The organism is Streptomyces sp. NPDC053431, from assembly GCF_044544925.1.
Classification (GTDB): Bacteria; Actinomycetota; Actinomycetes; order Streptomycetales; family Streptomycetaceae; genus Streptomyces.
In genome coordinates this window covers 361,799-448,058 of sequence record NZ_JBITXX010000005.1, presented here as the reverse complement: position 1 = coordinate 448,058, position 86,260 = coordinate 361,799, and the positions used below count along the sequence as shown (strand labels likewise).

Below are 86,260 nucleotides of genomic sequence, written 5' to 3'. Positions count from 1 at the left end.
CGCTACGACAAGCGCCCCGACCACTACCTCGCCGTCATCACTCTCGCCAGCACACTCATCTGGCTCAGCGATTGATCGACAAGACGCTCCCTAGGTCCTGTCGTCACACTCCCGTCCTTGCCCGGCGTCGCGAGCCAGGCGGGACTTTCCGGACCCGCCCTACCGCCCGGTGACGCGGATCCGCAGCTCGTACGGGGCACCGCTGCTGATGGCCTCGGCCTGGTCGGCGAGGTCGGCCGCGGTGAAACCGAGCAGCGCCCGCTCGGCCGCCGCGCGCAGCAGCGGCACGATCGTCGCGGCCGGCCGGCCGCGGTGCGAGGCCGCGAGCTCGGCGAACGCCTGCTGATAGGGGTGGCCGTACGCGCTCGTGGGGTCCGCGAGCAGACGGTCGAGGTGCCCCCGGTCCACGCTGATCTCGCCCATGGCCGCTCCTTCCGCCGGTGGACCGGGTGGCTCCCGGGCCTCGTACTTCCCGACGTTACGAGGGGGGTCTGACAACGCCTGTGACCACGAGATCGAAAGTGATCGATCCAGATCGATTACCGACAGTTAGATTTCTTTGTTTTTCCTGTGCACGTTGGGGCTCCGTGCGTCGCTGTTACCTGTGGAGGCGGTCGCCTCCAGTGCCGCGGAGAAGGGGGGCTGCGAGCGGTGCTCAGGTGCGACGGGAGGAAAGCTGGTGCAGCACAGCACGACGGAGTTGCTGGTCGGTGCCGCGTTGGTCATGCGGGTGTTCGGGGGAGACGTCGTCCGCTGCGGTCGGCGCCTGCTGGCCGCCGCGGTGCGCACGGCCCTCACCGACATCAGCTCCGGAGCCCTGCGCCGTACGGGCGGGGCGGACGACGCGCGGTCCGAGGTGACCGGGTGAGCGAGGTCGGGACGGAGGAGACCGAGGAATCCGACGGGGCGGTCCGCCTGCCTCGGTGTCCCGCCCCGATGGCGGGCTGGAGCCCCGCGCTCCACGACGCCTACTGGGAGTTCCACACCCGCTGGCACGACCACTTCTTCGACTACGCCCACTTCGATCTGCGGTCGGAGGCGGCGGCCCTGGCCGCGGTGGACGCGACCTTCCGCGACCTGATGCGGCAGTGGCCGCGCGTGTCGGCGATGGAGAAGCCCGCCGCGTACGCCCGGACGGTCCTGAAGAAGCGGATCATCGACCAGGGGCGCCGCCGCCGGCGCACCCCCATACCGGTCGACGACGGCGTCCTCGGCGGCCTGCTCGACGAACAGGCCGCCGGGATCGACCCGTTCGACGCCCTGGTCGAGAACATCGCCCTCCACGACGCCGTCGGCCGGCTGCCCGAGCGCCAGCGTGAGGCGGTCACGCACTGCTACCTCCTCGGCCGGACCACCGCCGAGGCCGCCGAGATCCTCGGCATCGACGCGGCCACGATCCGCTCCCTGCTGAGCCGCGCCCGGCGCCGGCTCGCGCGGGAGCTTCGCATTCCGATCACACCCAACGGAGACGGGAAGGCCAGCTCATGAGCGAGACCCACGGGGTCTTCCGGTCCGTGGAAGACGTCCTCGCCACGGCATCGGCCACCACCCCCCGCCCCCGTGCCGACGCGGCGGCCTCCCGGGCCCGGCTCCTGGCGGCGGCCGGAGCGGCGCCCCCTCCCGACGACACGGCGGAGCCCCGCCCCGGCGCGGTCCAGCCCGACGCCGCCCCGCTCTACGCGGCCCTGCTCGACGCCGCCCCGCTCGACGCCGCCCCGCTCGACGCCGCCCCGCTCGACGCGGCCCCGCTCGACGCGGCCCTGCCCGACGCGGACGACGCCCGCCGCGAACTCGAGGCCCTGTGCGCGGCCGTCGTGCTCGCCCGTGACGCGGGCGCCCGGCTCGCCGTCTTCGCCGAGCACGCCGGCGCCGACCCGGAGGGCGCGCTGGTCTTCGCCTGCGTCCTGCACCTCACCGGCGACGGCGAGGGGGCGACCTTCTGGTGGCAGCTCGCCGCCGGCGCCGAGGTGGCACTCGCCGCCTCCTGCCTGTTCCTCGACCACGCCCGGCGCGGCGAGTTCCACGACGCCGCGCTCTGGCTCCGCCGCCTGGGCGGGACGGAGGACCGGCCGCCGACCGCGACGACGGCCCGGCCGGCGGATCCCGGCACGCCCCTGACCCCGGGCCGCGCCACGCCCCCGGCCGCGCACCGCGCCCCGGCGATCGGCACGGAGCGCGGCACGCCCCTCGTCGAGGGCGCGGCCGCGTGCGCCGCTCCTGGTGACGCCGCTCCCCTCCTCACGCCGCGGGTACGGCGGGTGCTGGCGGGGGCCGGGCGGTGGGTGCGGCGCCGGGAGCACGAGGACCTCGGGCCCGTCCCGACGGCCGGCCGCGCACTGGCCAAGGAGGTCTTCGCGATCTCCCACCAGCACGTCCCGGCCCGCCCCGGCGCCTGGATGGTCCCGCTGCCCCCCACCGTCCGCCGTCCCGGGGAGACCCTGGCGGAAGGAGTGCCGGCGCCGAGCGGACCCGCGCCCGCCCGACCGGGGACGCCCCGCGAGCTGCCGCCCGGCCGGAGCGCCGCCTTCTCCGCCCTGCCGATGCGACACGCCTCCCTCACCGCGCTCGCCCAGCAGACGCCGGCCGCTCCGCACGTCCCCGACCGGTGGGCGGCGGCTCTGCGGGTCCTGGACGTGCTGCACGCCGTACGCGCCGCTCAACGGCCCCTGAGCACCGGCGAGATCGCGTCCGCGGCCCGTCTCGACCGCGTGCTGCTCGGCCCGCTCCTGGGCTGGCTGTGCCGGCACCTGCTGCTCGCCCGGCTCGCCGACGGCGCGTTCACCGTCGGCCCCCTCTTCTCCCCCGCTCCCGCCGGAGATCCCGTGCTGCGCCACGACGCCCTCACCCGGCTCCTGGACGATCTACGGGACACCACCGGCGCCGCCATCTACATCAGCCGCTACACCCACGGCGAGGTCGACGTGCAGCACTGCGCCGACGGGCCGACGACCCCCGCGGTGGTCCCGTACGTCGACTTCAAGCTCGCCGCGCACGCCAGCGCGGTGGGCAAGAGCCTCATGGCACAACTGGACTTCGCCGAACGGATGGACCACCTGGCCCGGCACCGCCCGGTCCGGCTCACCCAACGGACCATCACCAACCCGGCCGTCCTGTTCCGCGTCCTCGACGGACACGGGCCGCAGGCCAGCCAGTTCGACCTCCTCGAGTACTCGGACCGGGAGGTCTGCGCGGCGGTGCCCCTCACCCTGGACGCCCAACCGGCCTGCGTCGCACTGTCGTTGCCCGCGCAGCACTTCCCCCGCCTCGTCCGGGCGGCGGACGTGCTGTCCAACCGCTCGGGACTTCTGCTGCTCACCCTCCTCGCCGAGCTCCCCGCCGACGCCGGCCCGGTGCCGGCGGACCGGACGCACCCGGCCCAGGCCGCCCCGGCGCCGCCCGCGCCGGCCCTGGCCTCCGGCAGCCCCGAGGGCGGGCTGGTCGTCCCCTCCGGGATCCTCACGCCGGTACCGGCGGGCGGCATCGCCGCGTTCCCGACGGGGACGTGGTAACCGCCCGCCACACCCCGCCCCGCCCTCCCGTCCGGCCCGGTCCGACCCGGTCCGGTCCGACCCGGTCCGGTCCGACCCGGTCCGGTCCGGACCGCCCGGTCCGACGCCCTCCGCGGCCGGGCGGGAAGCGGGTTCCGTGCCCGCGGGGGAGGCGGGTTCCGAGCCGAGGCCTGCGACTTTCACCCAGCGTGGTCATTCGGACCGTTTTTTCGCTCCGACGGCGCAGCCAGGGCTTTCCCGGATGGCGCAGCCTGCGCGACTACCTCCTAGTGGTGTTCACGAACGCGCTTACCGGCGCGTAACGATCAAAGACGGTGGACGCCTCAGCAGGTGTCCACGAACGGAGTACCAGTCATGACGCCCGACCCCTTCGACTTCGACAGCAAACCTGCGGACGACGGCGCGGGGACCCGGGACACCACTCCAGGGCCCGCCCCCCTCGCTGCCCCCTTCCCTGCCGGGATCATCCCGCCGCTCCCAGTCCGGGAGCCCATATCCCCGGCACCCGCATCGGCACCCGCGTCGGAACCGGCTCCGGCTACGGCACCGGCACCGGAGCTCGCGGCCACTCTGGCACCCGAACCGGCGAAGGCTCCCAAGCCCGCGGCGACTCCGGTTCCCGAACCGGCACCGGTACCCGCTGCGACTCCGGCCCCCGAACCGGCGCCGGAAGCCGCGACGACTCCGGCCCGGGAAGCGGCACAGGAGCCCCTTCCGGCACCGGCATCGCCCCCGGAGCAGGCCGCGGACCCGGACCAGGCCCCGACCACGGACCACGCCTCGGCCCCCACCCCGGAACCGGCCCAGGCGGCCTCGGACCCGACCTCCGACCCTGCCTCGGACCCGACCGCGGCAGCCGAGCCGCCGCACGACCCGCCCCCCGAGGCGGACACGGCGCGGCAGGACGAGGACGGCGACGAGGACGGCGACGAGGCGATCCGCACGCTGCTGTGGACGGCGGCGACCGAGCGGCCCGTGCCGGAAGTCGCCGCGCTGGTCGCCCGGCTCAAGGAGTCCGGGGAGCTGTCCAGCCCCGCCGACGTGGCGCTGCGTGCCGCGGCCGTGTCCCGTCCCCTCGACGAGGTGCGGCAACTGGTCGTGCTGCTCAACGAGTCGGGGTACGACCTGCACCAGGCCGAGACCACGCTGCGCGCGGCGGCCGTGGGCCGGCCGATCGAGGACATCGTCGAGCTCGTGAACATCATCGGCGCCGACGGGCGGAGCTGGCGCGCCATGGGCGACGGCGACACGGCGGACCGGGCGACCGACGCGGCCGCGGGACCCGTACGGCCCACGGGCGTGGCCGAGCCCGCGCCGAAACGGTCGCGCGCGCCGATGAAGTCGGCGAAGTCACCGCTCGACCACGCGCTCGCGGCGGGTCCGGGCAGTCACGCTCCGTCCCCCGCCCTGCGTTCGGCGCTGCGCTGGCCGGCGGCGGCCGCGCTGTTCACGTGCGGGCTGATCCATCTGCCGACCGACGTGGACGGTCTGCGCTCGGGCGGCAACACCGCCGTCCTGTCGATCGTGATCACCGTGTTCTGCCTGCTGTGCGCGATGTGGCTCGCGGTCCGGGACAGCGCGAGCGCCTGGGCCGCCACGGCGGCGGGCACGGTCGGGCTCATCGCGCTCCACGTCCTCGCCGGCGCCCGCACGATCGACGTCCTGCAGAGCAGTCTCGGCGCACGGTTCGCCTGGGCGCAGGCCCTGGCGGTGCTGAGCTGCGCGGCGGTGGTCGCCCTGGCGGCCACGGCGCTGCTCCGTCACACGAGGGCGGCCGGCGCCACCGACGGGACCTGACGCGCCCGCCGTCACCGGCGGCACCTCAGTCAGGCAGAGGGCACCGGGCCCCGTTCCGTACGGGACCCGGTGCCCTCACCGCATGCCCTCGGCCGTGCGCGGCGCGTGGTCGCGGGACCCCCCGTGCGGGGGTACGCGTCCGGCCTGCGGCGTAGCCGAATTCCGTGCGACCGGTGCGCGGACACCCATTCCAGTGCATGCTGTGCATCATGAGGCGTCGAGTTCCTGTCTGGAGGCCGAACGAGTGCGCGGCGGCAACGGGCGACGACGCCTGACCAGGCGAGTCTCCTCCACGAGGAGCGGCACGGCGCACCGCTGGGCCGGTGCGCGCGGGCGGCTCGGCAAGGGTGTCGGCGGCGGGGACCCGCTCGACCGGCTCACGACACGCGGCCGGCTCGCCTGGCTGAATTCCGCCGGTTCCCGCATCGGCACGACCCTGGATCTGGAGCGCACCGCACAGGAGCTCGCCCAGTTCACCGTCCCCGCCTTCGCCGACGGCGCGGCCGTGGACATCCTGGAGAGCGTCCTGCGGGGCGACGAGGGTGCGCGGTGGGCGGGTGAGGGCCTGCCCCGGCTGCGGGCCACCGCGGTGAGCGCCGTCGAGGAGCTGGCCTCCCTGGAGCCGACTCCGGTGGGCGAGACCTTCGTCCGCGACGAGCAGCATCACGAGACGCTGCTCCACCGCTACTGCCTGCGGCAGGGCAGGCCGGTGCTGGTGAGCCGGATGGGCGAGGACGACTTCATGCGGGTGGCGCCGACCGTGAGCGCCGCGACGAAGATGCGGGCCGCGGGAGTCCACAGCTACCTCGCGGTGCCGCTCATCGCCCGGGGGCTGCTGCTCGGCACGGTGGACTTCGTCCGCGGCCCCGGGTCGCCGCCGTTCTCCCGTACGGATCTGGCGCTGGCGGAGCAGCTGGCCTCGCAGTCCGCCGTGTTCCTCGACAACGCACGGCTGTACGGGCGCGAGCGCGAGCACGTGGTCTCGCTGCAGCGCACGCTGCTGCCGCGGACGACCCCGGTCACGCCCGGACTGCGCGTGCACGCCGAGTACGCGCCCTCCGCGGCCCATCACGGGGCGGGCGGGGACTGGTACGACGTCATGGCCCTGCCCGGCGGGCGGACGGCCCTCATGGTGGGGGACGTGATGGGGCACGGGCTGCCGGCGGCCGCCACCATGGGCCGCCTCCGGGCGGTCGCCCGCACGCTGATGACCCTGGACATGGCTCCGGAGCGCGTGCTGGGCCGGCTCGACCTGGCCACCCGCGACCTGGAGGACGAGCAGGTCGCCACGTTCCTCTGCGCGGTCCACGATCCCGCGGACTCGACCTACACGCTGGCCCTCGCCGGGCATCTGCCGCCGCTCCTCCTCGACGGGCACGGCTCCGCCGAGTTCGTGGACGTGCCGATCGGCGCGCCGCTCGGGGCGGGGGTCATCCCGTACGACGCGGTGCAGGTGAAGGTGCCGGAGGGCAGCAGCCTGGTCATGTACACGGACGGCCTCATCAAGTCCCGGGAGGCGGACCTGAGCGAGCAGCTGGACCTGCTGCGCTCGGTGGCACGGGGTCTCCCCCCGGAGGCGCTCGCAGGCGGTGGCCTGGTGGAGCGCGCCCCGGCCGGCTTGGCCCGCTTCGACGAGGCCGTGCTCCTCACCTCGACGACCGCGCCGAGGGCTCCGGACGAGCTGTGCGTGTGGGAGCTGCCGCGGGACGGCCACGCCGCGTCCGCGGCCCGGCACTTCGTCAAGGACCAGCTCACCGCGTGGGACCTGGAGGAGCTGGCCGACGTGTGCGAGCTCGTCGTCTCCGAACTCGTGGGCAACGCCCTCCGCTACGGCAACGGACCCGGCGCGCTGCGCCTGCTGCGCGGTGAGCGTCTCGTCGTGGAGGTCTCGGACACCGGCCCGGACCTGCCCCAGATCCAGCACGCGGACCTCAGCGACGAGGGCGGCCGCGGCCTCCAGCTCGTGAACATGCTGTGCCGCCGCTGGGGCTCGTGCCGCACCGTGACCGGCAAGGTGGTCTGGGCGGAGCAGAACATCCCCTCCTGAGGCGGGCCGCGGCGAGGGGAACGTCGCCGCCGGACGCCGGACGCCGCACGGCGGGCGGCTGGCCAACGGGCGGCGGGCGGCGCGCCGTGCGGGGAACCGGATCCCGGTGCCGGCCGGAACCCGCGCGGTTCACAGTTCGCTGGAGCCGCGGATCACCAGACGGGTGGGGACCATGACGGTCCGGGCGCGGGTACGGTCGCCGTCCAGGCGGGCGAGGGCGGTCCTGGCCGCCGCCTCGCCGATGGCCGCCGGGTCCTGGGCCACGACGGTCAGGGCCGGTTCGAGGACGTCGGCGAGCGGGAGGTCGTCGAAGGTGACCAGGGCGATGTCCTTGCGTCCCGCGCGGGTGAGTCCGGCGACGACGCCGAGGGCCATCATGTTGTTCCCCGCGAACAGGGCGGTGGGCGGATTCGGCAGGCTCAGCAGGGCGGTGGTCTCGGCGGCGGCCCCCTCCTGGCTGTGCGCGCCGACCACCAGGGCCCGGTCGTAGGGCAGGCCGGCCTCGTCGAGTGCCGAGCGGTAGCCGGCGAGCCGCTCGCGCCGGGTGTAGAGCTTGGCGGGAAGGTCGCCGACGAAGCCGATCCGGCGGTGGCCGCGGGCGATGAGGTGGGAGACGCCCTCGTGGACGCCGGTCCGGTTGGAGCTGACCACGCTGTCGGCGGACAGGCCGACGCCCGGCCGGTCGAGGAACACCACCGGCAGACCGGCCGCGCGCGCCGCCTTGAGATGGGTGTGGTCGGCGCCGAACGCGGGGACGACCATCAGCATGCTGACGCGCCGGGCGAGGAAGGTCTGGATCAACGCCCGTTCCCGGTCCGGGTCCTCGGCCGACGATCCCATGAGCAGGGTGAGCCCCCGGCCGCGTACGACGTCCTCTATGCCGCCGGCGACAGTGCCGAAGAAGGGGTTGCCGAGGTCGGGCACGACCAGGCCGACGGTGGTGTCCGGGCCCCCGACACGGATGTTGCGGGCCATCAGGTTCGGCTGGAAGCCGAGCTTCTCCACCGCGGCGAGCACCCGCTCGCGCGTCTGCGGGGAACTCGGCCCGTCCTCGTTGAGCACGCGGGACACCGTCTTGGCGCTGACGCCCACCTCCCTGGCGACATCGGCCAGTGTGGGGCGACGGTTCGCGGCCATGTACCACCGTTCCTGTGCGTTCGTCGGGCCCGGCCCCTGCCCGGGGCCGGGCCCGCTGTCCTGACTCTGCGGCGACCCCGCGGTCGCGGCGTTACCCCCGCGGCGACTCAGTGGCCGGACACGCCCGCCGCCTGGGCGGCATCCGCGTCGGCAACGACCGTACCTCCATCATCGTTCACCCTGAGCGCCCCCGTCATGATGGCGACGACCTCCGCCATGGAATGGTCGGACGGCTTGATCAGCGCCTCGCGGCGGCCGAGCCGGTGGATGTGGATGCGGTCGGCGATCTCGAAGACATGCGGCATGTTGTGGCTGATCAGGACCACCGGCATGCCCTTGTCGCGGACCCGGCGGATCAGGTCGAGGACCTGCCCCGACTCCTTGACGCCCAGCGCGGCGGTGGGCTCGTCCATCACGACGACGCTCCTGGCCCAGGCGACGGACCGGGCGACCGCCACGGCCTGGCGCTGACCGCCGGAGAGCGTCTCCACCGGCTGCGTCAGAGACCGCAGTCCGATCTTGAGGTCGGCCATGTGGGCCGCCGCCTCCTGGCGCATGCGCTTCTTGTCGAGCATGCGCAGCGCGCCGCCGAGGAAGCCCGGCCGGCGCAGCTCGCGCCCGAGGAACATGTTGGAGGCGATGTCCATGGAGGCGGCGACGGCCAGGTCCTGGTAGACGGTCTCGATGCCGTGCTGCCGGGCGCTCTGCGGCCCGGTGAACCTGATGGGTTCGCCGTTCAGCCGGATCTCACCCTCGTCCGGGGTGAGCGCACCGGTGAGGGCTTTGATCAGGCTCGTCTTGCCGGCGCCGTTGTCGCCGATGACGGCGAGGACCTCGCCGGGCAGCAGGTCGAAGTCGGCGCCGTCGATGGCGGTGACGTGGCCGTACCGCTTGACCAGGCCGCGGGCCTGGAGCACGGGTGTGACGTCGGCGGTGCTCATCGTGCCTTCCTCCGGGAGATCTGGTCGACGGTCACGGCCAGGATCACCAGCACGCCGGTGATCAGGGTCTGGTAGATGGAGGCGACGCCCATCAGTTGGAGGCCGTTGCGGAACACGCCGACGATGAGGACGCCGACGAAGGTGCCGAGGACGGCCCCGCGGCCGCCGAAGAGGCTGGTGCCGCCGAGGACGACGGCGGTGATGCTGTCCAGGTTGTCGGTCTGCCCGGCCTGCGGGTCGCCGACTCCGGTGCGGGAGACCATGAGCAGTGCGGCGATTCCGTAGACGAGTCCGGCCAGGGTGTAGATGCCCACGGTCAGCCGGGAGGTGCGGATGCCGTTGAGCCGGGCGGCCTCCGGGCTGTTGCCCAGGGCGTACACGTGCCGGCCCCATGACGTGCCGCTGAGCGCGTAGGCGAAGAGCAGGAACAGGGCGACGGTGACGATCGAGCCGTAGGTGATGTCGGTGTTGCCGAGCGGGAACGTCTCGCCGAGCGCGGTCAGCGGTGCCGGGAGGTCGGTGATCGTCTGCTCGGCCGAGTAGATGTGGGTCAGGGCGAACGCGACGTTCAGCATGCCGAGGGTGACGATGAACGGCGGGAGCGGGATCAGCTGCACCAGCAGGCCGTTGACCAGGCCGAAGCCCGCGCAGACGACCAGGCCGAGCGTGATGGCGGCGAGGGGCGGCAGGCCGCCCTCGGCGGCCGTCTTGGCGATGACGATGCTGCCGAAGGCCATGACGGCACCGCAGGAGAGGTCGATGCCGGCGGTGAGGATGATCAGGGTCTGGCCGATGGCCAGCGTGCCCACGACCATGATCTGCTGGACGATCAGCGAGAAGTTGCCGCCGGAGAGGAACTGTTCGGTCGTCAGGGAGAAGAAGACGCAGGCCAGCAGGAGGGCGACGAGTGGGCCGGTGGTCGGGGTGGTGAGCAGCCGGCGGACCGTGGTCGGTCCTTTCAGCTGGTCGTAGGGCAGGGGTGTGGCGGTCATGAGGGTCCTTGCCGGTGGTCGGTGGGCGGCGGAGCGGGGTGCGTCAGGGGGATGACGGGGCTCAGCCCCAGCACTTCTCCAGGCCGTACGCGGTGCCTTGGGCGTCGACACCCGGCTTGGCCGCGTCGGTGATGAGCGTGACGCCGGTGTCGGAGTAGCCGGAGGCCTTCCTGCCGCCCTTGGCGAAGTCGGCGACGGCCTTGACGCCTTGCGACGCCATCTCGAGCGGGTACTGCTGCGAGGTCGCCGCGATCTTGCCTTCCTTGACGGCCTTGGTGCCGGTGCAGCCGCCGTCGACGGAGACGACCAGCACCTTCTTCTCCAGGCCCTTCGCCTTGAGCGCGGTGTAGGCGCCCAGGGCGGCCGGCTCGTTGATCGTGTAGACGACGTCGACGTCCGGGGCCTTCTGGAGGCAGTTCTCCATCGCCGTCTGGCCCTTGGCCTGGTCGCCGCCGGTGTCCTGCTTGCACACGATCGACGGGTCGCCCTCGGCGATGCCGAACCCCTTGAGGAAGCCCTGGTGACGCTGCACGCCCACGGCGACGCCGGGCGCGAGGTCCAGGGTGGCGATCTTCGCCGCCCTGCCGCCCATGGCGGCCTTGGCGTACCGGCCGATGAGCTCGCCCGCCTTGACGTTGTCGGTGGCGAAGAGAGCGTCGGTGGCGTCCTGGGGTTCGGTCGGGCTGTCGAGCGCGATGACCAGGACGCCCTTGGCGCGTGCCTTCTCGAGGGCGGGGACGATCGCCTTGGAGTCGTTGGGTGTGATGAGGATGCCCTTCACGCCGGAGTTGACCATGTTCTCGACGGCGGTGACCTGGCCCGCGTTGTCGCCGTCGAACTTCCCGGCCGCGCTGACGAGTTCGACACCGTTGTCCTTGGCGGCCCGCTCGGCGCCCTCCTTCATCTTCACGAAGAAGGGGTTCGTGTCCGTCTTGGTGATCAGCCCCACCTTGGTCGCGCCGCCGCCGGACGCTCCCTGCGCGCCGGAGCCGCAGGCCGTCAGGGTCAGCGCCGAGACGGTGACGAGAGTGGTGAATCCGAGGGAGACGGGGGTGGTGAGGTTTCTGCGAAGCATGACGGATCTCCTGCTGGACGGGGCGGAACGGCCGGACGGATCGGGGCCGCGGCTCCGGAGGGCGGCTGCTGCCGCACAACCGGATGGCGGCGCGGGCGGTGTCATCGTTGACTCATGTCATCGTTGACACCGCTTGCGGAGGATGATGAACTCCGTCACCCGGAAACGTCAATGCCTTGGCGCCGTCACGAATCGGCAACACCGCCCGCACCGCCGCACATCGAGAGCAGCGCTCACCGTGAGCTTGCTCAAGGCCCTTGCACCCGCAGCCTCCTCGCGCTGCCCACCTGGAGAGATGAGCCATGCGCCTGCCCCTGGTCACCGTCCTCGGAGAGTGCGTCGCGGACGCCTTCACCGTCCCCGCCCCCACGCCGGGCGAGCTTGCCCTGCGGGTGCTGCCGGGCGGCGGCCCGGCGAACACCGCCGTGGCGCTCGCCCGGCTGGGCACGCCCGCCCGCCTCCTGGCGCGGCTGTCCGACGACGTCTTCGGCCGCCTGTTCCGCGGTCACATGGAGGCGTCCGGCGTCGATCTCACGGCCGCCGTGCCCGCGGCCGAGCCGAGCACACTCGCCGTCGCGGAACTCGACCCGGAGGGCCGGGCGGCGTACTCCTTCCACGCCCAGGGCACCGCGGACTGGCAGTGGACGGCGGACGAACTCGCCGCTACGGACCTCGACTCCACGACCTGTCTGCACTCGGGCTCCCTGGCCCTGGTGCGCGAGCCCGGCGCCACCGTCGTGGAGAACTTCCTCGCCCGCGCCTCCGCGACGGCCACCGTCTCCGTCGACCCGAACGTCCGGCCGCTGCTCGTGGGGCTGGAGGTCTACCGCGAACGCCTGCCGCGCTGGTGCGCGCTCGCGGACATCCTCCGGCTGAGCGAGGACGACCTCGAACTGCTCCTGCCCGGGGACACGATCGAGCGGGCCTGCGACACCTGGCACGCGGCGGGCGTCCCGCTCGTCGTGATCACCCGCGGGGAGCGGGGCGCGGTCGCCTCCCTGGACGGCGAACGGACCGCCGTACCGGCGCCGCCGACCGAGGTGGTCGACACCGTCGGCGCCGGCGACTCCTTCACCGCGGGGCTCCTGCACCATCTCGGCACCAGGGGACTCCTCGGCGGACGCCTCACCGGCCTGCGGCTCGACGACGTCTTCGACGCCTGCGCCTTCGCCTCCCAGGTAGCGGCGCTGACCTGCGGCGTCGTCGGCCCGAACCCGCCGTGGGCCGGCCAGTTGCCACGGTCGGCACCCGCGGCCCGACACACCGCCGGACACACGGCCGGCCGCGCCGTCGGCTGAACAGGCGGCCCGGACGAACCCGGCCCGGGCCATTGACGCGCGGCCCGGAGCGCCCACATCATCACTCCCCGACGGATGTCATCGCTGTCACATGTCATCGATGACATCCTCGTCCGGGCCGCCCCCACCGCCCGGCACTGCGCATCCCCCGGCGTCGTAGCTCCGCGACGGACACGGACCCGACGCCGCCGCCCCCAGTGCAGGAGAAACCATGAGCCGAGCCCCCGCACACCGTCATGTCCCGCTGCGCCTCGTCGCCGCCGCCGCGGCCGCGACCTGCGCACTCGCCGTCACTGCCGTCGCCCCGCGGGCGGCGGCGGAGGACACCCGGCCGTACACGGAGACGTACCGCCCCCAGTTCCACTTCAGCCCGGCGAAGAACTGGATGAACGACCCCAACGGACTGGTCTGGTTCCAGGGCGAGTACCACCTCTTCTACCAGTACAACCCGAACGGCAACACCTGGGGCGACATGTCCTGGGGCCACGCCGTCAGCAGGGACCTGGTGCACTGGCGGGAACTCCCGCTCGCCCTCCCCCACGACGACGAGGAGATGGTCTTCTCCGGCAGCGCCGTCGTCGACCGCGACAACAGCACCGGGTTCGGGACCAAGGAGAACCCCGCGATGGTGGCCGTCTACACCAGCCACTCCAAGGACGATGGCAGGCAGGCCCAGTCCCTGGCGTACAGCACCGACCGCGGCCGTACCTGGACCAAGTACGCCGGGAACCCCGTGCTCGACATCGGGTCGAAGGATTTCCGCGACCCGAAGGTCCAGTGGTACGCCCCCACCCGCAGCTGGCTGATGACGGTCTCGCTGTCCGCCGAGCACAAGGTCCGGTTCTACTCGTCCAAGGACCTGAAGAACTGGACGCATCTGAGCGACTTCGGCCCGCGGAACGCGGTGGGCGGGGTCTGGGAGTGCCCGGACCTGTTCCCGCTGCCCGTCGACGGCGACCCCAAGCACGTCAAGTGGGTTCTCGTCGTCAACCTCAACCCCGGTGGAATCGCCGGCGGTTCGGGCGCCCAGTACTTCGTGGGCGACTTCGACGGCACGCGGTTCACGGCCGACGACGACGGGTCCTACACGCCTCCGCCCGGAGTGGTGGTGCAGGACTTCGAGGGGCCCGGCTACGGCACCTGGCGGACGACCGGCACGGCCTTCGGCGACGGACCCGTCCCCGCGCCCGCGCCCGGGACGTCGGGCACGAGCGGGGTCGAGGGCCACGGGTTCGTCGACAGTCTCCACCACGGTGACGCCGAGACCGGCACCCTCACCTCGCCGCCCTTCACCGTCGACAGCGCCTATCTCAACTTCAAGGTGGCCGGCGGCCGGCACCCGCACGTCCCCGGCTCCTTGACGGGCGACTCCCCCGCACCGGCGGGCGAGGTCCTCGCCGACTTCGAGCAGGACGGCTACGGCTCCTGGACCGCCACCGGCACCGCCTTCGGCAACGGCCCGGCACGCGGCACGCTCCCGGGGCAGAACCCGGTGACCGGCCAGGACGGCGACGGCCTGGTGAACAGCTTCCTCGACGGCGACGCGACCACCGGCACCCTCACCTCACCCGAGTTCACCCTCACCGCGAAGCACGTCAACTTCCTCATCGGCGGCGGCCGTCACCCCTCCGGATCCGACGCCCCCACCGCCGTCCGGCTCGTCGTCGACGGCAAGATCGTGCGCAGCGCCACCGGCTCCGACTCGGAAGCGCTCGACTGGGCCTCCTGGGACGTCGGCGACCTCGCCGGCAGGACCGCGCACATCGAGGTCGTCGACCGGAACACCGGCGGCTGGGGGCACATCCTGCTCGACCAGGTCATGCTGTCCGACACCCCGGCACGGCCCCGGTCGACGGAGACGGCGGTCAACCTCCTCGTCGACGGCGAGGTCGTCCAGAGCGTGACCGGCGCGGACAGCGGGAGCCTGGACTGGGCCTCCTTCGACCTCCGCGCCCACCAGGGCAAGCAGGCCGTCGTCCAGATCGTCGACATGAACCAGGCCGGCTGGGGCCACGTCCTCGCCGACCACTTCGTCGCCGCCGACCGGCCGGCGGTCCCGAGCGTCCGCCGCGCTTCCTGGGTCGACCACGGCAAGGACTACTACGCGGCGGGCTCCTGGGAGGACGCCCCGGACGGCAAGCGCCGCATGATCGGCTGGATGAACAACTGGCAGTACGGCAACGACATCCCGACCTCCCCCTGGCGCAGCGCGCAGAGCATTCCGCGCGAGATGGCCCTGCGCACCGTGAACGGCCGGCTCCGCCTCACGCAGCAGCCGGTGTCCACGGTGGAGTCGCTGTACGCCGGAGCCGCGGTGAGTGTGCGCGACGTGGACATCGCGGAAGGCTCCGCACCCCTGGCAGGGGGCCGCGCCGACGGCAAGGCGCTCGACATCCGGGCCACGTTCTCCCCCGGTGACGCCGAGCGGTTCGGCATCACGGTCCGCACGGGCGAGGGGCAGACGACGGTCATCGGCTACGACACCGAGACCCAGGAGCTGTACGTCGACCGGACGCGGTCGGGTGCCGTGGACTTCCACGACGACTTCCCCGGCGTCCAGCGCGCACCGCTCACGCCCCGGAACGGCAAGGTCGAGCTCCGCGTCCTGGTCGACTGGTCCTCCGTCGAGGTGTTCGGCGGCGAGGGCGAGGCCGTGATCACGGACCAGATCTTCCCGAGCCCGGACAGCGAAGGAGTCCGGCTCTTCGCCGAGGGCGGCACCGCCCACCTGGACAGCGCCCGGGTCCGGCAGCTGCGGTCGTACCGCGACTGAACACCGGCGAGGGTCCGTACCGTACAGCCGCCTGATCATCGGAAAGGTCATCGGAGATCGGCGGATCTGACGCCTCGCCCGTCCCGTCCGTGAGGTCGGCGGAGGATGGCGCGCCGCTGCGGGCCTCGGGCTCGTGCCTCGGGCCCGGGGCCGGGGCCCGGCGCCCGGGGCCCGCGACGGCGGGCCCTTCCTCCTCTTCGGAGGAAGCGCCCGCCACGCCGACCTGACGGCTCCTCAGCGGAGTCGGGGGAAGGCGGGCATGCGGCAGAACGTCCGGGAGCGGTGACCGGTCATTTCGCCGATGCCTTCCGCTGTCCTCGCCCCGACAGTGGCGGGGCCGGTCCACACCGGTGCGCCGGCCGTCTTCCGGTCGGCGTCGCGCAGCCCCCACGCCATGACGGCACACGACCCGAGAGGACGACTCCGTCGTGAAACGACACATCGCCGCCGCCGCAGCCCTGTCATCCCTGGCCTTCCTGGCCGCGCCCGCGGCCACCGCCACAGCCGCCACCACCGCCACCACCGCGGACAATCCCTATCAGCGCGGCCCGGCGCCCACCACGGCCTCCATCGAGGCGGCCCGCGGGCCCTACGCGGTCTCCCAGACCGGCGTCTCCTCCCTCGCCGTCACCGGGTTCGGCGGCGGCACCATCTACTACCCCACGTCCACGAGCGACGGCACGTTCGGCGCCGTGGTGATCTCCCCCGGCTTCACCGCGTACGAGTCCTCGATCTCGTGGCTCGGACCGCGGCTCGCCTCGCAGGGCTTCGTCGTCTTCACGATCGACACCCTCACCACTCTCGACCAGCCGGACAGCCGGGGCCGTCAACTCCTCGCGGCACTCGACTACCTGACCCAGCGCAGCTCGGTCCGCAGCCGCGTCGACGCCTCGCGGCTGGGCGTCATGGGCCACTCGATGGGCGGCGGAGGCACCCTGGAAGCCGCGAAGAGCCGGCCCTCGCTCAAGGCCGCCATCCCGCTCACCGCCTGGAACACCGACAAGACCTGGCCCGAGATCAGCACCCCCACCCTGATCGTGGGCGCCGACGGCGACACGATCGCCCCGGTCGCCACCCACTCGGAGCCGTTCTACGAGAGCCTGCCGGCCTCACTGGACAAGGCCTACCTGGAGCTCAACGGGGCCACCCACTTCACCCCCAACAGCTCCGACACGACGATCGCGAAGTACAGCATCTCCTGGTTGAAGCGGTTCATCGACGACGACACCCGTTACGAGCAGTTCCTCTGCCCCCTGCCCCGGCCGAGCCTGACGATCGAGGAGTACAGGGGCACCTGCCCGCTCGGCTCCTGACGTACCCGAGGTCCTCGCCTCGGGTGGGGCGAGGGCCTCGCCGCCGACCGTTGCCCGGGGTCCTCGTCGAGGGTGGGGCGAGGGCCTCCGGACCGGCCGTCGCCCGGGGTCCTCGCCGCGGGTGGGGCGAGGACCTCGCGGCCGGCCGTTCGGCCGCGTTCCGCTCCCGACAGTCCGTGCGGGCCCGCTCCCCTCGGATCGCCCGACCCCGGACCGCTCAGGTTGTCAGCGGGCACAGCGGGCCGGCCCGAGGTATGGACCCCGGCCCAACGCCTCCCTCTTTCCCCACCTCTTACCGGCCAGTACCGTGACGGCGTGAGTGGAGCGTCGAGGGTCGCCGCTGCTCCGCGGCTGTACGACCGTACCTCCGAACTCGCCGCCGTGGCGGGGCTGTCGGCGCGGGCCGCCGAGGGGACGGGCGCCGTCCTGCTGCTCACCGGGGGCCCGGGCACCGGTCGGACCGCACTGCTGGACCAGGCCGTACGGGACTCCCGGATCCGGGCCCACCGGGTGGCCGCGCCCGGCGGCAACCGCGTCCCCTGGAGCGGCGTACGCGCCGTCGTGTCCGCCCTCGCCCCCACCCCCTCGGCAGCGCGCCGTGCCCTGCGGGCGGCCCGTGGCCCCGGCGGCGTACCCGGCGCGCTGGCGGCCCTGTGTCCTGGCGAGCCGCTGCTGCTCTGCCTGGACGACCACCACCTCTGGGACGCCCATTCCCGCACCGCGCTCGACGCGGCCTGGCGCGGGAACACCGGACCGTGGGCGTGGGTCGTCTCGTTCGCCGCGTATCACCGGCCCCCCGAGGTGCCGGGTGCCCGGCTGCTGTCCCTGGGGCGGCTGAGCCGCGAGGGAGCGGAGAGCCTGCTCGACGACGTGTGCCGGGTGCCCATGACGGCGTCCTTCCGCGCGCGCCTGCTCGACGAGGCCGCTGGCCATCCCGGTGTCCTGGCGGCGACGGCCGCTCGTGTGTCCGCCGACCCGAAGGGCGGAGCCGGCCCCTCGGGTCCGGTCACCGACGACGCCTCGCTGGCCGAGGTGTACCGAGGGCTCCTCGGCTCCCTGCCGGCGGAGTGCGGGCGGGTGCTGACCCTGGTGGCCGTCGCCGGGGAGCCGCGTCCCGACACGGGGCGGCCGGATCCTGCGGCCGGGGCGTCTGACGCCGTACGCCCGGGGAGCCCGCCGCCCGTGCGGCCGGTTCGCGCGGACGCGGTCCTGGCGGTGGCCCGTGCCGTACGCGCGTCGCCCGAGGCGCTCGACCGGCTGGTCGCCGACGGGCTCCTGCGCGGGACCCGGGAAGCACTCCGGTTCGACGACCCCTTCCTGCGGCGCGCGGTCCTGGGTACCGTGCCACCGTCTCGGCGCCGGGAACTGCACGCCCTCTTCGTCCCGCCCGCCGGACCCCTACCCGGTGGCGGAGGCGGCCCGGCGGCCGGGGAGGAAGCCACGCAGGGGCAGGTCGCCGCGGTGCGTACGCCGCTTCCTGCCGCGCCCGGTGCCGGGATGTCCGCCGCGCCGCCCCGTCCCGGAGCGTCGGCGAAACCCCCGCCGGCCGGCGTTCCCGGTTCCCGGGCGGAGGTCGATCCGGCCCGCGGCGCCGGCCACCGGTCCGATCGGTTCCGGGCGCCAGGGGGCGTGGGCGAGCCGAACGGCGAGTTCCGGGCGCCGGAGGACGCACGGGCGCTGCCCGGTATGGTGCGGCGGGGAAGGGCCGAACTCGCCCGCGGGCAGGCCGTACTGGCCGACGGTCCGGTCGGAGACGCCCATCAGGTACTGCTCCTCGCCGCCTCGCTGCTGCGCGAGGGGGCGCCCGAGGAGGCCTCGAACGCGCGGTTCCTCGCCATGGAGGCGGCGTGGGCGGCCGGTGACCCGGAGGCCTGCGCCATCGCTCTCGGCGGGGGCGACCCCGGCGGTGAACGCACCGGAGCCTTCGCCGAAGCCGGCGCGGAGGCGGAGGCGGAGGCGGACGCGGTGGAACGGGACTTCCGCGTCGGAATGCGCGCCGCGCTCGCGGTGCGGCTGGAGGAGGCACGTGCACCGCTGGCCCGGGTCGTGACGCGCGACGGCGCGTCCGACGAACCGCGCCGCCTGTTGCGCGCGGGGGCCGCCGCCCTGGTCCTGGGGGACGCCCCCGCCGCCGTACGCGTGCATGCCCGTGCCCTGGCCACGGTGCGCGCCACGGCCGGGACCGCGCTGCTGCCCCGGGTCCTCGAGCACCTGGCCTACGCCGAGTTGCGGGCCGGGCAGCACGAGCGCGCCGCCGCACACGCGAGGGAGGGGCTCCGTGCGGCGGAGTTCACCGGGCAACGCAACGCGGCCGCCCACCAGCACGCGGTCCTGGCCCTGGCGGCCTCCGTCCGGGGCGACGCCCCGGCCGTCGTGGAGCACGCGGGCCGGGCGCTCGTGACCGCCCGAGCACACGGCCTCGTGCAGGCGACGACGCTGGCCGAGTGGTCGATCGCCCGGGCCGAACTGGCGGGCGGGCTCGCCGCGCAGGCCGCGGCGCGTCTCGCTCCCCTGGTCGGGAAGGGGCCACGCGGCGGTCACTTCGCCCTGCGGATGCTCGTCGTGCCCTGCTTCGTCGAAGCCGCCTGCGCGGCAGGCCGCGAGGCCGAGGCCGGTGCGGCGGCCGAGGAGTTCGCGGTCTGGGCGAGGCTCGGCCTCGACGCCCAGGCGCCCGCCCAACTGGCCCGCTGCCGGGCACTGTTGGCCGGAGGGGATGCCTCGGCGGACTGGTACCGGGAGGCGGTGCGGCACCACGAGGAGAGCGGCAACGACTTCGAACGGGCCCGGACCCTCCTCGCGTACGGCAAGTGGCTCCGCCGCCGCAGACGACTCGTCGAGGCCCGGGGCCCGCTCAGCGACGCACTGGTCACCTTCGAGCGCGCGGCGGCCGGGGTGTGGGCCGACCAGGCACGGGCCGAACTGCGGGCCACCGGAGGTGCCGTGGGCAGGAGGAACGCCCCCGGTGCGGCGGGCGAGCTGACCCCACAGCAGCAGCGCATCGCCGGGCTCGCGGCGGCGGGGGCGACGAACCACGAGATCGCCCACCGGCTGTCGCTGAGTCCCCGTACGGTCGACCACCACCTGCGGAACGTCTTCGCCCGGCTGGGCGTCCGCTCCCGCGTCGAACTCTCGGGGCTGCTGTCCCGTGGCCCGAGGGACGGCCTCCACTCCGACCGGTGACCTGGCGGAGCCCGGGGAGCGTCCGATCCTCTGCTGCCGCCACCCCAGTTGCCGCCGCGGCCGCCGGCCCGACCCGCGTGCGGCTGCGGCCCGGCGCGGGCGGGGAGAGCCGGGGCGCGGGAGGGAGAGCCGGGCCGCGGGCTGCGAGAGCCGGGCGCGGACGGGGAGAGCCGGGCGCGGGCGACGACAGCAGCCCGGCGACCGGCGACACCCTTGCACATGCGGCGGCAGCAGCCCGACGCCCTGAACGAGGCCCTGGCCTCACGAGGCCGTCAGACCGAGGCCGCCAGGCAAAGGCCGCCGGCAAAGGCCGTCAGGCCGAAGCCGTCAGCCGGAAGGCGTCCAGGGCCAGCGTCATCTCCGTGAGGTCCCTCGGCCGGGACAACGACCGGGACGTCAGTTGCTCCAGGCGGCGCAGCCGGTTGAAGACCGTGTTGCGGTGGCAGTAGAGCCGGGCCGCCGCCCGGCCCGCCGAGCCCTCGCACTCCAGCCAGACGTCCAGGGTCTCCAGCAGGATCGCGCGGTCGGCCGGGTCCAGTTCCAGCAGGCTGCCCAGGACGTCCGTCACCAGAAGGCCGGCCAGCTCCGGTTGTCCGACGACCAGGGCGCCCGCCATCCGGCGGTCCAGCCGGACGATCTGCCGTGAGTCCGGCGGGCTGGTCCGCAGCGCCAGCTCCGCGAGCCTGCGGGCTCGTCCCAGCTCCGCCAGCCCCGTCACCACCGGGCTGATCCCTCCGGGTCCCGGGCAGCGCCCGTCGAGCAGTTCGGACAGCGCGTCCAGGCCGATGCTCTCCGCGAGCGACACCACCCCGATCTCGCAGTCCGCGCCCATCCGCCACAGGAACCGCGCGCCCGCCCCCTGCACCCGCCGGTGGAAGGGCTCGGGGGCCTCCCGCCGGTCGTGCCGCAGCACCACCACCGCGTACCGGCCGTGCTCCGGCAGGTCCAGGCCGGCCGCCGCCCGCGAGGTCGCCTCCGGCGAACACCGGCCCTGGAGCAGTGCGTCGAGGAGCGCCTGGAGCTGCTCGTCGGTACGGCGCCGCAGCTCCCGTTCCGTCGCCCGGTACGCCTCCGACGCGGTGTCCGCCTGCGCGTCCACCGCCTGCCAGACCATGGTCGCCGACTGGGTCAGCACCGCCAGCCTCGACGGGTACGCCGCCGCGTCCTCGACCAGCGCCTCCCACACGAGGTGACCGGCGTGCCGGTAGGCGTGCACCACCAGCTCCAGCGGCATCCCCTGCTCCGCACGCCGCCGCCCCATCTCGTCGGCGTGCTCCAGGTCCCGCCGCGGCGAATCCCGCGGTGCCGAGATCATCTCGATCCCGATCCGCAGCGCCTCGTGGGCCTCACGCCAGTGCTGGTCGTGCGGCACGATCCGGCCGTACGCCGGTTCGTACTCCTGCAGTTCTCTCAGGTGCTCGTCCACCAGCTCGGGCAGCCGCTCCAGAAGCGCCGTACACGCCTCGGCCAGCAGCTTCCAGTCATCGCCGGTCCGTGGTCTGCGCCGTCCCATGCCCGGAGGATGCCACCCCCACCCCCTTCCCGACAGGCCCCTGACACGCGGTGTTGTACGCGTGCACAACCCGTACCGGGGGTCGCTGGGCATCGGCAGCGTTTCGGCCGTCGGCCGTGGACGGGCGGTCACCGCGGTGCTGGGGTGAGCGCCACTGAACGGGCCACGGAAGGGGAACCATGGGAGGGACCGGAATCGCCCTCGAGGTCACGGACCTGTCGGCGGGATACGGACCGGTACGCGCACTGCGGCGGGTGTCGCTCACCGTGCCGGAGGGCGCGGTCGTCACCGTTCTCGGCGGCAACGGTGCGGGGAAGTCCACTCTGCTGCGGGCCGTCTCGCGCACACTGTCGTTCCACGGCGGGGCCGTCACCTCCGGCACCGTCACCTTCGGCGGGCGGCCGATCGGCGGGCTCGCGCCGGACCGGGTCGTCGCCGCCGGGGTCTCCCAGGTGCCGGAAGGGCGGCAGGTCTTCGCCCGGATGACCGTGGAGGACAACCTGCGGGCGGGGGCGCTCGGCGCGCCGGGAGACCGGGGGGCGAAGGCGTCGGCCTTGCGACGGGTCCACGAACTCTTCCCCGTGCTCGCCGAGCGGTCCCACCAGCGCGCCGGACTGCTGTCCGGCGGTGAGCAGCAGATGCTCGCCGTCGGACGCGCGCTGATGGCCTCGCCGAAGCTGCTCCTCCTCGACGAGCCCTCGCTGGGCCTCGCCCCGCTCATGGCGGCCCGGATCGGCGACACGATCCGCGAGATCAACGCGCAGGGTACCGCCGTCCTCCTCGTCGAGCAGAACGCGGCGCTCGCGCTGCGGCTCGCCGACCGGGCGTACGTCCTGGAGGTCGGCGAGGTCGCCCTCTCCGGCCCGGCCGCCGAACTCGCCGCCTCCGACGAGGTGCGGCGCCGCTACCTGGGCGTCGTCGACGAGGCCGCGGACGCGGACGCGTCGGACGCCGTCGTGGCGCACCCCCGGCTCGCCCGCTGGGAGGAGATCCGGTGAGCGAGCCCGCTCCTCGGGGCCCGGACCACGGTGGTCCGGCAGAGCCTCGCGCCGCACCCGGCGAGAGCGCCGCCGCGGACGCCGGGTCCGCAGCGGCCCCCGCCACGGACACCCGGTCCGCAGCCGCCCCCACCACGGACACCCGGTCCGCAGCCGCCCCCACCACCGACACCCGGTCCGCAGCCGCCCCCACCACCGACACCCGGTCCGCGGTGGCCCCCGCCGCGGACGCCCCCGCGCCCGAGCGGTCGACCGCAACCGCCTCCCCGGAGGCCCCCGTCCCCGAAAGGCCCGCCTCCTTGAAGGATCCCTCCCCCGTCCCCGCTCTCGACGTCCGTGACGTCACCGTCCGCTTCGCGGGGCTCACCGCCCTCGACGGGGTCTCGTTCACCGTCCGCCCCGGCACCGTGCACGCCGTCATCGGCCCCAACGGGGCCGGCAAGTCCACCTGCTTCAACGTGCTCTCCGGCGTCTACCGGGCGACCTCGGGAAGCGTCCGGTTCGGCCCGCACGAACTCACCTCCCTGCCTCCGCACAAGATCGCCGGACTCGGCGTCGCCCGCATCTTCCAGAACCTCGCGCTCCCGCCGCGCGCCACCGTCGAGGACAGCCTGATGCTCGGCCGTCACCGGCTCACCCGTACCGGCTTCCTCGCCGCCGGGCTGCGGCTGCCCTCCGCCGCCCGCGAGGAAGCCCACCACCGTGCGCGCGTCCGCGAGATCGCCGCTTTCGTCGGCCTGGAGCAGCAGCTCGCACAGCCCGCCGGATCCCTCCCCTACGGGCAGCAGAAGCTCGCCGAACTGGCCCGCGCCCTCTGCATGGAGCCCACGCTGCTGCTCCTCGACGAACCCGTGGCCGGGATGACCGCCGACGAGCGCCGCCGTACCGCCGCCGTCATCGCCGGCGTCCGCGACAGCCTCGGGATCTCCATCGTTCTCGTCGAGCACGACATGGGGGTGGTGATGCGGCTGGCCGACGCCGTCACCGTCCTCGACTTCGGCCGCCGGATCGCCGACGGCGCTCCCGGCGACGTCCAGAACGACCCCGCGGTCGTCCGCGCCTATCTCGGAGAGGAGACCTCCGGGTGAGCACCTTCGTCGAACTCCTGCTCAACGGCGTCTCGCTGGGATCCGTCTACGCTCTCATCGCGCTCGGTTTCGTGGTGATCTTCCGCGCCACCGAGGTCGTCAACTTCGCCCACGCCTCCCTGCTTCTCGCGGGCGGCTACGTGACCGCCGTGCTCCACGAGAGCATCGGCTTCTGGCCGGCTCTGCTGGCCGGGATCGGTGGCGCGGCGCTGGTCGGGGCCGCCGTCGAGTTCCTCGTCATGCGCCGCTACCGCGGCTCCGACCAGAGCGTCCTCGCCATCGTCACCATCGGCGTCGACATCCTGCTGGCCACCGAACTGACCCGCCGCATCGGCACCGACATCCTGTCGCCCGGCGACCCGTGGGGCGACGCCGTCGTCACCATCGGGCCGGTGACCCTGGCGCAGACCCGCATCGCGGCCTTCCTCACCGCCGGACTGCTCATCACCGCCTTCCTGCTCGCCTTCCGCCACACCTCCTGGGGCGTCGCCATGCGCGCCGCGGCCGAGAACCAGGAGACCGCCGCGCTCATGGGTATCCGGCTCGGCCGGGTCTCGCTCGGCGCCTGGGCGGTGGCCGGCGGCCTCGCCGCCGTCGCCGCGCTCTTCCTGACCGTCTTCCCGACGCCGGGCCTGGAACGGACCACCTCCCTCGCAGCGATGAAGGCCTTCCCGGCCGCCATCCTCGGCGGTCTCGACTCCACCACCGGCGCCCTCGTCGGCGGCCTGCTGGTGGGGGTCACCGAGTCCCTCACCACCGGCTACCAGGGCGATCTGACCTTCCTCGGCCGCGGCATCGGCGACCTCGCCCCGTACCTGGTGATGGTCGCGGTCCTGCTCCTCCGCCCCGCCGGACTCTTCGGCACGAAGGAGCTGTCCCGTGTCTGAAGCGCTTCCCCGCCGTGGCGCGACCGTCCTCGCCCGGCCCCGCGTGTACGGGTGGGCCGCCGCCGGGCTCGTGCTCGTCGCCTTCCCCTTCTACCTGGACCGGTTCTGGCTCCAGGCCGGGCTCTTCGCCATGGCCGCCGCGATCGGCGCCCTCGGCCTCAACCTGTTGACCGGAGCCACCGGCCAGCTCTCGATGGGCCACGCCTTCTTCCTCGCCGTGGGCGCGTACGGCTACTGCGCCTTCGCCGGGGACGGGACGGACGGGCTCACCGGACTGGGCCTGCCCGGCTGGCTCGCGGCGGTCCTCGCCGTCGTCCTCGCGGGCGCGGCCGGCGGGGCGTTCAGCCCCATCGCCGGCCGGCTGCGGGGCGCCTACCTCGGCATCGCGACCCTCGCGCTGATCTTCATCGGACAGCACGTCCTGTTCAACGCCCACGATCTCACCGGTGGCTTCAACGGCCGCGCCGTGCCCCCGCTCGACCTCTTCGGGCTCACCTTCGACGACAGCGAACTGCTGGTCGCCCAGGTCCCGTTCGGTTCCGCCGAGAAGCTCTGGTACCTGGGTCTCGTTCTCCTGCTCGCGAGCGTTCTGTTCGCCCGCGGCGTCCTCCGCGGCCGCCCCGGCCGAGCCATGAACGCGATCCGGGACCACCGGATCGCCGCCGGTGTCATGGGCGTCCCCGTGGCCCGCTACCGCGCCGCCGTCTTCGTCCTGTCGTCCATGTACGCGGGGCTGGCGGGGGTGCTGCTCGCGCTGGTCTTCCAGCGCACCGTGCCGGAGTACTTCGGCATGCTGCTCTCCCTCGAATACCTGGCCATGATCGTCATCGGCGGTCTCGGTTCGGTCGCCGGGGCGGTGGTGGGGGCCGTCTTCGTCTCCCTGCTGCCGCAGCTCCTCAACCGGTACAGCGACGCGCTTCCCCTGGTCTCCGCCCCCGGGACGGGCGGGATCGCACCGGGTGAGGCCTCCCGCTACCTCTACGGCGCCGCCGTCGTCGCCGTGGTGCTCTTCCTGCCCGGCGGCCTGGTCCGGCTCACCGCCGGGCCCCGCGGGCGAACCGCCCGACCCTCGCACTCCTCCGGGGAGGAATCATGACCCACCGACGCCAGGCCTCGAGAACGACGGCCCTCGCGCTCGCCGCCGCCCTCGTCGCGCTGACCGCCGCCGGCTGCAGCTCCAAGGCCAGGTCCGGCGACGGGCCGGACACCGGAGCGGACGGCGTGAAGACCGGCACAGGCGTCTCCGCCACGACCATCGCGGTCGGTGCGCTGACCGACATGACGGGCGTGTACGCCACGCTCGGCAAGAGCGTCACGCAGGCTCAGCAGCTGTATGTGAAGCAGGTCAACGCGGCCGGCGGGGTCTGCGGCCGACAGCTGGAGCTGACGGTCCGCGATCACGGCTACGACCCGCAGAAGGCGCTCTCCGCCTACACCGAGCTGGAGCCGAAGGTCGTCGGATACATGCAGTTCATCGGTTCTCCGTTCGTCGCCGCCGTGAAGCAGCGCGTCGACGGCCGGGACAAGGGACTGGTGCTGCCGCAGGCCTGGTCGGCCTCGCTGCTCGGCTCCCCGTACATCCGCGTCCTCGGCTCCACCTACGACATCGAGACGATCAACGCCGTCGACTTCCTGGTGAAGGAGAAGGGACTGAAGGCGGGCGACAAGCTGGGCCACGTCTACTTCGAGGGCGACTACGGCGAGAACGCGCTGGCGGGTTCGAAGTTCGCGGCCGGGAAGGCGGGGCTGACGGTCGTGGAGCAGAAGATCAAGCCGACCGACAACGACATGTCGGCGCAGGTGGCGGCGTTGAAGCAGGCGGGCGTCAAGGGCGTCGTCATCAGCGCGGGCCCGCGGCAGGCCGCCTCGCTGGTCGGTGTCGCGGCGGCGGCGAAGTTCCTGGTGCCGGTCATCGGCAACAACTCGGCCTTCGCGCCGCAGCTGCTGGGCACCCAGGCGGGACCGGCGCTGGAGAAGATGTACTGGTTCGCCTCTCCGAGCCTCCCGATCGGCGCCGACACCCCGGCCGCGAAGAAGCTCGTCGCCGACTACAGGGCCGCGTACCCGAACGACGGCCTCGACAACGGCATCGTGGCCGGCTGGACGGCGGCGAGCGTCTACGGGGAGGCGCTGAAGAGGGCCTGCGCCGCCAAGGACCTCACCCGGGAGGGCATCGACAAGGCCCTGCTGACCCTGAACGCGTACGACGCCGGGTTCGGGACGCATGACTTCAGCGATCCGAAGGCGCCGTCCTCACGCGAGTCCGTCATCATCCAGCCGGACAAGTCCGTCCCGGGCGGCATGCGCACCGTCCGCGATCCGTTCGTCTCCGAGGCGGCGAAGGGCTTCGCCCCGAAGAGCGGCTGAGCAGGGACGGTTGAGCACGGACGGTTGAGCACGGACCACCGCGGCGCCCGACCTCTTCGTTCTGCCGGGCGGGCGCCGCCCGGCGGAACGCCCGCCCCCGGGCGCCGCGGGCACGACAGAGACCGGGTCGCGGCGGCGGTCCCGGCCCGCCGCCGCCCCGCGCCCGTCAGTGCGAGCCTGTCACCGGCCGGGTCCGTGGGGGCCGTGCCAGTCCAGGCACAGGACGGTGGCGTCGTCCTTGGGCGGGCGGCCGCCGTAGGCGTCGTTGACCGCACCGACCATGGCGCGCACCACCTCGCGGGGATGCTCGGATGCGGTCTTGTGCAGGAGGCCGGGCAGGTCGACGGCCGCGGCGTCGCGCTCCTGCATGCCGTCGGTGTGCAGCAGGAGGCGGTCACCGGGGCGCAGGTCGAGGTCCTGCACCTGGTAGAGGCCCTGCTGGGGAAGCCCGAAGGGCAGGTTGACGGCCAGGGGCAGCTCGGTGACGGTGCCCTCACGCAGCAGGAACGGCCAGGGGTGGCCGGCGTTGACGAGTTGGGCATGAGTGCCGTCCAGAGCGATGCGCAGGAGTTGTCCGGTGGCGATGCTGTGGCGGCCGTGGTCGAGGAGGGCCTGGTGGGTCTGGCGGGCCTGTTCCTGGAGGTCGCCTCCGGCGCGGCGGGCGCCGCGTGAGGCGTTCACCAGGAGGGTGGCCATGAGGGAGGCGGCCACGTCGTGGCCCATGGCGTCGGTGATCGACAGGTGCAGGGTGTGGGTGTCGAGGCTGTAGTCGTAGCTGTCGCCGGCGATGTCGGAGGCCGGGACCAGTGCGCCGGCCAGGGTGAACTCGGGGGCCTGGCAGCAGGAGGCGGAGGGCAGGAGCTGGCGCTGGATCTCGGCGGAAAGGCTGACGGGGCCGGTGCGGTTGCCCCAGTGGTAGAGGTCGGTGAAGCGACGGTCGGTGACGATGATGTACGCGAGGGCGTGCGCGGCCTCCTGGACCTGGGCGCGTACGTCGGGCGTGACCTGGGTGAGGAAGAGCTCCAGGACGCCGATGGTGTCGCCGCGGTTGGTGACCGGGGCGAGCACCCGGTGCCCGTCCTGGCCGTCCGACGTCACCACCACCTCCTGGCGGCGCAGGACGTCGTCGTAGATGCTGCTGCCGGCGAGGGGGACCTGCTCGGCGGGCTGCTGTCCCTGCTCGGCGGCCGTGTCATGGACGCGCAGCAGGCGCCGGCCGACGATGTCGACGAACAGGAAGGACACCAGGCGGGCGTCGAACCGGTCACGGAGGTTGCGGGCCACGACATCGAGGGAGCGCACCGGCGCGGCGCTCTCCGCTGCTTCCAGCACCTCGCCCAGCCCGATCCGGTCACGCCCCACAGCCGCCTCCACGAGTTCTCTCGCCCGCCGGGCAGGTACGGTCCGGGCGCGCACGGTCAGCACATCCTGCATCCCCGTCACGTGCAGCAGGCGGGCGACCGGCCGACTCAGCGCGGTCAGTACGAGTGACTTGCCCGCTTGCCGGGCCAGCTCGTCCAGGTCCAGGAGGATGTGCAGGCCGGTGGTGTCGCAGAAGGTGACCTCGGCCAGGTCCACATCGAGGCCGTCGCGGCCGGCGCCCAGCGCCGCGATGAGCTCGTGGCGCAGACCGGTGCCGTCTTCCATGTCGATCTCGCCGCGCACCCGGGCCAGCACCCGCCGCGGTCCCGGCTCGAAGGCCACGGCGACGACGGACGGCCGCAGGGTGCCGCTGATGTGCTCCGCCGCGAAGGGCAGACGGTCCGGCAGAGATGTCATGGCCTGCTCCCTTCACAACCCCGGAACTCGGGAAGGGCCTGGTCAGGCGGCGGCACCGGGTTGCGGCACCGGGTTGCGGCACCGGGGCGCGGGTCAGCTGCCGCGCGGTTCGCGCTCACGGAGGTCACCGTCCGTCGGGAGGAGGCCCGTCGCCACGGACCGGGGGCTGAGGTCGACCAGCAGGTGCAGGAGGTCCGCGACCTCGTGGTGTCCCTCGGCCGGATGCCGGAAGAGGGTCCCGGGCGTGACCTCGTAGTGGTTACGGCGGCCGTGGCGGACCCGCGTGAGGTAGCCGGCGTTCTCCAGATCACCGACGATGGCCCCGGCCGCCCGTTCCGTCAGGCCGCAACTGTCGGCCAGGTCACGCAGCCGGACCTCCGGATCACCGAGGATCATGGCGAGGATCCGGGCGTGGTGCGTGACGAACGTCCAGCTGGTCCGAGGCCCAACCTGTTCCATGTCCGAATTATACGATTCGCGATTCCGGCCTCACCAGACAGGAATCCGCGATCACGCGACGCACGCCGACTCACGCCCGAACCGGCCTCGACGACCGTCCGTATCCCGCTGTGCCGGTGCGGGGGCGGCGGAAGCCTGCCTGAGCACCGCCGACCATGGACAGCGCCGCCTGCGAGAAGGGGAAGAAGCGCAGGCGGCGCGAGCCCGTCGCCGCCGTCCACGACTCGGGGGGGGTTCCGCAGACGACGACGCTCCCGCCCACCTGCCCGCGGAATTGCGCCGCAAACCATCCCTTTCCAGGGTGAAACGGCGCGCATGGCGACCGGATGCGACGGAGCCTCGTAGTCGGCGCCGCTGGACGACCGTGTTGTTCGGTCAGGGGCGTCCCGGTCCGGTGACGACGGGGGACGTCACCCGGGGGCGCCGAGCGGCGGGTGCTCGAGTACGCGGGGCTTGTACTCGACCAGCTGGGTGCGGCCGTCGAAGGTGCGGTGGTCGATCATCTCCAGGGCCACATCCGGATAGCCGTCGTAAATGCGTTCTGCGCCCGTGGCCCCGGTGATCACCGGGAACATCACGACCCGGAAGCGGTCGACGAGTCCGGCCCGCAGCAGGGACCGGCACAGGCTGAGGCTGCCGATCGTGCTGAGGAGCCCCGAGCCACTCGACTTCATGGCGCGGACCGCCTCGACGGCGTCGTCTCGGACGAGCGTGCAGTTGGCCCACGTCAGTGGCTCCTCGAGCGAGGAGGAGAACACCACCTTGGAGGCCTGCGTGAGCGCGTCGACGGCCGCCTCTTCCTCGGGCCTGAACTCGTCCTGGCCCTTCGGGACCTCGCCTGCGGCGAACCCCGACATCAGGCGGTAGGTGTTCGCTCCCATCAGGTAGGTGACCTCGGGCTGCTCGCCCAGCCATGCGAGGTACTCCGGGCCCTCGAGGCCCCAGAACCCGGGCCATCCCTCTCCCGATGCGTAGCCGTCGAGGGACGTGATGAAGTCGACGAGAAGCTCCGACATGGCGGTGTCCTTCCTAGGTGTCACCAGCTTGGACCGGCCGGGAGCCACAAACTCGTCGGGCGCGCTGTGAAGTGACCGGAAAACTCATGACCTGCAGCCGATGAGCTCGGCGAGAATTCGCTGTCCGGCGGCCAGGCTCGGCGTTCTACGCTGGTAACAGGACCATTCGGGGAGGCTGAGATGACCGGCCACCACCGCTACCACCTGGATCAGGACGGTCACTCGATCACTGTCCTGCACGACCCGCGGCGCCGGCACGCGGAAGTCTGGGTCGACGGGAAGACCGTCGCGGTGGCCGGCACGTCGAGCCACCATGCCGCTGTTCTGGAAGGGGAGATCCCCGGCCTTCCGCCCAGGCGGATGGTCATCAGGATCGGCCACCTCGACGAGCCGGACGACGTCCCCCTGTGCGTGCTGGAGACGGACGGCGGGCGGTACCTGATGCCCCGCCTGGCTCTCACCCGGCAGGAGCGAGGGCCGGTGGAACGCACACCACCGGCCCGCACGCCCGGTGAGCTCTTCGCCCGGTGGAGATCACGGCGCCGACGCCACCGAAGCGACCGCCGTACATGACCGGGGACGGCCTCGCCGCAAGGCCCGGGAGGGGGGACGGCGGCGACCCGAACCAGCCCGCGTCCGCCGCCCTGCCGCGCTACACCCCGCTCAGCCGCCGTTCCAGGTCCCGTAGGTCCTTGACCAGCGAAGACCGCACCTTGCGCCCCATGAGCGGCGCCGCGAGGCCGTACAGGCCGGAAGCGTCGCCCCGTACGCGGATGCGGGCCAGGGTGCCGCCGTCCGGGGCCGGGGTGAAGGTGTACGTGACGTGCATCGGCATCGGGCCCGCGACGGACACCATGTCCAGCAGCCGCCCCGGCTCGTGGCCTGCGACGCGCAGCACGTAGTCGATGCGCCGTCCCAGGAAGTACGCGGTCCGGGTCACCTCGGCACCGAGCCCGAAGCCGCCCCCGTCTGCCGGGCGGGTCAGTTCCGCCGTACGGATGCCCTGTGTCCACTCCGGATCATGGCGCCAGTCCATGGCGTAGGCCGCGACCCGTTCGCAGGGCAGCGGGATGACCCGTTCCGCGGTCACGTCGATGCCCATGCGCCACCCGCCTCCACGCGTTGCGATGTCCCCTCCAGGGACCCATCCCGGCCTGGCACCGGCAACCCGACGCGGGGCTGCCGCGGGCCGTCACGGGCTCGACGGCGTCGAGGGCGGCGCAGGGCGCGTCAGGTGCGTTCGGCATCCGCCCGGCGCACACCGGGCAGATGCACCACGAGGAGCGTGAAGGCGGCCAGCGCGACGTTGCGGCCCGCGGCGTCCAGACCGTTCCAGTCGGACGACTGCCACATGGCGAACCACTCGCCGCCGATCGCGAGGAAGCCCATCCCGAAGAGCAGCAGCACCATCACCAGACCCAGGGTGCTCGCCGCCCGTGCACGGTCGTACGCGTCTCGGCGCAGTCCCGTGATCCAGAGCCAGGCGGCGGCGAGGAGCACCACCGCGGCCAGTGTCTCCCAGACGATGACGGCGACGTAGGCGGCGTTCTGGAGGGTGCGGGATTCGATCGCACGCCACATCAGATCGGGGTCCCTGAACGTGGTGTCCATGCTCAGGACATGCTGGACGAACTGCTGGTTGGTCCCGAAGTCCGTGATGTTCCCGAAGGCGACCAGGGTCATGCAGACCGCTACGGTCGCCGTCAGCGCGGTCGCCGCGACGGGCGGCGCACCCAGCCGGAGGAGCCGGCTCCGCCGGGTGGCCCGGGCCGTTCCCGGGGAAGGTGCGCCGGACTCGGTGCCGGTCGGCGGGTGGGCCTGTGCCATGGATGTGTCCTCCCTCGTCGTCCCGCGGAGCTCGGACCGCGGGTCGTACCGTCCCCCTTCCCCACCCGCACGGCCTTCCAGCCTCATTCCCACGCACCGCCGTGCACGACGTACAGCCAGCGTCCGTCGGGCTGCCTACGGGCGACCTCGGTGGTGGTCGTCGTCATCCGAGGCCGGCCGGGGGCGTCGACGGTCGCGACGGACGACAGCAGTGCGAGATCCCCGGTCTCGTGGACGCGCCGCGGTTCAAGGCCGATCCGTACGCCGTCCTCGACGTACTGCCGCAGGCTCTCGCGTACGGACTCGGCGCCGGTGGCCGTGGTCCCCGACGCGGAGACGAGCAGGGCTCCGGGCTCGTAGAGTGCGGCGAGTCGGTCCAGGTCGCCGGCGGTCAGGTGACGGACGAACAGTTCGCCCAGCTCCTGCGGACTCCGCGCGGCGTCCGAGTCCCCGGGCGTGGGCCGGTCGCCCCAGCCCGCGTCGGCGATGAGGTCGTACCAGTCGGGCATGGCCCGCGGCGGCAGGTGGCGGCGCAGCAGTCCGCCGGGGAAGGACAACGGACCCGCCTTGAGCGGGTTGTCCTGTGCCTGCGCCACGATCGCGCCGGTCAGGGCGTAGGCCAGGTTCTCGCGGGGGAACGCCGTGTGCACGCGGTCCGCGAAGCCCTCGGGCAGCTCGGTGCGGCCCTGGCCGAGGATGTCCGCGGCGATACCGGCCTGGCAGAGCGCGACCTCCGGCCCCTTGCGCGCGGCGATCTGGTCGGAGGTGTGCAGAGCGATGGCGTCCCACACGAGCGCGACGTCGGCCTCGGGCACCCCGTACGCGCGCAGGAACCGGGCGGCCAGATCCGCACCGTCCACCTCGAAGCGCTGGTCGCCGTTCCCCTCCTCCGACAGCCCGATGTCGTGGAGCACGCTCGCGACGAAGACCAGCTCGTCGTTGTAGTCGGCATCCGGGTCCAGCCCCTGCCGCACGGCGAGGGCGCGGCCGAACAGGTAGCCGCGGACGCTGTGCCGGAAGACGTAGGGCTCGGTCAGCTCCTCGGCGTACCGCAGTGCGGCCACGGCGAGGTCGGTACCGGGCAGATCGAAGCCGGCGTACGTCTGGGTCGAACGGGACGTCAAAGGAATCGGCTCCTCGCGGGTCGGTCCACGGCGGGCGCCGTGGCGGATGCCTCGATCCTGTTGCCCCGGACGCACCCCCACCAGTGGCTGCAATGCCGCCCTCCGCTAGCTTCTGGCCATGACTGTTGTCGCGGTACTCGCACTGGACGGCGTCGTACCGTTCGAACTCTCCGTCCCCGGCCAGGTCTTCGGCACGGCCAACGAGGCCTGCGGCCGCACCCACTACGAGGTCAGGGTCTGCTCTCCGGGCCGGCAGGTGACGACCCCCGCCGCGTACGGCGGCTTCCACATCGCCACCGACTGGGGCCTGGAGGCTCTGGCCGAGGCGGACACCGTCGTCATACCCGGGCACGCGGGCTTCCTGGACGACCCGCCCGCCACGGTGGTCGGGGCCCTACGCGCGGCGGCGGGGAGCGGCGCCAGGCTCGCGTCCGTGTGCGTCGGCGCCTTCACTCTCGCGGCCACCGGCCTGCTCGACGGCCACCGCGCGACCACCCACTGGCAGTACGCCGGCGAACTCGCCGACCGGCACCCGGCCGTCGACGTCGACGGCAGCTGCCTCTACATCGACAACGGCCCCCTGATCACCTCCGCCGGAGTCGCCGCCGCCCTCGACCTGTGCCTCCACCTCGTCCGCCGCGACCTGGGAGCGGCACTCGCCGCCACCACCGCCCGCCGCACCGTCATGCCCCTCCAACGCGACGGAGGCCAGAGTCAGTTCATCGAGCACCCCGACCCCGACGGCCCGGACACCGCCCTCCAGCCGGTCATGCGCTGGATGGAGGCGCACCTGCACGAGCAGCTGACCCTGGACGACATCGCCCGCCACGGCGCGATGAGCGTACGGAGCCTCAACCGCCACTTCCGCGCCCAGACCGGCACCACACCGCTCCAGTGGCTGCTGCGAGCCCGCGTCCACCGCGCCCAGGAACTCCTCGAGACCACGGCCGTCCCCGTCGAGCGCATCGCCACCGAAACCGGGTTCGGCGCCCCTTCGACCTTCCGCCGGCACTTCGCCCGCCGAACCGGCATCTCGCCGCAGGCCTACCGGACCGCCTTCCGCTCCCCTTCACCCCCGCCACACCGGCCCCTTGACGCTGACTCCGCAACAACGGCCTCTTGACGCTGACTCCGACACACCGGCCTTTTGGCGCCGACTCCCCGGCCGGCTCCACCCCGGTGGTCGCGAAGCTCGCCGCTTCTCTCGCGGCGGGGTCGACGTAGAGCCACTGCGGGGTCGACGTAGAGCCGCTGCGGCGCGACATGCGCGAGCTCGACGCGGGCCGCTATCGCGCCCCGGAGGGGAGGGTTTGTTCGGCCCAGATCACTTTCCCCTCCCGGTGGTACCGGGCGCCCCAGCGCCCGGCGAACTGCGCGACCAGCAGCAGGCCGCGCCCGCCCTCGTCGAAAGTCCGCGCGCGACGCATATGAGGAGCGGTGATGCTGGCGTCCCAGACCTCGCACGTCAGTGTGTCCTGAAGAATCAGCCGCAGCTGGATGGGGCTTTTGCCGTACCGGATCGCGTTCGTCACCAGCTCGCTGACCACCAGCTCCGTGGGGAAGGACAGCTCTTCCAGTCCCCAGTCGGCCAGCTTGCCGGAGGTGAAACGACGCGCCCGGGACACGGCCGCGGGGTCGGCGGGAAGGTCCAGGACGGCGACGTGGTCGTGGTCGAGCGCCCGGGTACGCGCCACGAGAAGGGCCACGTCGTCAGCCGGACGTGTGGGGAGCAGCGTGGCGAGGAGCCGGTCGCAGACCTCCTCCGGCAAGCCGGACCCGTGACCGAGGACGTCGCGCAGCATCGTCAGGGAGGAATCCACGTCGCGGCCGGAATGCGCGACGAGGCCGTCGGTGTACAGGGCGAGCAGGCTGCCCTCCGCCAGTTCGAACTGTGCCGTCTCGAAGGGGAAGCCCCCCAGCCCGAGCGGGGGGCCGACCGGCACGTCCAGGAGGTCCGCCGACCGGGAGGCCGGACCGTCGCCTCCGGTGGGCGAGGGCTGCGCCACCACCGGCAGTGGGTGCCCCGCGCTGGCCACCGAGCACAGCCGCGAGACGGGGTCGTAGACCGCGTACAGACAGGTGGCGCCGGTCTCTCCGTCCCGCCGCTCCTCCTCGCGCCCGAGACGGATGACCACGTCGTCCAGATGCGTGAGCAGCTCGTCGGGCATCAGGTCGATATCCGCGAAGGCACGGACAGCCGTCCGCAGCCGCCCCATCGTGGCCGCGGCGTGGATACCGTGCCCGACGACGTCGCCCACCACCAGGGCGACGCGTGCCCCGGACAGGGGAATCACGTCGTACCAGTCGCCGCCCACGCCCTCGCGCATGCCACTGGGCAGGTAGCGGGACGCCGCCTCGACCGCGGACTGTTTCACCGTGCCCTGGGGCAGCAGGCTGCGCTGGAGTGTGAGGGCCGTGTCCCGCTCATGGGCGTACCGGCGTGCGTTGTCGATGGACACCGCGGCCCTGTCCGCGATCTCCTGGGCCAGCAGCAGGTCGTCCTCCTCGAAAGGAGGCGTCGGCCGGCGACGGAAGAACTGGGTGAGGCCCAGCGTGGTCCCGCGAGCCCGCAACGGCAGCAACAACACGGAACCGGCGTCAGGGACGGGCGTGGGACCCCGTGACTCCTGTCGCGCGGGGGCGCCTGGCACCGGCGGCAGGCGGTGCAGGAGAGCCTGTCCGGTGGCCAGCGCACGAGCCGGTTCCGACCCCGTGGGATAGGTGACGACCTCGTCCGTGCCGACTGCGGAGACGGGGAGGTCGTCGAGCGCCGACCGCTCGACGATGCGCCGAAGAGCCTGTGCGTCGTGCCCCGACCGGCTCTGCTCTTCGTGAAGAACGGAGCAGAGCAGATCGACGATGACGACGTCGGCGAACCCGTCGGTGCCGACCTCGGCGAGTTCTTCGGCCGTACGCACGGTGTCCAGCGTCGTCCCGATCCGCTTGCTCGCTTCGTTGGCGAGGATCAGGCGCCGCTGCAGCAACAGGTCTCGCTCCCTCTGGTACACGGCCACGATGTGCTCCGAAGCGCGGTCCACGTACTCGAACGCCGTGGAGACCAGCTTGGTCGTCGCGGCGTTGATCAGCTCCCAGTCGCTGGAGAGGCGGGCGGCTTCCTCCTGCAGCTGCTGCATGAGGAGCAGGTGGCCGAGTCGGTACGCGCGCAGGGAGTCGCTGACCGATACGCCACGCCGTGCCAGCTGGCGGCCGACCTCCAGGGCGACCTCCGGCGCCTTCACATCCGCGACGTCGAGACGCCGCTCCAGCACGTCCAGGAACGTGGAGACATGCGCGACGCCCTCCTCCAGCGCCCGCGCCACCAGGTCGTCGTGCTCCGACAGTGCGGGGAGCTCCCTGAGCACGACCTGGAGCAGCCCGTCGGCCGCCTGCTGCACCCGAGGCCTGAACTCCCGGGCGAGACGACAGAGGAACTCTTCGGCATCAGGCCTCATAGGACGAGCCTACGGAACGCCCCGATCATGCGCCCCCTGTCCTGAGCGGCGGCCGTGCCCACGAGGGCGCCCGGGGCGCCGAGGGTGGTGGTGACGTGGAGTAACCGCCTGTGGTGCATCCGGGACTCCTGTTCCTGGAGTGGTGATCAGAGAGCACATCGGCCCGCGCCGCTCCGATGTTCTCGCCGTGGCGTGGGAACTCGGCGTCCTTCCCGTACGACTCCTTCACCGCACCAGCACGGCGGCGAAAGGCAGAGGATGGGCGGACTGGACATACGCATGCGCGGAGTCGCCTGTCGGCATGGTCGCAGCGAAGCCGTGGCCCGGGTGGATCTGGAGATCGCCGCCGGTGAGCGGGTCGCGCTGACCGGGACGAACGGGTCCGGGAAGACGACGCTGCTGCGTGCGGTGCTCGGGCTGCACCGGCAGGTGAGCGGCAGCATCGAGGTCGGCGGGCGCGGGGCGCGCTCGGCCGCGGAGTGGGCGTGGCGGCGCCGGTCGTGTGCCTGGATCCCGCAGAAGCCGGCCGCCGGGCGGTTCCCGCTGCGCGGGGACGAGCTCCTGGCGAGCAGTGGGGCGCCGGGCGAGGCGGCGGAGGCCGCGGAACGGCTCGGGGTCGGTGCCCTGGCCGCGAGGCCCGTGGGCACCTTGTCCGGTGGGCAGTTGCAGCGGATGTATCTGGCGAGGGCGATCGGTTGTGTCGCGGCGGGCGCTCAGGTGCTCCTCGCCGACGAGCCGACGGCCGCCCTCGACTTCGAAGGGCAGGCGGAGGCGGCCGACGTGCTGACCGCGTTGCCGGTCACGCTCGTGGTCGTGACCCATGACCGGGCGCTGGCGGAACGGTGCGACCGGGTCCTGGAGATGGCCGCCGGCCGGCTGCGGGAGGTGCGGTGAGCGCGCTCGCGGCCGCCGATCTCGGCGCCATGCTCCAGCTCGTGCCCGTCCAGCGGGCAGGGGTGGCCCTGCTCCTGGCGGCCGTCGGGCTGCCGGTGATCGGCGTGGTGATCGTCGGCCTCGACATCATGCCGGTGCGGTTCGCGATGATGCACGTGGCACTGCTGGGCATCGCCGTCGGCCTTCTCACCGGCCTCGATCCGATGCTGTGCGCGCTCGTGGCCTGCGCCCTGTCGGGGGCGGGAGTCGCCCCGCTGGCCCGGACCCCGGCCGGCCTCTCGGGGGCGATGGGCCTGCTGATGAGCCTTGCCATCGCCGCCGCGCTCCTCCTCCTCGCCGTCTCCGGCGTCAACGCCTCGGGCGCCTTCGCTCTCCTCTGGGGGTCGATCCTCTCGGTCGGCACGACCGATCTCCTGGTGCTCGGCGCACTCGCCGTGGTCGTGCCGGCGTTGTTCCGGTGGCGGCGCCGTGAGGTGGCGCTGCTGTTGTACGACCGGGAGCTCGCCCAGTGCTCGGGCGTGCCCGTCCGTTTCCTCACCACCGCGCTTCTCGTACTCGTCGCCGTCGCGGTCGCCGGGGCCATCAAGCTGACCGGCGCACTCCTCGTCGACGCCCTGACGCTGCTGCCGGCGCTGGCCGCCCGCCGCCTCGGCCGCTCGCTGTGGTCGATCATCCGGTGGGCGGTCGGCATCGGCGTCGGCGTCGATGCGACGGGTTTCCTCCTGGCCCTATGGCTGGACTGGCCTCCGGGCCCGGTCCTCGTCCTGACGGCGGGGACCGTGGTCCTCGCCGCGCATCTCATCCCCGAACGGAGAACCGGCTCATGGCGCGCACCCGCGTCCGCACCACCCGCATCGCTTCCCTCGTCGCACTGAGCGCGGCCCTGCCGCTGCTCACCGGGTGCGGGGGCGAGGACACCTCCTCCCCCGCCACCGCCGAGCACCGGAACCACACGCCGGTGGTCGTCGCGACGACCACCTGGGAGGGCGCCTTCGCCAAGGCCGCCGGGGCCGAGGACGTCACGGTGATCGTGCCGCAGTCCGTCCACCACGCCCCCGACTACGACCCGAAGCCCTCGGACCTGGCAGCGATCGCGAACGCGGACTTCGTGCTGTACGCGCCGTTCGAGCCGTACGCTCCGAAGATCAAGGAGGCGGCCGGCTCCAAGGCGAAGCTGGTCGAGGTGAACCTCGACAACGACCCGGCGAAGGCCGGCGCCGAAGTGGCGCGCCTGGGCGGTCTGTTCGGGACGAAGGACGCCGCCGCCCGGTGGAAGACCCGCCTCGACGGCGAGGTCGCGAAGCTGAACGGCGAGCTCAAGGCCGCCTGGCCGGGCGGGAAGAGCCCGGCCGTCGTCGCCCAGGTCTTCACGACCTGGGCGGCCGCACTCGCGGGCGCCACGACGGTCGGCACGTACGGCCCCGAGCCGGTCACACCCGCCCGGCTCGCCTCGCTGTCGGCGAAGAAGCCCGCGTTCGTCCTCGACAACGCCCACATGTCGACGGGCACGGTCCTGCCCGATTCCGGCGCCGAGCAGGTCGAGATCGTCAACTACCCGGGCGAGGACCTGGATCTCCTGGCGGTGTACCGCAATGCGGCGGCCGAGTTGAAGAAGGCCATGGACTGAGCCCGAACAGCCACGTGGGGGGAGGGGGAGGGTCGCCGGCGGCCCTCCCCCTCCCGCGCGGCCTCACACCTCGACGAGGGCGGTTCCCCGCTCGACGATCCGGCGCCGCAGCGCGGCGCGATCGGGCTTCCCTGCGGCGGTGAGCGGTAGTGCGGGCAGCACGAGCAGGTGCTCGGGGTGCTTGTGCCGGTCGACTCCGCGTTCGGTCAGGTACACGCCGAGTTCCGTCAGCGTCGGGACCGTGGAGCCCCTGCCCACCAGGCAGGCGGCGAGCCGCTCCCCCATCAGCGGGTCGGGCACCCCGACGCAGACCACGTCGCGCACCCGCGGGTGGGAGACGAGTTCGCGCTCGACCTCGGCGGGGCTGATGTTGGCGCCGCCGCGTATCACGATGTCCTTGAGGCGGCCGACGACATGGAGGACGCCCTCGTCGTCGAGGAAGCCGAGGTCGCCCGTCCGGACCCAGCCCTCCGGAGTGCGGTAGCGGGCGTCGAGGTCGGGGGCGGCCACGTAGCGGAGCGGGGTCATCGGTCCGCGCGAGACGATCTCCCCGATCTGCCCGTCGGGCAGCTGCTCGTGCGTGTCGGGGTCGGCGATGCGGATCTCGGCGACCCGGGGGTCGGGCCGGCCCGCGACGACCCCGGAGCGGTCGGTGGGCGGTACGGAATGCCCCAGTCCCGTATGGCAGTTGACGCCGTCCGCCGAACCGTAGAGGTTGACGACCGGGCAGCCGAACGCCTCGGCCGCCGCCGTGGCGGTGACTTCGTCGAGGGGTGCGCCGCCCAGGACGAGCGCGGTGGGGGCGGGCAGCGGGCCGTCCGTCTTCTCCAGGGCCTCCAGCATCATCCGGATCATGGTGGGCACGCCGAGGACGTGGGTGGGCGCGTGTTCCCGTACGGCGGCCAGCGCCGTCTCGGGCGTGAAGTGGTCGAGCAGGACGAGGGTGCCACCGTGCCGGGCGAGCGTGACGGCCGTGCCGTTCGACCCGAAGGCCGAGCCGAGCGGGACGAGGAAGAGGCAGCGGGGCGGGGTGCCGTCGGGCATGAGGGAGGCGAGGAAGTTGCCGCGCCCGCCGGCCAGGGCGTTGTGGGAGTAGGCGATCATCTTCGGCTCCGCCTCCGACCCGGAGGAGACGAGGATGCGCGCGGCACTGTCGGGGTCGGGGCGGGCCGGGACGAAGCCGGTGGGGTCGGTCCGCAGCAGCTGGGCCAGCGGAATCGTTCCCTCAGGGGCAGCGCCGCGTCCTGCGGCGACCACGTGACGCAGGGCGGGCAGCGCCGGGGTGAGGGTCTGGAGGTCGGCGGCGTGGTGCCGGCCGCGGTGTTCGATCGCGGCGATGACCGCCACCGCCTCCGCGCGGCGCAGGAGGCACTCGGCTTCCACGGCGCCGCGCCCGACGGGGAAGGGGAGGGCGATGGCGCCCAGTGCGGCGAGGGCGAGATCCGCGACGACGGCGTTGCGGTTGTCGGGGAGCTGTACGGCGACGACGTCCCCGGCGCCGATGCCGAGCCCGCGCAGGCCCTCGGCCAGACATCGGACCTTGCGGTCGAGTGCCGTGTAGCAGAGCGTGCCCGTGGCGTCGATCACGGCGGTGCGGTGCAGGTCGGCTATCTGTCTCGCCCGGAAGAGGCTGTAGAGGTCGAGGTCCGGGCAGGTGCCGTCCAGCACCCAGGAGCGGCGGAGTTCGGCGGGCAGCAGGTCGGTCAGGGTGGCGGTCACGCGTGGCTCCAGGGGTCGGGAACGGCGGGGGCACCGTGCGCGTCCCGGCTGATCGAGCCGGACAGGCGCGGGTCGTGGTGGAGTGCGGACAGGTCGGTGGTGACGGCGGTGGCCGTCAGGCCGTGGCCGCGCAGCCGGTCCAGGGCGTCCTCGGTGCACATGCCCGTGACGTCGTGGGCCGCGGCGGCGGGTGCACTGGTGTCGCTGGGGGCGATCCAGCCGTCGGAGGTACGGAGCGGGCGCCGGAATCCGGCGGGGCGACGAGGGTCGGTGCCGGCGGCGGCCTGTCGTAGGGAGGGGGCGAGGAGGGTGTCGGCCGCGCCGAGCAGCGAGGAGTCGACCCGTACGCCGTGGCCCGTGCGCTCGCGCAGGAGCAGGCCGGCGAGGACGGCCTCGGTGCCGTGCAGGCCGCCCAGGACGTCGAGGAGCGTCATGAGGGACGGCACGGGCGGTTCGCCGGCCGCATGGACGGCCTCCCCGACGCCCGTGCGGGCCTGCACCATGAAGTCGGTGCCCATGGGGGCGCCGTCGAGCCGGTCCGCCCAGCCGCCGGTGTAGGCGTAGACGAGGGACGGTTTCACGGCGGTCAGGTGCTCGGCGTCGAGTTCGAGTTCGGCGGCCTTGCCCGGGGCCCAGTTGTGGACGAACACGTCGGCTTCGGCCACGAGTTCGCGCAGCCGGCTTCGGTCACCGGGCGCCTTGATGTCGATCTCGACGGCCTCCTTGCCCCGGTTGAGCGCGAGCCAGCGGGCGGAGATCCCGTCGCAGGCGGGCGGCATGCCCCGGAGCGGGTCGCCGCCCGGCGGCTCGATCCGGATCACGCGGGCGCCGAGCAGACCCAGCAGGTGCGCTGCGAGGGGTGCCTGGATCCGGCGGCCCGCCTCGAGGACGGTCAGTCCGGCCAGCGGCCGGTCAGCGGTTGCGGCCGTGCCCGTCGCAGGGTGGCCCGGGCCCAGCGCACGCAGGGTCCACGGGTCGGCGCCGTCGTCCTCGGCGGCGCGCTCGGCGAGCGTACGAAGACGGCACACCTCCGCTCCCGACAGCGCGGCGGCCTGCCGGATCCCCGCCCACGTGTGCCGCCCGGTCGCCTCGTACAGGTCGGCAGGAAAGGGCGCGCAGGCGGTGGCGTACCGGAACTGGAAGGGCCGCCAGCCCGCTCGTGTCGCGTCGACGGGAGCTTCCAGGGCGCGCCAGAAGTCCGCCCAGGCCCCGGGGTCGAGCGTCTCCAGCTCGAACAGGACGCCGTCGGCGGAGGTGAACGGCGGCCCGCCTGGGGCGGGTTCGACGGCTTCCGGCTCGTCGGCGCCGGCCGCGGCCACGTACTGGGACACCGTGAGGAGCCCGGCTCGGTCGGCCGTCGTCGTACGCACCCGCGCCGGCGAACTGCCCCGGGCCTGCCCGATGAGCCCGGCGAGCAGGCCCTGGACGGTGAGCACGCCGGTGGCGGTGGCCAGATAGTCGACACCGAGGCCGCGCGGGGCCCCATGGCGGCGGCCGTGGACGGCCATCACTCCGGTGACGGCCTGGGCGGTCGCCTCGTCCTCGATCCCTGAGCCGGCCGATCCCCAGGCGGTACGCGCCGTGACGGGCGCGAATCCGCCGCCCCCGAGTGCGATGTCCCCCGGGCCGTCGTCCCGCACCGTCGCCCCGAGCCGCCTCAGATGGTCGGAGGCGACGCGGGTCAGGGCCTCAGGGCCGCCGATGTCGCAGCGCAGTGCGTCGAGCGGACGGTCTGTGTCGAGCGGACGGCGGACCGCGGTGTGCGCGGTCGCTGATGACGCCATGGGTCTCCTCTCCTGGCGCGGCGGTGACATCCGTCGCACGGGGGTTTTCACGGTCACGGGAACTGGGGAGCCGGCACGCCCGACCACTTCCACGGACAGGCAGTCGGACACGCGTTCTGTCGAGTTCCCGAGACGGAGGAAACAGTGACGGATCATGACGTAACGGCTGTCGACGGGCTGCGAAAGAGGGTCTCCGCGTTCGTCCGTGACCGCGTCTTCCCCTCCGAGTCGTACCTGGACGCCGGTGGTCCGACCGCCAGGGATCTTCGTGAGCGGCTGCGTGTGGAGGCCCGTGAGTCCGGTCTGTGGGCGCTCCCGCTGCCGGCCGAACTGGGCGGCGGCGGGCTGCCCTTGCGTGCGTACGCGGCGATCGCCGAGGCCGAGGGCGCCAGTGACCACGGTCCTGCGGCCCTGGGGTCGGCGTCCCTCCTCGACGTGACCATGCTCTCCCGGCACGGATCCGCACGGGTGGGCGCGGAGTACCTGCCGCGCCTGGTCTCCGGCGACCTCCGCACCTGCTACGCGATGACGGAGCCGGACACGCCCGGGACCGAGCCCGCGCTCACGGCGACCCGGGCGGAGCGACGGCCCGGCGGCGGCTGGCGCGTCACCGGCCGGAAGTGGTTCGTGTCGAACGCGGGCGACGCCGACCTCGTGACCGTGCTCGCCCGCACCAGCGGACAGGCTGGAGACCGTACCGGCCTGTCCCTGCTCCTCGTGCCGACCGACTCCCCCGGGTTCCGGGTCGTGCGCGAGCTGCCGGTCCTGGGCGCGACCGGGCAGTACGAGATCGAGTTCGACGGTGTCGAGGTCGACGAGGATCACCTCGTCGGGGACACCGGGCAGGCTCTGGCCGTCGCCGCCGGGCGTCTCCAACTGGGGCGGACACTGCGGGCGTTGCGGTGGCTCGGTCAGGCCCAGCGGGCTTTCGACCTGCTCTGCGACCGCGCCGTGGCACGTCAGGGCGCACGGGGACCGCTCGCCGACCGCCAGCTCGTCCAACAGCATGTCTTCGAATCCTTGTTGGCGCTGAGGACGGCACGGCCGCTGGTGTACGAGGCGACGGCGCTGGTCGCCGACGGACGCGACGCCCCTGTGGAGGTCGGCCTGGCGAAGACGGCGGCGGCCCGCACGCTCCAGGCGGTCGCGGACCGGGCCATCCAGGTCTTCGGCGCGGCCGGACTCGGCCCGGACACGCCCCTGCCGGCGCTGTTCCGTAGCGGGCGCACGGCCCGGATGCTCGACGGGCCGGACGAACAGCACGTCTCGTCCGTCGCACGGCGCGTCCTGCGGAGCCGTCAGGGCGGCCCTGCTGTCACACCCGTCTGAGGTCGACGCGGCCGAGGTGGGCGGCCAGGCCGAGGGCCAGGAAGAAGTCGCCCCAGACGAGTTCGTGGCGGACGGCCGTGCCGCTGTGCGCGTCGTAGCAGCCGTCGAGGAGCATGCCCGCCGGGCGGGTCCCGCCCGGCCGGGTGAGGTGGTCGCGCGCGAGCCGGTACAGGACGGCCTCCGCACGGCAGGCGCACACTCTCGACCATGCGGCCCCGGGGACGAGCGCGAGCTTCAGGAGGGCGACCGCGGTGATGGCGGCGGCGGAGGTGTCGAGCGGGCCTTCCGCGCGGTGGGCGTCCGCCGGCGGGACCGGAGGGCCGACGAGCATCGCGTAGTCGGCGAGGAGGAGTTCGGCCGCCCGGGTCAGCCGATCCGGGCGCCAGGACGGGGCGTCCGTGAGCAGCAGAGCGTCCGCGACGGCCAGGAGGAGCCACGCCTCGCCCCGGCTCCAGCCGGGGGCGGGATCAGCTTCGGCCGTCCAGCCGCGTGTCTCGTCCCACCGCCATGCCGGGCGGGGCCGCCCCGTGCCCTCGCGGGACAGGCACAGGTCGAGGTGGCGGTGCAGGTGAGCCGCAGCCGCCGCCTGCCCCTCGGGTCCGGTCGAGGCCAGCAGGGACACGAGACCGGGGACACCGTCCGTACGAGCCCGCAGCCGTGCGCCGCCGAGGGCCGCGCCCCACGGAACGAGACCGAGCTCCGGGTCGAAGGAGCCGACGGCGGCCTCCGCCGCACGCTCCCGCAGGGCTTGCGCCGCCGCGTCCCCCGCGGCCAGGGCGGTGCCGTACCAGAGGATGAGGCCGCGGGTCGCGGTGTCCGCTTCGACCCAAGGGGCGAGCCGTGCGGTCACGGTCGCGGCAGCCATGCGGTCCTCGTCGCTCCGGGTCCGGCCGGCCCTGAGCCACAGAAGTCCGGCCCAGAAGCCTCCCGTCCAGGATCCGCGTCCTGTGGTCGTCCAACGACCGTCGGCCGGATCGGCGTACAGGGGAAAGCGTTCACCCACCTGCTCCGAGGTCTCCCCCGCGCGGCGAAGCATCAGGTCGAGGGCTTCCTCCGCCCAGCCCGTCTTCGTCATCACGGACCGTCCGCGCGCGTACGGCGGTCCCGTACCGCCCAGGCGAGCGCGACGGCCCCCGCGACGGCGAACTCCACGGAGACCAGCACCCAGCCCTCCCCGTACCGCCGGCGTTCGGCGAGGGGCCCGAACAGCGGTGGGCCCACCGCGAATCCGGCGAAGAAGCCGGCGGCGACCAGCGCGGAGTCCTGCCCGGCCCGGCCGGGCACGGAGCGCTGCATCACCAGGACCATCGAGACGGCGTTGCCCGACACGGCGAACAGGCCGACCGCCACGGCGGCCACCCACACCAGCAGGTCGACGCGGACGGCGGCGGCCAGGAGCACGGCCGCGCCCACCGCTCCACCCGCGAGCAGAGCCGGCAGCCACGGGGCCCGGCCGGGAGTGGCGGCCCGGGACCAGCCGACACGGCCGGCGATCCCTGCGACGCCGAGGACGGCGACCAGCGCGCCCGCCACCGTGGGCCCCATCTCGAGGCGTTGGGAGCCGAACAGGGCGAGGTAGGTGTTGACGGAGGCGATGCCCGCGCCGAGGAAGAGCGAGAAGGCGGCCAGCCAGGGCACGGGACCACCAGGGCGTGCCGATGCCGGTCCGCTCGCGGCGCCCTTCGGCGGGGGCGGCGACGCGTCGGCGGGCAGCGCGCGCCAGGCCCACAGGGCGGCGAGGAGCGCCGCACCGGCGGCCACCCAGACCGCGCCCCGCCAGCCGATCGCGCTCGCGACCACGGCGAGGGGCAGCCCTGCCACGAAGGCCCCCAGCTGGACACCGGACTGTTTGGCGCCGGTGACCGCGCCCCTCCTCGGCGCCGGGACGGACGCCAGGATCGCCTTGTTCGTCGCCGGGTTGGCCAGCGCCTGGGGCAGACCGCCGAGCGCGACGGCCACGAGCAGAAGGCCGGAGCCGGGCGCAGCGCCGATCAGGCCCAGTGCCACCGCCGACAGAGTCAGCAGGGTCACGAGGGCCCGGCGGGGGCCGACCCTGTCGACGATCCGGCCACCCATGGGCGAGAGGACGGCCGCCGTGCCGAAGCCCACCGTGGTGGTCAGGCCCAGCACGGTCTCCGAGACACCGAGTCGGTCGACGAGACGGGGGCCCAGCGCTCCGAGCAGGAAGAGCTGCATCATCGAGAAGGCCATGGCCGTCGTCAGGAGCGCGGTCAGCCCGTGGGCCGGCCCCGCTCCGGCATCGGCCGGTGCCTCCGCCGTACCTGCGCTCCTCACCGCGTATCCCCTCCCCCGTCCGGCGATCGGGCCGAACGCCGTCGCCTTGGAGGAGTCGGTGCGATCGTGCCGGTAGTTCCCGAGGCGCTCTTGTGGGGCGCGTCACAGTCGCGTACTCATGTCCCGACAGGTCGAGGGGGCGGCCCCGGCATGGCAGTACCCGCCCTCACGCCTCCGGGGAGGGGTGCAAGGATGGGCGCGCCATGACACCAGGCCGATGTTCGCGAGGAGTGCGGGCCGCGATGTTCGCGGCCGTCTGTGTGCTGCTCGCCGCCACCGGCCACATCCTGATGTCGGGGCAGGGTGTGCCCGCCTGGACGCTCTCCCTCGCCTTCGCCGCCACCGTGGTGGTCACCTGGGTCCTCGCGAGCCGCGAGCGCGGCCTCCTCGCGGTGACGGCGGCGAGCGTGGTCGCGCAGAGCGCGCTCCACACGGCGTTCTCCTGGTCCCAGCCACCGATGTCGACGCCGGCGATGCCGATGCCGTCGATGCCGATGCCGATGGGCGATGCGCAAGCAGCACACGTGCACATGTCACACGCGGCCATGGGCCACGTGGACATGGGCCACATGGACATGACCTCGTCCGTCGGCATGATCTCCGGGGACCCGGCAGGGCACGACGTGACAGACATGTCGTCGTCCTTCGGCATGCTGTCGGCCCACCTCCTGGCCGCGCTCCTGAGCGGCCTGTGGATGGCGTACGGCGAGCAGGCGGCGTTCCGCCTCCTGCGCGCCGCGTCCCTGCGACTCTTCCGCCCGCTGCGTCCACTGCTGGCGTCCTTCGTCCCCGTCGCACGGAACCGGCCTCGCCTCCGGCCGGTGCGGCCCGGTGACGAGCGCGCTCCGCGGCGGCTCCTCCTCACCCATTCACTCATCTCCCGAGGTCCTCCCCAGGCACTCGCTGTCCTCTGACAGCCGGCTCCCCGAGCTCGACGGCTCAGTTCCGTCCCTCGGGCATCGGTCATGCCGCTTTCGCTCGGTCGCGGCAGGCCGTACCAGTCACCGGCACGGCGCCGCCCTCATCCGCGTGCCCGGCCGGATTCCCTTTGCCTCGTAAGGACTTGTGGCGATGACTCCTGCCCACGACACCCTCCTTCAGCGTCCGCCGAGGACCTCCCGTTCGGCACACGCGCCGGACGCGGACACCGACGCGGCGACGACACGGCTCGCGCTGGCCGCCCGCGACGGCGACCCGGTCAAGGCCGACCTCTTCGTACGTGCTCTGCACCGCGACGTCCGGCGCTATGTGACCCACCTCAGCGCCGATCGCCAGGCGGCCGACGACCTCACCCAGGAGGTGTTCCTCCGCGCGCTCGCCGCGCTACCCCGCTTCGAGGGGCGTTCCTCGGCCCGCACCTGGCTCCTGTCGATAGCCCGCCGTACGGTCGTCGACAGCCTCCGGCACGCGGCCGCACGGCCGCGCCTCTCCGACCGCGACGACTGGCAGGCAGAGGCCGAACACACCCAGCCGCGCGGGCTTCCCGGCTTCGAGGACGGCGTCGCGCTCGCCGAACTCCTGGCCACGATCCCGACCGAGCGGAAGAACGCCTTCGTCCTCACCCAGCTCCTCGGCCTGCCCTACGCCGAGGCCGCCGAGGCCATCGGATGTCCCGTCGGCACGGTCCGCTCGCGAGTCGCACGGGCCCGGACGTCCCTGGTCGCCCTGCTGCGGGGCGAGGAGGAGCCGGCCCCCGCGGCCGTGCCCGCGTCACGCGCCGACATGCCGAACCGCAGACGGTTCACGCGGGCACCGGCGCTCGCCTGACCGTTCGGCGCCCATGCGGTCACGCTGCCCGTGCCTGCGGCGGCGGGCCGGTCTCGGGGGACGTCCAGGTGACGGTGAGCCGGCCGTCGGGGGCGTCGAGGGTGATCGTGGCGCCGTCGGGGATGTCGCCGGCCAGCAGGGCTCGTCCGATACGGGTTTCGACCTCGCGTTGGATGAACCGCCGCAGGGGTCGGGCACCGTGGACGGGGTCGAATCCCTCGGCCGCGATGTGCCGGCGGGCCGCCTCGGTCAGGCGCAGTTCGAGGCGGCGGTCGGCGAGCCGGTGGCGCAGGTCCTCGGTGAGCAGGTCCACGACCCGCTCGATCTCGGGCAGGGTGAGCGGTTTGAAGAGGACGACGTCGTCGACGCGGTTGAGGAACTCCGGCCGGAAGTGGGCACGCAGTTCGGCCATGACGGCGGCGCGCGCCTCCTGCTCGATCTCGCCGTCGGGCGTGACGCCCTCCAGCAGGTGCTGGGAGCCGATGTTGCTGGTCATCACGACCACGGTGTTGCGGAAGTCGACGGTGTGGCCCTGGGCGTCGGTAAGGCGCCCGTCGTCCAGGAGCTGGAGGAGGGTGTTGAAGACGTCCGCGTGGGCCTTCTCCACCTCGTCCAGGAGGACGACGGAGTACGGCTTCCGGCGCACGGCCTCGGTGAGCTGGCCGCCCTCCTCGTAGCCGACGTAGCCGGGCGGGGCGCCCATCAGGCGGCTGACCGTGTGCCGTTCCTGGTACTCGCTCATGTCGAGGCGGACCATGTTGTCCTCCGTGTCGAACAGGGCGGCGGCCAGGGTGCGGGCCAGCTCGGTCTTGCCGACGCCGGTCGGGCCCAGGAACAGGAAGGAACCGATGGGCCGGCGCGGGTCCTTGACCCCGGAGCGGGCTCGGATGACCGCGTCCGCGACCAGCTGGACGGCCTCGTCCTGGCCGATCACGCGTTCGTGGAGGATCTCGTCGAGCCGCAGCAGCTTTTTCCGTTCGCCCTCGAGGAGGCGGCTGACCGGGATGCCGGTCCAGCGGGAGACGACGGAGGCGATCTCGTCCTCCGTGACGACCTCGCGCAGCAGGCGGCGTCCGCCCTGCCTGACGGCGAGCTGCTCCTCCTCGGCTCGCAGGCGCCGCTCGAGCTCGGGCAGCCGGCCGTGACGCAGTTCCGCGGCGCGGTCGAGGTCGTACGAGCGCTCCGCGTCCTCGGCCTCGTACCGGACGTGTTCGATCTCCCGGCGCAGGGTCTGCACCTTGCGCAGGGCCTGGCGCTCGGCCTCCCACTGGGCGCGCAGCGCGTCGGCCTCGGCGCGTGTGCCGGCCAGTTCCCGGCGCAGCTCCGACAGGCGGTCGCGGCTGGCCGGGTCCTCTTCCTTGGCCAGGGCCGCCTCCTCGATCTCCAGGCGGCGCACGCGGCGGCTGAGCTGGTCCAGCTCGGCGGGCATCGAGTCGATCTCGGTGCGCAGCATGGCGCACGCCTCGTCGACGAGGTCGATGGCCTTGTCGGGGAGGAACCGGTCGCTGATGTAGCGGTGGGAGAGGGTGACGGCGGCGACCAGGGCGCCGTCCTGGATCTTCACGCCGTGGAAGACCTCCAGGCGTTCGCGCAGACCGCGGAGGATGGACACGGCGTCCTCCTCGCCGGGCTCGTCGATCAGGACGGGCTGGAAGCGGCGTTCCAGCGCGGCGTCCTTTTCGACGTGCTTGCGGTACTCGTCCAGCGTGGTGGCGCCGATCATGTGCAGTTCGCCGCGCGCGAGGAGCGGCTTGAGCATGTTCCCGGCGTCCATGGCGCCTTCGGCCGCCCCGGCGCCGACGACGGTGTGCATCTCGTCGACGAACAGCAGGATGCGGCCCTCGGCCGCGGTGACCTCGTGGAGAACGGCCTTGAGCCTTTCCTCGAACTCGCCGCGGTACTTCGCGCCCGCGACCAGGGAGCCCATGTCGAGGGCGAAGACGGTCTTGTCGCGCAGACCGTCGGGGACGTCGCCGTGGGCGATGCGCTGGGCCAGTCCCTCGGCGATGGCCGTCTTGCCGACGCCCGGGTCGCCGATCAGCACGGGGTTGTTCTTGGTCTTGCGGGACAGGATCTGCACCACCCGGCGGATCTCCGTGTCGCGCCCGATGACGGGGTCGAGCCGGCCGGTGCGAGCCTCGGCGACCAGGTCACGACCGTACTTCTCCAGGGCCTCGTAGGTCGCCTCGGGTACGGCCGAGGTCACCCGCTGGTTGCCGCGTACGCTGGTCAGGGCGGCGAGGAACCCTTCACGGTCCAGGCCCTGTTGGCGCAGGATGCGGCCGGCCGCGCTGCCGGTGCCCTCCGCGAGGAGGGCGAGCAGCAGGTGTTCGACGGAGACGTATTCGTCCTTGAGGCGCTTCGCCTCCTGCTCGGCGGCGTCGAGGAGCCGGGCGAGCCGCTGGGTGACGTAGACCTGGCCGGGCTCGGCGCCGGGGCCGGAGACGCTCGGACGCCGGCCCAGTTCCGCCTCCACGGCGGCCCGGGTCCGGCCCGGGTCGCTGCCGGCCGCACCGAGCAGTCGGGGGACGAGTCCCTCGCTCTGGTCGAGCAGGGCCATCAGGAGGTGCTCGCCGTCGACCTCGACATGGCCGAAGCGCAGCGCCTTGGTCTGGGCGTCCTGCAGGGCTTCCTGGGACTTCTCGGTGAGTCGGTTCGTGTCCACGGATGTCACCTCCCGTGCGGGGCGTCGATGTCGGGGTGCCGCCCGGCGAGGGCGGCTTCCAGCTGTTCGATGCGGTCGAGCAGGTCGAGTACGACGGCCAGGGCGGCGTAGTTGAGGCCCAGGCCGGCGCGGAGCCGCTGCATGCGGGCGACCCGCGTCACGTGCGCGGTGCCGAACCACAGGCCCCCGGCTCGGTCGATGTCGGGCTCCAGGAGGCCCAGGGTGACGTAGCGGCGTACGAGGTCGGGGTGGAGGCCGGTGAAGGTGGCGAACTCGTCGATGCCGACGCCGACCGGGTACGCGCCGTGCACGGCGGTCACCCGGGCGAGCGGGTAGCTGGTGAGGTGGTGGTGCGCCACAGGTGCTCATCTCCTTCCGCCGGCTGGGTCGCGCGGGTCGAAGCGGGACTGGGCGGCCAGGCGCTCGAACAGCTCGCGCTCGGCGGGCGTCAGATCGGCGGGGACGGCCACCCTGACCTCCGCGTACAGGTCGCCGGCCGGGCCGCGCTGGTTGGGCATGCCGCGTCCCCGCAACCGGAGCCGGCGGCCGCTGGAGGAGCCGGGCGGCAGGTCGACCCGGGCCGGTCCCCCAGGGGTGTCCACGGGGACCGAGGCACCGAGCGCGGCCTCCCACGGTGCGACGGGGAGGTCGACGGTGATGTCGCGGCCCTCCACCCGGAAGCGGGGGTGCGGAGCGAGACGTACCCGCAGGTACAGGTCACCTGCGGGGCCGCCGCCGGTGCCGGCGCCGCCCTGCCCCGCCAGCCGGATGCGCTGACCGTCCGTCACACCGGGTGGAATCCAGACCTCGTAGCCGCGCGGCCCGGTGGCGGTGTCGAGGGTGATGCGCCTGCGGCCGCCGGTGTAGGCGTCCTCGACGCCGAGCGTGATCTCGGCTTCCCGGTCGGCGCCGGGCATCCGCCCGAATCCGCCGGTTCCGGCACGTCCACCGGCGCCCCCGAACAGTCCGCCGAGCAGGTCCTCGAAGTCCATGCCGCCGAAGCCGGCCTCACCGAATCCGCCGGCGAAGCCGGGCCCGCCGCCGGTGTCGACGTACACCCGTCGGCCGCCTCCCGCCCCGAACGGGCCGCCCGGCCCGCCCGGTCCGGCCGCGGCGCCCTCGGGCACCTGCTGCCAGGCATGCCCGTAACGGTCGTAGCGCTCGCGGTGGTCGGGGTCGGAGAGCACCTCGTACGCCTCGCCGATCTCCTTGAACCGCTCCTCCGCGCCCGGGTCCTTGTTCAGGTCAGGGTGCCAGCGGCGGGCCAGGTTCCGGTACGCGCGCTGGATCTCCTCCGTACTGGCGGTACGGGACACCCCCAGCACGTCGTAGTAGTCACGGTTCGTCTGCGCCATCGACCACACCACCGATTCCTGTCGTACTCCTCAGCTCCGTGCCTCTCGTTCGTCCGGTCCGGCCTGCACGGCCACCGTCGCGGGCCGCAGCAGGCCGCGGTCGCTGCCGTAGCCGGCGCGCAGCACCTGGACGACGGTGCCCGGCGCGGTCTGCGGCTCCTGACGGACCTGCGCCGCCTCGTGGAGGGCGGGGTCGAAGGGTTCCCCGACGGCGGCGATCCGCTGGTACCCGAGCCGGGCGAGGACGGCGTACGCCTGCCGGCACACCCCTTCCACACCGGCGATGATCGCCTCCGGGTCGGCCGCGGCGTGCTGGAGTGCCAGCTCGAGGTGGTCCACCACGGGCAGCCAGGCCTCGCTCACCCGGTCGCGCTCGGCAAGACATACCTCCTCCAACCGCCGCTCGTAGCGCTTGCGCTGGTTCTCCGTCTCCGCGACGGCACGCTGCCACCGGTCGTGCAGCTCCTCCACGTCGAGCTCCGGCAACACCGGCGGAACACCGGAGCCGTCGGCGTCTTCGGACCTCGGGCGGACCTCGCCGCCCCGGCCGACCTCGCCGGAGCCGGCGGCGTTCTCGGGACCCCGGCGGATTCCGCCGGAGCCGGCGGCGGCCGCGCCCGGTCGCAGGCCGTGCTCCCGGGCCTGGTCCTCCGCCCCGTCGCCCCCCGCCGTGTCCGTCATCGGGACCTCGGGTCCCCGCGTCTCGTCCTTCATCGTCGATCACTCACTCCGCAATCCGGTCCGGCTCTCCTCGCGCTCCGTCACCGCACCCGGCCCGTCACTCCGGCCTGAAGTCGGCGTCGATCACGTCGTCTCCGCCGCCCGGTCCGCCTTGGGGTCCCGGTCCGTTCGCGCCACTTCCGCCGTCGCCGCCACCGCCGGCGCCGCCGGACGCCAGCGCGTGCAGCACCTGCTGGAGGTCGCCGGTCAGGGACCGCACGCGGTCCAGGGGTGCCTCTTCCTTGACGGCCTGCCGGGCATCCGCGATCAGCGACTCGGCGCGGGCCTTGTCGTGGACGGCGACGGAGTCGCCGAGCTCTCCCAGCCGTCGCTCGACGTGGTAGGCGAAGCTGTCGAGCTCGTTGCGCGCCTCGACGAGTTCGCGGATACGGGTGTCCTCGGCCCGGTTGCGTTCGGCCTCCTGGATCATCCGCTGGACCTCGGACTCGTCCAGGGTGCCGCTGCCGGAGACGGTGATGCTCTGCTGGGCGCCGGTGTCCTTGTCCTTCGCGGACACGTTGAGGATGCCGTTGGCGTCGATGTCGAACGTCACCTCGATCTGCGGCGTACCCCGGGACGCCGGACGGATGTCGTCCAGGCGGACCCGGCCGAGCACACGGTTGTCCGCGGCCCGCTCCCGCTCCCCCTGCAGCACCACCACGTCCACGGCCGGCTGGTTGTCCTCGGCGGTCGTGAAGGTTTCGCTGCGCCGGGTGGGAATCGTGGTGTTGCGCTCGATCAGCCTGGTCATCAGCCCGCCCAGCGTCTCGACGCCCAGGGAGAGCGGGGTGACGTCGAGCAGCAGGACGTCCTTGACCTCGCCCTGGAGCACCGCCGCCTGGACGGCCGCGCCGAGGGCGACGACCTCGTCGGGGTTGACCGACATGTTGGGGTCCTTGCCGCCGGTCAGCCGACGCACCAGCGCCTGCACCGCGGGGATGCGGGTCGATCCGCCGACGAGGATCACCTCGTCGAGGTCGTCGGCGGTCACCTTGCCGTCCGCCATCGCCTGCCGGACCGGTCCCATGCACCGTTCGACCAGATCCCCGGTGAGCTGTTCGAAGGTCGACCGGGTCACGGTGGTCGTGAGGTGCTTCGGACCGGCGGCGTCCGCGGTGACGAAGGGGAGGTTGATCTGCGTCTGCGCGGCCGTGGACAGCTCGGCCTTCGCCTTCTCCGCCGCCTCGTACAGCCGTTGCAGCGCCTGCGGGTCTCGGCGCAGATCGATACCGTTGAGGCGCTGGAAGTCCTCCGCGAGGTGGTCCACCAGCCGCCGGTCGAAGTCGTCTCCTCCCAGGTGGGTGTCGCCGGCGGTGGAACGCACCTCCACCACGCCGTCGCCCACGTCGAGGACGCTGACGTCGAACGTGCCGCCGCCGAGGTCGAAGACGAGCACCGTCTCGTGCTTCTTCTTGTCCAGCCCGTACGCCAGGGCGGCCGCGGTCGGCTCGTTGATGATCCGCAGCACCTCCAGTCCGGCGATGCGGCCGGCGTCCTTGGTGGCCTGCCGCTGCGCGTCGTTGAAGTACGCGGGCACCGTGATCACCGCCTGGGTGATCTTCTCGCCCAGCTGCTTCGCGGCGTCGTCCACGAGCTTGCGCAGCACAGCGGCGGAGATCTCCTCCGGGGCGTACTGCTTGCCGCGGACGGAGAACCGCGCCGCGCCCTCAGGACCCGACGCGACCTCGTAGGAGACCTGCTCCGCCTCCACGTCGATCTCCTCGAGGCGCCGGCCGACGAACCGCTTCGCCGAGTAGACGGTGCCCTGGGGATTCAGTACGGCCTGGCGGCGTGCCATCTGCCCGACGAGCCGTTCACCGCTCTCGGTGAACGCCACGACCGACGGCGTGGTACGACCGCCCTCACTGTTGGTGATCACTCTCGGCCGGCCGCCTTCGCAGACGGCGACCACGGAATTCGTCGTACCAAGATCAATACCCACAGCCTTGGCCATCGCTGCCTCCACGCACTGCTCGCACCGAGCGTGTCCTACCTCCAGGGCGTGGCTTGCCCACTGGGCCGGGACCATCACCCTGGCTCCGTAAAGCTCACTCATTCACTGGGATAAAACTTGAGTCCCATCTTGTCAAGAACGGTGCCGAGAGTTATATAAGAAGCGTCGGTACGCGATCGAACGGCACACGATGCGAAGGAGTTGATGATCAGATGCTGATGCGGACCGATCCCTTCCGTGAGCTGGACCGGATCACTCAGCGCGTGTTCAACGGCGTGCAGGGTCCTTCGGCGATGCCGATGGATGCTTGGCGCGAGGACGGCGCGGTGTGGGTCAAGTTCGACCTGCCGGGCGTCGACGCCGAGTCCCTCGACCTGAACGTCGAGAAGGACGTGCTGACGGTCCGGGCCGAGCGGAAGCCCGAGATCAAGGAAGGCGCGGAGACGGTGATCTCCGAGCGGCCCACCGGCACGTTCAGCCGCCAGCTGTTCCTCGGGGAGACGCTGGACACGGAGAACATCGAGGCGACGTACGACGCCGGTGTCCTCAGCCTGCGGATCCCGATCGGCGAACAGGCCAAGCCGCGCAAGATCCAGATCGACACCGCCAAGCGCACGGACAAGGAACTGCAGGCGTAACGGGGTCAAGGGGCGTCCGCCGGGCCGGGCCGGGCCGGCGGGCACTCGTAGCCGGGTCCCACGGCGAGCCGACGCCGTGGGACCCGGCCATGCCCGCAAGTCTCGATGGGGGAGACCTCCGCGTAACGGTGCGCTCAGCCGGTCGCCGCTCCAGCGCGCTCCACGGGCGGCCCGAACTGCTGCGGCTGGCTGTGGGCGGACGCGCCGAGCAGCGGAGCGCCATGCCGCTCCGGGCGGTGGCCGGGCGCGTCGACGATGCTCTCGCGTGGAGTGTCGGCGGGTCCGGGGGCTGCCGGAATGCGCCTGCGGGCGAGGATGCGGCCCACCCATTTGCGACCACACCTTGCGCACGGCACGGCACCCGCGGGGGTGTACGGCGAGGGCACGGCCACACCGTCGCGTGAGAAGTACTCCCAGTCGCCGCCCTGGTCGTCCCGGTACTGCTGGACGTCGTAATCGGCGCTCCACTCGTGCCAGCAATGCCCACAGGTGAACTGGACCCGCTCGAGTGCGAGTTCGATGATCATCCCTCTCACCTCTTTCCCCGGGTCGGTCCGTCACGAGTTACGGTCTTCTCCGCCTTGGAGCAATTATGTCGACAAAACGCGGCAAAGGTTCATGCCTGACTTCGAATGGCTCTACGGCAAGGAGGCGGGTCGGGAACGACGGCCCGGCACCCCTTGAATCCGCGCCCGCGGCGACCTATGAACGTGTTGTAGGTCTTGTCGGCCTCTCTGGCTGCGGCCGGCTCGCAGGGAGGTGAGAAATGTGACGGCACCCAGGCGACCGGACTATTACGCGGTGCTCGGCGTCGACCCGACCGCCTCGGTCAGGCAGATCACCAGTGCCTACCGCGCATTGGTCCGCGCTCTGCATCCGGACGCCCATCCGGAGCCGCGGGCTCAGCCCCAGGAGCTCGACGAGGTGATGACCGCCTACGCCACGCTGCGTGACGCCCGGAAACGGGCGGAGTACGACAGGCACCGCGCGGCCGGATCTCCCCACGGAGCGGCGAGGCCTGCGGCCGCGGTGCCGGTGCGGCACACCGGGCGCCCTGCACGGCCGTCCGTACGAACTGTGTACGTCGTGGTGGTCGGCCCGGTGTCGACGCCGCGGCGCCGCGGTGCATGGCTCGAGGCGGGTCCCGTCCGCATCGGGTTCTAGCGCCGCCGGGGCCACGGTGCCGCCGATGCCTGGTCGAGGGTGAACAGTGCGCCGTCCGGGTCGCGTAGTGTCGCCTGCCCCTTCCCCGCCGGCCACGGACCGTCCTGGACGATCGTGGCGCCGTTCTCCACCGCCGACGCCGTGGCTGCCTCCAGCGACGGGACCGTGAAGTGGACCAGCCATCGGGGCCGCAGGTGCGGCTTGGGGGCGGCCTCCTCGACGGGCCCGCTGTTGAGGCGCGCCACGGCTTTGCCGTCGCGCCGGAGGACGACCTGGTCCTCCTCGTAGGAGATGTCGCAGCAGCCCACGCCCTCGGTACCCCAGTCGAGGACCTCTCCGTAGAAGAGGGCGGCGTCGAACGCGTTGCGGGTATGCAGCTCCAGCCACAACGGGGTCTGTCCGCCGACTAGCCAGTCGGACTGGACACGTCCCTCCCAGATCCCGAAGGTCGCGCCCTCGCGGTCGGCGACCAGAGCCGCCCGCCCGCTCGGCGGGTAGGGAACCGGACCCACGCCGACCGTACCGCCGCGTTCCCGGACCCTCGCCACGGCGGCATCGGCGTCGTCGACCGCGAAGTACGGCGTCCAGGCGACGGGCACCGCGAACTCACCGGCGACGGCGGCGACCCCGGCCACCGGCGTGCCGTCCACCTCGGCGACGGAGAACGCCCGGCCCAGCGTGCCCCGCCGGAACGACCAGCCCAGAACCGTGCTGTAGAACCGTTCGGCGGCGCTCCGATCCCGCGCCGCGAGGCTCAGCCAGCAGGGTGCGCCGATCAGGTCGGAGGTGCCGAGGACCATGGGGTCGCTCTCCTTTCCCGGCCGGTGTACGCCATCGGTGGGCGGCGCCTTCGACCGGACGATTCTCATGATTTATCCCCCTCGGAAAAGGGGCAAGGCGGCTGCGAGCAGCGGGAGGCGGGCCCCATGCGTCGTCCTGACGGACGCCGGCCGGCAGTGTCTGGCGCACGGCACCTCCCCTCGCCCAGGCCGCCGCTCCGCGACCGCCGCCCCCGCGCCGCTCCACAGCGGAAAGCCGCCCTCCGGCCGAGATGTCCCATCGGCCAGGAGGGCGGCAGTTCTCTCAGTGGTCGCGTGTCGGCTCACACGTCGGCCATGAGCGCATCCGGTGTCGGGGTCAGGAGGGGTCGCCGTACTGGAGGCCGCGGCCGTTGGTGCCGACGTAGACGCGGCCGTAGGTGTCCGGGTCTCCGGTGATGACGCCGACGCCACCGATGCTGCCCCACTGGTGGGCGTCGTCGTTGACGCGGAGCCAGGTGGCGCCCTTGTCCGTGGAGCGGAAGACGCCGGTGACGTCCTTGACGGTGCCGATCAGGTAGAGAGCCTGGTAGGAGGCGCCGGGCGCGGCCTTGCCGAAGCCGAGGGCGGAGGCGGACTTCACCGTGGTGAGCGTGGTGAAGGTGCGGCCGCCGTCGGTGGAGTGGAGGAGGCCACCGGCTCCGCCGGCGATCCACAGGTCTCCGGCGACGCCGGGGACGGCGGTGAGCCGGCCGGCGGGCAGGTTCGTGGCACGGGCGGTGAAGCTCGCGCCGCCGTCGGTGCCGGCGTAGAGCGTGCCGCCGGACAGGGAGTAGAAGGTCGTGGCCGAGGAGCGGTCGGCGACGACGACGGCGTCGGTGCCCAGGCCGCTGACCCTCGACCAGCTCGCCCCCTTGTCGGTCGAGCGGTACGGGGCCTGGCCGGCCTGGGTCCAGATGATGGTGGAGCCGTCCGCCGCGAGCGCGACGTGCCCGTCCTGGGCGCCGGCGACCGGCTCCGCCTTGAAGCCGTTCCAGGTGCTGCCGCCGTCGGTCGAGTAGGCGCCGTCCTGCGCGCCGCCCCGGCCGACCCGGACCATCACCCCGGGGTTCGACTGGGCGAAGTCGATGTCGGTGCTGTTGCTCATCATCGGGTTGTCCAGCCGCCCGGTCGGCACCTTGGTCAGGTCGTCGTGGCGGAAGCCTCCCTGGTCGCCCATGGCGGTGATGACGGTGGCGCCGCCGGGCGGGGCGATCGCGTCCATCAGCGCGGTCTCCTCGAGGCCCCGCGCCCCGGCGGCCCAGTGGCTGGTGCCGCCGCTGTCGGTGGCGGTGGCGTCCTTGCTGCGCCAGATGCCGTTGCCGGTGCCGTACAGCACGTGTCCGGAGCCGAAGGGGTCGATGGCCAGGGCGGTCATCCAGTGCCCGGTGTGGGTGCCGACGTAGGGAGCGCCGGAGGCGTTCCGCACGGTCTTGTCCGCCAGTGCCTTCCAGGTCGTGCCGCCGTCGGTGGTGCGGTAGATCTCGTCCTCGGGCCACCAGCGGTCGAGGGTGGTGACCATCACCGTGGACGGCCGGCGCGGGTCGACGGCCAGTCCGGAGAAGCCGTAGCCGCCCTGGGAGGGGGAGACGTTCCGCCAGGACCCGCCGCTCGGCGTGTGCTTCCACACCGATCCGGCCGTCACGCCGTTGGGGCCGAGGGCGTCGGTGTAGGTCAGATAGAGCGAGCCGTCGCCGGAGAGGACGCCGTGCTGCGGGAACTGGCCGGTGGGCTGTCCGGGGACGCCCTGCCAGGTCGTGCCGCCGTCGGTGGAGCGGTACAGGGGGGTGGACTTGTCGGCGACGCCGACGTAGACCGTGTTGCTGCCGGCCGGGCCGTACGTCACGAAGGAGATGCCCGCGCCGCTGCTCGCGCCGTCCTTGACGGGGAACGAGGAGACCTGCCGCCATGTCACACCGCTGTCCGTGCTGCGCCACAGGCCGTTCTTACGGGTGCCGAGCAGCAGGGTGCGGTTGTCCGAGGGGTCGATCACGAGCCGTTCGCCCGCCCCGCGGCCGTCCTCGTTGCCGCCCAGCTTGAACGGCAGGTCGGTGCGCTGGAAGGTGCGGCCGCGGTCGGTGGAGCGCAGGACCGCGCCGTTGCCGGCCCACTCGTTGGTGTAGGTGCCGGCCGCGAGGTAGAGCCGGTCGGGGTCGACGGGGTCGGTGGCCAGCGCGTCGATGCCCAGCAGGTTCCAGTCCTTCTCGCCGAGCCAGTCGGTCAGCGGGATCCACTGCTCGGCCGCACTGTCCCAGCGGTAGGCGCCGCCCATGTCGGTACGCGCGTACAGCAGGCCGTTGGCCCGTGGGTTGAACACCAGCCCGGTGACGTAACCGCCGCCCACCACCTGGGCGTTCTTCCACGCGTACGGTCCGTTCCCGGTGGCCGGGGTCTCGGCCGTCCTCACCAGCTTCCACTGCTGGTTGGTGCTGCCGTGGCCGCCGTACTGGATGACTGCCGCGCCGTCGGCCGTGGAGCCTCCGGAGACGTCCAGGACCTGGCCGCTCCTGCGGGAGGTGAAGGTGACGGCGTCGGAACCGCTCACCTCGTCGACCCGCCACTCCTGGGAGGCGGAGGAGCTGTCGGTCTGCTGCTCGGCGGCAGCCGCCTGCGCGGTCGAATCGCCCGCTATGCCGAGCACTTTGCCGCTGTTGCGGTTCACCAGCTCGTAGTAGCCGTCGCCGGTGGAGCGCAGCCGCCACTGCTGGTTGGCGGTGTTCTGGTCGGTCCACTGCTGGATGCGGGTGCCGTCGGCGGTGGAGAAGGCGTTGACGTCCAGCACCTTGCCGCTGCGCACCGAGACCAGTTTGTAGTAGGCACTGTCGTCGACCGTCGCGGCCTGTGAGTCGTCCTGCACGAACAGGAGGTACGGCACGACGGTGGCGGGCACGCCGAGCAGCAGAACGGTGGCGGTCCCGCGACGGCGGTGACGTCCGCGGCGTCCGGCGTTGGTGGGGTTGTTCATGGGGGGTGTTTCTCCTTGTGCAACCGTGGATCGGGCAGGTCAGCGCTGCAGGGTGAGGAGGCCCGGCCGGTAGGGCAGTCGGTCGTAGGGTCCGCCCGCGGTGGGGGACTTGCCCTGGTAGAGGAACTGCAGGTTGCAGGGGTCGATGGTCATGGTCTGGTCGGGATCGGTGCGGATCAGGTCACCGTGGCTGATGTCGTCGGTCCAGGTGGCGCCGCTGTTGGCCTTGCCCGCGAAGGGGTTGCCTTCGCTGCCGGCCTGCGGGGTCCACGTGCCGCTCAGGCTGGAGGCGGTGAACGAGCGGAAGTAGCGCCGCTCGTTCGCCCCCCGAGCCTCGACGATCATGAGGTACTGGTTCCGGCCCTGGACCTTGTAGACCTGCGGCGCCTCGAAGAGGTTCTTCGCGGTGTCGCTCATGACCGTCGTGTACGACGAGCCGAGGTTGCCCGGGAAGTTCCCGAGCGGCGTGCTCGCCCGGTAGATCTTGCCGTTGTCGCCGGCGAAGAACAGGTACATGTTCTTCTCGTCGGCGATCAGGGCCTGGTCGATCGGTCCGGTGCCGGACTCGGTGCGGGGGATGCCGCCGGTGAACAGCGGCTGCGGCGCGGACCAGCCGTCGGGGTCGGTGGGGTCGCTGGACGTGCGGTAACTGAAGGGCCAGGCTCCCCACTGGTACGCGAGGACCCAGATCTTCTTGGGCGCGAAGTAGAACAGGGTGGGCGCCACCGCGTTCTGGCTCATCTTCGTCTGGCCGGCCGACGCCATGTCGGACCAGTTCGTGAAGGGGCGGAACGCCATCGAGCCGTACGAGGTTCCCGACGCGCTCGACGCGTAGACGAGGTGCTTGCCGCCCTGCGTCACGTGGGTGAAGTCCTTCACCGCGGCCCACCCGTTCGACGGCTGCGCGAGGGGACCCGTCGAAGTCCACTTGTACGTCGACGGGAGATCACACGTGCCGCTGCCCGTCCCTGACGGGGCGGTCCAGGTCCACTTCTGGTTGTTGACGGACGCGCAGGCGTACAGCTGGACCGTGGTGCCGTTCGCGGTCGCGGCGCCGACGGCGTCGAGGCACAGCCCGGACTGGACGCCGGTGATCGAGCCATCGGTGTTGATGTTCCACTGCTGGTTGGCGCCGCCGTTGCAGTCCCAGACGATCACCGGGGTGCCGTTGACCGTGCCCTTGTTCTTGGCGTCCAGGCACTTGTCGCCGTGCACCTTCAGCTGCTTGGCGGCGGTGTGGGTCCAGCGCTGGTCGGCCTGTCCGCCGCAGTCCCACAGGTGTGCCCGGGTGCCGTTGGCGGTGGCGGAGCCGGGGACGCCGACACAGCGGCCGGAGGCGAGGCCCTTGATCTCCCCCGTACCGTCGGTCGGCTTGCCCGGGGTGGCACCGGAGCCGGAACGGAGCGCGCTCATGACGGCGGTGTACGCGGGCTTGGGCTTGCCACCGCTGTCGAACAACAGCGGGCTCTCCCCGCTGCGCCAGGAGTCGCTGTCACGGACGCCCCACACCGTGATACCGGTGCACCGGGCCACGGACAGGCAGGTGCTTACCACGTTCGCGTAGTGGGTGGGTGACGCCTGGGCGATGTCCAGCTCGGTGATCTGGACGTCGACGCCCAGGGCGGCGAAGCCGGCCAGGGTGGTCCTGAAGCTCGCCGGCGGGCCGCCCGCCCCGAAGTGGCTCTGGAACCCGACGCAGTCGATCGGCACGCCGCGGGACTTGAAGTCCTTGACCATCCGGTAGACGCCCTGGGTCTTGGCGTCCGACCAGTTCTCGATGTTGTAGTCGTTGTAGCAGAGCTTGGCCGAGGAGTCGGCCGCACGGGCGGTGCGGAACGCCTCCTCGATGAAGCCGTTGCCCAGCACCTGCTGGAAGACGGAGTCGCGGAGCCCGCCGCTGCCGCCGTCGGCGAACGCCTCGTTGACCACGTCCCAGGCGTAGATCTTGCCCTTGAAATGGGTCAACTCGGTGGTGATGTGGTGGTTCATCACGCCGCGCAGTGTGCTCGCGTCGCGGATGGAGCGGACCCAGGAGGGGAGCTGCGAGTGCCAGACCGTGGTGTGGCCGCGCAGGCGCTGGCCGTGTGCCAGGGCACGATCGACGATCCGGTCAGCGGGGCCGAAGCTGAAATTGCCGCGGGACGGTTCGACGGCGTCCCACTTCATCTCGTTCTCCGGGGTGACCATGTTGAACTCCCGGTCCGCGATCGCGGTGTACGCGGAGTCGCCGAGCCTGCCGACGGCCACAGCCGTGCCGAAGTACCTGCCCGAAGGGGCGGCCTGGGTGCCCAGGCCCGCGGCTCCGGCGGATTCGGGGAGGAGCGTCACGACGCCGGCCACCAGCGCCGTGGCCGACAGTCCTATGGCCCATGGCCGGCGCCGCCGGCGAAGCCGGTGCAGGCCCTTGGCCCTGGGTTCGTGGGTGTGTCGCGTCATGTGAGGGGCTTTCTTCAGGGGATGCGTCAGTGGGGGAAGTCGGGTCCCTGCCGCGCCGGCACGTCATGACGGGCGGCGGGAAGGACACCCCTGAAGTGGAGGCTTCCGAGCTCGCGGTCTCGTAACAGAAAAGTCGCGCCGTCCGCGGGATTGCCCGGTGATGCATCTCGCGGCCGGAAAGCGTTATGCCGGACGCCGTGGCCTGGTCGTGCCCGTGGAAGAGGGGCGCCGCACCGATCTGCGGTGAACGCCGGCTGTGAATGTGCGACTCGGTCGGGATCGCCCTGGGTACTCAGGCCCCGGGACCGCGCACGATGAAGGAAGCCTGGCCGGCGAAGGCCCGCGTGCCGTCGGAGCCGTCGAGCCAGATGCCGCCGTCGCGGTGACGGAGGACCGATTCCGGATAGTTGTGCGCGTACAGGGTCACGGACCCGGCGACCGCTCCGGGACGGGGACAGAAGGTGGCGTCTTCACGGAACAGTGCGCTGCCGTCGTCGGTGCTCAGCCGCAGCCGCAGGTAGGAGTGGCGAAGATACCGGCCGTCCGCGGCGCGGAAGGTGACGCACCGCGTGTCGGCCAGTCCCCCGACGACCGTGAAGGTGACCCGCTGACGTGCCTGCGCGCCGCTGGACGCGGCGACGCTGCCGAGCGCCGCGAAATCGCCCGTGTACGTGACGAACCGGCCGGGACTGTCCGCGGACTCCAGCGACCGGGCGCCCAGCGGAACGGTGCCCGCGACGGCGGACGGACTCACCGGGGGCGGACTCGCCGGCGACGGACTCGCCGGCGACGGGCCGGCCGAGGTGGTGGTACGCGAGGGGAGGGGTGTGGGAGTGCCGGCCGTGGGAGCGGCGGTGGCGCCGGGCACTCGAGGCGCCGGTTCGGGCCAGGTCGCGTAGGTGGCGGTGCCGGCGATGAGCACCGCACCGGTCGCGAGGCTCACCAGCGGATGAGCGGTCACCGTCTGGAGCTTGCCGATCAGAGCGCCGTGCAGGCCGCTTCCCCCGGTCGCCGTGCCGACGGCGACGGGGGCCGCGGCCAGCCCGGCGGCGCTCGCTGCCGTACCCGACAGCAGGCCCTTGGCGGCCAGCGCGGCGATCAGTGCGGCCGGGACGGCCAGCGTCGTGAGGCTGAGGGGCAGCAGTTCGGCCGGAACCCGTTCTGCCGACGTCGCCCCGCAGACCGGACAGTCACGTGTGTGCCGCGCGATCCGCTTGCGCCACACCGACGTGTGGTGACCGTCCCAGCCGACGACTGTCCCGTCCAGCTGCGGACAGCGCGGATCGGCCTCCAGCGCGGCGACGATCGTCCGGCACAGTTCCAGCTGCTCGCGCATGCGTTGCAGGCGCACTCCGACGTGAGCGACCGTGAGCCCCGTCGCGGCGGCCATGTCCTCCCGGCTGAGCAGTCCGGCGCACTCCTGCCACCACAGCGACAGCAGCACCCGGTGGTCCGGGTCGAGCCACCGGCCGGCTTCGACGACCCGGCGCCGCTCGTCCGACACGTGCAGCCGGAGGATCGTCACGTCCACGGGCTCGGCGCCGGCGTCCGGTATCCGGCGTGCCTCGTCGATGACCGTGGTCCGGTCGGCGAGGGCGTGTTGCCGGTGCCAGTGGGTGTTGATCTGGCGGAGCGTGATCGACACCAGCCAGGACCGGAAGCTCTCCGGGGCACGCAGGGCGGGCAGGTCGCGCACCACACGCAGCAGGGTCTCCTGGACGACGTCGTCGACGTCGGCATGTCCGCTCAGCGCTCGCCCGACGATGTTGTACAGCAACGGCAGGTACGCGGCGATGAGTTCCTCGCGCGCCCGGTCGTCACCGGCCTGCGCCGCGACGACCAGATCCGCGTGGCCTGCGTCCTTGAGCCCCATTCCCACCTTCTTCAGGGGAGCGATCCGCCGAGTACGGCGGCACACCCTAGCCTCGACGAAGGCGTACGGCCAAAGGCTGCGCCTCGGGCGGACGGTCCGGCCCGTGCCGACAGGGAAGGCCCGGTGCCCGGGGAGTGTGCGCGTCGCGCACTCGGCCGACCCGCTGACGCGCGCCCGCCGACCGCGCGACGCGGAGGGGCCGCGACACGCCCCCTCCCCCAGTCACGACGAGAGCCACGGGCAGGGGCCGAGCAGCCCCCGACCCTGCGTCGACCCGGCAGAGAGAACCCCGGGTCAGCGCACCCGTCCCCGCGCCTTCAGCTGCGTCGCCGGAACCTCGGGCGCGTCCAGGCGGGCGCCGTCGTAGCCCTTGACCTCGCCGAAGCGGTCGGACGTCATCCAGTCGTCCCTCGCCTTGCGGATCTCCTCGTCCGTGCGGCCCACGAAGTTCCACCACATGACCAGCTCCTCCTCGAACGGCTCGCCGCCGAGGAGCATCAGGCCCGCGTCCGAGGAGGCGCGCAGGGGGAGTTCGGTGCGCCCGCAGCCGAGGTAGAGCATGGAACCGGGGAGGACGGGGACGTCGTCGACGTGGGCCTCGCCGGACATGGCGAGGACCGCGTACTCGAAGTCGGGGTCGAGGGGCAGGCGGAGCTCCGTGCCGGCGGCCAGGGAGAGGTCGGCGCCGGTGATGGGCGTGTAGGCCGTGCCCGGCGAGACCGCGCCGTCGAGTTCGCCGAGGAGGACCGTGGCGGTCAGGCCGGGGGCCGTGACGAGCGGGAGCTCGGCGTGGTGCTGGAAGTGCGGCTCGACGTGACGGTGCGCGTCGGGGAGCGCGACCCACAGCTGGGCGCCGTGCAGATAGCGGGCGTGCGACGCGGGGCTCTCCTCGGAGTGGGAGATGGCCCGGCCCGAGGTCATCAGGCCCAGCTCGCGCGGCCGGATGGTCTGCAGGCTGCCGGTCGAGTCGCGGTGCAGCACCTCGCCCTCGTGCAGCCAGCTGACGGTCTGCAGCCCCATGTGCGGGTGGGGCGGGACCTGCATGCCGGGCTCGTCGGCGATGTCGTCGGGGCCGTAGTGGTCGACGAAGGCCCAGGCGCCGACCATGCGGCGGCCCAGGTTGGGGAGCAGTCGGCGGACCTCGGTCGATTCGCCGAGCTGGACGTGGCGGGGGCTGAGGAGTTCCCGTACCGGTTCGGCGACGACGAAACCCCGGCCGCCGCAGACCTGGAGGGTGGCCTGGCGATCAAGATTGCTCATGGCGCTCAACCTATTCCTGTCGGGGGTCCGTGCGGGGCGGACCCGCACCACAATATTAGTGGAATGTTCAACGAGCTTCCCGTGTTGGGCCGGGTGAAGCAGACTTCGACCACCTCGACCTGGGAGAGAGTGCGCAGTGAGCGACGAGACGTACTACGAGTTCGGCACCGCGGCCGACCGGTGGGGCCGCGCCCAGCTGTTCTTCGAGGCCAAGGAGTACCTCACGGCCGCCCGCATCCTGCGCGGCCTGGTCGCCGAGCACCCGGACCAGACCGCCCAGCGGCTGCTGCTGGCCCGTGCGTACTACCACTCCGCCCAGCTCACCCGCGCCGAGGAGGAGCTCCGTGCCGTGCTGGAGCGCGACCCCGTCGAGCACTACGCCCGCCTGATGCTCGGCCGCACCCTGGAGCGGCAGGGCCGGGCCGACGAGGCCGCCCCGCACCTGCGGCTGGCCGCCGCGATGACCGGCGACCCGGTCGAGTAGGCAGTCGGGAAACGCGCCCTTCGGGCACGCCCTCGACGCGCGCGTCACGTACCCCCGAGGGGTGTTCGGATAGGCTCCATCCCGTGCACGTGGGACGAGAGCGGAACAGCCGTACACGAGCGGGAGGCGCCCTGGCGCACCTCCTGCTCGTCGTCGTGCTGGCGCTCGGGGTCTTCGTGATGCACTCGGTGGGGCACCCGGAGGGCTCCTCCGGCAGCGGCACGCACGGGACGGCTCATGTCGCCGCCGCCACCGGCCACTCCCCCACCGGAAGCTCCTCGACCGACGCCTCCCTCACCGGCACCCCGGGCCATGCCCACCACGGCGACGCAGGCGATCACCGGAAGGCGGCCCCGCACGACCCCGGCGGTACGGGAATGGACATGACCACGCTCTGCGTGGCCGTCCTCGGGGCCTGGCTGCTCGTCGCGCTCGTCCGGGCGGCCCTCGCCCGGCGTCCGGACCGGACCACCCCGTTCCTGGCCGGGCTGCTGCCCGCCCTGGGGCCGAACGCCCCGCCGCCCCGGCCGCCCGACCTCGCCCAGCTGTCGATCCTGCGGATCTAGGCCGTCACGCCACCGCGGGCGCCTCGTGCCGCCCGCGGACGTGTCCGACCGCACCGATCCGAGATCCGCAACGACAGCACACGAGGTGTGACACCCATGCGTACCTTCAGCACCCCCACCGCCCGCCGCACGACCCGCGGGCTCGCGCTCACCGGCGCCGTCACCGCCGCCGGTCTCCTGCTCGCCGCCTGCGGCGGCTCGGGCGACTCCATGCACGGCATGGACCACGGCAGCAAGGCGTCCGCCACTCCGTCGGCCACCGCTTCCGCCACCGCCGGTGCCTTCAACGACGCGGACGTCATGTTCGCGCAGATGATGATCCCGCACCACGAGCAGGCCCTGGAGATGGCGAAGCTCGCCGACGGCCGCGCCGCCGACCCCGAGATCAAGCAGCTCGTCGGCGCCATCGAGAAGGCCCAGGACCCCGAGATCCGGAAGATGAGGTCCTGGCTCGAGGCCTGGGGCAGGCCGGAGTCCGCGGGCCACGCCGGCCACGGCATGCCGGGAATGATGTCCGACGCGGACATGAAGGCGCTCGCCGCCGCGAAGGGCAAGGACTTCGACCGGAAGTTCGCCGAGCTCATGATCGCCCACCACGAGGGCGCGGTGTCGATGGCGAAGACCGAGCAGAAGGACGGCAAGGACGCCGCGGCCAAGAAGGTGGCCGACGACGTCGTGCGGACGCAGGCCGCCGAGATCGCCCAGCTGCAGAAGATCCTCGACCGGCTCTGACCGCCCCGGCCGGCCGGCCACGAGCGGCGGGGCCGGGCTCGGGCCTCGCGGTCCGGCCGACCGGGCCCGGGCCGACTCGGACTCGGGCCCCGGCCGGCCACGCGCACCCGGGCCGGCTCCGGCTCGGCCCCGGCCGGCCACCACCACCCCGGCTCGGCCCCGGCCGGCCCCGAGCCGTCCCGACCAGCCGCCCGGACCACCCCGTCGTCACGTCGTCACGTCGTCACGTCGTCACGTCGTCACGTCGTCACGTCGTCACGTCGTCACGTCGTCACGTCGGCCCGGCGCCGCAGCGCGCCGGGCCGACGGAGGACGGCCGTTCACCCGGCGGACGGCCGTGCCGTCCGGTGGCGAGGGCCACCGGACGTCATGGCCGGCCGCCGTCGGTGCAGCGGCTCAGTAGCCCACGCGGACCCCGGTCACCGTGTGGCGGTCGGTGCGGCCGCCCGTCGTGCCGCCGAAGCCGACGAGGACGTTCTGCGGGAGCGTCACGGCGACGTCGATGACACGGGTGCCGTCGATGCTGACCTGGAGCCGGCCGGTGCTGGTGACGACCGCGTCGACGGTGTGGCTGCCGCTGCGCAGGTTGGGCACGTCGGTCGCGGTGGCCGCGTACGTCAGGGTGGTGCCACTGCCCCCGGTGGCCACCCCGACGAAGTTCGCCGAGGGGTCGTTGGCGCCGTTGTCGTAGGTGTCGAGGGTGACGGCGACGCCGGGCAGGCCGGCGAAGCCCAGGCTGCCGCCGCTGTTGGCGGCCAGTGCCTTCGAGGTGGTCCGGCTCGCGTCCAGGAACATCAGGGAGAGTCCGTCGGCGCCGGTGCCGCCGCCGATGGTGGCGGTGAACCGGGCCTTCAGGCGGGCCGAGGGCACGGCGGTGGCCCACACGGCCGAGCCGCGCTGGAAGGTCTGGAGCGGCGTCAGCTGCAGGCTGGTGCCGGACAGGGTCGCGCTTCCGTTGTACGTCCAGCCGTTGGGGCCGGGCGGCGGCACCGCGTAGGAGGTGGCGGTGAGGGTCACCCGCCGTACCGCGTGGATGTCGGTCCAGCCGCCGGTGGCGCCGGTGAAGGCGAGGAAGGCGGTCGGCGGGAGCGAGGCCACGGCGGTGCTGAGGCGTTGGGTGCCGTCGACGGTGACGGTGAGGGTGGTGCCGGTGACGGCGACGTTCACGGTGTGGCTGCCGGCGCGCAGGTTCGGCACGTTCGTCGTGGTCGAGGCGTAGGTGAGGGCGGCGGCGCTGCCTCCGGTGGCGATGCCGACGAAGTTGGCCGAGGGGTCGGCGGTCCCGTTGTCGTACGTGTCGAAGGTGACGGCGACGCCCGGGAGCCCGGAGTAGCCGAGTCCGCCCCCGCCGGCGCCGAGGGCGCCCGGGGTGGTCCTGGCCGGGTCGAGGAGGGCGAAGGAGAGTCCGTCGGCGCCGCTGCCGCCCCCGATGACGGTGGTGAAGGTGGCCCGGAGGCCGTCGGTGAGGACGGGCACGGGCCAGACGGCGGTGCCGCGCTGGTTGGCCGTCGCCTGGGTGAGCTGGAGGTCGCCGCCGGAGATCTGGGCGTTGCCGTTGAGCTTCCAGCCGCCGGCGTCGGGGCCGGGGACGGTGACGCCGGTGCCGGCGGCGCCGGTGCCGACCAGGGCCTCGTTCTGCGGGCCGTGGCCGTCGTCGGAGGTGAGTTCGTAGGCCGCGTTCACGGTGCCGAGGGACGTGGGCGAGAAGGTGACGGCCTGGTGGATGACGTCCTCGGGGCCGATGACCTGGCCCTCGCTCAGCGGGTTGGTGACCAGGAAGGGGGCGGTGGGCGGCTTGGCCTTGGTGATGGTGAGGGGGATGTTGCCGGTGTTGCTGATGTCGAAGGTCTTGGTGACGGACTGGCCGACCTTCACGGTGCCGAAGTCGGTGGAGGTCGGCGTGACGGTCAGCCGGGCCTCGCCGGTGACGGCGCTGCCCTTGAGGTCCACCGTGGCGGTGCCGTTCTGCCCGGTCACGGAGAGGCTTCCGGTGTCCTCGGCGGCGGCCGTGGGGGCGTAGGCGACCTGGACGGAGACCGACTGCTGGGGCTGGACGACGGTGCCGGCGGCGGGCAGTCCGGTGGCGCTGAACGGGGCGCCGGGCGCGCCGGTCGCGGAGACGGTCTCCGCCTGGGTTCCGGTGTTGGTGAAGGTGACGCCGAGGAACTTGCTGGTGCCGGTGGGCACGGTCCCGAAGTCGAGGAGCGTGGGCGACGCGAGGAGGCCGGGCCGGGTGCCGTAGCCGGTGAGTCCGACGGCGCTGTCGCCGACGTCGGTGGAGACGGTGACGAAGGAGTTGTCGGGGCCGGCCGCGGTCGGTGCGAAGCGGACCGGCACGGAGTAGCTCTGGCCGGCGCCGAGGGTGCGCGGCAGGCCGGTGGGGCTCGCGGTGAAGGCGCTGCCGGCCGGGGTGGTCACCGAGGTGATGGTGACGTCGCGGGTCGCGGTGACGGTCGCCGTGGCGCTCGCGGTGGTGCCTACGGCGACCTGGCCGAAGTCGACGGGTCGGCCGGAGATGGCGGAGTTGGCGGGCCGCCCGAAGGCGATCACGTGGCCGTCACGGGTGCCGACGTAGATGCGTCCGCCGTCGGTGGCGGGCACGGCGAACTTGGACGCGGTGCCGATCGGCGCCGACCAGCGCAGCCTGAGCGCGCCGTTGACGGGGACGGCGTCGTACGCGCGGAGCTGGCCGTTGGCCCCGTTGGCGCCGTCGGAGTGGACGGCCCAGACGAGGGCGGAGCCGGGGTTGGTGCCGGTGGAGGTGATCACCGGCGAACCGGAGGTGTAGCCGAACGTCTCCGCGCTGCGGCCGGTGTTGGTGAGCGCGGGTTGTCCGGTGCCGGTGAGCCCGTACGCGAACGCGCGCAGCGGCCCGCGGGAGCCGATGGTGTAGACGTAGCCGCCCTGGCCGCCGTACACGCCGGGGTGGCCCCAGACGCCCTCGTACGGCCCGAAGGTCCCGAGGACCTTGTCGGTGCCGCCGGGCCCCTGACCGCGTCCGCCGAGGTCGTCGCGGTCGAGGAGGAAGAGGCGGCCGTCCTTGCCGATCTGGACGAGCAGCTTGGGGTGGGCGCTGGTGCCGAAGGGGGTGGCGGGCAGGGCGACGGGACCGCCGGAGCCGAGGTCGGTGTCGTTCAGGTCGAGTTGGTTGGCGTTGCTCGGGCTGAAGAAGTCCTGGGCGGACATGGTCCCGTCGCTGTTGACGCCGAGCCGGACGACCGACTCGGAGAGCTGGCCGGGCGGCATGTTGCCGGGGCCGGGCGCGGGGGTGACGCCGTTGCCGGTGGAGAACAGGATCCGGCCGGGGCCGTCGGAGACGAGGCCGCCGCCGCTCATCCAGATACCGGCCATGCCGTTGGCGGAGGAGTTCTCGGTGGCCCAGAGGGTGGTCTTGCGGGTGGCGGTGTTGACGCCCAGGACGTAGCCGACGTAGGGGCCGCGGTCGCAGTGGGAGGCGAAGCCCGCGTAGACGGAGCCGTCCATGAGGAGCAGGCCGGGGCGCTGGGCCGCGGTGTACGGGTTGAAGGCCCGGCCGGGATCGTTGACGGGGGCGCCGGCCACCTTGACCGGCCAGCCGCTGCGTTCGCCGCCGGTGGCGGGGTCGATGGCGTGCACGTACCAGCTGGGGTGCTGGACGTCGGCACCGTCGTTCACCTTGGAGGTGAGGTAGAGCGCCCCGCTCGCCGGGTCGTAGACGGGGGTGGAGGTGACGCCGATGTTGGGGACCAGGTCGCCGCAGGTGATGGCGGAGGCGGGCCAGGGCGCGCCCAGGTCCTTGGTCCAGTCGACGGCTCCGGAGGCCGCGTCGATGCCGTAGAGCTTGTTGTTCTCGGTGGCGACGACGAGGGTGCCGCCGACGACGATCGGCTGGGCGTAGACCTGGCCGTCGACCGCGGTGGAGAACTGCTGCCCGAAGTCGGAGCTGGACACCTGGTCGGGGGCGAGTCCGGGCTCGTTCTGGTCCCAGCCGGTGCGCAGGTTGTCGTGGGAGACGGTGGTCTGGTCGGCGGGGGCCGCGGCGGCCCTCGCCGGGGCGGGGGCGGGTGGTGCGGCGGCGCTCGCCGTCGCCAGGGCCCCGCCGCCGCCCAGGGTCAGACACATCGTCAGGACCTGGGCGAGCACTCTGCGTCTGCCGGTCATCGTCTCCACCCTTACGTACGCGCGCGGGGGCGGAGACCGAAAGCACCCCGCCGGAGATCATGGTGGAGCGAGCCTGCCGCATCCCACCAGCCCGGTGACGCGAAGTCGGCTCACTTCACCTGGTCGGGTGGCTGCAGTCGGCTGAACCCGGCTTGCGGGGAATGGACGGTGACGGTCCCTCCGCCGAGCATCGTGGCCTTCTGCCGGAGCCGGTCGACGGCCGCCGGGCTCGGCCGGCCGTACACGTCGATGGAACGCATGCGGATGAGCTCGGCGAACGCGCGGAACCGGGGTCCGCCGAGTTCCAGGTGCGACTCCAGCGACGCCGAGTCGGGGTGGACGGCGAGGAGGGTCATCGTGGCCTGGGCCTCGTCGACGAAGAAGCGGTAGGCGATCAGTCGGGGCTCGTTCTCCTCGATGAACGCGGCGAGGTCGCGCATCGCGCTCCTGGCCTCGTCGAGTCGTCCTTCGAGGAGGTCCGAGTGGTCGACGTAGTAGAGGGGGTCCGCCATGCCGCCCGAACCTACCGACGGCGACCGGAGGCGTCCGCGCGACGCGCACGTCCGGGCCCCGTCCGGCGGATCGGGGCGCGGGGCGGGCGGCTGTCCGGTCCGCCCCTTCGCCGCGGCTCCCGAGGCCTTGTCGTCGCACTCCCGCCTGCCCCGCGACTCCGGGCAACGACGGGAGTGCGACGACAGGACCTAGCGGTCCGCGGTGTGCACCACCTCGCCGCCCACGACGACGGTCTCGGCCACGGTGCCGGGGATGGCGTCGGGGTCGACGCGCAGGATGTCGCGGGAGAGGACGACGAAGTCGGCGAGCTTGCCGACGGTGAGCGAGCCCCGGTCGTGCTCCAGGAAGTTGGCTCGGGCCGAGCCCATCGTGTAGCCCTCGACGGCGGTGGCGACGTCCAGCGTCTCCTCGGGCGTCCAGGCCTCGCCGCCGCCGGGCGGGCGGCGGGTGACGGCCGCGTGGATGCCGATCATCGGGTCCATCTCGGCGACGTTCCAGTCGCTGGACAGGGCCAGCAGCGCACCGGCCCGGTGCAGGCTGCGCAGCGGCCAGGCCTTGTGCCAGCGCTCCGGGCCGATGTTCTCGGCCCAGTCCCGCCCGGGGCCCGCGATGTCGGGGGCGGCGTGCCGGGGCTGCATGCAGGCGGTGACGCCCAGTTCGGCGAAGCGCGGGGTGTCGGCGGGGTCGAGGCACTCGACGTGGACGATCTGGTGGCGGGCGTCGCGCGGGCCGTTGACGGCACGGGCCCGCTCGACGGCGTCGAGGACCGTCCGGATGCCGCGGTCCCCCGTGGCGTGCACGAAGCACTGGAAGCCGCGCGCGTCGAGGCGGGTGAGCAGCTCGGCGAACTCCTCGGGCGGGTAGAAGGTGTCGCCGCGGTGGTGGCCGCAGCCGGCGTACGGTTCGAGGAGGGCCGCCGTACGGGGTTCGACGACGTCGTCGATGTACAGCTTGAGCGGTCCGACGCGCAGCCGGTCGTCGGCGAACTCCTCGGCCGCCGCGGCGAACGCCTCCAGGTCCGTGTCGGTGGTGCCGCGCGGGTGGAAGAGGGCGGCGACGATCCGCGAGCGCAGTCGGCCCTCCGCGCGGGCCCGCTGGAACAGGGCGAGGTCGTCAAGGGAGTTCTGCGGTTCGACGACGGTGGTGATGCCGTAGCCGACGGCGTCGTCGAGGCTCTTGGCGAGGCGTCCGTACTGGCGGTCGGGCGAGGCCCACGGGACGCCGAGCTCGCGCAGCGCGCGGTGGCCCTCGCGGGAGAGTCCCTTGACGGCGAAGTCCTTGACGAATCCGGTGGGCCGGCCGGTGGCGGGGTCGGTGACGGCGGTTCCGAAGGGCAGGGCCGTACGGTCGGCGCGTACGTCGAGGGCGCGCAGCGCGGCGGTGTTGAGCCACGCGGTGTGGACGTCGTAACTCAGCACGACGGCCGGGGTGTCGCCGGTGACGGGGTCGAGGTCGGCGGCGGTGGGCATCCGCCCGCCGGGGATCGCGGAGTAGTCGAAGGCCTCGGCCTCGATCCAGGGGGCCTCGGGGTGGGCGGTGCGCCAGGCGCGGATACGGGCGTGGATCTCGTCGAGGTCGCGCGCGCCGGCCAGTTGGACGCAGGCGTCGTCGGAGCCGAGGCGCACGTGGTTGTGGGCGTCGACGAAGCCGGGCAGGACGAGCCGGCCGCCCGCGTCGATGACGCGGGTCCCGGGTCCGGCCCAGGCCTCGGCCTCGTCGGCGCCGCCGATCCAGACGATCCGGCCGTCGCGCACGGCGAGGGCCTCGGCCTCGGGCAGCTCGGGGTCGACGGTGTGCACGCGGGCGCGGGTGAGGAGGAGGTCGGCGGGGGCGGGGCGGTTCATCGGGGTCTTTCTCCTGCGGTACGAGGGGCGGCGGGCGGTCAGGCGGCGAGGGGCCGTACGGTGCGGCGGGCGAGGAGGACGTGGACGGCGGCGGAGACGACGGCGCCGAGCAGGGACAGGTCGGCGCCGCCGAGCGGGGCGACCAGCGGACCGGTCCACAGCGCGGAGTCGCAGGTGAGCGCGGCGAAGAGCATCCCGGCGAGCAGGGCGGCCAGGCCGGCCGGGTGCCAGCCGGCCCGGTACCAGTAGGCGCCGTGTTCGCCGGCGTGCAGCGCGGCGGAGTCGTAGGTGCACCGGCGCAGCACCATGTCGGCGAGGAAGACGCCGCCCCACGGGGCGAACACGACGATCAGGAGGGAGAGGAAGGAGAGCAGGGAGGTGGTGAAGTCGGTGAGGAAGAGGGCGCCGAGGGAGCCGGCGGCGGTCACGGCGGCGCTGATGACGATGGCGCGGGCGCGGCTCCACGGGATGCCGAGCACCTGGAGGTTCAGGCTGGACGAGTAGAGGGTGATGATCGAGTTGGTGACCGAGCCGCCGAGGACGAGCGCGAGGAACAGCGGCTGGAACCAGCCGGGCAGCAGCCCTTCCGTGCCGGCGACGGCGTCGGTCATGTCGGCCTGGGTCGCGGCGGCGACGCCCGCGATGCCGAGGGCGACGGAGGAGACCAGACCGCCGAGGCCGCCGCTCCAGGTGAGCGCCTTGAGCGAGGTGGTGCGGGGCAGGTAGCGGGTGTAGTCGGCGGGCATCGGGACGTACGAGAAGGGGCCGGCCAGCATGACGACGAGGGCCAGGCTCCAGCCGGAGGCGCCGGGCGCGGCGGCGGGGGCGGCGGTGTCGGCGCCGGGCAGGACGAAGGCGAGCAGGGCGGCGAAGCCGGCGGCGAGGAGGTAGGCCATCCAGCGCTCGGCCCACTGGACGGTGGCGTGGCCCCAGAGGGCGACGGCGAAGGTCAGGGCCAGGGTGACGGCGAGGGCGAGGGCGCGCGGGAGGGGGCCGCCGCTCCAGCCGAGGTCGGCGAGGAACGCTTCGAGCGCCAGCGTGCCGACCACGGTGTTGACGATGGTGTAGCCGATGCTGACCACCCAGTTGAGCAGTCCGGCGGGCCAGTTGCCGCGGACGCCGAAGGCGGCGCGGGAGATGACGAGGGTGGCGGTTCCGGTGCGCACGCCGCTGAGTCCGGCGGCGCTGATGACGAAGGAGGAGAGCCCGCCGAGCACGACGACGCCGGTGGCCTGCCAGAAGGAGAGGCCGAAGGAGACGGCCAGGGCGCCGTTGATGACGTAGGTGAAGGTCAGGTTAGAGCCGAACCAGAGCCAGAAGAGGTCCTTGGCGCCGCCGTGGCGCTCGCTGTCGGGAATGGGGTCGATGCCGTGGCCCTCGACCTGGAAGACCTCGTCGCGGCCCGCCGTGCCCGCTGTCGCGGGCGCCGTCTCGTGTCCGAACACACCGCACTCCTCTCGTGGATGCCGGTCGGTCGCCGATCGGCCGTCGGAGACGCGCCGATCTTGAATGTCGTTCTAAGTTCTTGAATGGCATTCAAGATGGGGGCTGGGATCCGGCCACGTCAAGACCTCGGTGGATTGCGGTTAGGGTCGACCTCGTGGACGGAGTCGACACGAGGACGGCAGCGGTGGCAGCGGCGGCGCGGACGGGACGGCGGCGGGACGGGAGCATCACGCGCGAGCGGATGCTCGAGGAGGCCATGACCGCCATCGCCGAGGACGGCCTCGGCGCCCTCACCATGTCGGCGCTCGCCGAGCGCCTGGGGACCAGCGGCGGCCACATCCTGTACTACTTCGGCAGCAAGGACCTGCTCCTCCTCGCCGCCCTGCGGTGGAGCGAGCAGGAGCTCACCGAGGAGCGGCGCGGCCTGCTCGCCCGCCGCATCACGGCGCCCCGCAAGCTCGACCTGTTCCTGCGCCTCTACCTGCCCCGCGGCCCGCGCGACCCGCGCTGGACGCTCTGGATCGAGCTCTGGGCGCGCATTCCGGCCAACGAGGAGCTGCGCACCGCGCAGGCCGAGCTCGACCGCGGCTGGCAGGAAGACCTGGAGACGCTGCTCGCCAAGGGCGTCGAGCGGAAGCAGTTCGCGCCGACGGACGTGACGGCACGCGCCTCCGAACTCCTCGCCCTCCTCGACGGGTTGAGCACCCGCGTGGTCCTCGGCGAGGAGTCGGGCCGGGACGCCAGGAGCGCCCTCGACGCGGCCCGGGCGGCGGCGGACCTGCTGATCCCCCGGCTCCCGGCTCAGGCCGCCGGCGGCGGCTCCCAGGGCAACGGCTCCACCACGGCGAAGGGCCAGTCGAGCGCCTCGGGATGACGGGCCGTCTGCTCCGCGTACCAGAGGATCTGCTCGCTGTGCAGCGCCGGCCGGGACAGCTTGGCCAGCGGTGGATGGCAGGCGGCGACGGCCTGGGCGACCAGCAGGGCCGCCTCGGCGTCCGATCCGGGATCGCCCGGGCGCGTGTGCGGGACGCCGTACCACTCGGCCACGGCCCGCAGGGAGCGGCTGCCGGGCCGGTAGCGGTCGGCGTGCCGGTCGAGCACGAGCGGGTCGCAGACCGGCGCGACTCCCGCGGGCAACCGCTCGGTGAGCGGGGCGAGTCCGTGCCGCACGAGCTCCGCGTGCAGCATCGTCAGGACGTACGGGGCGAACCAGACGACGAGCAGTTCCTTGGCGGCGAGGTGGTCGGCGACGAGCGTGGCCAGCTCGTCGAGGGCTTGGGTGGGACTGCGCCCGTCGGGACCGGGCGGACCGGCGGGACCGGTCAACGCTGCGGGACCGCTGGGACCAGGCGAAACGGCCGGACCGGCGGGGGCGGCGGGCACGGCGGGGGCGGCGGGCACGGTCGAAGCGGCGGGCGCGGCGGCTTCGGATCCCGTATCCGGAGATTGGATCCCGGATCCGATCTCCGGAGCTGGGACATCGGATCCTGGATCCGCTCTCCAGTCCCACACGGTCCCGTCGCTCCCCCGCAGCGCCGCGGACCGGATCCGGTCGACGGCCGGCCGATTCCCGGTGGATCCGATGTCCAAGGACAGCAGTCGCCGCCGGTGCCAGCCCTGATGGGCGCCCCTCGGCGGCGGTCCCGGGTCGGGGGCGTGCTCCGGGTGGTAGACCTCCCAGCCCTTGGCGGCGTGCCGGAGGAGCCCGGCCCCCGCCGGGACCGGTCCGCCGCAGCGGGCGCACGAGGCGTCGTACTCGTTGGCCCGCTCGCCGGGGCTCATGACGTGCCGGCCCCGTCCCGGTACGCCTCAAGGAGCCGCAGCCAGGCCTCGCTCAGGGTCGGGTAGGAGGGGACGGCGTGCCAGAGGCGGGCGAGGGGGACCTCGCCGGTGACGGCGACGGTGGCGGAGTGCAGGAGTTCGCCGAGGCCGGGGCCGACGAAGGTGGCGCCGACGACGGTCTCGCGGTCCAGGTCGACGACCATGCGGGCGTGGCCGCGGTACCCCTGTGCGTACAGGTTGGCGCCGGCGACCGAGGTCAGGTCGAGGTCGACGGCCCTGACCCGGCGCCCCGCCGCCTCGGCGGCGGCCAGGGTGAGCCCGACGGCGGCCGCCTCGGGGTCGGTGAAGACGACCTGGGGAACGGCGGCGTGGTCGGCGGTCGCGCTGTGCGGCCCCCAGGGTGCGCTGTCCACCGCCCCGTCCCCGGCGGCCCGGGCGGCGATCGCGGCACCGGCGATCCGCGCCTGGTACTTGCCCTGGTGGGTGAGCAGGGCCCGGTGGTTGACGTCCCCGACGGCGTAGAGCCAGTCGTGCCCGACGACCCGCAGGCTGTCGTCGACGTCGAGCCAGGAGCCCGGTTCCAGGCCCACGCTCTCCAGGCCGATGTCCTCGGTGCGGGGCCGGCGGCCGGTCGCGAACAGCACCTCGTCGCCGTCGACGTGCTCGCCGCCCTCCAGGACCACGGTGACCGGGCCGGTGCTCCCGTCGCGTACCACCGCGGCGACCGCGGCCCCGGTGCGGACGTCGGCGCCGCGCTCGGTGAGGGCGGCGGCGACGTGCTCGCCCGCGAAGGGCTCCATCCGGGGCAGCAGCCCCTCGCCCCGCACGAGCAGGGTCACGCGCGCGCCGAGCGCCTGCCAGGCGGTCGCCATCTCCACGCCGACCACCCCGCCGCCGACGACGACCAGGTGCCGGGGCACGCGGCTGGAGCTCGTCGCCTCGCGGCTGGTCCAGGGGTGGGCGGCCGGCAGCCCCGGCAGGTCCGGGAGGACGGCGCGACTGCCGGTGCAGACGGCGACGGCGTGCCGGGCCGTGAGGACATGGCGGTCGCCCTCGGGACTCCGCACGACGACCCGGCGGGGCCCGTGCAGGCGGCCGTGACCGCGGTAGAGGTCGGCCCCGGTGGACTGCACCCAGGTCACCTGGCCGTCGTCCTTCCAGTCGCCGACGACGGCGTCACGATGGGCGAGGACGTCGTGGGCGTCGAGCGGGTGATAGGCGTGACCGCGCAGTCCGGCGACCTTGCGCGCCTCGGAGCGGGCGATGGCCGGCCGCAGCAGCGCCTTGCTGGGCATGCAGGCCCAGTACGAGCACTCGCCCCCGACCAGCTCGGCCTCCACCACCGCCACCGTCAGTCCGGCGGCCCGGACCCGGTCCACCACGTTCTCGCCGACCGGACCCGCGCCCAGGACCACCACGTCGTAGTCGAGTGTCATGGGGTCCAGTCTGCGGGGGTAGCGGCCCGGAAGCGCGTGGAATAGCGCGACTCGATACGCCGTTGTGCGTGGCGGGCCCCGAGGGGACCGTGAGGAAACCGCCAGGAGACCGCCCCGGAGAGGTAGGAAGAATGAGCACCGTAGAGCTCACCAAGGACAACTTCGACCAGATCGTGAGTGAGAACGACTTCGTTCTGATCGACTTCTGGGCTTCCTGGTGCGGTCCGTGCCGTCAGTTCGGTCCCGTCTTCGAGGCGGCCTCGGAGCGCCACGAGGACCTGGTGTTCGCCAAGGTGGACACCGAGGCGCAGCAGGAGCTGGCGGCGGCGTTCGAGATCCGCTCGATCCCGACCCTCATGATCGTCCGTGACAAGGTCGCGATCTTCGCGCAGCCCGGCGCCCTGCCGGAGGCGGCGCTCGAGGACGTCATCGGCCAGGCCCGTGGCCTGGACATGGACGAGGTGCGGAAGTCCATCGCCGAGGCGCAGGCCCAGCAGGGCCGGTGACCGTCGCGAAGGGGCGGCCCGGTGGTTCCGGGCCGCCCCTTCGCGTTGCCGGGCGGGGGCCGACGGGGTCGACGAGCGGGTCGACCAGCGGGCCTCGATCTCCGTGGACCCTCGGTTTCCCTGCCGGTTCGAGGTCAGCGTTCCAGGACCAGCGCGATGCCCTGCCCCACGCCGATGCAGAGTGCGGCGAGGCCCGTGCCGGAGCCGGCCGCCGCGAGCTGGTGGGCGACCGCGCCGGCGAGCCGGGCGCCGGAGGCGCCGAGGGGGTGGCCGATCGCGATGGCGCCGCCGCGCGGGTTGACCACCGCGGGGTCGAGTTCCGGCCATTCCGCGAGGCAGCCCAGGGCCTGGGCGGCGAAGGCCTCGTTCAGCTCGAAGGTCCTCAGGTCGGAGAAGTCCCGGCCCGCCTTGTCCAGGGCCCGTCGCACGGCCTCCACCGGGCCGAGCCCGAAGAGCTGCGGCTCGATTCCGGTGACGGCTGAGGCGCGGATGCGGGCGAGCGGCTCGCGGCCGGTCTCGCGGAGCCCCTCCTCGTCGACGAGGAGCAGGGCCGCGGCGCCGTCGTTGAGCGGGGAGGCGTTGCCGGCCGTGACCGTGCCGCCGTCGGGCCGGAAGGACGGCTTGAGCTTCGCCAGGGCCTCGGACGAGGTGCTGTCGCGGATGCACTCGTCCCGCAGAAGGGCGACGCCCTCGTACGGAACGACCTCGCCGTCGTACAGGCCCTCGGCCCAGGCCTCGGCGGCCTTGCGGTGGCTCGCGAGGGCGAAGGCGTCCTGCTGCTCCCGGCTGATGGCGTGCTTGTCGGCGACGAGCTCGGCGCCCTCCCCGAGGGACACCGTCCAGTCGGCGGGCATGCTCGGGTTGGTCATGCGCCAGCCGAGGGTCGTGGAGTACAGCTGCTGGTGCCCGGCGGGGAAGGCGCGCTCCGGCTTCTGCACCACCCACGGGGCGCGGGACATCGACTCGACGCCGCCGGCGATGGCGACGGAGGCGTCGCCGAGGGCGATCGCGCGGGCGGCCTGGATCACGGCCTCCAGGCCGGAGCCGCAGAGCCGGTTGACGGTGACGCCCGGGACGGAGGTGGGCAGTCCGGCGAGCAGCACGGCCATCCGGGCGACGTCGCGGTTGTCCTCGCCGGCGCCGTTGGCGTCGCCGAAGTACACGTCGTCGACCCGGGCCGGGTCGAGGGCCGGGGTGCGGTCGACCAGGGCGCGCACCACGTGGGCGGCCAGGTCGTCGGGCCGGACGGAGGAGAGCGCACCGCCGAACTTGCCGATCGGGGTGCGGACGGCGTCGACGATGTAGACGTCGCGGATGCTCATCGGTTCTCTCCCACATGACCTTCGCGTACGGGCAACGACCGCGGGGACGGAGCAGGCTGTTCGCCTGGTGAAGTTTTCTTCGTCCTCGCGGGCCCGAGTCTCCGCCCCTCCCCGGCTCCTGTCAACGCCCCCCGGCCGTCTCCGGACCCCTGATCAGTGCCGTCAGGCCGTAGTCCAGCTCACGGCCGTCGACGAGCAGCGCCTCGACCGTCCGCGTCGTGGGATCGATCTCGGCGACCAGCCCGTGCCCCTCGTAGAGGGGGTAGCCCGACTCGCCGGTGCGACCGGTCGCCTCGACGACCGCCGAGCGGACGGCACTGTCCTCCACGGAGGCGTCACCGCGGTCCTCCACGTGCTCGGCCACCAGCAGGATCTCGAACCGCTTCGGGTGTGTGCTCATGCACCGACGCTAAGACGCGGGACGCGAACACGCCCGGCCGGACACGCGCGCGCCGGCCAGGACACGGGACGCCCGTCCGCCCGGCGTGGCGAGCGCCCGGCCGGGCACGCGGAGCCGGCACCCGCCCGGCACGAGCACCCCGGGCCGAGCGAGCACCCATGACGGTCGCATGCACCCATGGCCGTCGCGTGCCCCCATGACCGTCGCGAGCGCCCATGGCCGTCGCGTGCCCCATGCCCCGTGGCCCGCTCAGCTGGACTCGCGGTGCACGACCTCGGAGGCGAGCAGTTCCTGTCGTTCCGGCGCCGCCTCGGGTTCGCGGACCGCCCGGTCGACGAGCTCGGCGAGCTCGCGGCCGACGACCATGTCGATGCGCACCGTGCTGAGCCGGGGGCGCAGGAGCCGGCCGAGGAGCAGGTCGTCCGAGCCGACCACGGCCGTCTCCTCGGGGATAGCGATCCCGGCGTCCTGGAGGGCGCGCATGAGGAGCATGGCGTACTCGTCGTTGTAGCCGAAGACCCCGTCGAGGCCCAGTTCGCGCCAGCGTCCGGCGAGCGCGTTCGCCGCCTCCTCCTCGTACGCGAGGGGCAGCGGCACGACGGTGGCACCGGCCTCCTCGGCCGCGGACCGCACGCCCTCCAGGCGGGGGCCCGAGAACATCTCCAGCCCGGGCTCCTCGGGGATGACGACCCCGATGGCGCGACAGCCGCGCTCGACCAGGTGCTCACCGGCCACCCGGCCGACCCGCGACTGGTCCATGACGAGCCCGTGGGTGCCCGGCACCTGCTGCGGGCCCACCGTGATGACGGCCTTGGCGCCGGAGCGCTTGAGCAGCTCCACCCCGGCCTCGGTCAGCTCGACCTGGCCGAGCGACACCACCGCGACCGGGCGCAGCTCGGCCCAGGCCCGGGCCGCCTCGTCGGCGTCCAGGCCGACGCTGCCGTACTGCACGACCGTGTAGTCCAGGCGGCGCAGGGCCCACTGCAGGTCGTTGAAGAAGCGGCTGTACAGCGGACCGATCGGCACGTGGGCGGTGGGCAGCAGGACCATCCGGCTGTGGCCGGCGCGGAGACTGCGGGCGCCGGCGTGCGGGACGTAGCCGAGTTCCTCGGCCGCCTCACGGACCCGGCGCCGGGTGGGCTCGCTGATCCGGACGGCCGCGGTGTTGTTCAGGACGTAGCTCACGGTGGCCCGGGAGACCCCCGCGAGCCGCGCCACGTCGGCGCTGGTGGGCACGGGGCGTCCGGTGGGGTGCTTGGCTGACTGACTCATCGATCCGGCATCTTTCCAGAACGATCCGGCGCAGGGTCTGGCGGATGGCCGGATTCGAGTGCTACACAAGATTTACACGAGTCACTGACACGTGTAACCGCTCGTTCATCCTTCCGCTCCTCGCCCCGGCATCGGGCGATCACCTCAGGAGGGCACCGTGGCCCTTTCCTCCCCCGGCACGTCCCCCGGCACCGCCCAGGACTCCGGCACCGCCTCCCCCGCCGTTCCCCGCCGGACCCGCGGGCTGCTCTCCCTGCTGCTCGCCGGGAACACGGCGATGTACGCGCTGTACATAGGCGTCCCCGGCATGCTCCTCGCGCTCCAGATCGAAGAGATCGCGCCGGCCGACAAGGTGGCCAACTTCGGTCTGGTCTCGGGTGTTTCGGCGATCTTCGCGACCGTCTTCAACCCGGTGGCCGGCGCGCTCTCCGACCGCTCGGGGCGCCGCAATCCGTGGATCCTCGCGGGCGGCCTGCTCGCGCTGCCCGTCATGCTGCTGCTCGGCAGCGTGCATACGATCCTGCTGGTGATGATCGCCTGGTGTCTCGGCCAGGCCGTGATGAACATCTACCAGGCCGCCATCACCTCCGTGGTGCCCGACCGGGTCCCGCTCGCCTCACGCGGCAAGGCCTCGGCCGCCGTCGGCCTGGGCCTGCCCATCGGCTCCACCATCGGCGCCCTGGTCGGCGCGGCCTTCTCGGAGGACTACCGCACCGGCTACCTCGTCTTCGGCGCGATCGTCGCGGCCACGGCCGTCCTCTTCACGTCCTGCGCCCGTGAGGAGCGCATGGCGCCCAGAGCCCCGATGCCGGTCAAGGCGCAGCTGGCGGCCTTCGGAAGCGCCCTGAGGGACCACGACTTCCGCTGGGCGTTCATCGGCCGCGCGCTGCTCGTCCTGGGCTACTTCGCCGTGGCGGGCTTCCAGCTCTACATCCTCAAGGACCACACGGACCTGCCGGCCGGCCTCGGCGCGGAGGAGGCGGTGGCCGTCCTGATGCCGCTCAACTCGGTGGCCATGGTGGTCTCCACGGTCCTCGGCGGCTGGCTCTCCGACCGCTACGACCGGCGCAAGCTCTTCGTCGGCGCCTCGGCCGTGCTCGCCGCCGTCGCCCTGCTCATCCCGGCCGTCTCCAGCAGCTGGACCGCGATGCTGGCCTTCTCCGTCGTCAACGGCCTCGGCTTCGGCTGCTACATGGCGGTGGACACGGCGCTGGTGACGATGGTGCTGCCGAAGGCCGAGGACGCGGCGCGCGACATGGGCGTCCTGAACATCGCCAACGCCGGCCCGCAGATCGTGGCCCCCTTCGTCGCCTCGACGATCGTCTCGCTCAGCGGCGGATACACGGCGCTGTTCCTGGTCGCCGCCGTACTGTCGGTGCTCGGCGCGCTCGCCGTGCGCCCGATCCGTACCGTGCGCTGAGCGCCGCCGCGCGCCGCGCACCTTCCAGAGAGGCACCGCCCGTGCAGCTGCACACGAGGACCTGGGGAGCCGGGGAGCGCGTCGCGCTCCTGGTCCACGGCATCATGTCCGACCACCGCACCTGGCGGCGGGTGGGGCCGGCGCTCGCCGAGCGCGGCTACCGGGCCCTGGCGGTCGACCTGCGCGGCCACGGGGCGAGCGGCCGGGCGGCGGATCCCGCGGGGTACGGCCCTCAGGACTACGCGGACGATCTCGTCGAAACGCTGCCCACGGGGGCCGAGTTGGCGATCGGTCACTCGCTCGGCGCGCTCGCTCTCGCCCTCGCGGTGGAGCGGCTCGCGCCGCGGCGGGCGGTGTACGTGGACCCGGCCTGGCATCTGCCGGCGGGCCGGCACGGCTACCGCCCGGACTTGTTCACCCAGGCGAAGCAGCTCACCCGGGAGCACGTCCGGCAGTTCAACCCGCGCTGGGGCGAGGAGGACCTGGACGTCGAACTCGACACCGTCCGGGTCTGGGACGAGCGCTCGGCAGACGGCCTGGTGCCGTTCACCGGACGGGATCTGGGGCCGGAGCATCCCGTGGCGCCCTCGCTCGTGATGCTGGCCGACCCGAGCATGCTCGTCCCCGCCGAGCACGCCCGCCGGCTGAAGGAACGCGGCTTCGAGGTGCGTACGGTGCCGGGCACGGGCCACACGATCCAGCGGGACGACTTCGACGGGTTCATGACCGCCCTGGACGGCTGGATCTGACGTACCTTTTGGTTCATGGACGACGCTTCGATGGTGGGACTGCTCGGCCGGGTGACCGGCACCGTCGGGCCCGGCCTCGTCGGTGAGGTGATCGTCCGCATCCGGGGCGGCGCCGAGCACTTCCTCGCCTACGCGGCCTCGGGGAAGGACCGGATCGAGACGGGGACGGTCGTGATGGTCGTGGAACATCTCCCTCCACGCACCGTGTATGTCACAGCCGCGTACGACAGTTGACCGATCCATTGAGTGACGGGCGCCCCGGGCGCACACTCCCTTCACCGGAACCGCACGGGTCCGGTGAAGGGGGACCAGCCCATGAGCCTCTGGATCCTGGCGGGCGCCATCTCCGGCGCCGTCGTCGTCCTGATCGCTCTGTTCAAACTGATGTGGCGTGTCGCGGAGCCCAACGAGGCGCTGATCATCTCGGGTTCGAACCACAAGACGGAGGGCCTCGGCGAGGGCATGGGGTTCCGGATCGTCACGGGACGGGGCACGCTCGTGCTGCCCGGCGTCCAGGCGGTGCGGAAGCTCTCGCTCGACCTCAACGAGACGCAGCTGTCGGTGGAGTGCGTCACGCACCAGGGCATTCCGCTGAAGGTGCGGGGTGTCGTCATCTTCAAGGTGGGCGACGACTTCGTGTCGATCGCCAACGCCGCCCGCCGTTTCCTCGACCAGCAGAAGCTGATGTCGGAGCGGGTGCACATCGTCTTCGCCGGTCATCTCCGCGCCATCGTGGGCGGGTTGACGGTCGAGGACATGATCCGTGACCGCGAGAAGCTGACGGGGCAGGCCCGTTCCGCCTGTGGCACGGAGATGGAGAAACTGGGTCTGATCGTGGACTCGCTGCAGATCCACGAGATCGAGGACCCCACGGGCTACATCAAGAACCTGGCCGCGCCGCACGCGGCGGCGGTGCAGCGCGACGCGCGCATCGCCCAGGCGGAGGCCAACCGGCGGGCGACCGAGGCGGAGCAGCAGGCCGCGGCGCGCATGTCGGAGGCCACCAGGGACAGCGAGATCCTGCAGGCGGGCTACCAGGCCGAGCGGGACCAGGCGTCCGCGAAGGCCCGGCAGGCCGGTCCGCTGGCGGACGCGGCGGCGCGCCAGGAGGTGGTGGTCCAGGAGACCCGGGTCGCCGAGCTGGAGTCCCACTTCAAGGAGCAGCAGCTCCAGACGGAGGTCCGCAAGCCGGCCGACGCGATGGCGTACGAGACGAGGACGCTCGCGGAGGCCGAGCGCGACGCCCGGATCTCGGCGGCCGAGGCCAAGGCGAAGGAGACGGAGCTGGCGAGCACGGCGGCGGCGTCGGCGACCCGGGTGACGGGTGAGGCGGAGGCCGCGGCGGCCCACGCCAAGGGTCTCGCGGTGGCCGAGGCGACGCGGGCGAAGGGCCTCGCGGAGGCCGAGGCGATCAAGGCGCGGGCGGCGGCCCTCGCCGAGAACCAGGAGGCCGTGGTCGCGCAGCAACTGGCCGAGCGGTGGCCGGAGATCGTGGAGGCGGGCGCGTCGGCGTTCGGCAACGTCGATCAGATGGTGCTGCTCAACGGCGCGGACGGCATGGCGGAGATGTTCGCCAAGGCGCTGACGATGGGCGGGACGGGCCTGGGGCTGGCCCGCCAGCTGCTCGCCAACATGAAACCGGATGGTCCGGCCTCGCCCGCGCCGGCGGAGGCGGTGCCCGCGCAGCGCACGGAGGAGATCACGGTCGGCGACGCCTGACCGGGGAACGCGGCGGGGCCCGGTGCCGTCCTGGCACCGGGGCCCCCCGGCGGTCAGCCGCGGCGGGCGGGCGCAGGGCTCGGACGTGGTCACCGCGCCCCGCCCCACGGGGCCG

At 73.1% G+C, this 86,260-nt stretch carries 70 protein-coding genes and 1 pseudogene; 33 read left to right on the top strand and 38 right to left on the bottom strand.

The window, feature by feature from the left end:
* Positions 1–159 precede the first annotated feature (159 nt).
* Positions 160–423, bottom strand: a complete 264-nt coding sequence (locus tag ACIGXE_RS16625) for a hypothetical protein (protein ID WP_399747824.1) — start codon at positions 421–423, stop codon at positions 160–162.
* Between the two features lie 256 nt (positions 424–679).
* On the opposite strand from ACIGXE_RS16625, the gene ACIGXE_RS16620 reads away from it, so the two are divergent.
* The 5 genes from ACIGXE_RS16620 to ACIGXE_RS16600 all read left to right on the top strand — a co-directional run bounded on the left by ACIGXE_RS16620 (position 680) and on the right by ACIGXE_RS16600 (position 7,353).
* Positions 680–868, top strand: a complete 189-nt coding sequence (locus ACIGXE_RS16620; protein ID WP_399747822.1) for a hypothetical protein — start codon at positions 680–682, stop codon at positions 866–868.
* Positions 865–1,488, top strand: coding sequence for a sigma-70 family RNA polymerase sigma factor (locus ACIGXE_RS16615; protein ID WP_399747820.1), 624 nt, complete (start codon positions 865–867; stop codon positions 1,486–1,488). Before ACIGXE_RS16620 ends, ACIGXE_RS16615 begins: the two co-directional genes overlap by 4 nt.
* On the top strand, positions 1,485–3,509 hold the full coding sequence (locus ACIGXE_RS16610; protein ID WP_399747818.1) for an IclR family transcriptional regulator C-terminal domain-containing protein: 2,025 nt from the start codon (positions 1,485–1,487) through the stop codon (positions 3,507–3,509). Before ACIGXE_RS16615 ends, ACIGXE_RS16610 begins: the two co-directional genes overlap by 4 nt.
* A 975-nt stretch (positions 3,510–4,484) precedes the next feature.
* Complete coding sequence (locus tag ACIGXE_RS16605; RefSeq protein ID WP_399747816.1) at positions 4,485–5,306, top strand: hypothetical protein; 822 nt, start codon at positions 4,485–4,487, stop codon at positions 5,304–5,306.
* Between the two features lie 244 nt (positions 5,307–5,550).
* Complete coding sequence (locus ACIGXE_RS16600; RefSeq protein WP_399747861.1) at positions 5,551–7,353, top strand: SpoIIE family protein phosphatase; 1,803 nt, start codon at positions 5,551–5,553, stop codon at positions 7,351–7,353.
* Between the two features lie 129 nt (positions 7,354–7,482).
* On the opposite strand, the gene ACIGXE_RS16595 is transcribed toward ACIGXE_RS16600, so the two are convergent.
* The 4 genes from ACIGXE_RS16595 to ACIGXE_RS16580 all read right to left on the bottom strand — a co-directional run bounded on the left by ACIGXE_RS16595 (position 7,483) and on the right by ACIGXE_RS16580 (position 11,498).
* Positions 7,483–8,490 carry a LacI family DNA-binding transcriptional regulator gene (locus ACIGXE_RS16595; protein ID WP_399747814.1) on the bottom strand — a complete coding sequence of 336 codons (1,008 nt, stop codon included), beginning with the start codon at positions 8,488–8,490 and terminating at the stop codon, positions 7,483–7,485.
* Between the two features lie 107 nt (positions 8,491–8,597).
* Positions 8,598–9,431: an ATP-binding cassette domain-containing protein gene (locus ACIGXE_RS16590; RefSeq protein ID WP_399747812.1), complete on the bottom strand. Its 834-nt coding sequence runs from the start codon at positions 9,429–9,431 to the stop codon at positions 8,598–8,600.
* Positions 9,428–10,423: an ABC transporter permease gene (locus ACIGXE_RS16585; RefSeq protein WP_399747810.1), complete on the bottom strand. Its 996-nt coding sequence runs from the start codon at positions 10,421–10,423 to the stop codon at positions 9,428–9,430. The genes ACIGXE_RS16590 and ACIGXE_RS16585 overlap by 4 nt, the downstream gene beginning before the upstream one ends.
* Positions 10,424–10,484: 61 nt before the next feature.
* A complete protein-coding gene (locus ACIGXE_RS16580; RefSeq protein WP_399747808.1) occupies positions 10,485–11,498 on the bottom strand; it encodes a sugar ABC transporter substrate-binding protein in 1,014 nt (337 codons plus the stop codon).
* A 302-nt stretch (positions 11,499–11,800) separates the two neighbouring features.
* Here ACIGXE_RS16580 and ACIGXE_RS16575 point away from each other — a divergent pair, with 302 nt between their 5' ends.
* The 4 genes from ACIGXE_RS16575 (at position 11,801) to ACIGXE_RS16560 (ending at position 20,062) form a co-directional block, all read left to right on the top strand.
* On the top strand, positions 11,801–12,796 hold the full coding sequence (locus ACIGXE_RS16575; RefSeq protein ID WP_399747806.1) for a carbohydrate kinase: 996 nt from the start codon (positions 11,801–11,803) through the stop codon (positions 12,794–12,796).
* A gap of 211 nt (positions 12,797–13,007) precedes the next feature.
* Positions 13,008–15,569, top strand: a complete 2,562-nt coding sequence (locus tag ACIGXE_RS16570; protein WP_399747804.1) for a GH32 C-terminal domain-containing protein — start codon at positions 13,008–13,010, stop codon at positions 15,567–15,569.
* Positions 15,570–16,027: 458 nt separating this feature from the next.
* Positions 16,028–16,882: an alpha/beta hydrolase family protein gene (locus ACIGXE_RS16565; protein WP_399747860.1), complete on the top strand. Its 855-nt coding sequence runs from the start codon at positions 16,028–16,030 to the stop codon at positions 16,880–16,882.
* Between the two features lie 315 nt (positions 16,883–17,197).
* Positions 17,198–20,062: a LuxR C-terminal-related transcriptional regulator gene (locus tag ACIGXE_RS16560; RefSeq protein WP_399747802.1), complete on the top strand. Its 2,865-nt coding sequence runs from the start codon at positions 17,198–17,200 to the stop codon at positions 20,060–20,062.
* Between the two features lie 313 nt (positions 20,063–20,375).
* On the opposite strand, the gene ACIGXE_RS16555 is transcribed toward ACIGXE_RS16560, so the two are convergent.
* The gene (locus tag ACIGXE_RS16555; protein WP_399747800.1) at positions 20,376–21,575 is read right to left on the bottom strand and encodes a PucR family transcriptional regulator; all 1,200 of its coding nucleotides are present in this window, start codon (positions 21,573–21,575) and stop codon (positions 20,376–20,378) included.
* Between the two features lie 179 nt (positions 21,576–21,754).
* Between ACIGXE_RS16555 and ACIGXE_RS16550 the strand changes: the two genes are divergently transcribed.
* The 5 genes from ACIGXE_RS16550 (at position 21,755) to ACIGXE_RS16530 (ending at position 26,915) form a co-directional block, all read left to right on the top strand.
* Positions 21,755–22,573 carry an ABC transporter ATP-binding protein gene (locus tag ACIGXE_RS16550; RefSeq protein ID WP_399747799.1) on the top strand — a complete coding sequence of 273 codons (819 nt, stop codon included), beginning with the start codon at positions 21,755–21,757 and terminating at the stop codon, positions 22,571–22,573.
* A 299-nt stretch (positions 22,574–22,872) separates the two neighbouring features.
* Positions 22,873–23,661: an ABC transporter ATP-binding protein gene (locus ACIGXE_RS16545; protein ID WP_399747858.1), complete on the top strand. Its 789-nt coding sequence runs from the start codon at positions 22,873–22,875 to the stop codon at positions 23,659–23,661.
* Positions 23,658–24,548, top strand: a complete 891-nt coding sequence (locus ACIGXE_RS16540) for a branched-chain amino acid ABC transporter permease (protein WP_399747797.1) — start codon at positions 23,658–23,660, stop codon at positions 24,546–24,548. Before ACIGXE_RS16545 ends, ACIGXE_RS16540 begins: the two co-directional genes overlap by 4 nt.
* Positions 24,541–25,644 carry a branched-chain amino acid ABC transporter permease gene (locus tag ACIGXE_RS16535; protein ID WP_399747795.1) on the top strand — a complete coding sequence of 368 codons (1,104 nt, stop codon included), beginning with the start codon at positions 24,541–24,543 and terminating at the stop codon, positions 25,642–25,644. The genes ACIGXE_RS16540 and ACIGXE_RS16535 overlap by 8 nt, the downstream gene beginning before the upstream one ends.
* The gene (locus ACIGXE_RS16530; protein WP_399747793.1) at positions 25,641–26,915 is read left to right on the top strand and encodes an ABC transporter substrate-binding protein; all 1,275 of its coding nucleotides are present in this window, start codon (positions 25,641–25,643) and stop codon (positions 26,913–26,915) included. The genes ACIGXE_RS16535 and ACIGXE_RS16530 overlap by 4 nt, the downstream gene beginning before the upstream one ends.
* 180 nt (positions 26,916–27,095) lie before the next feature.
* On the opposite strand, the gene ACIGXE_RS16525 is transcribed toward ACIGXE_RS16530, so the two are convergent.
* The 4 genes and pseudogenes from ACIGXE_RS16525 to ACIGXE_RS16510 form a co-directional block, all read right to left on the bottom strand.
* Positions 27,096–28,277 (bottom strand): PP2C family protein-serine/threonine phosphatase, encoded by a 1,182-nt coding sequence (locus ACIGXE_RS16525; protein ID WP_399747856.1) that lies wholly within the window; start codon positions 28,275–28,277, stop codon positions 27,096–27,098.
* Between the two features lie 57 nt (positions 28,278–28,334).
* A pseudogene (locus ACIGXE_RS16520) lies at positions 28,335–28,694 on the bottom strand (STAS domain-containing protein); the annotation flags it as partial.
* Between the two features lie 93 nt (positions 28,695–28,787).
* Complete coding sequence (locus tag ACIGXE_RS16515) at positions 28,788–29,153, bottom strand: helix-turn-helix transcriptional regulator (RefSeq protein ID WP_399747791.1); 366 nt, start codon at positions 29,151–29,153, stop codon at positions 28,788–28,790.
* Positions 29,154–29,563: 410 nt separating this feature from the next.
* Entirely contained in the window at positions 29,564–30,169 is a 606-nt protein-coding gene (locus tag ACIGXE_RS16510; RefSeq protein ID WP_399747789.1) for a dihydrofolate reductase family protein, read from the bottom strand.
* A gap of 180 nt (positions 30,170–30,349) precedes the next feature.
* Here ACIGXE_RS16510 and ACIGXE_RS16505 point away from each other — a divergent pair, with 180 nt between their 5' ends.
* Positions 30,350–30,742, top strand: coding sequence for a hypothetical protein (locus ACIGXE_RS16505; RefSeq protein ID WP_399747787.1), 393 nt, complete (start codon positions 30,350–30,352; stop codon positions 30,740–30,742).
* Between the two features lie 79 nt (positions 30,743–30,821).
* Here the strand turns inward: ACIGXE_RS16505 and ACIGXE_RS16500 are convergent, their stop codons facing one another.
* From ACIGXE_RS16500 to ACIGXE_RS16490, 3 genes are all read right to left on the bottom strand, one after another.
* A complete protein-coding gene (locus ACIGXE_RS16500; protein WP_399747785.1) occupies positions 30,822–31,271 on the bottom strand; it encodes an SRPBCC family protein in 450 nt (149 codons plus the stop codon).
* A 128-nt stretch (positions 31,272–31,399) separates the two neighbouring features.
* A complete protein-coding gene (locus tag ACIGXE_RS16495; protein ID WP_399747783.1) occupies positions 31,400–31,996 on the bottom strand; it encodes a DUF2165 domain-containing protein in 597 nt (198 codons plus the stop codon).
* 83 nt (positions 31,997–32,079) lie between these two features.
* Positions 32,080–33,120 (bottom strand): DUF4440 domain-containing protein, encoded by a 1,041-nt coding sequence (locus ACIGXE_RS16490; protein WP_399747781.1) that lies wholly within the window; start codon positions 33,118–33,120, stop codon positions 32,080–32,082.
* A gap of 118 nt (positions 33,121–33,238) precedes the next feature.
* Here ACIGXE_RS16490 and ACIGXE_RS16485 point away from each other — a divergent pair, with 118 nt between their 5' ends.
* Positions 33,239–34,243 (top strand): GlxA family transcriptional regulator, encoded by a 1,005-nt coding sequence (locus ACIGXE_RS16485; RefSeq protein ID WP_399747779.1) that lies wholly within the window; start codon positions 33,239–33,241, stop codon positions 34,241–34,243.
* A gap of 163 nt (positions 34,244–34,406) precedes the next feature.
* Here the strand turns inward: ACIGXE_RS16485 and ACIGXE_RS16480 are convergent, their stop codons facing one another.
* Positions 34,407–36,572, bottom strand: coding sequence for a SpoIIE family protein phosphatase (locus ACIGXE_RS16480; protein WP_399747777.1), 2,166 nt, complete (start codon positions 36,570–36,572; stop codon positions 34,407–34,409).
* 258 nt (positions 36,573–36,830) lie between these two features.
* Between ACIGXE_RS16480 and ACIGXE_RS16475 the strand changes: the two genes are divergently transcribed.
* The 3 genes from ACIGXE_RS16475 to ACIGXE_RS16465 are packed head-to-tail and all read left to right on the top strand — an operon-like array spanning position 36,831 to position 39,093.
* Positions 36,831–37,466 carry a metal ABC transporter ATP-binding protein gene (locus ACIGXE_RS16475; protein WP_399747775.1) on the top strand — a complete coding sequence of 212 codons (636 nt, stop codon included), beginning with the start codon at positions 36,831–36,833 and terminating at the stop codon, positions 37,464–37,466.
* On the top strand, positions 37,463–38,341 hold the full coding sequence (locus tag ACIGXE_RS16470) for a metal ABC transporter permease (RefSeq protein WP_399747773.1): 879 nt from the start codon (positions 37,463–37,465) through the stop codon (positions 38,339–38,341). The genes ACIGXE_RS16475 and ACIGXE_RS16470 overlap by 4 nt, the downstream gene beginning before the upstream one ends.
* Positions 38,290–39,093 (top strand): metal ABC transporter solute-binding protein, Zn/Mn family, encoded by an 804-nt coding sequence (locus tag ACIGXE_RS16465; RefSeq protein ID WP_399747771.1) that lies wholly within the window; start codon positions 38,290–38,292, stop codon positions 39,091–39,093. The genes ACIGXE_RS16470 and ACIGXE_RS16465 overlap by 52 nt, the downstream gene beginning before the upstream one ends.
* A 63-nt stretch (positions 39,094–39,156) precedes the next feature.
* Here ACIGXE_RS16465 and ACIGXE_RS16460 read toward each other — a convergent pair whose 3' ends face one another.
* Both ACIGXE_RS16460 and ACIGXE_RS16455 read right to left on the bottom strand, forming a co-directional pair.
* Entirely contained in the window at positions 39,157–40,812 is a 1,656-nt protein-coding gene (locus ACIGXE_RS16460; RefSeq protein ID WP_399747769.1) for a class I adenylate-forming enzyme family protein, read from the bottom strand.
* The gene (locus tag ACIGXE_RS16455) at positions 40,809–42,596 is read right to left on the bottom strand and encodes a CoA transferase (RefSeq protein WP_399747767.1); all 1,788 of its coding nucleotides are present in this window, start codon (positions 42,594–42,596) and stop codon (positions 40,809–40,811) included. The genes ACIGXE_RS16460 and ACIGXE_RS16455 overlap by 4 nt, the downstream gene beginning before the upstream one ends.
* Positions 42,597–42,740: 144 nt before the next feature.
* On the opposite strand from ACIGXE_RS16455, the gene ACIGXE_RS16450 reads away from it, so the two are divergent.
* Positions 42,741–43,925: an acyl-CoA dehydrogenase family protein gene (locus ACIGXE_RS16450; protein WP_399747765.1), complete on the top strand. Its 1,185-nt coding sequence runs from the start codon at positions 42,741–42,743 to the stop codon at positions 43,923–43,925.
* Here the strand turns inward: ACIGXE_RS16450 and ACIGXE_RS16445 are convergent.
* Together ACIGXE_RS16445 and ACIGXE_RS16440 are read right to left on the bottom strand one after the other, a co-directional pair.
* A complete protein-coding gene (locus ACIGXE_RS16445; RefSeq protein WP_399747764.1) occupies positions 43,912–44,790 on the bottom strand; it encodes a sugar ABC transporter permease in 879 nt (292 codons plus the stop codon). The genes ACIGXE_RS16450 and ACIGXE_RS16445 overlap by 14 nt on opposite strands.
* 209 nt (positions 44,791–44,999) lie before the next feature.
* Positions 45,000–46,220, bottom strand: coding sequence for an MFS transporter (locus ACIGXE_RS16440; RefSeq protein ID WP_399747762.1), 1,221 nt, complete (start codon positions 46,218–46,220; stop codon positions 45,000–45,002).
* Positions 46,221–46,462: 242 nt separating this feature from the next.
* Between ACIGXE_RS16440 and ACIGXE_RS16435 the strand changes: the two genes are divergently transcribed.
* Together ACIGXE_RS16435 and ACIGXE_RS16430 are read left to right on the top strand one after the other, a co-directional pair.
* The gene (locus ACIGXE_RS16435; protein WP_399747760.1) at positions 46,463–47,134 is read left to right on the top strand and encodes a hypothetical protein; all 672 of its coding nucleotides are present in this window, start codon (positions 46,463–46,465) and stop codon (positions 47,132–47,134) included.
* Between the two features lie 157 nt (positions 47,135–47,291).
* A complete protein-coding gene (locus ACIGXE_RS16430) occupies positions 47,292–47,987 on the top strand; it encodes a sigma-70 family RNA polymerase sigma factor (protein WP_399747758.1) in 696 nt (231 codons plus the stop codon).
* A 19-nt stretch (positions 47,988–48,006) separates the two neighbouring features.
* Here ACIGXE_RS16430 and clpB read toward each other — a convergent pair whose 3' ends face one another.
* The 5 genes from clpB to dnaK form a co-directional block, all read right to left on the bottom strand.
* Entirely contained in the window at positions 48,007–50,652 is a 2,646-nt protein-coding gene (gene clpB / locus ACIGXE_RS16425) for an ATP-dependent chaperone ClpB (protein WP_399747756.1), read from the bottom strand.
* Positions 50,653–50,657: 5 nt separating this feature from the next.
* Positions 50,658–50,972, bottom strand: coding sequence for a chaperone modulator CbpM (locus ACIGXE_RS16420; protein ID WP_399747854.1), 315 nt, complete (start codon positions 50,970–50,972; stop codon positions 50,658–50,660).
* Between the two features lie 45 nt (positions 50,973–51,017).
* Complete coding sequence (locus ACIGXE_RS16415) at positions 51,018–52,007, bottom strand: DnaJ C-terminal domain-containing protein (RefSeq protein WP_399747754.1); 990 nt, start codon at positions 52,005–52,007, stop codon at positions 51,018–51,020.
* A gap of 30 nt (positions 52,008–52,037) precedes the next feature.
* Positions 52,038–52,721 (bottom strand): nucleotide exchange factor GrpE, encoded by a 684-nt coding sequence (locus ACIGXE_RS16410; protein ID WP_399747753.1) that lies wholly within the window; start codon positions 52,719–52,721, stop codon positions 52,038–52,040.
* 64 nt (positions 52,722–52,785) lie between these two features.
* Positions 52,786–54,681, bottom strand: a complete 1,896-nt coding sequence (gene dnaK / locus ACIGXE_RS16405; protein ID WP_399747751.1) for a molecular chaperone DnaK — start codon at positions 54,679–54,681, stop codon at positions 52,786–52,788.
* 212 nt (positions 54,682–54,893) lie between these two features.
* On the opposite strand from dnaK, the gene ACIGXE_RS16400 reads away from it, so the two are divergent.
* A complete protein-coding gene (locus ACIGXE_RS16400) occupies positions 54,894–55,319 on the top strand; it encodes an Hsp20/alpha crystallin family protein (protein WP_399747749.1) in 426 nt (141 codons plus the stop codon).
* 134 nt (positions 55,320–55,453) lie between these two features.
* Here the strand turns inward: ACIGXE_RS16400 and ACIGXE_RS16395 are convergent, their stop codons facing one another.
* Positions 55,454–55,846 carry a hypothetical protein gene (locus tag ACIGXE_RS16395; RefSeq protein ID WP_399747747.1) on the bottom strand — a complete coding sequence of 131 codons (393 nt, stop codon included), beginning with the start codon at positions 55,844–55,846 and terminating at the stop codon, positions 55,454–55,456.
* A gap of 232 nt (positions 55,847–56,078) precedes the next feature.
* Here ACIGXE_RS16395 and ACIGXE_RS16390 point away from each other — a divergent pair, with 232 nt between their 5' ends.
* Entirely contained in the window at positions 56,079–56,483 is a 405-nt protein-coding gene (locus ACIGXE_RS16390; RefSeq protein WP_399747745.1) for a J domain-containing protein, read from the top strand.
* Here the strand turns inward: ACIGXE_RS16390 and ACIGXE_RS16385 are convergent.
* The 5 genes from ACIGXE_RS16385 to ACIGXE_RS16365 form a co-directional block, all read right to left on the bottom strand.
* Positions 56,480–57,283: a VOC family protein gene (locus ACIGXE_RS16385; RefSeq protein WP_399747743.1), complete on the bottom strand. Its 804-nt coding sequence runs from the start codon at positions 57,281–57,283 to the stop codon at positions 56,480–56,482. The two genes, ACIGXE_RS16390 and ACIGXE_RS16385, sit on opposite strands and share 4 nt — an antisense overlap.
* Before the next feature lie 337 nt (positions 57,284–57,620).
* Complete coding sequence (locus ACIGXE_RS16380; protein WP_399747741.1) at positions 57,621–60,245, bottom strand: RICIN domain-containing protein; 2,625 nt, start codon at positions 60,243–60,245, stop codon at positions 57,621–57,623.
* A gap of 39 nt (positions 60,246–60,284) precedes the next feature.
* Positions 60,285–62,681, bottom strand: coding sequence for a non-reducing end alpha-L-arabinofuranosidase family hydrolase (locus ACIGXE_RS16375; protein ID WP_399747739.1), 2,397 nt, complete (start codon positions 62,679–62,681; stop codon positions 60,285–60,287).
* A 292-nt stretch (positions 62,682–62,973) separates the two neighbouring features.
* Complete coding sequence (locus ACIGXE_RS16370) at positions 62,974–64,554, bottom strand: sigma-70 family RNA polymerase sigma factor (RefSeq protein ID WP_399747737.1); 1,581 nt, start codon at positions 64,552–64,554, stop codon at positions 62,974–62,976.
* Positions 64,555–64,848: 294 nt separating this feature from the next.
* Positions 64,849–65,814, bottom strand: coding sequence for a pirin family protein (locus tag ACIGXE_RS16365; RefSeq protein ID WP_399747735.1), 966 nt, complete (start codon positions 65,812–65,814; stop codon positions 64,849–64,851).
* Positions 65,815–65,950: 136 nt separating this feature from the next.
* Here ACIGXE_RS16365 and ACIGXE_RS16360 point away from each other — a divergent pair, with 136 nt between their 5' ends.
* From ACIGXE_RS16360 to ACIGXE_RS16350, 3 genes are all read left to right on the top strand, one after another.
* Complete coding sequence (locus ACIGXE_RS16360) at positions 65,951–66,298, top strand: tetratricopeptide repeat protein (protein ID WP_399747733.1); 348 nt, start codon at positions 65,951–65,953, stop codon at positions 66,296–66,298.
* An 83-nt stretch (positions 66,299–66,381) separates the two neighbouring features.
* On the top strand, positions 66,382–66,864 hold the full coding sequence (locus tag ACIGXE_RS16355; protein WP_399747732.1) for a hypothetical protein: 483 nt from the start codon (positions 66,382–66,384) through the stop codon (positions 66,862–66,864).
* A gap of 96 nt (positions 66,865–66,960) precedes the next feature.
* Positions 66,961–67,596, top strand: a complete 636-nt coding sequence (locus tag ACIGXE_RS16350) for a DUF305 domain-containing protein (protein ID WP_399747730.1) — start codon at positions 66,961–66,963, stop codon at positions 67,594–67,596.
* Between the two features lie 396 nt (positions 67,597–67,992).
* Here ACIGXE_RS16350 and ACIGXE_RS16345 read toward each other — a convergent pair whose 3' ends face one another.
* From ACIGXE_RS16345 to ACIGXE_RS16330, 4 genes are all read right to left on the bottom strand, one after another.
* Positions 67,993–71,736 (bottom strand): choice-of-anchor D domain-containing protein, encoded by a 3,744-nt coding sequence (locus tag ACIGXE_RS16345; protein WP_399747728.1) that lies wholly within the window; start codon positions 71,734–71,736, stop codon positions 67,993–67,995.
* A 110-nt stretch (positions 71,737–71,846) separates the two neighbouring features.
* The gene (locus tag ACIGXE_RS16340) at positions 71,847–72,248 is read right to left on the bottom strand and encodes a hypothetical protein (RefSeq protein WP_399747726.1); all 402 of its coding nucleotides are present in this window, start codon (positions 72,246–72,248) and stop codon (positions 71,847–71,849) included.
* A gap of 189 nt (positions 72,249–72,437) precedes the next feature.
* Entirely contained in the window at positions 72,438–74,093 is a 1,656-nt protein-coding gene (locus ACIGXE_RS16335; RefSeq protein WP_399747724.1) for an amidohydrolase, read from the bottom strand.
* A 38-nt stretch (positions 74,094–74,131) separates the two neighbouring features.
* Positions 74,132–75,538, bottom strand: a complete 1,407-nt coding sequence (locus ACIGXE_RS16330; protein ID WP_399747722.1) for a purine-cytosine permease family protein — start codon at positions 75,536–75,538, stop codon at positions 74,132–74,134.
* 242 nt (positions 75,539–75,780) lie between these two features.
* On the opposite strand from ACIGXE_RS16330, the gene ACIGXE_RS16325 reads away from it, so the two are divergent.
* Complete coding sequence (locus tag ACIGXE_RS16325; RefSeq protein WP_399747852.1) at positions 75,781–76,413, top strand: TetR/AcrR family transcriptional regulator; 633 nt, start codon at positions 75,781–75,783, stop codon at positions 76,411–76,413.
* On the opposite strand, the gene ACIGXE_RS16320 is transcribed toward ACIGXE_RS16325, so the two are convergent.
* Both ACIGXE_RS16320 and ACIGXE_RS16315 read right to left on the bottom strand, forming a co-directional pair.
* Positions 76,341–76,865 carry a hypothetical protein gene (locus ACIGXE_RS16320; RefSeq protein ID WP_399747720.1) on the bottom strand — a complete coding sequence of 175 codons (525 nt, stop codon included), beginning with the start codon at positions 76,863–76,865 and terminating at the stop codon, positions 76,341–76,343. The genes ACIGXE_RS16325 and ACIGXE_RS16320 overlap by 73 nt on opposite strands.
* Positions 76,866–77,317: 452 nt before the next feature.
* On the bottom strand, positions 77,318–78,757 hold the full coding sequence (locus ACIGXE_RS16315) for a dihydrolipoyl dehydrogenase family protein (RefSeq protein WP_399747718.1): 1,440 nt from the start codon (positions 78,755–78,757) through the stop codon (positions 77,318–77,320).
* 131 nt (positions 78,758–78,888) lie between these two features.
* Between ACIGXE_RS16315 and trxA the strand changes: the two genes are divergently transcribed.
* On the top strand, positions 78,889–79,263 hold the full coding sequence (gene trxA / locus ACIGXE_RS16310) for a thioredoxin (RefSeq protein ID WP_399747716.1): 375 nt from the start codon (positions 78,889–78,891) through the stop codon (positions 79,261–79,263).
* Between the two features lie 134 nt (positions 79,264–79,397).
* On the opposite strand, the gene ACIGXE_RS16305 is transcribed toward trxA, so the two are convergent.
* The 3 genes from ACIGXE_RS16305 to ACIGXE_RS16295 form a co-directional block, all read right to left on the bottom strand.
* Positions 79,398–80,585 carry a thiolase family protein gene (locus ACIGXE_RS16305; protein ID WP_399747714.1) on the bottom strand — a complete coding sequence of 396 codons (1,188 nt, stop codon included), beginning with the start codon at positions 80,583–80,585 and terminating at the stop codon, positions 79,398–79,400.
* A gap of 121 nt (positions 80,586–80,706) precedes the next feature.
* Positions 80,707–80,985, bottom strand: coding sequence for a hypothetical protein (locus ACIGXE_RS16300; RefSeq protein ID WP_399747712.1), 279 nt, complete (start codon positions 80,983–80,985; stop codon positions 80,707–80,709).
* A gap of 249 nt (positions 80,986–81,234) precedes the next feature.
* Positions 81,235–82,257, bottom strand: a complete 1,023-nt coding sequence (locus ACIGXE_RS16295) for a LacI family DNA-binding transcriptional regulator (RefSeq protein ID WP_399747710.1) — start codon at positions 82,255–82,257, stop codon at positions 81,235–81,237.
* Between the two features lie 157 nt (positions 82,258–82,414).
* On the opposite strand from ACIGXE_RS16295, the gene ACIGXE_RS16290 reads away from it, so the two are divergent.
* From ACIGXE_RS16290 to ACIGXE_RS16275, 4 genes are all read left to right on the top strand, one after another.
* Entirely contained in the window at positions 82,415–83,677 is a 1,263-nt protein-coding gene (locus tag ACIGXE_RS16290) for an MFS transporter (protein ID WP_399747709.1), read from the top strand.
* A 41-nt stretch (positions 83,678–83,718) separates the two neighbouring features.
* Positions 83,719–84,426, top strand: a complete 708-nt coding sequence (locus ACIGXE_RS16285; protein WP_399747707.1) for an alpha/beta fold hydrolase — start codon at positions 83,719–83,721, stop codon at positions 84,424–84,426.
* Positions 84,427–84,441: 15 nt separating this feature from the next.
* Complete coding sequence (locus tag ACIGXE_RS16280) at positions 84,442–84,660, top strand: hypothetical protein (RefSeq protein WP_399747705.1); 219 nt, start codon at positions 84,442–84,444, stop codon at positions 84,658–84,660.
* A gap of 81 nt (positions 84,661–84,741) precedes the next feature.
* Positions 84,742–86,145 carry a flotillin family protein gene (locus tag ACIGXE_RS16275; RefSeq protein WP_399747703.1) on the top strand — a complete coding sequence of 468 codons (1,404 nt, stop codon included), beginning with the start codon at positions 84,742–84,744 and terminating at the stop codon, positions 86,143–86,145.
* Positions 86,146–86,260: the final 115 nt, after the last annotated feature.

Bases quoted from the DNA above. Each gene is read 5' to 3' on its own strand.
- ACIGXE_RS16590 (WP_399747812.1), bottom strand. From the start codon at position 9,431: ATGAGCACCGCCGACGTCACACCCGTGCTCCAGGCCCGCGGCCTGGTC.
- trxA (WP_399747716.1), top strand. From the start codon at position 78,889: ATGAGCACCGTAGAGCTCACCAAGGACAACTTCGACCAGATCGTGAGT.
- ACIGXE_RS16500 (WP_399747785.1), bottom strand. From the start codon at position 31,271: ATGGGCATCGACGTGACCGCGGAACGGGTCATCCCGCTGCCCTGCGAA.
- ACIGXE_RS16445 (WP_399747764.1), bottom strand. From the start codon at position 44,790: ATGGCTGCCGCGACCGTGACCGCACGGCTCGCCCCTTGGGTCGAAGCG.
- ACIGXE_RS16325 (WP_399747852.1), top strand. From the start codon at position 75,781: ATGCTCGAGGAGGCCATGACCGCCATCGCCGAGGACGGCCTCGGCGCC.
- ACIGXE_RS16515 (WP_399747791.1), bottom strand. From the start codon at position 29,153: ATGGAACAGGTTGGGCCTCGGACCAGCTGGACGTTCGTCACGCACCAC.
- ACIGXE_RS16505 (WP_399747787.1), top strand. From the start codon at position 30,350: ATGACCGGCCACCACCGCTACCACCTGGATCAGGACGGTCACTCGATC.
- ACIGXE_RS16610 (WP_399747818.1), top strand. From the start codon at position 1,485: ATGAGCGAGACCCACGGGGTCTTCCGGTCCGTGGAAGACGTCCTCGCC.
- ACIGXE_RS16530 (WP_399747793.1), top strand. From the start codon at position 25,641: ATGACCCACCGACGCCAGGCCTCGAGAACGACGGCCCTCGCGCTCGCC.
- ACIGXE_RS16380 (WP_399747741.1), bottom strand. From the start codon at position 60,245: ATGAACAACCCCACCAACGCCGGACGCCGCGGACGTCACCGCCGTCGC.
- ACIGXE_RS16400 (WP_399747749.1), top strand. From the start codon at position 54,894: ATGCTGATGCGGACCGATCCCTTCCGTGAGCTGGACCGGATCACTCAG.
- ACIGXE_RS16305 (WP_399747714.1), bottom strand. From the start codon at position 80,585: ATGAGCATCCGCGACGTCTACATCGTCGACGCCGTCCGCACCCCGATC.
- ACIGXE_RS16280 (WP_399747705.1), top strand. From the start codon at position 84,442: ATGGACGACGCTTCGATGGTGGGACTGCTCGGCCGGGTGACCGGCACC.
- ACIGXE_RS16585 (WP_399747810.1), bottom strand. From the start codon at position 10,423: ATGACCGCCACACCCCTGCCCTACGACCAGCTGAAAGGACCGACCACG.
- ACIGXE_RS16575 (WP_399747806.1), top strand. From the start codon at position 11,801: ATGCGCCTGCCCCTGGTCACCGTCCTCGGAGAGTGCGTCGCGGACGCC.
- ACIGXE_RS16365 (WP_399747735.1), bottom strand. From the start codon at position 65,814: ATGAGCAATCTTGATCGCCAGGCCACCCTCCAGGTCTGCGGCGGCCGG.
- ACIGXE_RS16510 (WP_399747789.1), bottom strand. From the start codon at position 30,169: ATGTCGGAGCTTCTCGTCGACTTCATCACGTCCCTCGACGGCTACGCA.
- ACIGXE_RS16465 (WP_399747771.1), top strand. From the start codon at position 38,290: ATGGCGCGCACCCGCGTCCGCACCACCCGCATCGCTTCCCTCGTCGCA.
- ACIGXE_RS16350 (WP_399747730.1), top strand. From the start codon at position 66,961: ATGCGTACCTTCAGCACCCCCACCGCCCGCCGCACGACCCGCGGGCTC.
- ACIGXE_RS16335 (WP_399747724.1), bottom strand. From the start codon at position 74,093: ATGAACCGCCCCGCCCCCGCCGACCTCCTCCTCACCCGCGCCCGCGTG.
- ACIGXE_RS16370 (WP_399747737.1), bottom strand. From the start codon at position 64,554: ATGGGGCTCAAGGACGCAGGCCACGCGGATCTGGTCGTCGCGGCGCAG.
- ACIGXE_RS16595 (WP_399747814.1), bottom strand. From the start codon at position 8,490: ATGGCCGCGAACCGTCGCCCCACACTGGCCGATGTCGCCAGGGAGGTG.
- ACIGXE_RS16555 (WP_399747800.1), bottom strand. From the start codon at position 21,575: ATGGGACGGCGCAGACCACGGACCGGCGATGACTGGAAGCTGCTGGCC.
- ACIGXE_RS16495 (WP_399747783.1), bottom strand. From the start codon at position 31,996: ATGGCACAGGCCCACCCGCCGACCGGCACCGAGTCCGGCGCACCTTCC.
- ACIGXE_RS16375 (WP_399747739.1), bottom strand. From the start codon at position 62,681: ATGACGCGACACACCCACGAACCCAGGGCCAAGGGCCTGCACCGGCTT.
- ACIGXE_RS16410 (WP_399747753.1), bottom strand. From the start codon at position 52,721: ATGAAGGACGAGACGCGGGGACCCGAGGTCCCGATGACGGACACGGCG.
- ACIGXE_RS16570 (WP_399747804.1), top strand. From the start codon at position 13,008: ATGAGCCGAGCCCCCGCACACCGTCATGTCCCGCTGCGCCTCGTCGCC.
- ACIGXE_RS16625 (WP_399747824.1), bottom strand. From the start codon at position 423: ATGGGCGAGATCAGCGTGGACCGGGGGCACCTCGACCGTCTGCTCGCG.
- ACIGXE_RS16475 (WP_399747775.1), top strand. From the start codon at position 36,831: ATGGGCGGACTGGACATACGCATGCGCGGAGTCGCCTGTCGGCATGGT.
- ACIGXE_RS16300 (WP_399747712.1), bottom strand. From the start codon at position 80,985: ATGAGCACACACCCGAAGCGGTTCGAGATCCTGCTGGTGGCCGAGCAC.
- ACIGXE_RS16455 (WP_399747767.1), bottom strand. From the start codon at position 42,596: ATGGCGTCATCAGCGACCGCGCACACCGCGGTCCGCCGTCCGCTCGAC.
- ACIGXE_RS16580 (WP_399747808.1), bottom strand. From the start codon at position 11,498: ATGCTTCGCAGAAACCTCACCACCCCCGTCTCCCTCGGATTCACCACT.
- ACIGXE_RS16340 (WP_399747726.1), bottom strand. From the start codon at position 72,248: ATGGCGGACCCCCTCTACTACGTCGACCACTCGGACCTCCTCGAAGGA.
- ACIGXE_RS16485 (WP_399747779.1), top strand. From the start codon at position 33,239: ATGACTGTTGTCGCGGTACTCGCACTGGACGGCGTCGTACCGTTCGAA.
- ACIGXE_RS16315 (WP_399747718.1), bottom strand. From the start codon at position 78,757: ATGACACTCGACTACGACGTGGTGGTCCTGGGCGCGGGTCCGGTCGGC.
- ACIGXE_RS16395 (WP_399747747.1), bottom strand. From the start codon at position 55,846: ATGATCATCGAACTCGCACTCGAGCGGGTCCAGTTCACCTGTGGGCAT.
- ACIGXE_RS16550 (WP_399747799.1), top strand. From the start codon at position 21,755: ATGGGAGGGACCGGAATCGCCCTCGAGGTCACGGACCTGTCGGCGGGA.
- ACIGXE_RS16275 (WP_399747703.1), top strand. From the start codon at position 84,742: ATGAGCCTCTGGATCCTGGCGGGCGCCATCTCCGGCGCCGTCGTCGTC.
- ACIGXE_RS16480 (WP_399747777.1), bottom strand. From the start codon at position 36,572: ATGAGGCCTGATGCCGAAGAGTTCCTCTGTCGTCTCGCCCGGGAGTTC.
- ACIGXE_RS16435 (WP_399747760.1), top strand. From the start codon at position 46,463: ATGTTCGCGGCCGTCTGTGTGCTGCTCGCCGCCACCGGCCACATCCTG.
- ACIGXE_RS16295 (WP_399747710.1), bottom strand. From the start codon at position 82,257: ATGAGTCAGTCAGCCAAGCACCCCACCGGACGCCCCGTGCCCACCAGC.
- dnaK (WP_399747751.1), bottom strand. From the start codon at position 54,681: ATGGCCAAGGCTGTGGGTATTGATCTTGGTACGACGAATTCCGTGGTC.
- ACIGXE_RS16385 (WP_399747743.1), bottom strand. From the start codon at position 57,283: ATGGTCCTCGGCACCTCCGACCTGATCGGCGCACCCTGCTGGCTGAGC.
- ACIGXE_RS16415 (WP_399747754.1), bottom strand. From the start codon at position 52,007: ATGGCGCAGACGAACCGTGACTACTACGACGTGCTGGGGGTGTCCCGT.
- ACIGXE_RS16345 (WP_399747728.1), bottom strand. From the start codon at position 71,736: ATGACCGGCAGACGCAGAGTGCTCGCCCAGGTCCTGACGATGTGTCTG.
- ACIGXE_RS16430 (WP_399747758.1), top strand. From the start codon at position 47,292: ATGACTCCTGCCCACGACACCCTCCTTCAGCGTCCGCCGAGGACCTCC.